Here is a 113,846-nt window from a genome sequence, read left to right on the forward strand (position 1 = left end):
TGGGACAGGATGCACTGACACTTGTACCAGCTCTTCAGGGCGATCAAGCCCGTCTGGTGGCCGGCGCGGCAGGGTCCAGCCCCTATCTGAAGGAGCTTGTCAGCCGTGAGGCGGATTGGCTGGCGTCTGCGCTGGCGGATCCGCAGACCGCTCTGGCCGGTATCTTTGCGGATGTGCGAGCTTTGGCGCCCGATCAGCTGAAACCGGGCTTGCGGCGGGCCAAACGCCAGCTGGCACTGTTGAGCGGGCTCTGCGATCTGGCCGGGGCCTGGGATCTGATGCAGGTGACCACGGCGCTGACACAGTTTGCAGAGCTCTGCGCGGATGTCGCCATCAAGGCTGAAATCGCCGCCCTGATCCGCCGGAAGAAATTGCCGGGACTGACCGAGGCGGACGTCGAAACTGCAGGCGGGCTGACCCTCTTGGCGATGGGAAAGATGGGCGCCTATGAGCTGAACTACAGCTCAGATATCGACATGATCTGCCTCTTTGATGAAACGCGATTTGACCCTGATGATTTCTATCAGGCGCGTCAGGGCATGGTTCGGGCCACGCGCAATATGTGCACGGTACTGAGTGAGCGCACCGCTGATGGCTATGTCTTCCGCACCGATCTGCGGCTGCGGCCCGACCCGTCGGTGACGCCGGTCGCCATGGCGATGGAGGCGGCAGAGCGCTACTATGAAAGCCTCGGTCGCACCTGGGAGCGCGCGGCCTATATCAAGGCGCGCCCCTGTGCCGGCGATCTGAAAGCGGGTGCGGATTTCTTGCAGACGCTGCGCCCCTTTGTCTGGCGGCGGCATCTCGATTTTGCGGCCATTCAGGACGCCCATGATATGCGCCTGCGGATCCGCGAGAACAAAGGCACCGGCGGCCCGCTGACAGTGCCCGGCCACGACATGAAGCTGGGGCGGGGCGGCATCCGTGAGATTGAGTTTTTCACCCAGACCCGGCAGTTGATCGCAGGCGGGCGCGATGAAAGTCTGCGTCCCCGTGGTACGCTGGATGGGTTGCGCGCGCTGGCCGCCAAGGACTGGGTGCCACAGGATGTCTGCGATCAACTGAGCGCGCATTACGTCGCCCACCGCGAGGTGGAGCACCGGATCCAGATGGTACACGACGCCCAGATCCATAGGATGCCACAGTCGGAGGATGGTATTGCCCGTATCGCCTGCCTGATGGACCGGGATCCTGAGGCACTGCTGGCAGAGACCCGCGCGCGGCTGGAAGAGGTGCATGAGCTGACCGAGGGCTTTTTTGCCCCAGATGCCCCTGCACAGAGCGCGCCCGAGGCGGTGCCCGAAGCTTTGGACGGCGATATCTTGGCCCGCTGGCCGACCTATCCGGCGCTGCGCTCGGCGCGCGGGGCGCAGATCTTTGAACGGTTGAAACCAGAACTTCTGGCGCGGCTGTCACGCACCGCCCAACCGGCGGAGGCGCTGGTGGCGCTGGACGGGTTTCTGGCCGGGCTGCCTGCGGGCGTGCAGCTGTTTTCGCTGTTCGAGGCCAATCCGCAGCTGATTGATCTACTGATTGATATTGTCGGCACCTCGGGAACACTGGCGAGCTATCTGTCGCGCAATTCCAGCGTGTTTGATGCGGTGATTGGCGGGTCGTTCTTTGATGACTGGCCCACGCGCGCTGAGCTGTCGCAGTCGCTGGGGGCTGTGCTTGCGCAGGAAGAGGACTATGAAACGCAGTTGGATGCCACCCGGCGCTGGTGCAAGGAATGGCATTTCCGCATCGGTGTGCATCACTTGCGCGGGTTGATTGATGCGGCCACGGCCGGGGCGCAATATGCCGAACTGGCGGAGGTTGTGATCGCAGGGCTGGCGCCGGTGGTGGTGCAGCAGTTCGCACAGAAACACGGGCACCCGCCGGGGCGCGGTGCGGCGGTGCTGGCGATGGGCTCGCTCGGGGCAGGGCGGATCAATGCGCTCTCGGATCTGGATGTTATCGTGATCTATGATCCGGGCAGCGATGAGGCCTCAGACGGACCACGGCCACTTGCGACACGGCCTTATTATGCGCGGCTGACACAGGCGTTGATCACGGCGCTGACCGCGCGGATGTCGCAGGGCCAGCTTTATGAGGTGGATATGCGGTTGCGGCCCTCCGGGACGCAGGGACCGGTGGCGACCAGCCTGGAGAGCTTTTGTCAGTATCAACGCAATGACGCCTGGGTCTGGGAGCATCTGGCTCTGACCCGCGCCCGTGTGGTGACGGCGGTGCCCTTGGCAGGGGCCGAGGGGCTGGCCGAGGATATCACGACCTTCCGCAGCAGCTTTCTGGCCGCGCCACGCAGCCGAAAGGAGGTCCTGCCGGAGGTGGCCAAGATGCGCGCAAGGCTCGCCGCCGCCAAAGTGCCGAGCGGGCCATGGGATGCCAAGACCGGGGCGGGTCGGATGATGGATATCGAGTTGATCGCCCAGGCTGGCATACTTCTGAGCGAAGCGACCGGGCAGGATGTGGCCTCTGGTCTGGAGGGCGTTGTCGCCTGCGGCTGGCTGGATGCCGCAGATGCTGCTGAATTGCAGCGCGGCTATGATCTATTCTGGTCGGTACAGACGGCGGCACGGCTGGTGTCGGGAAAGGCCATCGATGCGCAGACATTGGGCGAGGGCGGCGCGCTTTTCTTGTGTCGCAGCACCGGGTACGCGGATCTGGCAGCTTTGGAAGCGGATTTGACGGCGCGCTATCAGACCTGCGGTGAGATCATCGCCGCCGCATTGGAGAGAGAAGGGGCCATCGGTCATGACGAGTGATGCGACAGCAGGGGCGCAGGTTGACAGTCTGGACCCCAAGGGGCTGATCCGGGAGAGTTTTTGCATCGACGGCATTCAGAACGGGGAATGCCGCAGTATTTTTCTGGACTGGGCGCTGAGTCTCCCCGATGGGGTTGATAGTCGGCAGGCCATGTCAGCTCTGCTTGCAGAGGTGGCAGCAGATCACCCGGATCACCCGATGACGGCCGTGTTACGTGAGGGGCTGGAGAGCGCCGCCAAACCCCGCAGGCGCGGCGGCTGGCGGTCGCGCGCGCGGTGAGCGGTCGGGCGCCGCGCAGGTGCCGACCGCAACGCGTGCCGCAAGCCTGTATGACGCAGACGATCTGCGCCTGATCCAACAGGCTCTTTCAACGGGCAGAGGTTGGGAGTAAGAGGGGCGCATGACAGCTTCTTCCTCCGCGCCCGAGCGCGCCCGCGTAAAACTGAAACCCAAAGCCAATGCCCGGGCTCTGCGCCACGGCTTCCCTTGGGTTTATGCCAATGAGCTGGTCACCGACCGGCGCACCCGCAAACTGGCCCCCGGCACGCTGGCGGTGCTGGAAGATGACGGTATGACGCAGATGGGTCTGGTCGCGGTCAATCCCGAGAGCAAGATCATCGCGCGGATGCTGGACAGCGACCCCGCCGCAGACCTCAGCGTTGATTGGTTCTCCGCCCGCCTGCGCCGCGCGCTGGAGCTGCGCGAGCAGCTGTATGACGCGCCATTTTACCGGCTTGTCCACGCCGAATCCGACGGGTTGCCCGGCGTGGTGATCGACCGGTTCGGCGATACCTGCGTGGTGCAGCCCAATGCGGCCTGGGCCGAGGCGCATCTGGACGCGTTGACCGAGGCGCTGGTGGCCGTCACCGGGGTGACAACCGTGCTGAAAAACGCCTCTGGTCGGGCGCGCAGCCTGGAAGGGCTGGATGACATCAGCACCGCCCTGCGTGGCGCGGCCCCAGAGGCCGCAGTTAAGGTCCAGATGAACGGTGCCACATACATGGCGGATCTGACCGGCGGGCAGAAAACCGGCTTGTTCTACGACCAGCGCGACAATCACGCCTTTGCCGCGAAACTGGTCAAACCCGGCGCCAAGGTGCTTGACGTGTTTTCTCATGTCGGCGGCTTTGGTCTGGCGATGCTGGCCGCCGGTGCGGCTGAGGCAACCTGCGTCGATGGCTCCGCCCCGGCGCTGGAGCTGGCAGGGCAGGGCGCTGCGGCCAGCAGTTTTGCAGACCGGTTCACGGCGCGGCAAGGCGATGCCTTTGAGGTGCTGACACAGCTGGGTGAAGAAGGCGCGCAGTTTGACGTGGTGATTTGTGATCCGCCCGCCTTTGCCCCCTCAAAACAGGCACTTGAGGCCGGTCTGCGTGCCTATGAGCGGATTGCCAAACTGGCGGCACCTCTGGTGGCACCGGGCGGCTATCTGGGCCTGTGTTCCTGTTCCCATGCGGCAGATCTTAGCCGCTTCCGCAACGCCTCTGCGCGCGGGATCGGGCGTGGCGGTCGTCGCAGCCAGCTGCTGCACACGGGCTATGCGGGTGCGGATCATCCGCAGCTGCCTCAGCTGGCTGAAAGTGGCTATCTGAAGGCCGTGTTCTTCCGGCTCGACTGATCTGACGCGGGTGTTCTGGCGATGAAACTGCTCTTGGATGCCTGCGTGCTCTATCCGACGGTGATGCGGGAGATGCTGCTGGGCGCGGCCCGGATCGGCCATTTCACCCCGCTCTGGTCGCCGCGCATCCTGGAAGAATGGGCGCGGGCGGCGCGCAAGATCGGCCCTACGGGTGAGCCGCAGGCGCGCGCTGAAATTGCGCTGATCTCCGCCGCCTGGCCGAAGGCAGCCATCGCTCCGACACCAGCAGTTGAGGCACGCCTCTGGCTGCCCGACAGCGCTGACATCCACGTGCTGGCGTCGGCGATCGTCGGTCATGCGGATGCAATTGTGACCGTCAACAACAAGGATTTTCCCCGCCACACGCTGGCGGAGGAAGGGCTGGAGCGGATCGGGCCGGACCAGCTGCTTTATGATCTCTGGCTTAAGGACCCGGAGGGCCTCTCGGAGGTCGGCGCATCCGTCCTTGCGGAGGCCAACCGGCTCTCCGGTGGCGGATGGGAGCTGCGCCCGCTGCTGAAAAAGGCCCGGCTGCCGCGGCTGGCGAAGGCTCTGGTCCGCTAGGCCGGGGTGGTCAGACCTCGCTGAGGATCTCGGCAGCGATCTCAAAGGATCTGAGGCGTGCCGCATGATCATGGATCTGGCCGGTGATGATCACCTCATCCGGGCGGTACCGTTCAAGAATGGACGACAGCTCCGTACGCACGCTGTGCCTGCTGCCCGTCGCAGACATCCGCAGCACCTCATTCACGCCTGCAAGCACGGGCGCCGGGATATGGTCGGTGATATCATCCACGGGGGCGGGCAGTTTGCCGGGCTTACCCAGACGCAAGCGGGCAAAGGCCTGCTGCATCGTCGTGCGCAGGCGGGTGCCCTCTTCATCGCTCTCGGCAGCAAAGACATTGATCGCCATCATCGCATGGGGTGCAGACAGGTTGGCGGAGGGTTGGAATTGGCGGCGGTAGACCTCCAGCGCCTCCTCCAATGCGGCGGGCGCGAAATGCGAGGCAAAGGCGTAAGGCAGCCCCAGATGCGCCGCCAGCTGCGCGCCGTAAAGGCTGGAGCCGAGCATCCAGACCGGCACATGGGTGTCCTGTCCGGGGAAAGCACGCACCGCGCGGCCTGGATCGTCAGCGCCCAGAAATCCCATCAGATCAATAACATCCTGCGGGAAGCTGTCACCGGAGGCATGGTCATGGGCCATACCCCTGCGCAAGGCGCGCGCCGTCTGCATATCGGTTCCGGGCGCGCGGCCCACTCCCAGATCAATCCGGTCGCCATGCAGGCTTGCCAACGTCCCGAAAGCCTCCGCCACCATATAGGGTGCATGATTGGGCAGCATGATACCGCCGGCTCCGACCCGGATTGTCTGCGTCTGGCTAGCGATATGGCCAATCAGCACCGCCGTCGCAGCGCTGGCGATGCCCGGCATATTGTGGTGTTCGGCCAGCCAGTAGCGGTGGTAGCCCCAGCTTTCGGCCTTCTGGGCCAGCTCGGTACTGTTGCGCAGGGACTGGGCAATGGTCTGGCCTTCAGGCACGGGAGCAAGATCAAGAACAGAGTAGCGCATGGGGGCTCCGGTAGATTTCAGTCCCGTTGCTGAGGGAGATCGCTGGCAAAGGGGCGGGACGACAATTGTTACCTTCCCATGTGGGGAAGGTTGGTTGTCCTGGCAAGAGGCGTGAATTCTTTGAGGGTGGTTAATTTTTATTAACCAATTTTTTCAGATCATTGCCGGATGAAGCTCATGCATTGGGCCTGTCCCACTTCGCCTCCAACCGGTCGAGGGCGGCGATGCGTTCCTCGGTTTTCGGGTGGCTCATCAGCCAGGCCGGGGCCATCCCGCTGCGGGCCTGTGTGAGGTCTTCGAGTTTGCGAAACAGGCTTTTCTGCGGGGCGATGCCGATGCCGGATTTGGTGAGTAGGGCGGCCGCATATTCGTCGGCCTCATACTCATCGCTGCGCGACAGCCGGGCGGCTAGAAGCGAGGTGAGAACATTGGCGATCCACGGCCCGACGAAAGGCACAAAACGGCCAATGATCAGCATCAGCGCCGTGCGCAGCGCGTTCTGGCCGGAGAAATCGATCATCCGTTTCTTCGCATGTCCCAACGCCACATGCCCCAGCTCATGCGCGATGACCGAGGCGAGTTCGGTATCGCTGACCTCGCCATTGCGGTATTTGCGATAAAATCCGCGCGTGATGAAGATCCGCCCATCAGGTGCGGCCAGCCCGTTCACCGGGTCGACCTCATAGATATAGACCGGGATATGGTTGATCCCGAGTGCCGCTGCCATCCGGTCCGTCAGCTGACGCAGGCGGGCATCGGCCAGCTCGGTGGATTGCTGATCAAGGGCACGATGGGTGCGCCAGACCGACAGGCGATACATCACCAACCCGTAGATCACGGCCAGAAGGATAGGGGTCAAACGCAACATGGTTCAGGATATGGGGCTGGGACAGGGACGGGGCAAGGCGTGGTGTTTAGCTGCCACGGGCGGGTTTGGCGGCGCGGCTCTCTGCCTTCACCTCATCCCAGAGGGCATCCATCTCCGCCAGATCGCTGTCTTCGGGACGTTTGCCACGAGCGGCGAGCTTGGCCTCCACGCCCTCAAACCGGCGGGTGAACTTGGCATTGGCGGCGCGCAATGCGGCCTCCGGCTCAACCCCCAGATGGCGGCCGAGATTGGCCATCACAAACATCAGATCGCCGAATTCCTCCTCGACCTCCGCTTGGCTCAAACTGTCACGCGCCTCGACCAGTTCGGCGGATTCCTCGGCGATCTTGGCGATGACATTGTCGGCGGAGGGCCAGTCAAAGCCAACCCGCGCGGCGCGTTTTTGCAGCTTATAGGCCCGCAGCAGCGCCGGTAGGCCGACCGCGACTCCGTCCAACGTGCCCTGCTGCGCCTTGCCCGCACGTTCCGCGGCCTTGATCGTCTCCCAGTCGGCAGTCTGCTGATCGGCGGATTTCTCTCGGCTCTCATCGCCAAACACGTGCGGGTGGCGCGACACCATTTTGTTGGACATGGTGGTGACCACATCCTGAAAGGTGAAATGCCCGGCCTCTGCCGCCATCTGGGCATGAAACACCGACTGAAACAGCAGATCGCCCAGCTCACCCTTCAACTCATCCCATGCTTCGCGCTCAATTGCGTCGGCAACTTCGTAAGCCTCTTCAATGGTATAGGGCGCGATGCTCGCGAAATCCTGCTCGATATCCCAGGGGCAGCCGCCCTTTGGATCGCGCAGACGGCGCATGATTTCCAACAGCCGTTCGATGCCGGCGGTTTCATTGTGGATGAGATCGGTTTCGGGCATTGCGGCGGCTCTTGTTCCAGTGTCAGATGCATCAATCCCGAGTCTGACCAAGGAGTCCACCCCCATGCCGGTTGTGAACCGAATTGCCAATTACGCCGACGAGATGAAGACCTGGCGTCGGCATCTGCACCAGATCCCCGAGCTGGCGCTGGACCTGCCGAAAACCGCGGCCTTCGTGGCCGAGCGGCTGCGCGAATTTGGTGTGGATGAGCTGCATGAGGGCATCGCGACCAGTGGCATGGTGGCGATCATCAATGGGCAGGGCCATGACGCAGGTGACGGTCCGACCATCGGATTGCGCGCCGACATGGACGCGCTCCCGATCCCTGAGGAAAGCGGTGTTGAGTATACCTCGGGCCACGCCGGCAATATGCATGCCTGTGGTCACGACGGTCACACCACCATGCTTTTGGGGGCCGCCAAATACCTTGCGGAGACGCGCAACTTTACGGGCCGTGTCGCGCTGATCTTCCAACCAGCGGAGGAAGCCATCGGCGGTGCCCGTATCATGGTCGAAGAGGGCATCATGGAGCGGTTCAACATCGGCGAGGTCTATGCCCTGCATAATGCGCCGGGTCTGCCGGTGGGGGCTTTCGCCACCACGCCGGGGCCGTTGATGGCGGCGGTGGATAGCTTCCACATCAACATTCAGGGTGTCGGTGGCCATGGGGCGATGCCGCATGAAACCCGCGATCCGGTGATGGCGGCCTGTGGTATGGCGCAGGCGATCCAGACGATTGTATCGCGCAACCACTATGCGCTGGATGATCTCGTGGTCTCCGTCACCCAGATCCACACCGGCACCGTCGACAATGTGATCCCCGACACTGCCTATATCAACGGCACTGTCCGCACCTTTGATCCGCGTGTGCAGGAGATGGTGATGCGGCGGATGAAGGAGATTGTTGCCGGTCAGGCGGCCAGCTACGGTGTTGAGGCTGAGCTGGATTATGAGGTCGGCTACCCCGCCACCATCAATGACGCGTCCAAGACGGGGTTCGCGGCCAGCGTCGCGGGCGAGGTTGCAGGCCCTGAGAATGTGGAGGCCGAGGCCGGGCGCGAAATGGGGGCGGAGGATTTCTCCTACATGCTTCAGGCCCGCCCCGGCGCCTATTTGTTTTTAGGGCAGGGCGACAGCGCGGGGCTGCATCATCCGAAGTATGATTTCAACGATGAGATCGCGCCGATTGGGGCGTCGTTTTTCGCCCGTCTGGTCGAGAGAGCACAGCCGACTGCCAAGCTGTCCGCCGACGGGTGACAAGCTCAATGGGGTCGGCTATCTGATCACACATCCGGTGCAGACAGGGGAGGCGCAGAATGGCGCTAGAAGACGCAAAGCACATGATCGATCACGCCTTTACGCGTGAGGATATGAAAGGTCTCAGCTTTGAGATCACCTTTGGTGGGGCAACGTCTTTCCTGCGACGTAAATATACCAAGGATCTGACCGGGGTGGATATTGCGGTTACAGGCGTGCCGTTTGATCAGGCGGTGACCAACCGGCCCGGAACCCGGCTGGGTCCCCGCGCCATCCGCGAAGCGTCTTGCTTGCAAAGCCCGGATGAACCCTATGGCTGGCCGCATAGCCCGCTCAGCACGCTGGCCATCGCCGACTATGGCGATCTGGCCTTTGATCACGCGGATGTTCCGGCCTTTCCCGCTGCCCTGACGGATCATATCCGGGGTATTCTGGCGACCGATACGGCTTCGGTCGTCTTGGGCGGGGATCACTATATCAGCTTCCCGATCCTCAAGGCCTATGCCGAAAAATACGGCCCCATCTCGCTGTTGCAGTTTGATGCCCATACCGACACCTGGCCCGACGACAATATGGACCGGATCGACCATGGGACCATGTTCTACAAGGCCGTGAAATCCGGCATCGTGGATCCCAAGACATCCGTTCAGGTGGGGATCCGCACCACCAATGACGACACGCTGGGTGTGAACATCATCGACGCGCCCACCGTGCATGAGATCGGCCCGGTTGAGACCGCGAAACGGATCAAGGCGATCCTTGGCGACCGACCAACCTATCTGACCTTTGACATCGATGCGTTGGATCCGGCCTATGCGCCCGGCACCGGCACGCCGGTCTGGGGCGGGCTGACCTCGGCTCAGGCGGCCCGTATCCTGCGCGAAATCGCCGGCATCAATATCAAGGGCGGCGACGTGGTGGAGGTTTCCCCTCCGTTTGACACCACCGGCGCCACCGCCATCGCAGGCGCTCATGTGGCGACCGAAATTATCTGCCTTCTTGGCTGGAATATGAGAGACAATGACTGACTTCAATCAGCCGATCAGCGGCAATGATCTGGCCCGCTTCTCCGGGCCGAACACCTTTATGCGGTTGCCACAGGCCACCTCGCTTGACGGGCTGGATGTGGCCATTCTGGGTGTGCCGATGGATATCGGCACCTCCTGGCGCTCCGGCACCCGCTTTGGCCCCAAGCAGATCCGCGCCGAAAGCGCGATGATCCGCCCCTATAATATGACCTCCGGGGCCGCGCCATTTGATAGCCTGAATATCGGAGATATCGGCGATCTGGCGATCAATACGTTCTCTCTACCCGACAGCCTGCGCATCATTCAGGAGAGCTATAGTGCAATCCTGTCCAGCGACGTGACACCTGTCGCGATGGGCGGGGATCATTCGATCACCCTGCCAATCCTGCGGGCCATTGCCGAAAAATACGGGCCTGTCGCGCTGGTCCATGTGGATGCCCATGCGGATGTGAACGACGATATGTTCGGCGAGCGTGAGACCCATGGCACCGTGTTCCGCCGCGCCTATGAAGAAGGGCTGATTGTCGCCGACAAGACCTATCAGATCGGGCTGCGCGGCACCGGCTATGGCGCGGACGACTTCAAGGAGGCGCAGCGCTGGGGCTTCCAGCACTTCCCGGCCAGCGAATTGTGGAACCGCTCGCTGCATGGAATGGGTGCGGAAATTCGTCGCGATATCGGCAATAGGCCGGTCTATGTTTCCTATGATATTGATAGTCTTGATCCGGCCTATGCGCCGGGCACCGGCACGCCGGAAATCGGCGGGCTGACCACACCGCAGGCGCTGGAGCTGATCCGGGCCTTGCGGGGGCTGAATATTGTGGGTTGCGATATGGTCGAAGTGTCGCCGCCTTATGACACCTCGGGCAATACGGCTTTGACAGCGGCCAATCTGCTGTATGAGCTGCTCTGTGTGCTGCCGGGTGTGACAACAAAATAAGGCAGGCTGTCCAGTGGCAGCCGCCACGAGGGAGAGCGGATCACATGGGTCGAGTGATGATATTTGTCTGGCTGAGCATTGCGGCGCTTGTCGTGGTGCTCGGCTTTATCCGGCTGGCGCCCAGCGACCCGCTGGACTGGAACACGCAGCCGGAATTTAGCGAGGACAAGACCTTTCGCGGCGGCGTGTTTCGGGTGGTTCGCAGCGGTGAGGACGGGCTGGAGCGGTTTCACGCGGTCGCCAGCAATGCCCCGCGCACCCGTGTTCTGGCTGGTTCGGTCGAGGACGAGATGGTCACCTATGTGACCCGCACCCGGTTTCTGGGATTTCCCGACTATACCACGGCGCGGCAGCATGGTGCCCTGCTGAAGGTCTATGCCCGGCTGCGTTTTGGTCGCTCCGACCTGGGCGCCAATAATGACCGTATCAACAGCTGGATCGCGCAGATGGAGCCGACGCCACAGTAGCTGCACTTCCTGCCGGACCAGATGATGCGCCGCACGCGAGGTCGGCAGGCTGGGGTCAGATCCGGGGCAGGGGGTCGGTCGGGACCGATAGATCTGGTGCCGGATCGGCCTCAGCCGCAAGACACCCCTTTTGCACCTCGCGCCACATCGGCACATTCAGCGACATCTGGCATTGTGCGGTGAACATGCGCCCATCGACCTGCAGGCAGATAAACTCCCCCAGCTCGATCCGGCTGCCGCTCTTGTCGGTGCAATAGCAATCAATCGTGCGTCCGTTCGGGGCTGTCACATCCGCTTGGACTGTCGTCGCGGTGGCATAGGACAGCAGCACAAGACCAAGAAGCCGCGTCAGCTGTCGGCCCAAGGACCCAAACCTGCGTTCCGGCAGAGCCGGGGCAATGGCGCGCTGCGGCATGCGGCCCGCTCCTGCGATATGAGGACTGGCATGTTGCATGGCCCTAGCATATCACAAGGGCAGCTTTCCGCCAAAGACAGATCAGAACGGACATTGCGCGCATGATCCCCGAAGACCGCCTTGAACAGATTTTGCAACGGTTCCAGTATCTTGAGGCCGCAATGGCCGAGGGCGTTGCCGGTGCGGACATCGCGGCTCTGGCCAAGGAATATTCCGACCTGCGACCGGTTGCGGAGCAGATCTCTGCGTATCGCCGTCTGATCGCGGATCTGGAGGAGGCCGAGCAGATGCTGGATGATCCCGATATGGCAGAGCTGGCCGAAGAGGAATTGCCGCAGCTGCGCGCCGCCGTGCCCGAGGCAGAACACGCGTTGCAACTGGCGCTGTTGCCCCGCGATGAGGCGGACGCCCGCCCGGCGATGCTGGAAATCCGCCCCGGTACCGGCGGCGATGAGGCGGCCCTTTTCGCAGGAGACCTCCTGCGCATGTATCAGCGCTACGCCGAGGCACGGGGATGGGGCTTTGAGATCATCGAGGAGCAGACAACCGAACTCGGCGGGCTGAAAGAAGTGGTGGCCCATGTGAAGGGCGAAAACGTCTTTGCCCGGCTGAAGTATGAATCCGGGGTTCACCGCGTGCAACGGGTGCCGGTGACCGAATCCGGTGGCCGCATTCACACCTCCGCCGCCACAGTGGCGGTGCTGCCGGAGGCTGAGGATGTGGACCTGCGTATTGATCCCGGCGATCTGCGGATCGACACCATGCGGGCCTCAGGGGCGGGCGGCCAGCACGTGAACACCACCGATTCCGCCGTGCGGATCACCCATATCCCGACCGGCATCATCGTGGTCAGCTCCGAGAAATCTCAGCACCGCAACCGGGAAATTGCCATGCAGGTGATGCGGACGCGGCTCTATGATCTGGAACGGCAGCGGATCGACAGTGAGCGCTCAGCTGATCGCGCCAGTCAGGTAGGCTCAGGTGATCGCTCAGAACGGATCCGTACCTATAATTTCCCACAAGGCCGCATGTCCGACCACCGCATCAACCTGACGCTCTACAAACTGGATCAGATCATGCAAGGCGATCTGGACGAGATTATAGACGCGCTGACGGCGGATGATCAGGCGCGGCTTCTGGCCGAGATGGGTCAATGAACGCGCCAGAGACAGCCGCTCAGGCGATGGCCGCAGCGGCTGCGCGACTGCGCGCAGCCGGCGTGCCTGACCCGGCGCGTGATGCGCGTGTCCTGCTTGCCCACGCCGCCCGGATTGAGGCCAGCCGTGTCACCTTGATTGCACCCGAAGATCTCGCGCCGGAGATTGCCGAACGGTATGAGCAGCTGATCGCTCTGCGCGCCATCCGTGTGCCGGTCTCGCATCTGATTGGTGAGCGCGAATTCTACGGGCGACGTTTCAAGGTCTCCGGCGATGTGCTGGATCCACGCCCGGAAACCGAATGCCTGATTGAGGCGGCACTGGCCGAACCCTTCTCGCGGGTTCTGGACCTGGGCCTTGGATCGGGCTGCATTCTGGTCACCCTGCTGGCAGAGCAGGCCGACGCAACCGGTGTCGGCGTTGACCTGAGCGAGGCCGCCTGTCTGCAGGCCAGCGCCAATGCGGTGCTGCACCGGGTTGAGCCGCGCGCCGAAATCCTGCAATCAGACTGGTTTTCCGCAGTGGACGGCCAGTTCGATCTGATCGTCTCCAACCCGCCCTATATCGCGCTGGATGAAATGTCCGATCTGTCGGACGAAGTGCGCACCCATGAGCCTGAGATGGCGCTCACCGATGGCGGCGACGGGCTTGGCGCCTATCGCATCCTTGCGGCGCAGCTTGGCGGGCATCTGGCGCCGCAGGGGCGGGTGTTTCTGGAAATTGGCCCCACGCAGGGCGCTGCGGTAAGCGATTTACTGTTTTCGGCAGGGCTAAAAGAGGTCCGTATCATTCAGGATCTTGACGGACGTGACCGGGTGGTTTGTGGTCGCGGCTGTGACGAAAACGCCTCCTAAACCCGTGAAAATCGCCCGAATTTGCAGTTTCGTAAGAAAAAGCACGGATAATAGCGCCTAACCCCTTGTCTGAACGGGCGTAACATGATTATTCAAAGAGGTCGCCTTCGGGCGAGGTCAAGAATACCTCCCGGCGACATCAAGCCCAAAATGGTCGATGATCCGGCGCAGAGGCGCGCCGATATGGGTCCACGACAAATACAATCAAGGCTGACGTTAGGCATATGAGATCGTCCAAATCACGTTCGCGTTCCAAGTCGAACCGGAATCGCCCTCAAGGCGCAAATGTTGTCAACCGCGTGTTCGACAGCTCCGGCCCGGAAGGTAAGGTTCGCGGAACGCCGCAACAGATCATCGATAAATACAATCAGCTGGCGCGCGATGCCCAGTTGAGCAATGATCGTGTTGCCACCGAGAATTTCCAACAGCACGCTGAACACTACCTGCGCATGCTGAACGAGGCCCAACGCGAAATTGATGCACGCCGTGAAGAGCAGGAGCGGCAGAACCGCGAGCGCCAGGCGGAGCGGGATCGCGAACGCGCAGAGCGGCTGGAGCGTCAGGAACGCGAGGCGGGCAATCGCAGCGATGACCCGGCAGCGGCCCCTCAGCCGGAAGTGATGGACCCGCGCGACAGCAACGGTGACAGCGGTCTGGTAGAAACCCCCGAGAGCCGCGATCAGGCTGCAGGCGAGGGCGACAGCAAGCCGCAAAAGCCGCAGACCCGCAAACCGCGCAGCCGCAAGCCCAAATCAGAGGGCGGCAAGCCGGACGCTGGCAAAGCGGCCGAGTCCAAAGGCGATGACACCGCCGCCACTGCCAGTTCGGAGAGCGCGCCGGCAGACGCAGGCGAGGCTGCCCCGGCCCCGGAGCGCAAACCCGCGCCGCGCCGCAAGCCCAAGCCGAAACCCTCAGCCGAGGATGCGCCTGAGGCCGCAGAATAACGCAGCGCGGAATACTGCATTGCAATAGACAGACAAAAAACCCCGGCCTGAAATCAGGCCGGGGTTTCTCTATCTGTGATGACCACTAGGCCTGCTTGCTGCGCGTCGGTATCGCAGCCAAACCAACCTATGGCGACTTAGTCCAGAGGCTTCAGGCTGCGGGCCAAGGCGCAGAAATCCTCCAACCCAACCTGTTCAGCGCGCTCGGTTGGCGGAATGCCAACGGCATTCAGGTGATCTTCAATATCGGGGCTCACGCTCTTGAGGCTGGCGCGCAGCATTTTGCGGCGCTGGTTGAAGGCAGCGGCGACCACCTTGTTCAGGGTGCCGGCGTCTGCCGGATAGCGCGGCGCCTCAAGCGCTTTCAGGTGTACCACTGCGCTATGGACCTTGGGCGGCGGGCTGAACGCCTCAGGCGGGAGCGACAGAACAATCCGCGCATCAGCGCGCCATTGCGCCAGCAATGCGAGACGCCCATAGGCCTTGCTGCCCGGCACGGCCACGATCCGCTCCGCGACCTCGCGCTGGAACATCAGGGTCAGGCTCTGCCAGAACGGCGGCCAGGCCTTGGGCGTTAGCCAGCGCACCAGCAACTCGGTGCCGACGTTGTAGGGCAGATTGGCGGCAATGCGGATCGGCGGCGTCAGATGGGTGAGGGGGTTCACCTCCAGCGCGTCGCCTTCGATCACCTGCAACCGTCCGGGATAGGCGTCGGAAATCTCCGCCAGCGCGGGGATGCAGCGGCTGTCCTTCTCCACCGCCAGGACGCGGCGCGCGCCCTCGGCCAGCAGACCACGGGTCAGACCGCCGGGGCCTGGGCCGATTTCCAGCACGTCACATTCGCTGAGATCACCCGCCTGCCGAGCGATTTTGGCGGTCAGGTTCAGATCCAGAAGAAAGTTCTGGCCCAGCGATTTGCGCGCCAGAAGCTGGTGAGTCTCGATCACCTCACGCAGGGGAGGAAGGGAGTCGATAGCGCTCATATCATCGTTACCTTGGGACGGGGCGCGAGGGTCGCGCCATAGTTTTCATGCCTCCGGCGGGGATATTTCCGGCCAGAAGAAGTTGCAAGGGCCAGCGTTCAGTTGCTGGGTCGTGCGCGGGGTCAGCTGCGCGCCATGGACTGCGCCAGCCGCAGCGCCTCAATCAGGCTGGAGGGGTTGGCGATGCCTTGACCGGCGATGTCGCAGGCGGTGCCGTGGTCCGGCGAGGTGCGGATAAAGGGCAAGCCCAGCGTGACATTGACGCCGCGATCGAAATCCAGCGTCTTGATCGGGATCAGCGCCTGATCATGATACATGCAGATCGCCGCGTCATAGCGGGCGCGGGCCGCCGCATGGAACATGGTGTCGGCGGGATGCGGCCCGGACAGCGTGTAGGCGCCGCCCTGCATATCGGCAATCAGCCCGCGCATCCAATCCAGCTCTTCATGGCCCATGGCGCCCTCTTCCCCTGCATGAGGGTTGAGACCCGCAATTGCAATTCGCGGGTGCGCCAGGCCAAACTGGTCGCGCAGCCCCTGGGCTGTGATCTCAATCGTGGCCCGCAGGCGCGCGGCGGTCAGCGCCTTTGGCACCTCTGAGAGGGGAATGTGAATGGTCGCAGGTACCACCCGCAGTGCCGGACTGGCCAGCATCATGACCACATTTTGCACATTGCCGAGATGGGCGAGGAATTCTGTATGACCGGGGAAGGGAAACTGTGCCCCATCCATCAGCGCTTTTTTGTGGATTGGCGCAGTGCAGAGCGCACTGGCCTCACCGGATTGCACCAGCGCGACACCGGTCTCGATGGCGCGGATGACACCGGCGGCATTATCGGGGTTGAGCTGTCCGGGCACGGCCGGGGCGGCAAAGTCGACCCGCAGCACCGGCATCGCGCTGGCGCTGACATCGGCGGCCTCAGCGGCATGATCGATTTCTTGCCAGTCTGTTCCCGTGGGCAGGTGCGCCGGATCCCCCAACCACAGGAAGGGGCAGGTGGCGCGCAACTCCTGCCAGGCTTTCACCGCCAGTTCCGGGCCAATGCCCGCCGGTTCCCCACAGCTGAGCGCGATGGGCAAGGGGCGGGCAGGCGTGCTCATTCGTCGCTGATCCGTGCGTCAGCTTTCAGCTGCTCCAGCAGGCTGTCGGCAAAGGCTCCCAGCCGCTGCTGGGTCAGCGCGTTGCCGACGCTTTCGCGGCTGGCGTCGGCATTCACCTCAGCGGTGCGACCACAGAGCATCAGCAGCATCAGGGTCTGGCCGTTGTTGCGGGTCAGCGCCAGCGAGGTCTCATTGGGGTCCAGCTTGGCCAGTTCAATGGCGATATCCTGCGGGATTTCCGCCGGGGCGAGCGTTTCGCGGTCCAGCACGGAGGGATCCTGATCCTTGGCCACGCCGTAGAGGTCGTCACAGGTGTCGATGGCGTTGATGACCTTGGTGCCAGCGGCCAGCGCCTCGGGGGTGCGGCCTCCGGGCAGGTAATAGGCTGCATATTCGATGGCGGCATAACTTGGCGCCGCGCCAGAGGTTTCGCGCAGATCACGCAACTGGAACAGCGCAACGGCCCCATCCAGCGGCAGCGGGGCCGTCACCTCGCCCGGACGCAGGCCCAGAACCACCTGTTGCAACTGCGGCGGCAGGTTTGTGAGCGGCATCCAGGGCAGGCGGCCGCCGCTCTGCCGGGTGGCCGTTGCGGAATATTGCTGCGCCGCCTGAGAGAAGGCGCCGGTGGTGGTGATCCGGCTCACCTGTTGGGCGATGTCCTCAACCTGGGCTGCGTTCTGCGCGTTGATCGGCATGATCAGCTCAGACAGCAGCACCTCAACCCCGCCAGAGCCGGACAGCCCCATGGCGCGGTCAATTTCTTCCTCGCTCGGACGGGCCTGCGCCAGATAGCGGGCGGCGATATATTCGCGCCATGCAATGCCAACGCGGGTGAAATCGCGCAGGGTTTCAGGTGCGACGCCGTTCTGACCCAGCACATTCAGGAATTCCTGCAGGCTGAGATTGGCGCGCCCGGCCAGCTCAGTCATGCCTTCGACGATCTCTTCTTCGGTCGGTTCAATCCCCGCCTGGGCCAGCACATCCAGCTTCAGCCGATCAAGGATCAGATCCTCGCGGGCCTTTTTCTGCGGATCGCCGGGATCGCGCAGCAGCGTCAGAAAGCGGGCGCGCTGCTCCAGCTCATAATTGGTGACCACGGCGTCGTTTACCGTCACAGCCGGGGCAAACAGCCCCTGCGCCACCGCAGGTGCGGGGCCAAACATGACCGCCGTTGCCAAGGCAATGGCTGCTGCGCTCTGGCTTAGGCGCTGAACGAAGGGGGCCGCATTATGGGGCCGGAAACTCAGGTGTTTTTGCATGATCGCCTGTACTTCTTGCTGCCGCTGTCCACGGAAAACCCGTTTAACGCGATGGTAAAGCCGAAATCCGTTGTCGGCTCAACACTTGTTGTCGATGTATAACGCCGGTTGACCGAAAGATCGACCGTCACGCATTCATTGGAATAGACCAGTCCCAGCCCGGCGCGGGTGGCACGGGCGTCTGAGATGTCGTAGCGCAAACTGGCACTGGCGGTCCAGCCGGGGGTGACCTCATAGGCGCCGTCAAACCAGAGTTCGGAGACCTCTTCGGAGCGGCCTTCGGCGGGATCGGTCCCCAGCCACATATAGGTGCCGGTCAGGCGGCTGCGGTCGGTCATCCAGTCGCCGCGCACCTCTGCCTTGGAGAAGTTGAGCGAGCCATTGAGCAGCCCGCGCGTGGTGATTGCCAGATCGTCATTCAGCTTCAGCTGCGCCGCCATCAACAGGTCAGAGGAGGTGCCGCCAAGGCCGGAGCTTTTGGTGAACCGGCCATCGTCGCTGTCGCGAAACACCTGACCGATGGTGGCAGAGGCCTGCCAGCCACTGGGGGAGAACCGCGCCCAGTTCAGCCCGTAGACCACGGTCACCCCGTCTTCGCGCGCATCCGTGGCTGGAAACCGCGACAGCTCCAGCAGGTTGCCGCGATCAAATTCGACAAAGTTGCTCTCGTCGTTGGGCACGGCTGTATCGCCGGTATCGGTCCAGCCGATTTGCAGGATCGGTTCCAGATATTGCGTCGCGCCGGATTGTTCACGCCGGGTCATCGGCAGGCGGAAGGTCAGCGCACTGCGTGGGCTGAAGCGCGAGGTCTTATTGGCGAACACGCTGTCATCATAAACCGCGAAGGCATCTGCCGCAGCCCCCAGCGACCATTCCGCGACCAACCCGCTGCCAAAGCGCCAGCTGCGCTGCCAGTCCACATCAAAGGTGGCGCGCCCAACATCGCGCCCACCGGGATCGGTCAGATTGCCCTTGATGTCGGATGTGCGGTTGTGGCCGTGGGTTTCCAACGACAGGCGCAGCTCGCCGCCGATCTGGGTCGGAAAGAACCGCTTCTCATAGTAGAGGTTGCCGATGGAGGAGGGGATCAGATCCTGATTTTCACTATCCCGCAAGGTCTTGTAGGAAATTGCGCTGGCCCGGAACAGGCTGTCACGCTGAACCTTGGACACCACCACCTCGGAGCGCAGCCGGTCCAGATCCTGCAGGCCATAGTCCACCAGATAGGCATCATCCGACACGGTCTTGAGGTCAAAGCGCAGTTTGAACTCATTGCGCAGATCAAATGTCCCCTCGGCAAAGACATAGCCGCGATCCTCGCCCCGGTACAGTTCATCGCGGGTATAGGCGCCGTTGATTTCGATCTCACCCCGCCGGAATGCCTGCCGGTACCGCATATCCAGCGTCCGCGTGCGCGACGAAAGATAGGGCGATAGTGTCAGGTCGCGATGTGGGCCGATGGTCAGGAAATATGGCACCTTCACCCCGGTGCCGAGGTTGGAGGTCGTACGGATAGACGGGATCAGAAATCCGTTGGCGCGCTCCAGCGTCGGATCCGGCAGGCGAATACCGGGAAAATAGAAGATCGGCGTATCCAGCACCCGCAGCTGCGCGTTCTCAAGATAGAGCTGGCGTTCCTGCTGATCGTGGGTGATCCGCTCGGCCCGGATCTGCCAGAGCGGCGGCCGCCCATCGTTGCAGACATGGCAGGAGGTAACAGCGGTTTTGTAGAGCTGGGTATAGCGACCGCCAACCCGTGTCATTTGCAGCGAGGCCAGTTGCAGCTGCTGCTGGAACACCATCCGCGCGCCGACAAGCAGACCATTGCGCAGGTCGCGGTCCAGCTCTGCGGCGTCGGCCAGAATGGTGATATCACCGCCTTCGTCGATGCGAATAGGGCCCTCGATCTGCAAGGCGCCTTGCGTCTGATCAAAGGTGATCTTTCGCGCGGTCAGCCTGATATCACCCTGAAACGCCTCAACATTGCCCTCGGCCACCAGGGTGCGCTCAGGGGTGATGAACAGCTGATCCGCCACCAGAATTGCAGGGGCGTTATCTGCTGGTGCGCTCACCGCGCCCAGCGGTGCGCTTTGGGCGCGGGCGCTCTCTGGCAGGGCAAACTGACCCAGCGCCAACCAAGGCAGAACCGTCGAAAGCAACAGGGCGCGGCGCATGTTATCCGTCCTCGGCATGTAAGAGTAACCCCATCGTCAGCAGGATCGCGGCCACCGGCGGTGCCCAGCCGGCCAGCGCCACAGGGATCTGACCATTCTCCCCCAGGATCTGCGCGAAATTGCGCAGGAAATAAAGCCCAAAGCCCAACAGCACCGCAGTCAGCACCGCCAGCCCCGTGCCACCAAACCGCGCATGGCGCATGGTGAAGGCTGCCCCGACCAACGCCATGGCGATCAGGAACAAAGGCCGCGCAAGTTCGACCTGCAACCAGACCTCATAGCGTTTGGTGGAAAACCCCGCCTCTGAGAGTTCGCGAATTGTGGCGGGCAGATCGTAAATTGAGATCCCCGTCGCGGTGCCCAGCGTGTCACGGATCCGTTCCGAGGTCAGCGTGGTCGACAGCCGCAAGACAGGGTGACGCTCGGCATTGGTCTCGGGGTTCACGCCGACAATCAGCGGCCAGACCTTGGCCTTGGTCAAAACCCAGTCACCGTCATCCAATGCAGCCTCTTCCGCCAGCGTCTGACGGATCGGGCGCCCTTCCGGTCCGTAGGACAGGATCGTCACATCATAAAGCGTGATATTCTCAGTATCGCCGCTATAGCCGGTGGCATGAATGACCGATTGTCCCTGCGCGCCACCCTGCCGCAGCCACAGCCCTTCACCAGTAAGCGACAGCGCCGCCGGGCCGCCGTTGCGATAGGTCTCCGCAAGGTCGCGGTAGCGGTTGGAGGTCGCCGCCACGATCGGGTTCAGCGTGCTCACGGCCAGCACACCAATGAGAGCCGCCAGCAACACCGGCGCGGCCAGCGCCCGGATGCCGGAGCGGCCAATGGCGCGGGTCACCACCAATTCGCTGCTGCGGGCCAGCCCGATGAACAGCACGATGGTCGTCAGGATCATGATCAGCGGCAGAAATTCACTCAGCGCGGCCGGCGTGTTCAGCAGGGTGAGGCCGAACAACTGGCCCAGCGACAGATCCTGCGCCTCAAACCGGCGGATTTGCTCGTTCAGGTCGATCAGCATCACAAGGGTTAACAAAACCCCGCAAATCACTGCAAACCATTGAAGAAACCGGCGCGCGTAATAGAAGTCGAGGGTCATGTCGCACGCTCCCTGCGGGTATGGCGGCTGCGAGCCAGAACTGGCCCCAGTGGCTTCGCTGCCAGTTGCAGGAAGACCAGCCCGACCAGCAGCCCGATCAGCGTTGGCAGGTAGATCAACGGCCAGAGATCCGCGTTCTGTAGCACCGGTTCCGACACCACGCCGCGAAGCCCCTCAATGAAGATCAGCAGGACAAAGGCCAGCAAGGCCTGCCGCCAGACCCCAAAGCGTGAAAACCCGCCCAGCATCAGCGCCGCAAACCCGATCATCACGACCGCAACACAGACCAGCGCACGCGCAAACCGAAGGTGCAGCTCCTCCGCCAACGCCCCCGCACTATAGGGACCATCGGCAATCAACTTGGCGCGGTCACGCAGCAATTCCAGGCTGGGAATGGCGCGAATATTGCGGGTTTTTTCTTCAGCTTTGTTGGCAAGGCTACTGATATCATAGGAAAAATCGGAGAATATGGTGGATGAAAGACGTTGAGTCTCAGCGTCGATGCGCTGCGACATACCATCAACCATCACCAGATGTGTTTTCTCACCGTCGCGCACCAGATAGGCCTTGCCGCCGGTGTAGGTGACGCTTTCAGCCGGGTTGCGGCGGTCCGACAGAAACACATCGTTGAGCGTGCCATCCGGATCAATCCGCCCGATGTAGAAGGTCACGCCCCGCGCCGGATGCAGGAAATCGCCCTCGCTCAACAACTTGGCGGTCACATTGCGGGCAACTTCGGATTCGCGTTGCTCCAGCGTGGCAATAGACGCCGGCAACAGTATATGGGTGAGGATCGACATCATCGCAGCCGTGATGAGGCCAAAGACCAGTGCAGGCTTGGCCATTTGCCAAGGACTGGTGCCGGTGGCACGCAAAACCGTCAGTTCGCTCTCGCTATTGAGCCGGTTGGTCACCCAGACCGAGGCGGCAAAGGCCGCAACCGGCAGCACCATACGCACCAGATTCGGCAAGGCGAGCGCGGTGAATTCAAGGAAAACCAGAGCCGACTGCCCATCACCGATCAACCGGTCAAACAGCACCACAGCGCGGTTGATCCAGAACACAGCCACCAGAATCAAGGCAAAGAACCCGAAAAACAGCAGGTATTGGGACAGCACATATCTGTCGTATCGTGACACGCGATCCCCCCAGATCCTACTGCCCTTGTTTTGAGGTGACCTTAGAGGATTTCATTGCCGGGGAAAACTGCATTCTGAACGCGCGCGACAGTCAGCCGGTGGCGGTCTGATACGCGGCGGCCTCCACGCCATCTGTGCCGAGGGCGGCGCTAAAATATATCTGACCCTAGTCATCTCCACGCAGGCAGGCTACCTGTTGGGGATTGAGGAATTGACCCCGCGAACTGACCCTGACAGGAGCCCCGAATATGCGTCCGCTGACCCCCACTCGTTTTGTCGAATTTGATCCCAAGACCCTCTCAGATATCGAGGGCCGCGTGGTGGTTCAGATCACCCCCGAAGGGACATTGGGGCAGGCTGCGCGCACGGCGAACCGGCTGACCAAAGGTGCGCTGGCGCGTCTGGTCGAGGCCAAGAGCTTTGAGAAGGCCAAATCCGGCGATGTGATCTCGCTGGCCTGGCCCGCAGGCATGAAGGCCGAGGCTCTGGACATCCTTGTGACCCCGCGCCGGATCAGTACCATCGAGGCGCGCAAAGCCGGCGCCAAACTGGCCGCCCGCAGCGGTGGCAAGCCGGTGACGGTGATGGCGGGCTCCATGCCGCGCGCCGCAGATCTGGCGCTTGGAATGGCACTGCGCGATTACCGTTTTGACGATCACAAAACCGCTGACAAGGACCCGTCCGAGGCCGAGGTGGTTATCGCCCATAAATCCCCCGCTGATATCGAGGCCAACTTCGGCCCGCTGGCAGCTGTGGCCGAGGGCGTGCATATGACCCGTGATCTGGTCAATGAGCCTGCGAACGTGCTGACCACCACCGAATTTGCCAATCGTCTGGCAGAGATGGAGAGCCTCGGCCTCACGGTTGAGGTGCTGGAAGAGGACCAACTGGAAGAGCTGGGTATGCGGACGCTGCTTTCGGTTGGGCAGGGCTCTGACAGCCCCTCCAAGGTGGTTGTGATGCAGTGGAATGGCGGCGACAACGATGCCGCCCCGCTGGCGCTGGTGGGCAAGGGCGTTGTCTTTGACACTGGCGGCATCTCGCTGAAGCCTGCGGCGGGCATGGAAGATATGACTATGGATATGGGCGGTGCTGGCGTCGTTGCGGGCACCATGCGCGCCTTGGCCCTGCGCAAGGCAAAGGCCAATGTTGTTGGGCTTGTCGGGCTGGTGGAAAACATGCCGTCGGGCAATGCGACCCGTCCCGGCGATGTCATCAAATCGATGAAGGGTGACACCGTCGAGGTGATCAACACCGATGCCGAGGGCCGCTTGGTGCTCTGCGATGTGATGTGGTACGCTCAGGAGCGCTTCAAACCTGCGGGCATGATCGATCTTGCCACTCTGACTGGCGCAATCATCATTGGCCTCGGGCATGAAAACGCCGGTGTGTTCTCCAATGATGACAACCTTTGCAATGCCTTCCTCAAGGCTGCCGAGGCAGAGGGCGAGGGCGCATGGCGGATGCCGCTGGGCAAGGCCTATGATGATCTGCTGAAATCGCGCATCGCGGATATGAAAAACATCGGTGGCCGCGCTGCGGGCTCTGTCACCGCAGCACAGTTCCTGCAACGCTTTGTCAAAGACGACACCCCATGGATCCATCTAGATATTGCCGGTGTGGCCTCCGTTAAAAGTGATACCGATTATGCGCCCAAAGGTGCCACCGGCTGGGGTGTCATGGCGCTCAGCCGCCTTGTGCAGAATATGTTCGAAGCAGAGTGAAACAGGCAGCGTGGGGCAGGCGGAGACGTAAACCATGGGTGCGGCCTATTTTTACCATCTGACCCGGCGGTCCCTTGAGGAGACGCTGCCGGTGCTGCTTGAGAAGGCGCTTGGCGCTGGCTGGCGCATTGTCGTGCGCGGCGTGGACCTGCCACGGATCACGCGGCTGGACGAGCGGCTGTGGCTGGGGGCGGAGGATCAGTTCCTCCCCCATGGTCTGGTCGGCGGCCCCCATGACGCGCTTCAGCCTGTCCTGCTCAGCCATGAGACCACGCCGGTGCCTGGTGCAAGCTGCCTGATGGCGGTGGATGGGGCCGAGGTCACGGCGGAGGAGGTCACTGCGTTGGAGCGTGTCTGCATCCTCTTTGATGGCACCAACCCGGACGCGGTCGCCCGCGCGCGGGTGCAGTGGAAATCCCTCACCGATGCGGGCTGTTCCGCGCAATATTGGTCCGAAGAAAGCGGGCGCTGGCAGAAAAAAGCCGAGAAAACGGCGGGCGCCGACTAGGGTCAGGACCCATCAATCCTGCACCTCTGGTTCGACTGATTTTGTCTCTGACAAGGAACATGTCCGCAGGAATAGTGGTTCTATTTCAAGGAGATGTGACACGGCTCAGAGGCAAAATCAGCCAAATCCCCGGACGTGCGAACCACTGCAAAGCAGTGGCTTTGAACGCTTGGAATTGACACCGCCAGTCCCGGCGCGCTCAAAACCACTGCATTTTTTGCCGTTCGCGCGCCAGTGATGCAGGATTGATGGGTCCTGACCCTAAAGCGCAGGTCTGCACCTGCTCAGCGGGTCAGGATCAGTGACCCGTTGCGGATCTCGATACTGGACCAGCGTTGCAGATAATCCATCCCTAGAAGGGACTGGTCCATCTGCCCCTCATTGACCGAGAGGGTAATATTGCGGTCTGTGATGTCGCCTAGCGACATGCTCTCGACTTTGGCCAAGGCAGTGCGCACCTCGCCATTGGCGGTGCGTGCGCGTCCCAGATAGGCCAGATCATCAGGGTTCAGGCCAACCCGCCGGGCGTCTTCTTCGTTCAGCACCACGGCGCTGGCGCCGGTATCGACCAGAAACTGCACCGGCACGTCGTTCACATCCACGGTCAGGTAATAATGCCCATCGCGGGCGCGGGGCACATCCACGCGCCCCTCATCACGCATCACCACCTGCTGTGGCTGAACGGTGCTGCGGATATCCTCCCAAAGCCCGTAGCCCGCAATCACCCCAAGAAAGATGAACGCCCAGATTGCCAGCTGCTGCACGGTCTTGCCCAGCCCATGTCGGTTTTGCACGAACACCCAGGAGCCAACGGCCACCAGCAGCAGCAGCAGATAAATCAGCCGTGGGGTGTCGATCGCGTCCAATGTCTGTCTCCTAGGGAATATCTGTGCTCCCCTTCAATATGGGGAGCGTTCGGTCACTTGCGATGGGTTAGCCCCCGGCAAAGCCAAAGGCACGCAGACCGTCCAGCACAAACTGGACCGACAGCGCAGCCAGCAGCATCCCCAAGAGGCGGGTCACGACGGTAATGCCTGTCTTACCCAAAAGCCGCTCAAACAGGCCGGAGAACAGGCACATGACCAGCAGGATACCCAGCACCGCAAAGACGACGCCCATCACCATGGCAAACCCGGCAAAACCCGGCTGCTGCCCGGTCAGCAGGATCACCGTCGCGATGGAGCCGGGGCCGGCAATCAGCGGGATCGCCAGCGGGAAGACAGAAGGATCGTCGAAATCATCTTCCTCGCTGCGGTCCTCACGCCGCTTGTTGCGGCGCTCAAACAGCATGTCGAGGGCGGTCAGGAACAGCAAAACGCCGCCCGCGATGCGGAAAGCCGCCATGGAAATCCCGGCAAACCCCAGCACCGCCTCACCAAAGGCAGCGAACACTGCCAGCAAGATCGCCGCCGTCACAGTCGAGCGCAGGGCAATCGCCCGGCGCTGCGCCGGTGTCATGCCTTGCGTCAGCGCCAGAAAGATGGGGGTCAGGCCAATCGGATCCACGATCACAAACAGGGTGACAAAAGAGGTGATCAGAAAGGCCGTATCCATCACAGCGCCTCCGCTTTCTCAAGCTTCTCCACGGCCTTCAGCCACAGATCCTCTGCCCGATCCTGCGCTTCCATCACTTCGGCGTATTTGCGTTGCCAGACCACGGCCTCATCCTTGCGCTCTTCGTCATAGAGGGCCGGATCGGCCAGCTTTTTAGCCAGCTTGTCCCGCATTTCACTGACCTTCTCCAGCCGTGCTTCACCTTTGCGGACTTCGGCGCGCAAGGCAAGCAGCGCGTCGCGCGAGGGGCGTTTGGGCTTTTCGGCCTTTGGTTTGGATTTGCCTGCGGGTTTGTCGCGTGTCAGCAGCAAATCGCGGTAGGAGGGCAGATCCCCTTCATAGGGCTTCACCGTGCCGCCGGAGACCAGCCACAACCGATCCGCCACAAGACTGAGGAGGTGCATATCGTGGCTGACCAGAATGACCGCGCCGGAATAGGCGGTCAGCGCCTCAACCAGCGCTTCGCGGCTTTCAATATCCAGGTGGTTGGTCGGCTCATCGAGGATCAACAGATGCGGTGCGGGCAGGGTGGCCAGGAGCAGCGACAGACGCGCCTTTTGCCCACCGGAGAGCCGCCCGACCTCCGTATCCGCCTGATCGGACCCAAGACCAAACCCCGCCAGCCGCGCGCGCAGCCGGGCCTGTCCCTCATTCGGGCGTTCGCGTTGCAGATGCTGCAAGGGGGTTTCGTCAATATGCAATTCATCCACCTGATGCTGGGCGAAAAACCCGATCCGAAGCTTGCTGGATTGGGTCATCTTGCCGCCCATCACATCCAGGCGCCCGGACAGCATTTTCGACAGGGTCGATTTGCCCTCACCGTTTTTGCCCAGAAGCGCGATCCGGTCGTCCTGATCGATGCGCAGATCCAAGCGGCTCAGGATCGTAGTGCCGTCATAACCGACCGATGCGCCCTCGGTGGCGATGATCGGCGGCGACAGCTCTTCCGGTTCGGGGAAGGTGAAGACCGTGCGCGCCGCATCTTCGGGCGCGCGGATGGTTTCCATCTTCTCCAGCATCTTCACCCGGCTTTGCGCCTGTTTGGCCTTGCTGGCCTTGGCTTTGAACCGGTCCACGAACGCTTGCAGATGCGCGCGGCGCGCGTCCTGCTTCTTGGCTTGCGCGGCCTGATTGGCACGGTTGGCTGCGCGCTGGCGGGCAAACTGATCGTAGTTGCCGGAATAAAACGTCAGCCCGAGGTCTTCCAGATGCAGGATACCGTTCACCGAGCGGTTCAACAGCTCGCGGTCGTGGCTGATGATGATCACGGTGTGCGGGTATTTGACCAGATAGGCCTCCAGCCACAGCGCGCCTTCCAGATCCAGATAGTTGGTCGGTTCATCAAGCAGCAGCAGATCCGGCTGCGAAAACAGCACCGCTGCCAGTGCCACCCGCATCCGCCAACCGCCGGAGAAATCCGAACAGGGGCGCTGCTGCGCCTCATAGTCGAACCCCAGCCCCTTCAGGATCGAGGCGGCGCGCGCCTCCGCCGACCAGGCATCGATATCGCTCAGCCGCGTCTGAATTTCGGCGATACGGTTGGGGTCCGTTGCGGTCTCTGCCTCCGCCAGCAGCTCCGCCCGCTCGGTGTCGGCTGCCAGCACCGTCTCAATCAGCGACACATCCGAGGCCGGGGCCTCCTGTGCGACGCCCCCTATACGTGATCGGCTGGGCAGGGAGATACTGCCGGATTCCAGCGACAGCTCATTGCGGATCAGGCGAAACAGCGTCGTCTTGCCGGTGCCATTGCGGCCAACCAGCCCGACCTTGTGGCCTGTGGGGATCGTGGCGCTGGCGCCATCGAACAGAAGACGGCCTTCGACCGCATAGGAGATATCGCTAATACGTAACATAGGGGCGGTGTGACCCAGCGACCCGGTGCTGTCAATCGGCCACGGCACGGCAGATGGGGCAAAGCGCGCCGCAAGGCGGGGGAACGGGTATATATGTCGCGACTTTGGCCCGCTGATGGGCCGCGTCGGGCAGGGGGAGTGCAACAACCCCCTTCCCATGAGGCGCAAGCCATGTTAGGCGGCGCGCGAAGTTTCCGGCCCCGGGAGGTCCTTTCCGCGGCCCAATATGCAGGAGTATGCCAAATGGCTCTGGAACGTACCTTTTCGATCATCAAACCCGATGCAACCCGTCGCAACCTGACCGGTAAAATCAACGCCAAGTTCGAAGACGCAGGTCTGCGCGTTGTCGCCCAAAAGCGCATCCACCTGACCAAAGCGCAAGCGGGCGAATTCTACGCCGTACACGCTGAGCGTCCGTTCTACGACGAACTTTGCGAATTCATGGCATCCGCGCCGATCGTTGCTCAGGTTCTGGAAGGCGAAAACGCCATCGCGAAAAACCGCGAAGTCATGGGCGCAACCAACCCGGCCGACGCTGCTGCGGGCACCATCCGCGCTGAGTTCGCCGAATCCGTTGGCGAAAACTCCGTTCACGGTTCCGACGCACCGGAAACCGCTGCGGTTGAGATCGCGTATTTCTTCTCCGGTCTGGAACTGGTCGGCTAAGCCACCGCTGTTTCAGCAGGAAGACAAGAGAAAGGCCGCGCCGGAGCATCCGGGGCGGCCTTTTTCATAATATACCTGTTGGTGCGAGATATACCTGTTGGTGCGAGCGTCAGTGATGTCGGTCAACTGTGACGCAGACGTTTCTCGCCTGTGCTGCTTACGGTCGCTCTACCGCTGCGGCGATGCAACCGGTGAGGCAGGTTACGGGCGGCCTTCAATGTCTTGCGGGTTGGGGCGTTGATATGATCGAACCCCCTGCGGGCCAGCCGTATGGCCAAAGGCTCGCCCGCCATCGTCTTTTTTTCGAGATGCCGCCTCAGAATGGCAACATTACGCAAATTGGCTTTCCAGCCGATGTCGAACAGATCGCCCACCAAGGGGATCGTGCCGATCACCGCGTCAACGCCAATGTTACCGACCATCCGCGCAAGTGTACCGGGTGACGCGCCCATGCGGTAGCCGGACAACACGATATACCCCGCCGGTGCCAGTGCCAGCGCGTCGCCGACACCCGGAACCAGTCCCAGGATGCTGTCCCAGCCGATCCGCGCGCCCAGAACAGGCACGCGGAAGGCGCGGTCCATGCCATGCGCCAGCCGCTCAAGCGACTGAAGGCGCTCCTCATGCGGGGTGTCGACATTAGGCATGTTGGGGTTCCCGTGCGATCACCCAGACGGCGTGAACGATGCCGGGGATATAGCCCAGCAGGGTCAGCAGGATATTCAGCCAGAAATGTTTGCCCAGACCGACTTGAAGAAAGACGCCCAGCGGCGGTAGAATAACGGCGGCGATGATACGAATAAGATCCATGATAGCTCTCCCAAAGTTTTGGTTGCTGTTACAGACACAACTCGCGCAGCTTGGGAATGGTTCCACTTTTCACTGCCGCTCGATCACACCGATCTCATTAAGCGCACGCTCGAATTCCGACTTACGGTCATCAAAGCTGCCAGCTTTCAGCGCATCAAATCGTTTGCGCAGCTCTGCTTTCTCGGCCCCTTTACAGTCGTTCCAGGGCCGCCCCTGCAGGGCCATCACCAAGACGTAATAACCGATGAAATGCGGCCGGTTGCCCGCCTCCAGCAGTCGGGTATAGGCCGCATCCGCCCCCAGCGCGCGCAGCGCCTCGGCAGAGGGGATGCCCGCCTTGGTGCAGGCCGCCTCAAAGGCAGGGCCAAGATTGCGGATGGAGGATACAGGAGTGGACATACCGGGAACATATCCGCCGGACGCTACTGTGTCACGGTGAGATTTTAGGGAAATTTGAAACATTTCTATGATGAATTGCACAGAGGTCGAACGCTAAGGTTGTGCTGGCGCTATCCTTTTTCGCGCCCGGAAACACCCACTGGATAGAAGATCGTGATCACTGAAGACCTTAATGTGAGATCAACACGCCCGCTCTGGGTCATCCCAGAACCGTCAGGATACGCCGAAAGGACTGCAGCATGATCTACCCTATCATTCTCGCCGGAGCCACAGCTTCCGATATCGCCAGCAGCGCAGATATGGTGCCCATGCATTTTGAAGACGCCACGGGTGTCGAGAGCCGCTTTCAAACTGTCCTGTCGGCTGTTGCCGCGCCTGAATTTCAGGCGCCGACAGTTCTGACCAGTGATATCTTTGCTGAGGTGGTTCACACGCAGATGGAGGCAACAGGCATCACCGGGCAGTTGCTGCTGGAACCCGGAGCCACCAAAACCGCTGCAGGTGTGATCGCGGCTTTGCATAGCCTGCGGGCAGCGGCTGACAGTCTTGTTCTGATCCTGCCTGCGGATCAGGATTTTGATGACGCCAACCAGCTTCAGGATGCTTTGGCTCAGGGGGTTCTGGCAGCGCAGCAGGGCGATATAGTGATGTTGGGGGTGCAAACGGATCGTGCTTGCCGCAGCCATGGCTACATTGAATGTGCCCGCAGCTTGGTTGCCGATGGCGTCACCCCGGTCAGCAAGTTCCTCGATCAGCGCAACCCGGCCTTCGATGGCTGGCGTGAACAGCCTGCCGCAAAGCTTTGGAACACTGGCATTTACCTTGCCCGGCTCGACACGCTGCTGGCAGCCTACAAAAAGCATGCCGCCCGGATCCTGATGCCGAGCAAGACGGCGGTTGCCCGAGGCCTTCAGGTTGACGGTATCTTGACGCTGGACGCCGAAAGCTATCGCCGCTCCCGTGACATCCCCTTTGAAAATGCGGTGCTGCGCCATCTTGATGGTCTTTCGGTTGTGGAACTTGATGCGGGCTGGAATGAACTTGACGCTTGGCAGGTGGAGCCTGAGGTCGCCAGCGATGCCGAATGGGAGGCTTGGCTGTCCGGTAGCGTCTCCGGTGAGGCTGGCTGGTGCAAAACCCTGCCGCATAGCCGCAGGGCGCCTGCCGAACGCCCCGCCGCCACAATGCGCGAGAGCAGCGATGCCGCGACGTTGGCTAGCTGGTATAGCGATCAGCTGCGCGAAGGGGGGGCTCGCACTGCCGACCAAGGCGCGATCGAGAGCTGGGGTCACAGCGAGACTCTCGATATGGGCGCGCAGCATATCGTCAAACATTTGACTGTGTTGCCCGGACAAAGCCTGCCGCTTTCGGTGGCAACCCTCGGCACCCATTGGCGGGTGGTTGAAGGATCCGCAATGATCTCGTCGCAGGAGCGGGTACAGATGGTCTGGCGGGATCAGAGCCTCACCAGCGGCGGCGAAATTCAGCAGATCGATAATATCGGCATTCGCCCCCTGCACCTGATCGAAGTGGCGCCGGCCCGCAGCGTCCGGATGGCAGAACGCAGGATCCTGTCTGGCGTTGCTTAGAGGCCCAACCGGACCACCTGCAGGGGTTACTCATCAGCTCACCAGAGAGACACGGGCCGCAGTATTTCGCGGCCCGGTTTGCCTTTGGTCTGGACCAAACATCTAGCTCCTGAGGGACGGTGCGGAGAGACGTGCCTCGCTCCCAGCAGGCCGCAATGCCTCCACCGCATCGTGCTGGCTCAGGAAGACCTTGCCAGTGAGGTGATCCAGCAGCGCCCCGCGCCGCAACCGGTCCATCACCGGCCCCTTCACCTCTGACAGATGCAGCATCACGCCCATCTCTGACAGCCGGTGCATGATTTCCTCTAGGGATTCCAGTGCACTGAGGTCGATGTCGTTGATCGCGGCGCAGTGCAGCACGACATGATCGATGACAGGGTCATCCGCCACCCGCCTGTGGATGCAATCCTCCAGAAAACGAGCGTTGGCAAAAAACAGGCTCTCGTCGACGCGCAGGGTCAGCAGGCTGGGGTAGGTCTCCACCTCATGGCGCAGGATATTGCGGAAGTGTTCGGTGCCCGGCACCCGACCCACCTCGGCAATATGCGGGCGGGAAGATTTGTAGAGATGCAGCAAAATCGACAGGACCACCCCAGCCGAAACGCCCGCCTCGACACCCATCAACAGCGTCAGCGTGATGGTGGCCAGAACAGCGGCAAAATCTGCTTTGGAATAGTCCCAGCTCTTGCGCAGGATAGAGAAATCCACCAACCCCAAAACGGCGGTGATGATGGTCGCGGCAAGGGTCGCCTTGGGCAGGAAGTAGATCAGCGGCGTTAGGGCAACGGCGGCAATTGCCAGCCCAACTGCGGTGAACGCGCCCGCTGCAGGGGTTTCCGCTCCGGCATCAAAATTCACCACTGAACGGGAGAACCCACCGGTCACCGGAAAGCCGCCGGTAAAAGCCGCGCCAAGGTTGGCGGTGCCCAGTCCGATCAGCTCCTGATCCGGGTCGATCCGCTGCCGCCGCTTTGCGGCGAGCGTTTGCGCCACGGAAATCGATTCCACAAATCCGATGACGGAAATCAGTACCGCAGGTAGCAGCAGCTGCGCCAGCAGATCCTGTGACAGATCCGGCAGAGTGAGGGGTGGCAGCGCTTGCGGCACCGCGCCGACAATCTTCACACCACTTTCTGCCAGCCCTAGTCCCCAGACGGTCAGCGTGGTCACGACAACCGCCGCAACTGGCCCGGCTTTGGTCAGAAAACCCGCCATGCGCGTCCCGACCCCGAGCCGACGCAGGGCCGGGTTCAGCCCGCGCCGCACCCAGAACAGAAATGCTGTCGCGCCGCCGCCGATCAGCGCGGTTGGCCAGTTGAGCTGCGGCAGATGCTCCAACAGTGACAGGACCAACTCCGGCAGCGTATGACCTTCGGCTGTGATCCCTAGCAGGTGCTTGATCTGACTGGTGGCGATCAGCACGCCGGAGGCGGTGATAAATCCGGCAATCACCGGATGTGACAGGAAATTTGCTAGAAACCCCAGCCGCAGCAGCCCCATCGCCAATAGGATCGCGCCCGACAGCACGGCCAGCGACAGGGCCGCAACCGCGTAGCCCATGCTTCCCTGTGCGGTGATTTGGCTGAGGCTGGCGGCAGTCATCAGCGACACCACGGCGACGGGGCCCACCGCCAGCGCCCGACTGGTGCCAAACACCGCATAGAGCAGGATTGGCACGATTGAGGCATAAAGCCCGGCCTCAGGCGGCAAACCCGCCAGCAACGCATAGGCCAGCGACTGCGGGATCAACATGATGGTGACAATCACCGCTGCGATCAGGTCATTGGTCAGGGTCAGTCGGTCATACTCCCGCCCCCAGGTCAAAAGCGGGACATAGCGGGTCAGGAGAGAGGGCATTCAGGTCTTTCTTTGCGTGTCACGTGCAGTCTGGCAGCGGGAGGCGTGTCAAACTCGTAGGTTCCCTTGAACGACAGCGCCAGGGGGGGGCAAGCTGCAGACTGCACAACAGGTTTGGGATCAGAGCTTGCAGCTGCGCAAACCAAGCATCGTGTAGACTGGGCAGCTGCGGGTGAGCGCCACCAGAAGCATCACCACCCCGACAACCACCGACAACACCGTGGCCCAGGTTGCGGCAAAAATGGCAAATCCGCTGACAAAGGGCGCGGCAATGAGGGCCACGCCCAGCATCAGGCGTATCATCCGGTCGAGGGTGCCGACGTTTCTGGTCATCTTATCTACTCCTTGGCGATATCTCCCCACCACAAACAGCAGATGCCTTGTCGATGTCTGTGACAAAGTCACCCTTGCGCAGGTGTATCGTCAAATCCGGGGGGGCCGGTGGGTTAGCGCCCGGCCAGCTGCTGCAACGCCTCGCGGTTCACCAGGTCGATACTGCCACGCGCCAGCTGCACCCAGCCACGGCGCTGAAACTCCTGCATCTGGCGCGACACCACCTCGCGGGCGGTGCCCAGATCCACGGCCAGTTGCTGATGGGTCACCGCCAGATGATCATCTGCTCCGGCCAGATCCAAAAGCCCCTGCGCCAGCCGCACGTCAACGCGCTGAAACGCAACCTCGTCAATCACCAGAAACAAATCGGTGATCCGCTTGGAGAAGGCCGAGAAGACAAAACTGCGGAACTCTGCCGAGGTGGCGACCAGCGCGTCAAACACCGAACGGGGCAGGGCAGCGGCGGCAACATCTGTCTCGGCAATGCCTTCTGCTGCGTAATCCTCATAGGCCAGCAGGCAGGCGGTGGTCAGCACACAGCTTTCGCCCGCATTGATCCGGTACAGCAGGATCTCGCGCCCGCTGTAGGAAACCTGCTGCACCCGCACCGTTCCGTCCAGCAGGAACAGCATGTTTTCGGGTGATTTGCCGGGTCCAAAAATCACTGTGCCTTTCGGCACGTTTATCTGCACGGCCTCAGCGAGGATATGCGCCTTGGTTTCTGCATCCAACCTGGCCAATCCGGCGAACCGATCAATCCAGAGGGGGTGTGCCGGGGTCATAGCTGTCATTCCGTTCTTGCCTGCGCCATTCTGCCATCTTCACCTGCGGACCAGAGGTTTGACCCTGCTCAGCCCTGTCAAAGCCCGTTGAAACAGGCTGTGCAACGGCTTTTTCAGCGGTTAGCATAAACCGGCGCTATTCTGAAAACCTGAGACCTGTCGCCGCGCTGCGGCTTTCTGCCACCTGCAAATCTGCGCTCCGGTATTAGCTTTGTCACAAGAAAAAAGGCCACCCCACCACTGTTCGTACTCCAAACCGGTCGGGGGTGGCACCGAATTCTAGGAAAGAGACCAGATATGTTTGATGGGCTGACAGCCGAGACACTGGCACGGATGCAGTTTGCGTTCACTGTCTCGTTTCACATCATTTTCCCGGCGTTCTCCATCGGTTTGGCCAGCTATCTGGCTGTTTTGAACGCGCAATGGCTGCGCACCCGGGATGAAACCTACTACACCCTGTTTGAATACTGGAAGAAGATCTTCGCGGTTGCCTTTGGCATGGGGGTCGTCTCCGGTATTGTGATGTCTTACCAGTTTGGCACCAATTGGTCGGTGTTCTCCGATAAGACCGGCCCGGTGCTTGGCCCATTGATGGCCTATGAGGTGCTGTCTGCGTTTTTTCTTGAGGCCGGGTTCCTCGGCATCATGTTGTTTGGACGTGCTCGTGTAGGGGACAGGCTGCATATGTTCGCCACTGCCATGGTGGCCTTTGGCACGTTAATGTCAGCGACATGGATCCTGAGTGTGAACAGCTGGATGCAGACGCCTGCAGGATACAGCATCAATGACGTGGGCCAGTTTGTGCCAGAGGATTGGTGGCAGATCGTCTTTAATCCCTCTTTCCCCTACCGCTTGGTGCATATGGTGCTGGCGGCTTTCCTCACCACTGCGCTGGTGGTGGGGGGCGTTGGTGCCTTGCACTTACTGCGCGACAAAACCGATGCAGCGGCGCGACGGATGTTCTCCATGGCGATGTGGATGCTGGTGGTGGTCGCCCCGCTCCAGATCTTCGCCGGGGACACACACGGGCTGAACACACTGGAACATCAACCCGCCAAGGTGATGGCAATGGAAGGTCACTATGACAGTCACCCTGAGGGGGCACCGTTGATCCTGTTCGGGCTGCCAAATGCCGAAACCAAGTCAATCGACTATGCGATTGAGATCCCAAAGCTCTCGAGCCTGATCCTGAAACATGATCTGAACGCGCCTCTGGCCGGGCTGGACACCATTCCGGACGAGGACGAGCCACCGGTCGCGATCCTGTTCTGGAGTTTCCGTGTTATGGTAGGCCTAGGCTTTGTGATGGCGGGTCTTGGGCTCTGGTCGCTCTGGGGGCGTTTACGCGGGCAGCTCTATGACAGTCGCTGGCTGCACCGCGCTTCGATTGCCATGGCGCCGATGGGGTTCGTCGCAGTTCTGGCCGGTTGGATCACGACTGAGGTTGGGCGCCAGCCGTTCACGGTCTATGGCCTTCTGCGCACCTCTGACAGTCTGGCGCCGGTGTCCGCACCTGCGGTCGCGGCCTCGCTGACAGCGTTTGTGATTGTCTACTTCTTCATCTTCGGGGCCGGAACCTTCTACATCCTGCGCATGATGAACAAGGCACCTGCGACCCGCAATCTTGGCCTACGTGACGGGCCGGTGCGGGCGGCGGGGATCACCCCGGCGCAGCAGGTCGACCCAGACATCACCGATGATCCCACCCCGCAAGGCAACTGACAGAGGTCCTTACTATGTTGTTTGAACTATCCTTCATCTGGGCCGGGATCATCGCCTTTGCGGTGCTGACCTATGTTGTCCTTGATGGTTTCGACCTTGGTGTCGGCATCCTGTTCCCCTTTGCCACCTCTGAGCGTGACCGTGCCACCATGATGAACTCCATTGCGCCGGTTTGGGACGGCAATGAGACCTGGCTGGTGCTCGGCGGCGGCGGGTTGTTTGCGGTCTTTCCACTTGCCTATGCGGTGATCATGCCCGCGCTCTATATGCCCATCACCCTGATGCTGCTGGCGCTGGTGTTTCGTGGGGTAGCCTTTGAATACCGCTGGCGCACCACCCGCTGGCGCGGCGTCTGGGACAGCGCGTTCTTCGGCGGTTCCGTGGTGGCCGCCACCATGCAGGGCATCGCGCTGGGCGCGTTGGTGCAGGGAATCGAGATCGAAGGCCGCGCCTATGCAGGTGGTTGGTGGGACTGGCTGACGCCGTTCTCGGTCCTCACCGGGCTGGCTGTGCTGATGGGATATGCGCTGTTGGGCGCGACTTGGCTCAATATGAAGACCGTGGGTGAGTTGCAGCACCAGATGCGCGGCTATGCCCGCTGGCTTGGTGCCGGAACGCTGGCTGCGATCGCTCTGGTCAGCCTGCTGACACCGTTTCAGGATCCGGAGTATTTCCGCCGCTGGTTTAACCTGCCCGGTAGCCTGTTCAGCCTACTGGTGCCTGGACTGGTCGCGCTGTGCAGTTACGCGCTGTTTCAGGGGCTGAAGGGCACGCGGGATGCGCAGCCATTCCTCGCAGCACTTGGCCTGTTTGTCCTCAGCTTCATCGGGATCGGTATCAGTTTCTACCCGTTCATCGTACCACCGGGCCTGACCATCGCGGAGGCTGCCGCGCCGGATGAAAGCCTGATGTTCACATTGGCTGGCGCAGCGGTGCTGGTGCCACTGATCCTGGGCTATACCGCTTATGCCTATTGGGTGTTTCGCGGCAAAATCAACCCGGAGGAGGGCTACCATTGATGCAGGGAAAGCCCGCGGAACCCTCTCCTGCGCGCCAAGCCCCACAGCCCGAACCGGGTGCGCGGCGCCCTGTTGGTCGGCTCTTGTGGTTCGCGGCGATCTGGATTGCCAGCGTCGCAATTCTCGGCTGCGTGGCCTATGTCATCCGCTGGGCGGTGGTTCCCTGATCTCGGCAACCGGAGCGGGTTTATACGCCCATCATCCGCGCCGGACAGTATATTCAGGACTAAGAAAGCGCACTCAGTCACGGGCTGGGTGCGCATTCATGATTGAAGCCACTCCTACCAGATATGGTAGACGCCGGCTGGCGGTTTAGAAGAGGCCCGCTTCCTTCGCGGTCAGCGCGGCTTGGGTGCGGTTCTTGGCCTCAAGCTTGCGGCAGAGCGTGCGGACATGCAGCTTGATCGTGACCTCCTGCAACTCCAGCTCGCGGGCGATTTCCTTGTTCGACAGGCCGCGGCACAACCCGTCCAGCACCTCTATCTCGCGTGGGCTCAGCTTATCGGCGAGCGGGTGGGCAGGCGCCTCTGCCTCCTTGCGCATCAGCTCAACCGGGACATATATTTCCCCGGCGCTCATGAACCGCACGGCATTCAGAAGCGACTGCGCACCCATGGTTTTCGGGATGAAGCCGATAGCCCCGGCATCCAACGCCTCCTGCGCGGTGCGGCTGGGCGCACTGCCGGAGATGATCGCAACGCCCTTGCCACCATTGGCCTTCAGCGCGGTGCCTAACCCGGTCAGCCCCTGCATGCCGGGCATGTTGTAATCCAGCAGAACCAGATCATAAGGCCCGTTCTCTTCAATCTCGCTCAGCGCGCCGGGCAGATCGATGGTTGAGGTCACGGCAGCGCCGCCTTCTGACTTCAGATAGGCGGATATTGTTTCGCGAACCATGTCGTGATCGTCCGCCAAAAGAATACGCATGTGAGCTCCTGCTAAGTACCGACTTGGGTGTTAGGGTAACCGTAATTTGGTTGATAAAATGTCAATCGCACTGGATCTGGGCCAGAGTGGCCTTTGGCTGCGGGTCCGGCAATGGTTTGGGCAGCGCTGTGGATCCCGACGCCATGGGCCATTTTGCCCTTTTACGGGCGCAACCGCACGTGAAATCGACCTCTGGTGGCAAAAAATCGCAGTTCTGGTTACGAATCCTATACCAAAGAATAGCACTCTATCCGCAGGAACAGATGCCCGGCGCGGCGGTTTGTGACAGGTTGGAACCAGATCAGAGATGTGCATCACGGTTGGGACACCACCCTTATCCGCTGGGACGCACGGGCAAAAGGATTGACGCTATGAAACACTGGCACCTTCACATCGCGGCGCTGTTCGCAGCTGTTACACTGCTTTGCAGCCTGCCGTCCGGCGCAGCACAGGCATCTCAATCGGGTGCGCCCGTACTGACGGTGGCCATCAAACCTGCCGATGGCGGTGACATGCAGCGGCATGAATTTTCCATGGAGGAGCTGCGCAACCTGCCGGTGGCGCAATTTGATACCCGGACTATCTGGACTTCGGGAGAGCAGGCTTTCACTGGGGTGAGCCTATCCGCACTTCTGGCCCATGTTGGCGTCGCCGAGGGGCAGTCCGGTGTCGTGGTGGCCCGGGCGATCAATGATTACGCCGTCGAAATTCCCGTCTCTGACGCCACCAACGGAGGTCCGATGGTCGCCTATGAGCGCAATGGGTCGTCCATGTCGGTGCGCGACAAGGGGCCTTTGTGGATTGTCTACCCTTATGATAGCGATCCTACATATCGCACAGAGGCGGTTTATTCCCGCAGCATTTGGCAGCTTGAGGAGATCACAGTAGGCCAATGACCGGCACAAACAGAGGCCCTTCATAGGTGCGGCTCAGGGAGAACCCTTTGGTGTCGCGCAGCGTCCTGATCACCGTGGGCTTGGTTCTTGCCTTGCTCGCGGTGCAGTCTGTTCGACTGGGGCGCGAGGTGCTGGTGCGCCTTGAGGTCCTCTCTACCGCCGCAACCGACAGCCTGCAGTGGACCCTGTCTCAGGCCGAAATTGAACAGCTGAAGCTGGAAAATGTAGTCCTGTCAGCGCGCGATGCGCAGGATTTGTCGCAGGTCCGCCGCGAATTCGATATTCTCTACAGTCGCGTCGCCACCATTCGCGAAAGCCAGACTTTCAAATCCGTGCGCGAGGCCCCGGAAAACGCCCACATCCTGCAACGGATCGTGGCGCGGATCGATACGTTAATCACTTATATCGACGGCCCGGATGAGGCGTTGCTGTTCGGCCTTCCGCAGGTCGGCGAGATCCTGCGGGCAAACCGCGATGATTTGCGGGTGCTTGCGCTTGCGGGGCTTGCTGAACATGCGCGCACGACAGAGGAAAAACGCCTCAACCTCTTTGCGATCCTGTCCCGGCTGGCGTGGGTTGTGCTGGCGCTCTGCGTGGCGCTGGCGCTAACCGCGCTGATGATGGGGCGGCTCTATCAGCGCGGCAAACGTTTGGCCGAACGCACCCGCTTCGCGGTTGCGAGGATGCGCGCCATGATCACCTCCTCTCTGGATGCTATCCTGGTTGTTGGCGACGATGGCCGCATTCAGGAAGTGAACGGCGCGGCGGAGACGATTTTTGGCTATTCAAAAGGGGAGGCGACCGGCGCCGATATGGCGGAACTGATTGTTCCTGACCATCTGCGCGATGCGCATGAGCAGGGTATGCAGGCCTATCGTGCGGGTGGGACAGCTAAAGTCATCGGCCAGGGCCGTGTGCAATTGGAGGCCAAGCGCAAATCGGGTGAGATCTTCCCGGTGGAGCTGTCGATCATGGCCAGCCAATCAGCCGAAGAAACCGTTTTTGTCAGTTATCTGCGCGATATCTCAGACCGGATCGCCGCTGAGGAAGAATTGACCCGCACCCGCGATGAGGCGCTGGCAGGCGAGCGGGCAAAGGCAGATCTTCTCACCGTGATGAGCCACGAGATGCGAACACCTCTGACCGGTGTCCTTGGCGCGGTTGAGTTGCTGGACGCCACCCCCCTGTCGGCGGATCAGCGCGGCTATCTGTCGGCGATCCGCACTTCCGGCGACAGATTGATGGCCCATGTCGATGATGTCCTGCAGTTGTCGCAGTTGGAAACGGGCGTCGACTATGAACATCAGCGCATTTTTAACCTACGCGATCTGGTGCAGGAACTGATCGACACACATCAGAGCGTTGCGCGCCATGGTCGCAATGATCTCAGTCTGCATTGCAATCTTGGCGCCAGTGGAGATGTGCTCGGGCGCCCGGTTGCGCTGAAGAAGATATTGGTCAACCTGATCGAGAACGCATTGCAATTCACCACCGATGGGGCGGTGTCGGTCGATGTGCAGCGCCTCGGAAAGGGCGATACGGTCGAGATCAGCATCGCGGATACCGGTGCTGGTATTGCCGAACGTGATCTGGACCGGATTTTTGAGGATTTCATTCGCCTTGATGCGAGTTACGCGCGCAGCAGCGAGGGCACCGGGCTCGGTCTGGCGATCACACGTCGTATCGTTGAGGCGCTTGGCGGCGACATCTCCTGCGAAAGCGAGCTTGGGGAGGGGAGCCTCTTCACCATCTCGTTGCCACTGCCGGCCTCCCATGCCGGGGGGACGGTCGATGCGGCACCCGCCGAGCCGACGCCGATGCTGACCGCGTCGCACGCCCCGGGGCCGCAGCAAAGCGCGGACATCAGTCGGTCTGAGGACACGTCGGTGCGGATCCTTGTGGTCGAGGATAACGAAATCAACCGGCTTCTGGTGGAGCGGATGCTGACCAATCTTGGTCATCAGGTGGTGCTGGCCTCTGGCGGGGCTGAGGGTGTCGCCGCTGCGCGCGCCGAACGCTTTGATCTTATTTTCATGGATATCAGCATGCCGGAGGTAGACGGGATTGAGGCCACCCGCCAAATTCGCGAGCAGCATTTGGCAGATGGCACGCAGATCGTCGCACTCACCGCGCATGTGGCCGCGCGTGATCATGCGAGGATACGTGACGCCGGGCTGGCCGAAGTGGTGACCAAACCGGTTAGCAAAGCAACGCTTGCTGATGTGATATCGCGCTGGGTCAGCCGCGACCGAGAAGGCGGCGATGTGCCCGCTGCGTCGATAGCAGCCGCAAAGCGAGAGCAGGGAGTTGCCGCAGCACCAGGGCAGACGGATGTGGGTTTCACGGATCAGGGGTCAGATATCACACAGTTTTTTCAAGCCCTTGGGGCCGAACGCGGCGCGCAGTTTCTTGCCGGGTATCGGGAGGAAGTTGATCAGTTTCTCAGCGATCTGCGCAAAGCACAAACGCTGGATGCTGCGCAGCGGCAGGAGGCTCACCGGCTGGCTGGATCGGCTGCCGTGCTTGGGTTCACTGAATTGAGAGAGGCGCTCCTGACCATCGAACATATCGAGGCGGAAGAGATGCCGGACTTAATGGCCCTTGTGAGTGAGTGGGAACTGGTCAGCGGCGAGATTTCGGCAGCGCTTCCGGGAAAGGCCGTAGGCTAAGCCTTTGGTGGGCTGATCCTCAACGGACCTACTACAGAGAGGAAAGAGCTCGGCTTGGCGCGCAACAGCGCCCCGCCCAATTGCGGTGGCGGATGCCAATGAAACGAAGGCGCGCCAGCCCGCGAACTGGCTTCTGCAAACGCAGTAAAAAACGATGGCCCGCCACGGCCCCGATAGGGAGCCGATAACGGGCCAGTATCTCAATCTGACATTAGGATGCGCCGCGAGTTACACTGGCGGTTTTCCCTTCAGCGCGCGCATGACCATGGCCACCACAAAGAGGACAAGGAAAATGATGAACAGGATTTTTGCGATACCAGCCGAAGCTCCCGCGATACCACCGAAACCAAGCAGGCCCGCGATCAGTGCGACGACCAGAAATGTAAGTGCCCAACCAAGCATTTTCTCTCTCCTTCAAAAGGTTAGTCCACAATGCGTAGATGCAGAGGTAACGCGTCAGGGGCCGAATTGTTCCCGGCTGTTGCTTTCGGTGCAGTATGTTGCGGCGGTAGCCAAGCTTTGATCACCGCAGCAGAAAACGGGCGACACAGCACTGGCCAAGGATAAGAACCGATCTCTGCAGCCTCCAGTTCAGCCTCTGCGGCAGTGCCCATCAATACCAGTTTGCCATCACGTGCCAGTACGATTTGATCCAGCTTCAGTTGGTCCACTAGCGCGATCCCGGCCTCGGCAAACACCACCGCAATAGTGTCCTGGCGACAGATGTCGGCAATCGCTGCCTCAATCGACAGATGGCAGATCACCTGCGCATCGGTGTGAAGCTCATGAATCGTGTCGGAGATATCGCAGGTGGTTAAATAGTCTTTTGACGCAATAACATAGATAGCGCCCTTGGCTGCGGTCGAGGGGACCGGCGGATTGTCTTGCATAGGGGAGTGGCCTTTCGTTTCGTGCATATTGTGCCGAACTGGGCTAGGCTTGCATTAATCTGTGACATACCACCGAAGGGGATTCTGCATTGTTGACCACCGACTGCCAGGACTGCCCGCTGCGAAGCCGCGACATCTTCACTCCGATGAGCAAGGAAGAGTTGACCTTCACCCAAGGGTTCAAGACCGGTGAATTGGTGGTCGATCCCGGGACAACCATTTTGCTGGAAGGCTCAAACAGTCCGCAGGTCTATACGGTCCTCAAGGGGATGGGCACCCGTTACACCACGCTGGAAAATGGGCGCAGGCAAGTCATCAACTTCATCTTTCCCGGCGATTTCATAGGCCTGCAGGCCGGCCTTATGGGCGAGATGAAGCACTCGGTCGAGGCGACAACCAGCATGACCCTCTGCGTGTTTCGCCGGTCTGAGATTTTTCGTCTGTTCGAACAAAATCCCGCGCGCGCCTATGATCTGACCTGGATTGCCGCTGTGGAGGAGCATTTTCTGGGGGAGACGATTGCATCCCTGGGACAACGCGATGCCTCGCAGCGCATTGCCTGGGCTTTGGTGCGGATCTACCTGCGGCTGCGCGCGGTCGGACTGGAGGAGGGGCACACGGTGCCACTGGCCTATCGCCAGCAGGATCTGGCGGATGCACTTGGGCTGTCGCTGGTGCATACCAATAAACGGCTGAGAGCACTGCGTGAGGAGGGGTTGGCTGAATGGCAGAACGGTCTTCTGTCCATCACCGATCTGAACACCCTCGCGGAGCGGGCATTGATCGATCTTGAAAACCCGGAACGCCGTCCTTTGATCTGATTGCAGGTCTGTCGTATTGCTGTCTGCGTTTTGGGAAGGGTGCTGGATATCCCGCGGGATTTGATGGTATGGGCGCAGAAACTGCCTGTTGCGCTGATCATTGAGATCAATCCCCGACGAGACATCTCCAGTTAAGACGACCCTTGACGAAAAGAACCCTGACATGACCGATCAGACCAACGCCTCATCTCCGCTGCCCGCCAGCGCCATTCGCCACGCGGCACGCCTGTCAGTTGCCCCCATGATGGATTGGACCGATCGTCATTGCCGCTATCTGCACCGACTGCTGAGCAAAGAAGCGTTGCTTTATACGGAAATGGTAACGGCGCCTGCTTTGGTGCGGGGGGGCGCGCTGCATTTGCTGGATCATTCCGCGCAGGAGCATCCTGTCGCGCTGCAGCTCGGGGGATCGGATCCGGTCGAGCTGGCTGAGGCGGCGCGTTTGGGGGCGGAGGCGGGCTATGATGAGATCAATCTGAACTGTGGCTGCCCCAGTGACCGGGTACAGTCCGGCGCCTTCGGCGCGGTGCTGATGAAATCGCCGGATCTGGTGGCAGAATGTGTCGCCGTCATGCGGGCGAAGGTTGATGTCGAGGTCACCGTGAAGTGCCGCATCGGCGTCGATGATCAGGACCCGCAGGACGTGTTGCCCGTCTTTCTGGAGCGCATCCTGGCCGCAGGTTGTGAACGGGTCACGATCCATGCGCGTAAGGCTTGGTTGAAAGGGCTCAGCCCCAAGGAAAACCGCGACATCCCGCCCCTGGATTATGATCTGGTGCATCAGATGAAGGGGGATTTCCCGCAGCTTCATATCTCGCTCAACGGCGGCGTGGCGACGCTGGATGAGGCGCTGCCGCATCTGGAACGGGGCCTTGATGGTATCATGATTGGTCGCGCGGCCTATCACCAGCCCAGCGATATCCTGTCACAGGCGGATCTACTGATCTACGGAACGGGGCAAGCTTCGGATCCGGTGGCCGTGGTGGGGCAGATGTTGGAATATATCGACAACCAGATGGCTGAGGGCGCACGGTTGCATCAGATCACCCGGCATATGCTGGGGCTGTTTGCAGGGCGGCCCGGTGCGCGCAACTGGCGGCGGGTGTTGTCAGAGGGCGCAAGTCGGCCGGGGGCGGATACGCGACTGGTGGAAACCGCGCTGGAGCAGGTGACGGGGATCGCTGCCTGATCCGGCAGAGGCCTGAATGTGGGCTGATCAAGCACCATGTCTGCGAGACCCTGCGACCACGGGTCACTGCTGCAATCGGCTGACCCGCAAGAAATCCTGAGACAAATTTGCGCTCACCCTGTAGGGGAGAGATCGGACTTTCGCCCGCACCGTCCTTCACGATGGATCCACGTCGGGCCGGAATGCCGACCGCCACTGAGGAGAGCCGCCAATGTCAGCCCTGACCACCAGTCTTGTGACCACCGCCGCCCTGCTGCCGGAGCCTGCCGTACTGGCGCAGATGGCCGGCCTGCTGATCGTGACCGGCGCGGTTGCCGGTGTTCTGGCGGGCCTGCTGGGGGTTGGTGGCGGCATCGTTCTGGTGCCTGCGTTTTTCTATGTCTTCCAGACGCTTGGCTATGGCGGTGATCAGCTGATGCAGATGTGTCTGGCGACCTCGCTTGCGACGATCATTGTGACCTCCCTGCGCTCGGTGATGAGTCACAATAAGAAGGGTGCGGTGGATTGGGAGATCCTGCGCGGCTGGGGACCGGGGATTGCCATCGGCGCCATCATCGGCGTCACGGTGGCATCCTCGCTGCGCTCCACCACATTGCAGGCGCTGTTTGGCGTGCTGGCGTTGGTGATCGGGCTTTACATGGCTTTTGGGCGCGCAGACTGGCGGCTGGGACAGGAGATGCCAAAGGGCGCACGGCGCATGGTTCTGTCGCCGATGGTGGGGTTTCTGTCGGTGCTGATGGGCATTGGCGGGGGCAGTTTCGGCGTGCCACTGATGAGCCTGCATGCAACGCCGATTCACCGCGCGGTGGCGACGGCGGCGGGCTTTGGCGTGATCATCGCGGTGCCCTCGGTGATCGGGTTTCTGTTCCTGCCTGTTGAGGCATCGGTGCGCCCGCCGCTCACCGTTGGGGCGGTCAATCTGGTCGCCTTTGTGGTGGTGATTGCGATGACGCTGATCACCGCCCCTTGGGGGGTGAAACAGGCCCATGCGATGGATCCGAAACCATTGAAGCGCGTGTTTGCGGTGTTTCTGATCCTGGTGGCGCTGAACATGCTGCGAAAGTCGCTCGGTTTTTGATTTTTGTTGAGGTTTCGCAATGATCTGGCAGGATTTCTTAACGCGAGGATGGTGTCACTTTCCCGCCGATGCAGCGACCTTGGCCTGGGCGCGATATGCGCATCAGGCAGGCGTTCAGGCGTTAGCGGATCCGGCGAATGCCGACTGGCTGCAATGCGAGGGGACCTGGTTCATTGGGGTAGATGCGCTGCCCAATGATGCGCGTGGTCAATTGCCCGCTGGTCCGGCACTGGCGGGGCCAGCCATCGATTTTATCAACTGGCATCTTGGGGGGCTGCCGGATCTGCATCGCGGGCAGGTGTCTTCGGTCTTTCCCGGATATCCTCGGCCCCGTCCGGGAGAGGATGAGGCGGCTTTGCGCTACCGGATCAAACGGGATGCGGCCCATGTCGATGGGGTGAAGATGTTCGGCGATGCCCGTCGCCGCCGGGTGGAGGAACCGCATGCCTGGGTCCTCGGCCTGCCGTTGAACGACAGCAGTCCCGATGCCTCACCTCTGGTGATCTGGGAGGGCAGTCATGTGATCATGCGCCGTGCCTTTGCACCGGTGTTCGACGGCATCCCATCGGAGCAATGGGGCGAGGTCGATGTGACCGACGCCTATACGGCCGCCCGCAAGCAGGTGTTCGAGATCTGTCCGCGTGTCACGGTGTCGGCAAAACCGGGGGAGGCCTATCTGATGCACCGGCTATGTCTGCACGGTGTTGCGCCCTGGGCAGAGGGCGCCAGCGCACCTGAAGAAGGCCGCATGATCGCCTATTTCCGACCTGAGATGGCGGATTGGACAGATCCGTCGCGGGGTTGGTTGTCTTAGGTCAGTAACCCTGCCGAAATGTTTCGCGTGCGAAACAATAGGTCAGGGGTTGTTCCGCATGATTTTCAAAAGGTTACCGAGCTGCGCGCGGCTTTCGGTGGCAGAATACTGTGCGTTGTCAGCCCGCTGTCCGTTGCCGCGCAACAGTTGCCGCGCGCCGCGTTAGCTGCGGTTTAGGCGGGCGTTGCGGCCGCCGCGGCGCTTGGTCAGCTCCTTGGCACGGTCGGGCAGGGTCTCCAGCAGCTCGGCGCGTTCGGCGTTGCTCATTTTGGACCAGCGGGTGATCTCATCAATGGAACGATAGCAACCGGTGCAGATCCGCGCTTCCGGGTGGACGACACAGATTTGGATGCAGGGCGATTGCACCTCGTCACGTTTCCAGACCTCGTCGCTCATCAGCTTTATCCTGCCTTGATATGGCGCATCCGGTCGAGCGCCCCTTGCAGGATATACGAAGCGGCGACGTGATCGATCACCTCTGCGCGACGTTTTCTGCTCGTATCCGCCTCCAAAAGCGCTCTTTCGGCGGCAACCGTGCTTAAGCGTTCGTCCCAAAAGCCGATTGGCAGCTCTGTCAGCTTGGTAAGATTGCGGGCAAAGGCGCGGGTTTTCTGACAGCGCGGTCCTTCGGTGCCATCCATATTGCGGGGCAAGCCCAACAACAGTGCTCCGACCTCACGGGCTTTGACGATTTCGAAGAGGCGTTCTGCATCCAGCGTGAATTTCTTGCGCCGGATGGTTTCGAGCGGGGTGGCGACGGTGCCCATCCGGTCCGAAATGGCGACGCCCACGGTCTTATCGCCAAAATCCAGCCCGGCAATCGGAGTGAAATTCGGGACGGCCGCCGCAAAGGTTTCAAAGTCGTCGTAGATCATTGGGATAGTCCTGCCTGTTTGGCGGCGGCGGTGATGGTGGCGAGGGCCTCGGGCACCTCGGCGAAGACCTCTTGCGCCTCGGCATAGATGGCTTGCGCGCGCTCGGTCTGGTTCAGCACCGTGAGGGCGCCGATCAGCCGCGCCCATTCCTGCGGCGTGCCACCTGTGGTGGCCAGCCGGTCCGAGAGGCCCTCAACCATGCCACGGATCATCTGTTGGCGGTCTTCAACGCTCATGTCTTCCGCGGCGGCGATATCATCGGCGCTGGGACCTGCAGCAGGGGCGGCGGGGGCGCGGCCCGGTGCAGGCACGCTGCCGGGGGTGATCGGTGTGTACTCAACACCGGCGCGATAGGCGATATCCTCAATCTGGGCAGTGATGGCGGTGACCCATGGCGCGCCTTCCGGTCCCATGGCGAGGGTTTCGCTCCAGACCTCATAGGCGACATCAGGGCGGCCGATCTGGGCCATCATCAGCCCCCAGTAGTAGCGCGCACCGCCATCGAAGCGGTCAAGTGTCAGGGTGGTGCGCAGGGCGTCTTCTGCCTCCGGGGAGACATAGCCGCCTGCGGCCATGATCTGCAGCTCTGCCAGCTCGCCGAAATCGCGGGCCTCAACATCGCCGGACATGATGCGGATGTAGTTTGCCTTGGCTTTGGCAGCGGCGGCGAAATTGCCGAGGTTGGCCTCATGCTGGGCCAGCAGTGCTTGACCCTGCGCGTCGTTAACGCGTTTGCTGGCCGTGTCGCGCAGCTGATCAACCAGTGTGGCGTAGCCCGGTTCTACCACGCGGGTGGGGCGTTCCGGTGCGTCGGCCTCCGCCTCAGCCTGGGTGGGGCGGGTGGCCGCGCGTTCCGCGGCGGCGTCGATGCGCAGTTGCAGGCCAAGGTCGCTGTAACCCGGCGCGCCGAGATTGGCATAGAGCAAGTAGGTGCCGCCGCAGACCAGTCCGATCAGCGCGATGGCCGCAGCACTGGTCAGGGCGCGGGGCTGGGTGTGGCCGCTGGCGGCGGCCTGGACCTGAGCGTCGGCGCTTAGGATGCGGCGGGAGATTTCGGTTCGGATACGCTCGGCATCGCTGGCCTGCAGAACCCCGCGCGCCAGATCCTTGTCCACATCGCGCAATTGCTGGCGATAGACCTGCAGGTCATAGGCGGCGGCCGGCTCGCCGCTGTCGCGTCCGCGCAGCAGCACGAGGGACAGCAGCGTGGCGGTGGCCAGCGTGATGAGGCTGATAACGATCCAGAAGGTCATGGGGGCTCCCGCAGTTTCAATCCCATGTATAGCGGTCTGGGGTCAGAAAAAAGGCCAAACGGCTGCGGCGCGCTGTCCCGGCAGATGGTGATGAGGATGCAAATGGTGCGTTGAGCCTGTGGTGTCTTTGCTGCCTGATGTCGCAACCATGCATGATTGCGACGATAAACGGCGCAGGTCAGCCTTGTCTGTGGTGCATACCCGTTAACAGTCTCGAACCACGGATTCGCCCATGAAACGTTATTCTGCCTTTGCTGTCGCGCGTGAGGCGCTGCGCTACCACACCGGATGGGAACGCGCCTGGCGCTCTCCCGAACCCAAACGCCACTATGATGTGATCATCGTCGGGGCCGGTGGCCATGGTCTGGCCACGGCTTATTTCCTTGGAAAGAACTATGGCATCACCAATGTCGCGGTTCTGGAAAAGGGCTGGCTGGGGGGCGGCAATACCGGGCGCAACACCACCATCATCCGCTCCAACTACCTTCAGGATCCCTCGGCGGCGATCTATGAGAAGTCGCGTTCGCTCTATGAGACGATGAGCCAGGACATCAACTACAACGTGATGTTCAGCCCGCGGGGCGTGATCATGCTGGCGCAGACTGAGCATGAGGTGCGCGGCTACAAGCGCACCGCCCATGCCAATGCGCTGCAAGGGGTGCAGACCGAATGGATCGAGCCTGCGCGGGTGAAGGAACTGGTGCCGATCATCAACCTCGAAGGGCCGCGCTATCCGGTTCTGGGCGGGCTCTGGCAGGAACGCGGTGGTACCGCGCGCCATGATGCGGTGGCCTGGGGCTATGCGCGGGCCTGTTCCAACATGGGCATGGACATCATCCAGCAGTGCGAAGTCACCGGTGTGCGCAATGAAAACGGCCGTGTCGTCGGTGTGGACACCACCAAGGGGGCCATCGACTGCGACAAGCTGGGCATGGTGGTTGCGGGCAATTGTTCGCATCTCTCCGAAATGGCCGGTTTCCGTCTGCCGGTGGAAAGCGTGGCGCTGCAGGCGCTGGTGTCTGAGCCGATCAAACCCTGCATGGATGTGGTTGTGATGGCCAACACCGTACATGGTTACATGTCCCAGTCCGACAAGGGCGAGATGGTCATCGGCGGCGGCACCGACGGGTTCAACAACTACACCCAGCGCGGATCCTTCCATCATATCGAGGAAACCGTGCGCGCCCTCAATGAGACCTTCCCGATGGTCAGCCGTCTGAAGATGCTGCGCCAGTGGGGCGGGATCGTGGATGTAACGGGCGACCGTTCACCGCTGATCTCCAAGACGCCGGTTGGCAATATCTTTGTCAACGCAGGCTGGGGTACCGGTGGCTTCAAGGCGATCCCGGGCTCCGGCTGGGCGATGGCGGAACTGATGGCCACAGGTCATTCGCCGTTGGCCGAAGAGTTTTCGATGATGCGCTTCAAAGAAGGCAAATTCATCGACGAGAGCGTCGCAGCGGGTGTGGCACACTGATGCCGCGCACCGTCGCAAAATTCTTGGAAGAATTTTGCCGAGGATCTTCGAAAATCCTTGGCCCCCAGTTGGAGAGGTCCGCACAATGCTGATCCTTGAATGCCCGTATTGCGGCGTCAAAGCCGAAGAAACCGAACTGGCCGCAGGTGGCGAGGCGCATCTGAAGCGTTTTGGCCCCGGTTCGTCAGATGAAGAGTTTCATGACTATCTGTTCATGCGCGAAAACCCCAAGGGGGTGCATTTTGAACGCTGGCGTCACGCCAATGGCTGCGGCAAGTGGTTCCATGCTGCGCGCTGCACCACCACGCTTGAGGTCTTTGGCACCTATTCTGCACAGACCACGGAGCCGCCGCAGGAGATCCTTGACGCGGTCTCGGCCAAGCGTCCCGGTTGGACATGGCGGGATCTGAAATGATCGCCTCTCTGAACGTTATCCCCCTTTTCGTCGCCCTCTCTTGCGAAAGGTCCGCCACATGAGCACGCGCCTTGCCAAAAACGGCCGGTTGATCGACCGGTCCAAACAGATCGAATTCACCTTCAACGGCAAGCGGATGAAGGGCTATGCAGGCGACACACTGGCGTCTGCCCTGTTGGCCAATGACCAGATGATGGTTGGCCGCTCGTTCAAATATCACCGTCCGCGTGGTCTGGTGGCAGCTGGTCCCGAAGAGCCCAACGCCCTTGTCGGGCTGGGGACGGGTGATCGTTTTGAGCCGAACCAGCGCGCCACCACGACCGAGCTGTTCTCGGGCCTGTCGGCGCAGTCGCAGAACCACTGGCCGAGCCTTGAGTTTGACGTCGGGGTCGCCAATAACGCGCTGGCCCGGTTCCTGCCTGCGGGTTTCTATTACAAGATGTTCATCCACCCGCGCCCCTTGTGGAAACATGTCTATGAGCCGATCATCCGTCACTCTGCCGGTCTGGGCAAGGCGCCGGACAAGGAGTTGAAGGACGCCGACACCTACGAGCATTTCTATTATTTCGTGGATGTACTGGTGATTGGTGGCGGTGTGGCCGGTCTTCAGGCGGCCAAGGCGGCGGCCAGCTCCGGTGCCAAGGTGCTGCTGATCGAGCAGAACAACCATTGGGGTGGGCGTGCGCCGGTTGATGGCGGCACCATTGATGGGATGGAGCCAGATGCCTGGGTTGAGAAAACCCTCGCCGAGCTGCACGCCATGGAGAATGTCACCCTGCGCGACCGCTGCATGGGCGCAGGCGTTTATGACCACGGCTACGCGCTGGGGTATGAGCGTCTGACCGATCATGCGCCGGGGCAGGGTGGTCCGCGCCACCGTCTGTGGCGGATCCGGGCGAGCCAGATTGTCACGGCAACCGGTGCCATCGAACGGCCGCTGTCCTTTGCCGGGAATGATGTTCCGGGCGTGATGCTGGCGGCCTCCATGCGTGATTATGCGGTGAACTGGGGGGTGACCCCGGGCCAGAAGGTCGTGGTCGCCACCAACAATGACGACGCCTATCGCACCGCAATTGCGCTGCATGGCGCGGGTGTTGAGGTGGTCCGCGTGCTGGACGCTCGCGACAGCGGCGGTGGTGCTTTGATGGAAGAGGTCCGTCAGCTGGGCATTCGTGTTGAATGTGGCCGGGCCATTGCCAAAGTGAAAGGCGGCAAGCGCGTCACATCCGTGGCGATCTGCGCCCAGAACGGCGAAGGTGGCGCGCAGGAGGAGGTCGAGGCCGATGCGGTGGCGATGTCCGGTGGCTGGTCGCCGGTTGTGCACCTGTGGTCCCATTGCGGTGGCAAGCTGGTCTGGGATCAGGCCCATGCGAATTTCCGTCCCGATGCCTCGCGTCCGCCGCTTGGTGCGGATGGCAATGGGTTTGTCATCGCTGCGGGTGCTGCCAATGGTGCCGCTGATCTGGGCGGCGCGCTGAGCGATGCGCAGGCCGCAGGTGAGGCGGCGGCGAAGGCTGCTGGCCGCAAGGTCAAAGCGGCTGCCGCTCCGGTCGGAGAGGCGCCGGTAGAGAAGGCGATGGAGCCGGTGTGGCTGATGCCTGCCAAGGCCGACATCAAGCTGCGCATGAAGACTTGGCTGGACTATCAGAACGACGTCAAGGTCTCAGACGTGCAGCTGGCGGCGCGCGAAGGTTTCGAAAGCGTCGAGCATACCAAGCGTTACACCACGCTGGGCATGGCGACCGATCAGGGGAAGCTCTCCAATATCAACGGCTTGGCGATCCTTGCTGATGCGCTTGGTTCTGAGATTCCGCAGGTGGGCACCACCACCTTCCGTCCGCCCTATCACCCGATTTCGATGGGGGCGATTGGCGGTGAGGCGCGCGGTGAGATCTTTCAGCCGCTGCGCAAGACGCCAATGTATGACTGGCACGACAGCAATGGTGCGGATTGGGAGCCGGTGGGCCAATGGCGCCGTCCCTTCGCCTACGTCCGCTCCGGCGAGGGCCTGCATGACGCGGTGAACCGCGAGGTGAAGAACACCCGCGAGAACCTCGGCCTGTTGGATGCCTCGACCCTGGGTAAGCTGATCGTGAAAGGTCCCGATGCGGGCAAGTTCCTCGACATGATGTACACCAACATGATGTCGACGCTGAAGGTCGGCAAATGCCGCTACGGTCTGATGTGTTCGGAGAACGGGTTCCTGATCGATGATGGCGTGGTTGCGCGCATTGATGAGGATACCTGGCTCTGCCACACCACCACCGGCGGTGCCGAGCGGATCCATGGTCATATGGAAGAATGGCTCCAGACCGAATGGTGGGACTGGAAAGTCTATGTTGCCAATGTGACCGAACAGCTGGCGCAGGTTGCCGTGGTTGGCCCCAATGCCCGCAAGGTACTGGAGGAGCTGAACGAGAAAGCGGGCGGCGGCATGGATCTGTCCAAGGAGGCACTGCCCTTCATGGAATGGCGTGACGGGGAGATTGGCGGCTTCAAGGCGCGGGCCTACCGGATCTCCTTCTCCGGTGAGCTGTCCTATGAGATCGCGGTTGCGGCCTCGGACGGGCAGGCGTTCTGGACCGCCTTGATGGAGGCGGGCAAGGAATTCGGTGTGATGCCTTATGGCACCGAATGTCTGCACATCCTGCGGGCCGAAAAGGGCTTCATCATGATCGGCGATGAAACCGACGGAACGGTTATTCCGCAGGATCTGGGCTTGAACTGGGCGCTGTCGAAGAAGAAAGAGGACTTCCTCGGCAAGCGGGCGCATACCCGCAGCCATATGGCCGATCCCGATCGCTGGCAGCTGGTGGGTCTGGAAACCACCGATGGCTCGGTCCTGCCGGATGGCGCCTATGCGGTGGGCAATGGGGTTAATGCCAATGGCCAGAAAAACACCATCGGTCGCGTGACCTCGACCTACTACTCCTCAAACTTGGGCCGTGGCATTGCCATGGGTCTGGTCAAGCATGGTCCCAAGCGGATGGGGGAGATCATCGAATTCCCCGGAACCGACGGGACAATCTACAAGGCCAAGATCGTTGATCAGGTCTTTTACGACAAGGAAGGGGAAAAGCAGAATGTCTGATCCTGTCAGCGCAATGAATGGTGCGAAGTTCTCCGGTCTGGCGCAGATCGAGGACAGTGGGCTGCAGGGGATGATCACCCTGCGCGGCGATCTGGCATCTGACACCCTAAAGGCGGCGGTTAAAGCCGCCGCAGGGGCGGATGTTCCAGCCAGCGGTCAGGTGTCGCTGTCCGATGCGGGCGGTGTCGCCTGGATGTCGCCGGATGAGCTGCTGTTGCTGGTGCCCTATGCAGAGGTTGAGGCGAAAGTCGCCGAGCTGTCAGAGGCGCTGAAAGGTGAGCATGCGCTCGCAGTGAACGTCTCTGATGCACGCGGCGTGTTCCGCCTCTCTGGTGAGGATGCCCGCGAGGTCTTGGCCAAAATCTGCCCGGTGGATATGTCGGTTGAGGCTTTCAAACCCGGTCAGTTCCGCCGGACCCGCATGGCGCAGGTGGCTGCGGCCTTCTGGCTGGACCATGATGGATCATTTCACATCGTCTGCTTCCGTTCCGTCGCCGGATATGTCTACAACTTGTTATCTGCAGCTGCACATCCACAATCTAAGGTAGGCGTGTTAACTGGTTAAGGCAATTTAGCCTTGTAGCGAGTTTTACGCCCAGCTACAGTGTCCCTGGATTTCCGGGGGCACTTTTTATTTGGTTTTGTTGGTCCGTTGCCAACCTTGATTCGCTATCACCGCCAAATCGGGAGTTATTATGTACAGAGTGGTTTGCCACGCTGTCTTAACTGGTGGGGAGATGATATGCCCAAGGTTGCTGACCTTTTGCTACCAATCGCGCGGCGGTTTGGTCTTGTGGCCGGGCTTGCACTCGGTAGCGGTTTGGCGACCCCAGCGATGGCATTGGATGGCATGTATACCTGCGCCGTGACATCGCTGTCTGGCCGGGGCTGGATCCCACCACAGATCAGCCTTCATTTTCATGATGAATGGACCGCCGAAGTGGTGCATTCCGGCAATGTCAGCGCTCTGTCCGGGCGCCCGCTGAAGGCAGGTTTTTTCCGCATAAGTGATGTGTCTTATCGGGTCAGCTGGACGGTGGTCAGTGCCTCGGTCGGCAATGGGGCCGAGGCGGTGAAGACCCATTATCGCGCCGTGTTCAACACCCAGAACAAGAAGCTTTCAGTGCAGGTGATCTCCCTTGATAGCGGGGCAAAGCCGCCACGCGGGATCGGGCAATGTGTCCAGGTGACCAGTTAGCTGATGATGTCGCGACTGCGCCGTAACGACAGCCGTTGACAATCTGGTGTGCAACTGTCAGGCGAGTGCCTGATTTAGTATGCGTCCAGAAGAGAGCACAGGCTTTACCAATGAAAACACTGATCAAAACCGCCGCCGTCCTCGGCACCCTGTTTGCTGCAGCACCTGCCTTGGCCGCGCCAGTGACCTATGATTGCACCATTCAGTCTTATGAGAGACACGGCTGGATCGCGTCGCGCGTTCTTGTTTTTGTAGACCACGACGAAAAAGTCAGCGGCGTGATGGATGGCATTATCGCCAGTCGTCAGAAAACCCCGATGATTGTGCCTTATGATCAGCGCTCCAAGCAGCGATTGAAGTTGAAGTGGACCCTGAACAACCTGGGTTCGAGCCAAGGATCAACAAAAGTCACATATTCCGCGACTATGGACGAGCCGCGTATGAAGTTGTCGATTTCTGCCCGTGTGCATGGCGCAGATAATCGTCCCTCTGGCAGCGGCCCTTGCAAGCGCAGTGACATCAAGCTGAACTGACGTGAAGGCGCGCCAATGGCGCAGCTTCGCGGGTCGTGTAGCAGGGTCTCAGGCAGCGGTGTTTTGCAAAATGCCGCGGATATTTTTTGGTGTTTCCCCGGCTTGGTCTTGACCAAAGGGGACACCAGCCGCATGTATCTGCCTAGAAACGCAACAGATACTACAGGGGGCCCAGATGGCTTTTGAACTTCCCGATCTTCCTTACGCCCATGACGCGCTTGCATCCAAAGGCATGTCCGCCGAAACGCTGGAATATCACCACGACCTGCACCACAAGGCTTATGTCGACAACGGCAACAAGCTGATCGCGGGTACCGAGTGGGACGGCAAGTCCATGGAAGAGATCATCAAGGGCACCTATGACGCGGGTGCCGTCGCCCAGAGCGGCATTTTCAACAACATCTCCCAGCTGTGGAACCATAACCAGTTCTGGGAGATGATGGGGCCGGGCGAAAGCAAGATGCCGGGTGAGCTGGAAAAGGCGCTGATCGACAGCTTCGGCTCTGTTGATGAGTTCAAATCGCAGTTCTCCGCCGCAGGTGCGGGTCAGTTCGGCTCTGGCTGGGCATGGCTGGTCAAGGACACCGATGGTGGCCTGAAAGTGACCAAGACCGAAAACGGCGTCAACCCGCTGTGCTTCAACCAGACCGCACTGCTGGGCTGCGATGTGTGGGAGCACTCCTACTACATCGATTTCCGCAACAAGCGTCCGGCTTATCTGACCAACTTCCTCGACAATCTGGTCAACTGGGAAAACGTCGCATCGCGCATGTGATCGCAGTGCAGCAGCATTAAGATTTGGGCCTCGTCCGCTATCGGACGGGGCCTTTTTTGTGCCGTGATCAGGGGGTCCAGTGGAACAAATCTCCACGCTCAGCGGTTGTGTTGGTGAACCCACAACACATGGAGGACCGACATGGCAGACCGCGTCAGATCACAAGATGGCCGTCAGGAAACCAAGGAGACCCTTGGCGCTGAAGGCAGTGTTTCGCATGGCGGGCGCACCGGGGGTCGGCTGGCCCGCGAGGTCGCGACCGAGGATGAGGAAAAGCGCGCCATGGAACGCCCGGCAGGTGCGACACGGGTGACTAAATCCAATGAGCAGGAGGATCAATAATGGCACAGCTTGACCACGGCACCTTTGTGCTGGTGACCGACAGCGAAAAGGCATTGCTGCTGCAGAACACCACCGATGCGCAGAACCCGCATCTGGAGGTGCGCCGCAAGGAAGAACAGGACAACCCGTCTGACATTGACCAATCCGCCAATCGGCCCGGTCGAATGCATGACGGTGGCCCTGGCCAGCGCTCGGCGCTGGATGATACCGACTGGCATGAATTGGCCAAGGAACGGTTTGCCGATGACATTGCCGATCTGCTTTATGAGCGGGCGCATAAGGGCAAGCTGGGGAACATCGTGCTGGTGGCCTCGCCGCAGGTTCTGGGCAATCTGCGTGGCAAGCTGCACAAGGAAGTGCAGGATCTGGTCACGGCGGAAATTCCCAAGACGCTGACCAATCACCCGATTGATGAGATTGAGAAGATCGTGCAGCAGGAGCTGGCGGCCTGACCGGTGCCAAGCGACCGACGAAATATGAATTTAGAAAACGCGGTGCTGTGAGGCGCCGCGTTTTTCGTGTCTCGCAGTGGTCCGTGCTGCGATCTTGCCGGATCTGAACGTCAGTCGCGCAGGATTGCCAGCGCATCCTCAATAGTGCTGACCCAGGTGAGCGCCTCTGTGGTTTCCGTGCCGGCGAACCCTTCCGCCACCACATGCTCCACCAGGGCCTTCAGCGGATCCCAGTAGCCATCAATATTTAGGATCAGGATCGGCTTTCCATGCAGTTCCAGCTGGCGCCATGTCAGCGCCTCGAACAATTCGTCCAGCGAACCGGCGCCACCGGGCAGCACCACTACGGCATCAGCGTTGTAGAGCATCACCTTCTTGCGCTCATGCATGGTTTCAGTGACCACATAGGTGTTAAGATCGGTCTTGGCGACCTCGCGACGAACCAGATGCTCGGGGATCACGCCGAAGGTCTGCCCGCCTGAGGCTTGTGCCGCACGTGCCACCCGGCCCATCAGACCGACATCACCGGCGCCGTAGACCAGCCGTTGGCCTTGGGCCGCAAGCCCGGTTCCGAGCGCCTCGGCAGCCTCGGCGTAGGCCGGGCGGATCCCGTCGCGCGATCCACAATACACACAGACGGAATGAATACGCATGGCAGTCACCTTTTTTGTTGTGTTCGGAGGCGAAATAAGTCGTCCTTTGGTCCCTGATAGCGGCATTGAATGGCTGGCTCAAGCAAGCGGGGGGCACATCCCGCAGGATCGACAGCGACGGGGCCTCGCGAAGGGGTGGTCGACGGTCGGAAGGGAAGGAAGATAATGACGGATGTAACGGGCAAAGGCGGGCTGTCCGCAACCGCCATCGGCGGCGCTGCGGCGGTGGTCGTGGTGCTGGGCGGGGTGATTTTCCTGCAATGGGGCGCCTCGGAGCAGACAGAGGCGCCGCGCAGCACTGCGGGCACCGGGGACAGCGCGGTTATTTCGCCTTCGGCCAGCTCCGATGGCGCGCGTGCGGTGCTCGTCCCGGCCGAGGAGGCCCCAGTTGTGCAGACCCCCGCGGTGACTGCGGAGGCGGACAGCACGGACGCCACTGCGCCCGCTGGCGAGGACGCTGCGGAGGACGTGGCCGACGGTGATACCTCGGCGCAGGCGGCGACGGATGCGAGTCAGGACAAGGATGATGGACTGTCCTTGAGTGCGCCGCAGATGGATCTGGCGCGGTTTGAGACCGACGGCAGCGGCATGGTCGCGGGGCGGGCGACGCCCGGTGCAGTCGTATCGCTGTTGCTGGACGGGGTTGTGGTAGAGCGGCTGACGGTGCCCTCCGATGGCAGTTTTGTGCTGTTCACCACCGTTGCCCCTTCGACGCGCCCGCAGGTGCTTTCGCTGGAGGCGGTGCTGGGGGAGGCGGTTCTGCCTTCGGATGCGCAGTTTATTCTGGCCCCCGTGGCTCAGGTTGAGGTGGCGGAAGCCCCGATTGCTGAGAAGCAGGTGGCGGACGAGGCTGTAACCAGTGAGCAGGCGACTGGCGAGCAGGCGGCAGACGCCGCATCGGCGGTGGCTCTTGAGGGAGATCGTCCGGCTGGTGGTACTGCCGACACGGACATCAAGCTGTCTGGAACGCAGGAAGCCAGCGACGGTGATATTGCAGTGGCCTCACCCAAGTTGGCTGAGGCTGTCGAAGCAGCGGCGGATGCGCCAACTCTGCCGACTGTGGAGGTCGGCGAAGCGAGCAGCAAAACTGACGACCCCGCCGTCGCGGCGGCTGCGGGTGACGCCTCTGATGTGACGCTGGACGAGACCGTGACAGCCGCCGACAACACACCAGCGGCGGAAACGCAGGCTGTCAGTGCCGGGGATGATAGCCGCGATGAGGCGCAGGATGTGGGACCTGTGCAAGTTGCCGAGGTTGATGAACCGCAGTCGGATAAGACACCGGAGACCGGGAAGGCGCCAGATGATGCGCCCGCGCAGAGGGCGGTGCTGCGTTCTGATGCCAGCGGTGTGACGCTGGTGCAGCCGCCGACGCCGAGCCTGGCCGAGGCACCGGAGGCCGTGGCGCTGGATACTATTTCCTACGATGCGGAGGGCGCAGTGGTGCTAAGCGGTCGGGTGCGCTCCGATGCGGTGGTGCGCGCCTATCTGGACAATGCGGCGGTTGCGGATCTGCCGGTGGATGAGGAAGGGCGCTGGTCCGGGATCCTGCCGGATGTGGCGCCGGGGATTTATGCGCTGCGGCTGGATGCGTTGGACGGTGAGGGCAAGGTGCTGAGCCGTCTTGAAACCCCGTTTAAACGGGAAGCGCCTGAGGTGCTGCAACCGCCGGTCGAGACTGCCGCCACCGATCCCGCAACACCGGACGCAGCCCCCACCGGGGCGAAACCGCTGGTGCGATTGGTGACCGTACAGGAGGGCGATACGCTCTGGGCAATTTCGCGGGAACGCTACGGTGACGGGCTGCTCTATGTGCGGGTGTTTGATGCCAACCGACAGGCGATCCGGGACCCGGATCTGATCTATCCGGGTCAGGTGTTCTCAGTCCCGGTGCAGTAAGGCCATGGTCTGATCCCGCCAGGGGGCTGCATTCCGAGCCGCCTCTCAGCCAGAAGATGGGCCATGATATAGGGGCTGCGCTGGTCAAACTGCCACGCGGCCCCTATGTCAGAGGTCTTGCAGTAAGGACATGTGATGACAGACAGCGATATGACAACCGCGCAGGAGGAGCGCCGCTCCGGTCTGCGCACGTTGCGCCGTGTTTTCCCCTACCTTTGGCCCGAGGGGCAGGCCTGGGTCAAATACCGTGTTGTGGCGGCGCTGGCTGTGCTGATTTTGGCAAAGCTGGTCGCGGTTTACACGCCGATGCTTTACAAAGGTGCGGTGGATAGTCTGGCGGGTGAGGGCGTGCCGCCGCTGGCGTTGGGGGCGGTTGGGCTGACGGTGGCCTACGGGATGGCCCGGATCCTGACCACTGGGTTTCAGCAGCTGCGCGATGCGGTGTTTGCTCCGGTTGGCCAGCGCGCCCTGCGGCGTCTGGCGCTGGAGACCTTTCGCCATATCCACCGCCTGTCGATGCGCTATCACATCACTCGCAAGACTGGCGGGCTGAGCCGGATTATCGAACGCGGTGTGAAGGGGGTGGAATTCCTGCTGCGCTTCCTGCTGTTTTCCATTGGTCCCTTGGTGCTGGAACTGGCGCTGGTCGCCATCATCCTCGCCGTGATGTTCGACATTTGGTATCTCGTGGTGGTGGCGGTGACGGTCGGGCTCTATGTCTGGTTCACCTTCGCGGTGACCGAATGGCGGGTGACGCTGCGGCGCGAAATGAACAAGCAGGACACCGATGCCAATCAGAAGGCGATCGACAGTCTGCTGAACTACGAGACAGTCAAATATTTCGGCGCCGAGGATCGCGAGACCGAGCGCTATGATGTCGCCATGCGGGCCTATGCCAAGGCAGCACTGAAGACGGCCTATTCGCTGGCATTCCTGAACTTTGGTCAGAGCCTGGTGATCACCGGCGGTCTGGTTGCGGTGATGGTGATGGCGGCAATCGGGGTCCAGCAGGGCAATCTGACGGTGGGCGATTTTGTCATGGTGAACGCCTATATGATCCAGATCACCGTGCCGTTGAATTTCCTTGGGACCGTGTACCGGGAAATCAGGCAGAGCCTGGTCGATATGGGCGAGATGTTTGATCTGATCGAACAGGACCCGGATGTGAAGGATCGCGACAACGCCAAGGTCTTGCAGGTCAACGGCGGGGCGATCAGCCTGGATAATGTGGAGTTCGGCTATGACAGCGACCGCCAGATCCTGAAGGGCGTGAGCTTTGAGGTGGCGGCGGGGCAGACGGTGGCCATCGTCGGCTCCACCGGATCGGGCAAATCCACCATTGGGCGGCTGTTGTTCCGGTTTTATGATGTGACACGCGGCGCGCTGCGCATCGACGGGCAGGACGTGCGCGAGGTCACGCAAAAGAGCCTGCACGCCGCGATTGGCGTGGTGCCGCAGGATACCGTGCTGTTCAATGATACCATCCGCTACAACATTGCCTATGGCCACGCTGGCGCCACCCAGCAGGAGGTCGAACAGGCGGCACGCGATGCACAGATCCACGACTTCATCATGCGGCTGCCCGAGGGGTATGAGACGCAGGTCGGCGAGCGCGGGCTAAAGCTGTCGGGCGGTGAGAAGCAACGGGTGGGCATTGCCCGGACACTGCTGAAAAACCCGCCCATCCTGCTGCTGGATGAGGCGACATCGGCGCTGGACAGCGACACCGAGCAGGAGATCAAGGAGGCGCTGTCACGGGCCGGGCAGGGGCGCACGGTGATCACCATCGCGCATCGGCTGAGCACGGTGGCGGAGGCCGACCAGATCATTGTACTGGAACAGGGTGAGATCGCCGAGCAGGGCACCCACGAGGATCTGCTGGCCAAGGACGGGCGCTACGCGCATCTGTGGCAGCGCCAGCAGTCGGATCAGGACGCGGGCTGAGAACGCTCTGAATACTCAACATTGCGGGGTTTGCGTCAACGGCGCCTGCATCTGCATGGCTAGCCGCTGACATAGACCCCGTCCTTAGGTTTGTAGAAGATCTTCTGATTGTGTAGCCGCCCCAAGAGATCGTGGATCTGGCGCAGGCTGTCCTCGCGGCTGTGACCGGCGATACCCTGCGCTTGCTGGTTGGCATCGGCCAAGCTGTCTCGGGTGCGTTGCAGCGCGGCTTCGATCAGATCGACATCGGCGATGGTCAATTCGAACATATCATTGAAATCGGGCATGGGCTGGATCCTCTCTGTTGGGGTGGTTCTGGCGGTGGAGATTTGCCTGCCGAAACGAACAACGCCCCGCGAGGGCGGGGCGTTGTTGGGTTATTCAGCGGCGCGAAGTGGTGTTGACGGCGGGGTTTCGCGGTCGCGTTCGGGTGTCTTGGCCTGCGGGCTGTCCGGGCTCGGCTCTGCCTCCCACAGGATTTCCGTCGTGGGCAGGGTGCGGGCCTTGGTGGCCAGTCGCATATCGCGGGCAATCCGGCTGGACCGGCCACGGGTGATCCGGGCGAGCAGGCGTCCAAGCGCGCCAACGTAGATCCAGAGCCACACCCGGATCGCCAGCAGCGAAGGCGTGACCAGCAGCGTCAGGATCGTTGCGATGCCAAGACCGAAGACCACCGCCGTTGCCAGCTGTTTCCACCACAGCGAGGTCGGGCTGTCGATCGAATAGCCGCCATTGATGAAGTCGAGGCTGAGCCCGAACATCATCGGTGCCAAACCGGCCATCGTGGTAATGGTGGTCAGGAGAACCGGTCGAATGCGCGCCTCGGTGGTGCGAATGATCGCCTCAATCCGCGGCATCTTCTGGGCGTATTCCTGATAGGTATCGATCAGAACGATATTGTTGTTCACCACGATGCCCGCCAGCGCGACGATACCGGTGCCGGTCATGATGATCGAGAACGGCTGCTGCATTACCATCATGCCGATCAGCACGCCGGTGGTGGAGAGCACCACTGCAAGAAGCACCAGCACCGAGTTATAGAAACTGTTGAACTGCGCCAGCAGGATCACGAACATCAGCGCCAAGGCACCGGCGAAGGCTTTCATCAGGAAGGCACCGGATTCGGCCTGTTCTTCCTGATCACCGGTCCATTCCCAGGTGATGTCCTTGGGCAGCGGGTCGGTGTCCAGCCATTCTGTCAGGGCGGCGATACGTTCATTGGCATTGAGGGCCACAACGCGGGCGTCATCGTCCAGCGCGGTCTGAACCGCCTCAAGACTGTCAGCGCTGGCGAGGCTGCGCAGCTTCAGCGGTGCGCCGCTTGGTCCGGTCAGGTCGCTGGCGCTGGTGTCGGTGCCCTCGGCGAGGGATTTGACGTAGGCCAGCGTTTCCTCTGCACCGTTGTCCCCGCCGGTGATGACCACCTTGGAAAGGCCGGGTTCGATATCCGCCTTCACGTCGTAGTAACGCTGCTGCTGGACACGGTTGATCTGTTCCAGTTTCGGCACTGGCTGGCGGGAGATGAAGTTCGACAGCGGCACCAGGCCATCTTCGGTGCGCAGTTTCATCACATCCAGCGTAGAGAGCACGCGGTCCTCTTCCGGCAGGCGGACGCGGATTTCGATTTCCTCATCCGAGCTGTCGACGCGCATGGTATCCAGAAGGATCCCGCGGGTGACCAGCTGCACCATAGCGCCAACGGTGGCGACATCGGCGCCGTAGCGGCCGGCCTTTTCAACGTCGACGTCGATCTGCCAGTCAATGCCGGGGAGGGGCAGACTGTCTTCGATCAGGTCCAGACCGGGGGTTTCGTCAAACCGGGCGCGAGCAGCCTGCGTAGCGGCAGTCAGCGTGTCCCAGCTGTCGCCTTTCAGGCGCAGATGGATCGGCTTGCCAGAGGCAGGTCCCTGCGCCAGTGCGCGGATCTCAGCTTCGAAACCGGGCAGTTTTGCCAGCTCGGTATTGATCTCCTCAATCACGGTGTCGCCGTCGAAATCGGTCGCTGTGACCTCGTGGGTGAACCAGCCGTTGAACCAGGTTTCAGTCTGGGTCGGGCGATCCTCCCAGGGGATGATCTCGAACTGCACCTGACCCACGGTGTCGGGCGGTGTCTGCGCGCCGGAGGCATCGGTGTTGAGCCCGCCTTCACCTGCAAAGGAGAAGACATTGACCACCGCCGGATGCGACAGGATGACCTGTTCGGTCTGGCGCACCATCTCATCCTCTTCCATCAGCGAGGTATTGCCACGTGCCCGGACATAGGCGGTGGCCTGTTCCGGTTCGGATTCGACAAAGAACTCAACGCCGTAGTTGTTGGTCGAGAACAGTGTGAAAACGGTCATGATGGAGAAGGCAACAGCCCCGATTGCGACGAGGGGCATTACCGGATTGCCAACGATGAACTTAATGAAATGGCCAAAGGGCGTGTGTTTGTAACCGGCGTTGACCGATTTTTCCGACCTTTGCAGGCTGGTAGCGCCCAGCGTGACAGAGGCGCCGAAGGAGGCCAGAACAAAGACCAACGCGCCAAAGATCAGCGCGGCCACATCCGGCACATCCGCAGGCAGCAGGTAGCTGCCATTCAGCATCTGCATCGCGCCTGCAAACATGCCCCAGAGCATCACGGGCACCAGAGCCGCCCGCAGCCACCAGGGGGCAACGGCACGCAGCCCATCGGAGAGGTTTTCAAACAGGCGGCTCATCCGGCCGGTGACACCGCCCATGACCGGCAGGTAGATCAGTGCCACCACCAGAGACGCCGACAGAACAAAGATCAGGGTGACCGGCAGCATGCCCATGAATTCACCGGGAACGCCGGGCCAGAACAGCATCGGCAGGAAGGCGCAGAGCGTGGTCGCGGTGGAGGAGACCACCGGCCAGAACATGCGCTGCGCCGCCTCGACATAGGCGTGCATCGGGCCGGTGCCTTCCTTGATGCGTTTGTCCGCGTATTCAACCACCACGATGGCGCCATCCACCAGCATGCCCACCGCAAGGATCAGACCAAACATCACGATGTTGGAGATGCTGATCCCCATCACAGCCAGCAGCGCAAAGCACAGCAGGAAGGAGGTCGGGATCGCAAAGCCGACCAGCAGGGCCGCCCGGCTGCCAAGCGCTGACAGCACCACAATCATCACCAGTGCGACGGCGGTCAGAACCGAGCCTTCCAGCTGGCCGACCATGGAGGCCACGACGCGGCTTTGATCGTTTGAGGTGCCGACGGAGACGGCTGCTGTCAATTCCGGCGGCCATTTGGTCTTGGCTTCAGCTAGCGTTTCCTTCACCAGATCAACGGTGTCGATCAGGTTGTAGCCTTTCCGCTTCACCACCTGCAGGGCAACGGTGTCCTCACCGTTGAACCGGGCGGTGCCGCGACGGTCCTCGAAGGTGAAATTGATGGTGGCGAGTTCTCCCAGGGTGACCACGCGGTCGCCATTGGTCTTGATCGGCAGCTCATAGATATCGCGCACGTCGTCAAAGGAGGAGGGGATCTTCACCGAGAAGGTGCCCTGATTGCTCTCGACTTCGCCCGCGGCGATCAGCTGGTTGTTGTTCTGCACAACGGTGATCAGCTCAAGCGCCGTGACGTTATAGGCTTCCAGCCGCAGGGGATCGATCAGCACCTCGACCATCTCGTCGCGATTACCGGCGATCCCGGCCTCAAGCACCGGTTCGAGCGCTTCAAGGTCGTCCTGCAGGTCCTTGGCGATCCGAGCCATTGTCCGTTCCGGCACGGCGCCGGTCAGGTTGACAATGACGATGGGGAATTCGGAGAAGTTGATCTCGTTGATCGAATATTTCTCAGCGCCTTCGGGGAAATCCGCCTCAGCGGCATCCATCGCATCGCGGACGTCTGCCATGATGGCGGTCTTGTCCCAGCCGAAATCAAACTCCAGCGCCACACCGCCATAGCCTTCGGCAGCGGTGGAGGACATTTTATCGAGCCCGTCCAGATCCGCCAGCTCAGTCTCCATCACCTTGACCAGCAACGTTTCGGCATCCTCGGCAGAGATGCCGGGGAAGGGGACGGAGATGAACAGAGCCGGAATTTCGATGTCCGGTTCGCCCTCTTTCGGGAGGCTGGCATAGGCAAAGCCGCCGACCAGTAGCGAGATGGCAATGAATGCCAGGATCATACGGGCCCGTTCTGCGGCCCAGCTGACGATACCGGTCATTGGGATACCTCTTTATAGGTGGGCGCGACAGAGACGCCCGCAACAACAAAATCTTGTCCCACAACAATCACGTCGGCCTTCTCCGGCAAGCCGCCCACCCAAACGCCGCTGGCTTCGTCGCGCAGCAGCTGGATCGGGTAGAACCCGACGGTCATGTCATCTTTTACCACACGCACGCCCAATTGGCCGTCATTATTCAGGGTCAGCGCCGACTGAGGAAGGTAGTGCGCCTTGGCGCCCTCGGCTGAGATTACGATATCGGCGGTCTGGCCGTCGCGGATCGCAAGATCAGGGTTGGGCACGGTGATTTCCACCTCGAAGGTGCGGGTGGTCGGGTCGGCGGAGCGGCTGATAAAGGTCACTTTGCCCTCAACATTTCGGCCATTGGCCAGTTCTGCCCGCGCGCCCGCGCCGATGGTGACGCGGTTCACCTCGGTTTCGGGCACATAGCCGACCAGCTTGATGGTCTCCAACTGGATCACGGTGGCGCAAAGGCTGCCGGGCTGCATCAGGCTGCCCAGCTCGGCGGTGTCGCTTTCCAGCAGCCCGTCGAAGGGGGCCAGAATGTCCAGACGCGCCAGCTCCTTCTCGGCGGCGGCAACCTGGGCAGAGGCGGCCTCAATCCCCGCGCTGGTGGTTTCCAGACCGGTTTCAGCAGTGGCCACGCCAGCCACGGCGGAGCGTTCCGCCGCCTGCGAGGAGGCAAGACGGGTTTCAGAGGCAAAGCCGCCCTCGGAGAGTTTAGCGGCTGCTGTCAGATTGATCTGCGCTTCCTTGAGGCGGGCGCGGGCCTCGTCCAGACGGGCCTGCGCTTCGGGGACACGGATTTTCGCCTCGCTCAGCCGGGCCCTAGCTTCCAACAGGGTGGAGGGGCGCGTGCCGGGATCCAGCTTGCACAGAAGATCGCCTGCCTTCACCTGCGCGCCCTTGCGCAGCGGTTCGGACAACACGGTGGAGGTGGTTTCGGAGCGGACTTCGACTTGGCGAATAGCTTGAGTCTGCCCGCGCAGGACAACCGCGCTGTCGATGCCGCGGGCGGTGCTGCGCAGGGCAACTACGCCGACGCCTGAATTGCCGGTCTTGTCAGCGCTGGTGGCCCGCGCGGCCGCAGTCTCTGCTGCCGTGGCCGTTGTTTTGGGGGCGTCGGACGGGGCGGAGGCATCGGCGGAGGCGGTCTCATCGCTGATCTGCTCGCCACGGGCAAAGGCCAAAAGCGCATCCCGCTCAATCACGGCATAATACAGGCCTGCTGTCACTACAGCAGCAGTCATCAGTGGAATTACACGCATCTTGGGCCTTCCTAATACATATTCATCCCATTCGGGACATATAGAGCCACTCAACAATCATACCATTAATGGGTATGTTCGGGCGAACTGGCGCTAAGTGATATGCGCGATATAAGTATTGTCCATACTAAACTCTGTAGTTCAGTTCACATTTTTTGCCTTTTTGGAGCAGTTTGTGCCCACGCCGGGGTATCACGGCCACTTGGCTTGGCATCGGTTGCACTGTAAGAGAAGCAGAACACAGGAAACTTTCCGGCGGCTGCGGGGGCGGTTGTCGGATCTGCCAGGGACATTTTCATGAGCGACACCGACAGCTTTATCGATGAGGTGACAGAAGAGGTCCGCCGCGATCGCCTGTTCAAGATGCTCAAACGTTATGGCTGGATCGGCGGCGTTGCGGTGGTGCTGATCGTGGGTGGGGCGGCGTTGCGTGAATATAATCGCGCCCAGACCGAAGCTGCATCGCAGGCGCTTGGCGATCAGATGATTGCCGCGCTGGACAGTGATGACAGTGCCGCACGGGCGACGGCGCTGGATGCAATCAGCGCTGAGACTGCCGGTGGCGATACCGTTCTGAAGTTGTTGCAGGCGGGTGCCTTGGCCGATGCCGGAGACCGTGCGGCGGCTGTTGAGCGCCTGAATGCAGTTGCGCGCAATGGTGAGATGCCACTGATTTATCGTCACATCGCGACCTTCAAGGCGCTTGGTCTGCAACAGGAGAGCCTGCCAGCCGCAGATCGCCGGATCCAGTTCGAGGCGCTGGCCCAACCCGGCGCGCCGCTGGCGCTGCTGGCACAGGAACAGCTTGCGCTGATTGATATCGAAGAGAACAACACTGACGCTGCCATTTCGCGGTTGCAGGAGATTATTGCCTCCGCCGGTGTCACCTCGGACTTGAAAGACCGTGCTTCGCAAGTGATTGTGGCGCTTGGGGGAGCGCTGGAGCCGGTGGCGGCGACAGAAGGCTAAGATCAATTCGGCGCCGATGGGCGCTAAGACAACGTGCAGTAAAAGTGCAGTAATGGGGCAGGGCAATGACGGCAGTAACAAGCTTTTGGGGCGCGAGGGGCATTCTGACTGGGAGCGCATTGGCGTTGATCCTGTCCGCCTGCGCCGAGCCTGAGGTCATCCTGCGCGGTGAGCGTCTGGATCTGCGCGATGACAGCGTCACCGTGGTCAGCAATGAATCCCGCGCCATTGCGCTGCCTGCAACGCGCAACAACGCGAGCTGGCCACAGGGGCCGGGCATTGAAGGGCTGCGCCCCGCCCATCCGGCGCTGGCCGCTGCGCCGCGCGCAATCTGGTCCACCTCTATCGGCGACGGTGACAGCCGCCGCCAGCGCATCACTGCCACACCCGTAGTGGGCGATGGCCGCATCTACACGCTGGACAGCGGTGCCAAAGTCTCCGCCGTCAGCCCAGCAGGGGCGCTGCAGTGGCAAAGCGAGTTGCTGCCTGCGTCTGACAGTTCAGGGCAGGCCACCGGTGGCGGTTTGGCCTATGATGGTGGCGTGCTTTATGTCTCATCGGGCTATGGCGTGCTGACCGCGCTGGATGCGGCCAGCGGCGCTACGATCTGGCGGCAAGAACTGGAGGCCACCGGCTCTGGTCAGCCAACGGTGCGCGACGGTCTGGTCTATCTGGTGGCCGGGGATGATACCGGCTGGGCGGTGCATGCCAAGGATGGCCGTATTGCCTGGCAGGTTCAGGCCACTCCCAGCCCCTCGAACATTCTGGGCGCACCAGCGCCTGCGGTCACCTCTGATCTGGCGATCTTCGCCTTTGGCTCGGGTGATCTGACCGCGACCTTCCGCAAGGGCGGTCTGCGGCGCTGGAACGCCTCCGTGGCGGGTAAGCGGATCGGGCGGACAATTTCCCGCATCAGCGATGTCACCGGCGCGCCTGTTGTGTCCGGCAACCGGATGTATGTGGGCAACCAGTCCGGGCGAACAGCGGCCTTCGACCTTGGCAGCGGTGACCGGCTGTGGACCGCGCCCCATGGGGCAGTGGATCCGGTCTGGGCGATTGCGGGCAATGTGTTCCTGATCAGCGACCTTGGCCAGCTGGTGCGGCTGGATGCGGACAGTGGCGCGGGGGTCTGGGCGACGGATCTGCCCGGATACCTCAAGGATAAACCCCGTAAACGCGGCGCAGTGGTGGCCCATCACGGGCCGGTTATGGCCGGTGGTCAGGTGGTTGTGGCCTCAAATGACGGGTTCCTGCGCTTCTTCAGCCCCGAAAGCGGCGCACTGCTGCGCAGCGTGGCGGTGCCGGGCGGTGCCAGCACAGCGCCTGTTGTGGTGAATGGCACGCTTTATGTTGTGTCCACCAAGGGTGAATTGCACGCTTTCCGATAGCGTTTTGATGCGGTAGGAGAGATTTACGCAGCGATGTGCTCTGGCAGGGCGCGCGCAGATGCGCTATGGGGCGCGTCTGAATCGCAGAAAGTTGGTCTGATGTCTTTTACCCTCGCTATTGTGGGCCGCCCGAATGTGGGCAAATCCACATTGTTCAATCGTCTCGTCGGCAAGCGGCTGGCGCTGGTGGATGACCAGCCCGGCGTCACGCGCGATCTGCGCGAGGGCGAGGCGCGACTGGGCGATCTGCGCTTTACCGTGGTGGATACCGCCGGTCTGGAAGATGCCACCGACAACTCGCTTGAGGGGCGGATGCGCCGCCTGACCGAGCGGGCTGTTGATATGGCCGATATCTGCCTGTTCATGGTGGATGCCCGCGTTGGCGTGACCCCGGTGGATCAGATGTTTGCAGAGATCCTGCGCAAGAAATCCGCCCATGTGATTCTGGCCGCCAACAAGGCGGAGGGCAATGCCGCCGATGCCGGCGTTCTGGATGCCTGGGGCTTGGGTCTGGGTGAGCCGATCCGCCTGTCTGGCGAGCATGGCGAAGGTCTGAATGACCTTTATTCGCAGCTGATGCCGCTGGCGGATGAGTTTGAAAAACGCGCGGAAGATGACAGCCCCGAGATTGACGTCATTCTGGATGAAGACGCCGACGAAGAAGATCTGTTGGTGCCGATGCCGACCCGCAACAAACCGTTGCAAGTGGCTGTTGTGGGCCGTCCGAACGCGGGCAAATCCACCCTGATCAATAAGATCCTGGGCGAGGATCGCCTGCTGACCGGGCCTGAGGCGGGGATCACCCGCGATGCGATTTCGCTTCAGATCGACTGGCAAGATGTGCCGATGCGCATCTTTGATACTGCGGGTATGCGCAAGAAGGCCAAGGTGCAGGAGAAGCTGGAGAAGCTTTCGGTTTCTGACGGTCTGCGCGCGGTGAAATTTGCCGAGGTCGTGGTGGTCCTGCTGGATGCTGCGATCCCGTTTGAGCAGCAGGATCTGCGCATTGCCGATCTGGCCGAGCGGGAAGGCCGCGCGGTGGTGGTCGCGGTCAACAAATGGGATATTGAGGATGAGAAGCAGGAAAAACTGCGCAACCTCAAGGAAGCCTTTGACCGGTTGCTGCCGCAGCTGCGCGGCGCGCCGCTGATCACGGTTTCGGCAAAGACCGGCAAGGGGCTGGACCGTTTGCACGCAGCGATCATGCGCGCCTATGACGTCTGGAACCGCCGGGTGCCAACCGCGGCGCTGAACCGCTGGCTGACGGGAATGCTGGAACAGCACCCGCCGCCCGCCCCACAGGGCAAGCGCATCAAGCTGCGCTACATGACCCAGGCCAAGACCCGCCCGCCGGGCTTTGTGGTGATGTGTTCACATCCCGACAAGATGCCTGAGAGTTACAATCGCTATCTGGTCAACGGGTTGCGGCAGGATTTTGATATGCCTGGCACGCCGATCCGTCTGACGCTGCGCTCGCAGTCGGACAAGAACCCCTACAAGGGCAAGAAAAAGGCGCCGCCGTCGAAGCTGCGCAAACATCTGGATGGCCGCCGCAACTAAGCGCGCAGCGGCCCCCCCCTACAGCGACAAGAGGCAGCTTTCCATTTCGAAGGCTGCCTTTTTTCATGGCAAGCGCGGGTTTGCGCTTGCGCTGGCGATGTAGAATTTGACCCCAAGCCATTGGCCTTGCTAGGCTTCACTGTAATTTATTGAAATACCGGCGGGCTGTTGCCAAGTTTGTAGGGCGCAGAGCGGCCATGACCGGGGTATTAACCGTGGCGTCGGTGTGCTGCGCGCTTGGTGGCAGATCACCATTGGGTCGCGTCATCGTGGCGTCACACTGCGTCTCTAGGGAACATCCCATGGATTTGAGAGCATATACGCGGACATATTGTGACAAGGACAACCGGCTGGCTGCACTCAGCTATTTCGGCACATTTGCAGTCTACTTTTTGTCGCTGACGGTTGCGATCCGCTACGCAGAAACCTGGTATCTGATGCTGCCTGCAGGGGTGGTTTTTGCCTTTGCAGCGGTGCGGCTTTACGTGCTGCAACATGACACCGGGCATCATTCGCTGTTTGAAACCCGGCAGCAGAACGAGATTGCCGGTCATGTGCTGTCGCCGTTCACCTTTGCCCCGTTTGAGGTGATGAAACAGAACCACAATGAGCATCACGCCTATGTCGGCAACTTGGAGCACCGCGAATCCGGTGAGATCCACACCATGACGCTGCGCGAATGGCAGGCGGCGGGCTGGGCGCAGCGAGTGGCCTATCGGCTCTATCGCAATCCGCTTGTGCTGGTGCCACTGGGGGCGGCGTTTACCTATTTTATCCGCTACCGTTGGCCAAAGAACACGCTGCGCTTTGGGGTGTTGGGGGTGATCCTGCATAATGCGGTGATCGTGCTGTTGCTTGCGCTGCTCTATGCCGTTGCGGGGGCAACAGGCGTGCTGGTCTGGCTGGGGTTTTCCTTTCTTGGCGGTATGATCGGTGTCTTTCTGGTCTATCTTCAGCATAACTTCGAGGACACTTATTGGGACCGCCGACCTGACCTCAATCCGCAGGTCGCGGCCCTTCAGGGATCCTCCTGTCTCGATTTTGGCTGGTTTTTTGACTTTGCAGTCGCCAATATCACGCTCCATGATATCCATCATTTCAACGCCCGCATTCCCAGCTACCGGCTGCGTCGCTGCCATCACAACCTGCCGCCGGAGATCGCACCACGCCGGATCAAGTTTGCTGAGGCGATCCGCGCTATGGGGCTAAAGCTCTGGGACGAAGATCAACAGCGGCTGGTTCCGTTTCCGCCCGGGAATGTGCCGGGGGCACTGACCACGGCCACAGGACAAACCAACACGCAGGAGCCTTCATGACATCTATTGCCAAACTTCCTGGTGTCGGCCCCGCGCTGGCGCGGATCCTATCGGAAAACGGCTACGCCACGATTGAGACTGTGGCGGGGAAATCGCCGCAGGAGCTGAGCAAGATCCCACGGATCGGCAAGCTGCGCGCGGCGAGATTGTCCGCAGAAGCAAAGAAAGCTCATGGGGAAACCAGTCCAGAGCAGGGCAAACCTGCCCGCCGTGCCAACGGAGATGCTCCAGCGATGCCGAATGGTGCAGTGCAGGAGAAATCCGTTGACCGTGCCGAGGCAGATAAGCTCAGTTCAGCCCTTGCCGCGGCTGAGGCTGCCCGTCGTGCAGCGGAAGCCAAGGCGGAGAAAGCTGTGCTGAAAGCAAAAAAATCCGCGAAGAAAGCCGCTGCGCTCGCCGAGGAATTTGCCGCCGCAAAGGTGAAAGCCAAGGCGAAGGCCAAGCGGGTGAAGGCCAAGGCCAAACGCGCGATTGAGAAAGAAAAGGCCAAGGCGAAGGCGATCCTTGAGGCTAAGCATAACCCGAAGAAAGAGGCGCCCTCAAAAGACAGCGGGAAGAAAGACAGTGGCAAGAAAGATGCGTCCCCAAAGGCGCCGACCAAGAAAGCGTCAGCCAAAAAAGACGCAGCCAAGAAATCCGTGGCGAAAAAGCAGCCTGATCCGGGCGTTGCTGTGAAGTCTAAGAAAAAGAAGTAGTGCTGCCGGGCGCAGGGCTGAGAATGAAGAAAACCGACGCTGTGAGGCGTCGGTTTTTACTGTTTGTTAAGAGGTTGCGCGTGGTTCTTAAACCAACGCGCCCTCCGCCGTCAGGGTCAAACGACCGCCCAGATAGGGGGCCAGAACCTCGGGCAGTTTGACGGAGCCGTCTTCCTGCTGACCGTTTTCCAGCACCGCAATCAGGCAGCGCCCGACCGCCAGACCAGAGCCGTTCAGCGTGTGCAGATATTCCGGTTTGCCGCCATCGGCGGGTTTGAACCGCGCATTCATGCGACGGGCCTGAAAATCACCGGTGGTGGAGACAGAGGAAATCTCGCGGTAGGTGTTCTGACCGGGCACCCAGGCCTCAATGTCAAAGGTGCGGCGCGCGCCAAAGCCCATGTCCCCGGTGCAGAGCACCACGGTGCGATAGGGCACGCCCAGCTTCTCCAAGAGACCTTCCGCGCAGCGCAGCATGCGCTTTTGCTCATCATCGGATTGGGTCGGATGCACGATGGAGACCATCTCCACCTTCTCGAACTGGTGCTGGCGCAGCATGCCGGAGGTGTCTTTGCCCGCGCTGCCCGCCTCGGAGCGGAAGCAGAGCGTATGGGCGGTCATGCGGATCGGCAGGGCCGCCTCGTCCAGCATGTCGCCCGCGACGGAATAGGTCAGCGGCACCTCGGAGGTGGGGACCAGCCACCAGCCATTGGTGGTCTGATAGCTGTCATCGCCGAATTTCGGCAGCTTATCGGTGCCATACATCGCCTCGTCACGCACCAGTACCGGGGAGTTTACCTCCGTGAGGCCGTTCTCATCCACATGGGTGTCGACCATGAACTGCGCCAGCGCGCGGTGGATGCGGGCCACAGCGCCTTTCAGCAGGACAAAGCGGGAGCCGGAGATCTTTGCGGCGGTTTCAAAATCCATCGCCGCCGCGACACCCTTGATCTCAAAGTGTTCTTTGGGGTCGAAGGAGAAATTGGGGATCGCCCCCCATTTGCTGACCTCGACATTGTCGTCCTCATCCGCGCCCGCTGGCACGTCCTCGGCCGGCAGGTTGGGAATGCGGGCCAGCACGTCGGTGAGCTTGGCGTCCAGCTCCTTGGCCTCGGTCTGCAGGGCGGCGACTTCGGCTTTCTTGCCGGCCACCTCGGCGCGCAGACGTTCGAATTCGGCGTCATCCCCCTTGGCCTTGGCCGCGCCAATGGCTTTGGCCGCCTTGTTCTGATCGGCCTGCGCGGTTTCAGCCGCCTGGATCTTGGCCCGGCGGGATTCATCCAGCGCCAGGATGTCAGAGGACATCGCCGCATCCCCACGCCGCGCCAAAGCGGCGTCAAAAGCGGCAGGGTTCTCGCGGATCGCGCGGATGTCATGCATGGGGGTTGCTCCTAAAGCGTTGAATCAGTGCCGCCAGCATATGCCGGATGGGGGCGGGAAGGGGAAGGGGGCGCGAGGTTTTGCCGCCGGGGTGTTGTGGGATGGCACGTTAGGGGGCGGGGGGAGGCGTGTAGTTGTCGGGGTCTGCCTGCCATTTTTCCCATTCATTTCTTGCTTCAATTGCAGTCATTCTCAGTGTTGGCCAATGGGCGGGCCAGTTAGGGCTATTCGGCCCGTCTCCGCCAGGCAGGACGGTGCCTGCAGTTCCAAAACCACTTCTGATTTGTTCAAATTCAATTTCTTGGTTGGAGAGATCAATACCGTACAGCAAACTAGCCGAGAGTTCTGCTCCACTGATTTTTGTGTGAGTGCCAAACAGTGCACTGCTCAAATTGGCCCCTTGTAACTGTGCTTGGTAGAGGTCCGCGCCATCCATATGAGCAGCGCTGAGGTCGACTCCTTGTAAAAGTGCCCCACTCAAGTCTGTTAGCCGCAACTGCGCGTGGCTTAGGTCCGCTCTTTGCAAATTGACACCGCTAAGATCAGCCCAATGCAATTTTGCAAAGTTAAGGTCGGCCTCCTGCATCTGTGCTTCAACGAAATGCCCGCCCTGCATACATGCAGCAGATAGGTCGGCTTTCTCCATATGTGCCTTGTGAAAATCTGCCCACTGCATTTGGGCGTAGTACAGATTTGTTTCTTGTAATTGTGCGCCGTTGAAGCCCGCCCCTTGCATGTGTGTCTCAGCAAGTCTGGCTCCGGAAAATTGCAGTCCGCCTAGGTCGAACTTCTGAAGATTGGCTTGTCGTAGATCGATGGTTATTTCGTTAGGACACACTCCTTCTATCTGTTTTAACCGGCCTAGAACCCGCACCGCATTTTCCATGTCGGATCGTTTGACCGTTAATTCAAATGCCCAATTTTGCAATTCCACAGGGGTCGCATCCTTTGGCGGTATCTCTGGTGGCACCTCGCGAGAGAGTTCGCGCACATAAACGCTGAGCAGTCGCGACACTCGGGGCGCTGTGTCGGGACGCTCGTTCACCAGCCCTTCCAGTCGATCGATGGCGGCGTTGCGCCGGGTTATGTCATCTTCCCAGATATTTTGTTTCCGCTCTGCGTCCCAGCGCTGGCGCATGGCGTGCAGGTCTTCGGTGGCGGCGTTGATCTTGTCGTTGAACAGGGATTCATCAGCAGTCTTGTTGGCCTCGCGCGTCAGTCGGATCCGGATCAGGGTGAAAGGCAGCGCCACCACCGCGCCAAGAGTCGCGGTCATCGCCGCCAATCGCAGCAAGGCGAAACGGGCAGATGCCTCTGCCGCCGGATTTTGAGGGACCGCAAACCAGATCAGCTCCCACAGCATCAGCAGCAGGCCACCAAACAGTGCCAGAAAAAGGCAAATCCACATCAGGGCAAGCATCAGAAACAGCCCGTCAGGTATCTGCGCCGCCCCGAGATAGATTTTCAGGCGATCCAGCGGATCGGTATGCTTGCCCTCCGTGCGGGGCATGACTGCATAGACACAGATCACCGCGAGTGCGAAACCGGTGAGGGTAACAATCGCCCAAAAATACTTGGGATCAATTGGCAGAGTAAGTTCGGTCATACGGGCAATCTGGTTCTGAAATAGGATGCGATCACCCTCTCACCGCGCCTGCATCGGGTCAACGGCGTTTGCGGTATCAGATAAGGCTCCCTTAGCCTTGCAAAGCCACCGGTCAGCGCATAGGTTCCCCTGCAAAATTAAGGGCGTCTGAAGCGCCTGTCACACAGAAGGAATATCCCATGGAAGGTGGCGCACTCGCCCAGTTTCTCCCGCTCATTCTGATCTTTGGTATCATGTATTTCCTGCTGATCCGTCCGCAGCAGAAAAAGCTCAAGACGCATCAGGCGATGGTCGAAGCGCTGCGCCGTGGCGATCAGGTGGTGACCCAGGGCGGCATCATCGGCAAGGTGGCCAAGGTCAAGGAAGATGGTGAAATCGAAGTGGAAATCGCCGAGGGTGTCAAAATCCGCGTGATCAAAACCACCATCGCACAGGTTCTGAACAAGACCGAGCCGGCAGCGTAAGTAGCCCCGCTTAACCAACTGAAAAGGCAGGGCAATGCTGCAAATTGATCTCTGGAAGCGGGTTCTCATCTGGCTGGTCTGTGTGACCGGCCTTTTGCTTGCCCTGCCAAATGCGTTTTACACGCGCGTCGAGCAGGCCAATGACGCCGCCGCCGAAATAATCGCCAAGGGCGAGAGCCCCGAGCGGCTGGAGGTGGCGGAACAATGGCCGTCCTTCCTGCCGTCGTCGCTGGTCAACCTGGGTCTGGATCTGCGCGGTGGCGCGCATCTTCTGGCCGAGGTGAAGGTCGCGGATGTGTACGCTGCGCGGATGGATGCGCTCTGGCCTGAGGTGCGTGACGCGCTGCGCCCTGAACGCGCTGAGGTTGGCACCTTCCGCCGCCAGCAGGCACCGGAGGGGCAGATTCGTCTGAAGATCTCCAAGCCCGAGGGCATGGCCCGCGCGCTGGAGGTTGTCCGCGCCCTGGCCAATCCGATCACCAGCCTGACCGGCGCCGGGGCCACGGATATCACCGTGTCCGGGACCGGTGACATTCTGACGGTGGAGCTGAGCGAGCAGGAGAAGCTGGCCTCTGATGACCGCACGGTGCGGCAGGCGCTGGAAATCATCCGCCGCCGGATCGACGAGGTGGGCACGCGTGAGCCGACCATTCAGCGCCAGGGCAGCGACCGGATCCTGATCCAGGTGCCGGGCATCGGCTCTGCGTCTGAACTGAAGGAAATCATTGGCACCACCGCGCAGCTGACCTTTAACCCGGTTGTGGGCCGTGGCAGCGATGCCGACGCCAATGCGGGCGTGGGCAACAAGGTTGTGCCGTCGCTTGATGAGGACGGCGTGTTCTACACCGTTGAGGCCGCGCCGGTTGTGACCGGTGAGGAGTTGGTGGATGCGCAGCCGTCGTTTGATCAGAACGGCCGCCCGGCGGTCAGCTTCCGCTTCAACACCACAGGCGCGCGCAAGTTCGGTGACTATACGGCGGAAAACATCGGCTCTCCCTTTGCGATTGTTCTGGATGAGGAGGTGGTCTCCGCCCCGGTCATTCAGGCGCATATTGCAGGTGGTTCCGGGATCATCACTGGCAATTTCACCATTGAGGAAAGCACCAATATGGCGATCCTGCTGCGCGCAGGTGCCTTGCCTGCGGGGCTGGAATTCCTGGAAGAGCGCACCATCGGCCCGGAACTGGGTCAGGACAGCATTGACGCCGGTAAGGTCGCGACGATTGTGGCCTTCGTCGGGGTGCTGGTGTTCATGGCGCTGAGTTATGGTCTGTTTGGCCTCTTTGCGAATGTCGCGCTGATCCTCAACATCGGCCTGATTTTTGGCGCGCTGAGCCTGATTGGCGCGACGCTGACCCTGCCGGGCATCGCGGGTATTGTTCTGACGGTTGGTATGGCGGTGGATGCCAATGTGCTGATCTTTGAGAGGATCCGCGAGGAGCTGAAGGCTGGTCGGGGTCCTGCACGGGCCATCGATGAGGGCTATTCCAAGGCGCTGAGCGCCATTCTTGACGCCAATATCACAACCTTCATCACGGCGGTGATCCTGTTCGCCATGGGCTCTGGCCCGGTGCGCGGCTTTGCGATTACGCTGGGGCTGGGGATCATGACGTCGGTGTTCACTGCGATCTTCGTGACGCGGGTGATCATCGTGATGTGGTTTGAACGGCGCCGTCCGAAAACGATCGAGGTCTGATTATGCGGTTGAAACTAATTCCCGAAAACACCTCGTTTGATTTCTTCAAGCGCTGGAAACTCTGGCTGGGCATTTCTGCTGTGATGATCGTTGTGGGTTTTGCCTCATTCGCTTTGCAGGGGCTTAACTACGGCATCGACTTCCGGGGCGGTACAACCATCCGTACCGAAAGCACCACGGACATTGACGTGGGCACTTACCGGGCTGCGCTGGAGCCGCTGGAGCTGGGCGATATCACCATCAGTGAGGTCTTTGACCCCACTTTCGGTGAGGATCAGCATGTGGCTATGGTGCGTATTCAGGCGCAGGCCGATGGTGAATCGATCTCTGGTGAGATGATTGCCGAGGTAAATGCCGCGCTGGACACCGTGGCGCCGGGCATCAAGTTTGTGTCGGTGGAATCCGTAGGCCCCAAGGTCTCGGGTGAGCTGGTGCAGACAGCTGTTCTGGCGGTTGCGCTCGCGATTGGGGCGGTTCTGATCTACATCTGGCTGCGCTTTGAATGGCAGTTTGCGCTGGGGGCCGTCGCGGCACTGGTGCATGATGTGGTGCTGACCATCGGTGTTTTCTCCGAACTCCAGATCAAGTTCGATCTGGCGATCATCGCGGCGCTGCTGACCATCGTCGGCTACTCGCTGAACGATACGGTGGTGGTGTTTGACCGGGTGCGCGAGAACCTGCGCCGCTACAAGAAGAAGCCGCTCGCGGAGGTTCTGAACATTTCGATCAACGAAACCCTGAGCCGGACGATGATGACCTCGGTGACCACATTGCTGGCGCTGGTCTCGCTTTATGTGCTGGGTGGTGACGTGATCCGGGGCTTTGTCTTTGCGATGATCTGGGGCGTTATCATCGGCACCTATTCGTCGATCTTTGTCGCCTCCACCATCCTGTTGTGGCTAGGTGTAAAGCGGGATTGGACGAAGCCGAGCAATACCACCGGCAACCAGTTCGCCAATATTGACGCCTGACCGGCGTCAAGTGATATGAGCATCAGAGGTCGTAGCCCCGGGCTGCGGCCTCTTTTTGTTGGTGCCTTGGTGTCGCGCTATTTTGTCAGCGGGGCTGACATGTTATGCAGCCGGGCAGGGCGCGGTCACATATCCGCAAGCCGACCAGCTACAGAGGATGCACAGCATGCGTTTGAACGAAGTTGCCTATACCGACGCCTTGCCGATTGATGGCTACGGTCCGGGGTTCTTTCGCGTTGGAGGGGAAGTGTATCAGGGCGATATCCTGACCGGGGCAACGGGGACCACGGGGTGGGGCGGCTATGAGGACGCTGATCCGCTATTGGCACTAGCAGGTGAGGTTGACGTGCTGTTCATCGGCACCGGGGCTGAAGTTGCGCATATCCCGGCAAGCCTGCGCCAGCAACTGGAAGGGGCCGGGATCGGGGTGGAGGCGATGAACTCTCCCGCTGCCTGCCGGACCTATAACGTCCTCCTCTCAGAAGGTCGCCGGATCGCCCTTGCGGCGCTTGCGGTCTGATCACCTGTCCATGATGGAAACAGGCTTGATCTGGCGCAAGGACAGGCCGCGCGGGATCAGGTTTTTCGACCAAGAACCAAAGAGGTAGGCGAATTTCATGACAGTGACCATCGCAGGGCTGAGCATCGCGCGTGGCGGCGTGCCGGTGCTGGAGGGCGTGAATTTCGCGCTGACGCCCGGGCGGGCACTGATCCTGCGGGGGCCGAACGGCTGTGGCAAGACCACGCTCTTGCGTACCATTGCAGGGCTGCAACCGCCTCTGGCAGGTGAGATGACATTTGACGGGGCCGGAGAGGAAGACGACATCGTCTACGCAGGCCATGCCGATGGAATAAAACTGACCCTGACGGTGGCGGAGAACCTGAAATTCTGGGCGGCAATCTTTGCCACAGGCGATATTGATGCCGCGCTGAATGCCTTTGATTTACGCGACCTGCGGGACCGACCTGCGGGAGCCTTGTCAGCGGGTCAGAAACGCCGTCTGGGGCTGGCGCGTTTGATGGTCACCGGGCGGCGCTACTGGATATTGGATGAGCCGACGGTCAGTCTGGACCGGGCCTCGGTGCAGCAGTTTGCGAATGTGGTGCAGGGGCATCTGGCGGGCGGCGGTGCGGCGTTGATTGCCACTCACATCGATCTTGGCCTTGACGGCGACACGCTGGATATCAGCCGGTTTCGCGCGAAGCTGCCGGATCTGGACAACTTCGACGGAGCCTTCCTGTGAGGGCGCTGTTGCTGCGGGACCTGCGGCTGGCCTTGCGCGCAGGCGGCGGCTTTGGTCTGGGGCTGGCGTTTTTCCTGATCGTGACGGTGCTGGTGCCGTTCTCTGTCGGGCCGCAGTCAGAGCTGCTGGGCCGCATTGCCCCCGGTGTGCTGTGGCTTGGTGCGCTCTTGGCCTGCCTGTTGTCGCTGGACCGGCTGCTGGCGCTGGACTGGGAGGATGGCACATTGGATCTGATGGCCACCGCTCCGCTGCCGCTCGAAGCTGTCGTGACGATCAAGGCGCTGGCCCATTGGATCACCACTGGCCTGCCGCTGGTGCTGGCGGCCCCTGTGCTGGGCGTGCTGCTTAACCTGCCGACCGCAGGCTTTCTGTGGCTGGTTGTCTCGCTGCTGCTGGGCACGCCCGCGCTGTCGGTGATCGGTACCTTCGGCGCCGCACTCACAGTGGGGTTGAAGCGGGGCGGGCTGTTGATGTCACTTTTGCTACTGCCGCTTTACGTGCCGACGCTGATATTCGGCGCAGAAGCGGCGCGGCGGGGTGCGGCAGGTATGGCGGTGGAGACGCCGCTCTTGATGCTGGCCGGTATTTCGGCCGCCACGCTGGCGCTGCTGCCCTTTGCCAGCGCCGCCGTCCTACGCGTCAATTTGCGCTAGGATGAATGAATTGAGATCCCTTCAAGCAAGAGCTAAATAGCCACTATGTCGATCTGGGAATACGCCAATCCAAAGAAGTTCCTGACCACATCGGAACGGGTGATGCCTGCGCTGTGGGTCTCGGCCTCTGTGCTGTGCACGGTTGGGCTGATCTGGGGGTTCTTCTTCACGCCTGATGACTACCGTCAGGGCTCTACCGTCAAGATCATCTTCCTGCATGTGCCCGCAGCACTGATTGCGATCAACGCCTGGTTCATGATGCTGGTCGCCTCGCTGATCTGGGTGGTACGCCGCCATCACGTGAGCGCGCTGGCGGCAAAGGCTGCGGCCCCCATCGGGGTAGTGATGACGCTGATTGCGCTGATCAGCGGGGCGCTCTGGGGCCAGCCGATGTGGGGCACCTGGTGGGAATGGGATCCACGCTTGACCTCGTTTCTGGTGCTGTTTCTGTTCTATCTTGGTTATATCGCGCTCTGGGAAGCGATCGAGGACCCGGATACTGCCGCTGATCTGACCTCCATCCTGTGTCTGGTCGGCTCGGTCTTTGCGGTGCTCAGCCGCTATGCGGTCAACTTCTGGAATCAGGGGCTACATCAGGGGGCGTCGCTGTCGCTGGACAAGGAGGAGAACGTGGCGGATGCGTTTTCCAACCCGCTCTATGTCTGCATGATTGGCTTTGGCCTCTTGTTTCTGGCGCTGGTGCTCTATCGTACCGGCACAGAGATCCGCGCTCGTCGGATGCGCGCCCTGATGCTGCGGGAAAGGATGCAAGCATGATGCCGGATCTTGGAAAATATGCGGTTGAGGTGCTGTCCTCCTATGCCGCTTCTCTGCTTTTGTTACTGGCACTGCTGCTGATGACATTTGCTCGTGGCCGTAGGGTACGGCGCGAGATGCAGGAGATGGAACAGCGAATGCAGAGCCGGGGGAATGCGCACAATGGCTAAGGTTTCTCCTGTGATGGCGTTGCCGGTGCTGGTCTTTGGCGGGCTTGTCGCGCTGTTTCTGGCTGGAATGTTCCGCGACGATCCCGAGAGCCTGCCGTCGGCGCGCGAAGGGCAGACGGCGCCGCCGGTTGTGCTGACCGCCTTTGCTGACGACCCCGGATTTGATGATGCCACCCTGCGCGATGGCACTGTAAAACTGGTGAATTTCTGGGCCAGCTGGTGTGGTCCCTGCCGAGTGGAACACCCGAGCCTGGACGCATTGTCCGAGGAAGGGCTGGCGATCTACGGGGTCAACTACAAGGATCAGGAAGACAACGCGGTTGGGTTCCTTGAGGAACTGGGCAACCCCTATCGCGCCATCGGCCGGGATGAGGCCGGACGGATGGCGCTGGATTGGGGCGTTTATGGCGTGCCGGAAACCTATGTGATCGACGGGAAGGGCACCATCATCCTGCGCTTTGCGGGTCCCATCACACAGCGGGTGATTGACAGTACATTGCGCCCGGCGTTGGAGCGTGCGGCGCAGAACTGATCCGTGTCCGGTGCCGCAAGGCGCGCAATTGGACACAAACCCAAGCGGGTCAATTTTTGGCGCCACTTCTTGGTGTCAGCCAAGCGTATAGGTGCGGAAGATCTGCTCATCGTGGATCAGTTCGCCCAGACGCTCAAAATCCCCCTTTTCGGCGCGCCAGGTCAGATAGGCGCTCTGGGCCTCGCTGCTTTCCCAGATCTGAAAAATCACCATCTCTTCGCGCTCTGGGGCCAGCAGCAGATGTGCCTCGATACAGCCAGGAAACGCGCGGGTCTCCGGCATCATCGTCTGCGTTATTTCAACCAACTCGTCGAACAGGCTAGGAACCGCTTTCACGGTGACGATAATGGCTTCTTTTTCAGGGGTATTTGTCACGGTTTATCCGTTTGTGGTTGCTTTGCTACCGGGGTTGGCAGGGCATGTTTTGTTGTCTTAGACGCAGATAGTGCATCGTGATGGGCTGACCATCATCTCGAATGCTAGACTGCTAAACGCTGTGCCGTCCAGACAGAAGTTAACGTAAGGGAAGCCAGAGTCGCAGGTGCCCTTCATACGGGTGCCGGGAAGTAGGTCTTCGTATCATAAATAAAAACGGGCACCGCTGTGGCGCCCGTTTTCTGTGTTTGGGTCGCAGGAAACCTGCGCCAGTTTTACGATTTGGCGAGGTTGCGCAGCACGTAGTGCAGCACGCCACCATGTTCGATATATTCAATCTCTGGCGCGGTATCGATACGGCACTTCAGGGTGATGGTCTTGGTCGTGCCATCGCCATAAGTGATGTCGCAGGAGACCTCTTCCTGAGGTTTGATGGTGTCCAGACCGTGGATCGAGACGGTTTCATCCCCGGTGAGCTTCAGCGATTTGCGGGTGTCGCCACTAGTGAACTCAAACGGGATCACACCCATGCCAACCAGGTTGGAGCGGTGGATGCGCTCAAAGCTCTCGGCGATGACAGCCTTGACGCCCAGCAGGGCCGTGCCCTTGGCCGCCCAGTCGCGAGAGGAGCCCGCGCCATACTGCTCACCACCAAAGACCACCAGCGGGGTGCCCTGTTCCTGATAGGCCATGGAGGCCTCATAGACAGAGGTCTGCTGACCATCGGGGCCCTTGGTATACCCACCTTCGACGCCATCCAGCATCTCGTTCTTGATACGGATATTGGCAAAAGTGCCGCGCATCATGATCTCGTGGTTCCCACGACGTGAGCCGTAGGAGTTGAACTCACGCGGCTGTACCTGACGGTCCAGAAGATACTGGCCAGCCGGGGTGGTAGTTGCAAAGGAACCCGCAGGGGAGATGTGGTCGGTGGTGACCATATCGCCAAGGATCAGCAGCGGTTTTGCATCCTTGATGTTTGAGATGGTGCCTGGCTCAGAGCCCATACCCTGGAAGTAGGGCGGGTTCTGGATGTAGGTGGAGGCTGCAGGCCAGTCATAGGTTTCCGCGTCGGTGGTCTCCACCGCCTGCCACTTCTCGTCACCTTTGAACACATCGGCATATTTCGACAGGAAGGCTTCGCGGGTCACGGTCGCTTCGACCAGATCAGCAATTTCCTTCTGGGTCGGCCAGATGTCTTTCAGATAGACGTCATTGCCGTCCTTGTCCTGTGCGATCGGATCTGTTGCCAGATCGATGTCCATGGTGCCCGCCAGCGCATAAGCGACAACCAGCGGCGGCGAGGCCAGGTAGTTGGCGCGCACATCGGGGCTGATGCGGCCTTCGAAGTTGCGGTTGCCGGACAGGACGGAGGTCGCGACCAGATCACCCTCGGCGATGGCGTCGGACAGCTCTTGCTGGATCGGGCCGGAGTTGCCGATACAGGTGGTGCAGCCATAGCCGACCAGGTTGAAGCCGACCTTGTCCAGATCTTCCTGAAGGTTTGCGGCCTCCAGATAGGCGGAAACCACCTGCGAGCCGGGCGCAAGCGAGGTTTTGACCCAGGGTTTGCGATCCAGGCCCAGTGCAGCGGCCTTGCGCGCCACGAGGCCTGCACCGATCATCACATAAGGGTTGGAGGTGTTGGTGCAGGAGGTGATCGAGGCGATCACGACCTTGCCGCTTTCCATGGTGTAGTCTTCGCCTTTGACGGCGACTTCCTTGCCCATGGGCCGCTTGAAGGTCTCTTCCATTTCCTTGCGGAACGCAGCCTTTGCGCCGGTCAGGGCAACATAGTCCTGCGGACGTTTCGGGCCGGAGATCGCAGGCACGATAGTGCCCATGTCGAGGCTCAGCGTGTCGGTGTAGATCGGAGCATAGTCCGCATCGCGCCAGAAGCCGTTTTCCTTCGCGTAGGCTTCGACCAGCGCGATACGGTCTTCGTCGCGGCCGGTGTTGCGCAGATAGCGGATGGTCTCATCATCGATCGGGAAGAAGCCACAGGTCGCACCATATTCGGGCGCCATATTAGCGATGGTGGCGCGGTCTGCCAGCGGCAATGTGTCCAGACCCTTGCCGTAGAATTCTACGAATTTGCCAACCACACCTTTGGCGCGGAGCATTTCCACAACCTTCAGCACGAGGTCGGTACCGGTGGTGCCTTCGACCATGGCGCCGGTCAGCTCAAAGCCGATAACCTCAGGGATCAGCATGGAGATCGGCTGACCCAGCATCGCGGCCTCGGCCTCAATACCGCCAACACCCCAGCCCAGAACGGCTGCGCCGTTGACCATTGTGGTGTGGCTGTCGGTGCCGACCAACGTGTCAGGATAGGCGACCATATCGCCGTTCTGATCTTCGTCCGACCAGATGGTCTGGGCCAGATATTCCAGGTTCACCTGGTGGCAGATACCGGTGCCCGGAGGCACAACGCGGAAGTTGTTGAACGCGCCCTGACCCCATTTCAGGAACTGGTAACGCTCCATGTTGCGCTCATACTCGCGGTCGACGTTCATCTGGAAGGCGCGCGGGTTGCCGAATTCATCGATCATGACGGAGTGGTCAATAACCAGATCAACCGGGTTCAGCGGGTTGATCTTCTGGGCGTCGCCACCGAGCGCCTTGATGCCGTCGCGCATGGCGGCAAGGTCCACAACGGCGGGAACGCCGGTGAAATCCTGCATCAGCACGCGGGCAGGGCGATAGGCGATTTCGCGAGGGTTCTTGCCGCCGTTGGCGCCCCATTCGGCAAAGGCCTTGATGTCGTCAGTGGAAACCGAGAAGCCGCCGTCCTCAAACCGCAGCATGTTTTCCAGCACCACTTTCAGGGCGGCGGGCAGTTTGGCAAAATCCCCAAGACCAGCCTCGGTGGCTGCGGGGATCGAGTAATATGAGATTGACTTGCCACCCGCGCTCAGCTTGCGGCGCGTCTTGGCATTGTCCTGTCCGACGGTGATAGGCATGTTTGGCCTCCCTCTGGGATGTGAATACAGGGAATTCGCTACCGGCTATCTGCAACAGGTCGGGCGTGCATTCAATAGCTGAAACGCCGCAGATGGCATTTTTGTATGCAATAGTACACAAAATTTGTGCGAACGTCGCATTTCGCCTCAAATTGCCCTGCGCACGACGGTCTCAAGAATGATTGATTGGTCATTTCAATCCGGCGCCGTTACATCGTTTGATCAGAGCAAAAAGGGTTCGTTGCATGAAATTTATCGCATCGCTTGTTATGGCCATGTGGATGACACTGCCGACCGGGGCCGCCGCCCAGAGCAGCGGACCGGCCACGGATCTGGTGGTGGTGGAGCTTTTCACCTCGCAGGGCTGCTCCTCCTGTCCGCCTGCCGATGCGTTGCTGCAGCAGCTGACGGCGCGGCCGGATGTACTGCCCCTGGCACTGCATGTGGACTATTGGGACTATATCGGCTGGAAAGATCAATTTGCCGACCCATCCCATACCCGCCGCCAGAAAGGCTACGCCCATGAGGGCGGCCGCCAGATGGTTTACACACCGCAGATGATCGTGAACGGTCAGGATGATGTGGTCGGGGCCAATGCGATGAAGCTGAGTGATGTGATCGCCGCACATAAGGCACGCTCAACCCCCGTTGCGATCACCATCGATGGCACCCAAAGCGGCACGGGCGGAATCGCCGTCGAGCTGCGCCGGGCAGATATCGCACCGGTGCTGTCCGGCCCGATTTCGGTACAGCTGGTGCGATATGCGCCGCTGAAAACGGTCGATATTTCTCGTGGTGAGCTGGCCGGTCGGCGACTGGATTATGCCAATGTGGTGGAGCAGCTGGACCGTGTCGCCGAATGGGACGGGCAGGGCACATTGCAGTTGACAGTGACGCTGACCGATACGCGTCCGGCGGCGCTGCTGGTGCAGCAGGCGCCCTATGGTGCCATCCTTGCGGCGGCGACGCTCAACTAAGCGGCATCCCGGGGTCAGTCAGGGCTGGACCTTGGACCTGTCGGCGAGGATTTCGGGATCGGCACATAGGGTTTCCAGCGGCGATGGACCCAGAACCATTGCCCCATGTGCTGGCGCACCAGATCCTCCAGCCGTTTGCAGACGGTGGTTGTCATGGTGACCGGATCAGACGGGACGATCTCCTCCTGCACGACAATCTCAAAATCGAGCCCGTTGGGCTGGCGAATGGCATAGACCGGGATCATCGCGGCCTTATATTTCAGCGCCAGCTCTGCTGGCACAATGGACGTCACGGCGGGTTCACCGAAGAAATCAATGTTGACCCCGCCATGGGCGTGCAGGTCCGCGACAATCGCAATGATGCCGCCCTGTTTCAGGTGACGGACCATCTCCATCATGCCGCGTTTGCCCTGTTCGAACATCGGTTTGCCGGTTTTCTCAATGGCCCGCACATAGTGGTCGTTGAAATAGGGGTTGGCCATCCGGCGATAGAGCGCCCCCATGGCAAAGCCACGTTTGATCAGATTGGCGCGGGCGGCGTCGTAATTGCCGAAATGGCCGGTGACCAGAATGACCGGTCGCCCCTCTGCGCGGGCACGGTCCAGCGCAGGCAGGCCGGGGCCGGAAATCGGTGCCGCCCGGGCGCGCTCCAGAAACGGCTGTCCGGCGTATAGTTCAGCGACGACACGGCCGATATTGTCGCTCACCTCATCACAGAGCCGGGCGACATCCGCCTCCGGCAACTCAGGGCAGGTGAGCGCAAGATTGTCACGGATCCGTTTGTGAAATCCTACCAAGGGGGCAGCCTTGCGCATCACCCAGCCCATTGCAGGAACACGCTTTTCATAGGGGATCAGCCCAAGCGCCCCGATAAGGCCACGCAGCGCCAGATTGCTGGTGTAGTAACTGGCACGACGGCCGAAGGACAGGGTGGAAGGATCAACGGGCATGTCCGGACGGCCTGCAATTGGAGAGACAAATTCAACGGCGACCATAAACGCCAGTGCGGAGGGGCACAAGCAAGCCCGACTCTGATCCGCAGTCGTTGGCTGTCCATCGTGCAACTGTCTCGCCGACAGCGCTCTGGGCTCTCTTGTGGCAAGAAATCAGAGAGGGATCCGTAGGCAGGGGATCGGCAAGGAGTTGGCTGGATCAACTATAGTTCGGACACACAGTCGCGGATCCGCCGCCGCGTCCCGCATCGCCCTGCATCTTGTCCCATCGAGGATCAGGTGCTGGCAGGGCGCTTCGCAGCTGAGGTGTGAGGCAAGGAACACCGGGCGAGATCCCTGTGATCTCGCGGTGGCCATAGTTAAAGGCCTAGTCTTCTTCGTCTTCCTCGGCGGAGCGAAGCTCAACCTCACCGGAGTTCACCAGCTCCCGCAGGGCGTTGACGATGGTGCTCATGGCGCCTTCTCCGACGCTGCGTTTGACCTTGCCGCGCTCGCTCACCTCTTCACGGATGTTGTTGGCCATGCGGCTGGACATATTGGCCAGCATGAATTCACTGGTTTCAACATCTTCCTCGTCGGTGGCAAAGGCGATGGCGGTGACCAGATCCTGCTGCGCCAGAACACGGGCGATTTTTGGCACATCCACCGGGCTTACCCGCTGGGCGATCAGCGCATAGGTGAAGATCGACTTGCGCACGTCGCCAGCAAATTCTTCATCTTCCTCATCAAGGGCGGTCAGCACCTCGTCGCGTTTGCCAGCTGCGGCCTGTGTCAGGATCGCGCCCATGCGCTGGCCCGGGGTTTCGTCAAAGGCGACCTCAGGCCGCGCTTCGATCTGCGCGGCGAGGGATAGGCCGATGCGGTCGACGGTATCCGGTGTCACGGCGGCGGTCTGGCTGACGGCATAGGTGATGCGGCGCGCGACCGGGCCGGGCAGGTGGATCAGCATCTGCGCTGCCTTGGTGGTGTCCAGCTTCGACAGGAGAACGGCGGCGACCTCGGTACTTTCGGCCTCAGCCAGTTCGGCGAGATCCTCTGGCGGCAGGGCACGCAGACGCTCCCAGGGGTCGCCAAACTGGCGCACGCCCGCCTCCTTGCGCAAGCGGCTGGCGGTCTGGCGGCTGATCTTGCCCTCCATCGCGGAGAGCGCACCGGCCAGCCCGTTGGGAAAGGACAATCCGACATTGTCCAGCATTTCAGCAAATTCACCGGCCACCTCATGCAGGGTGTCGCGGTCGATCAGCCCCATGCGGCCCATCTGCTGTGTCAGTTCGATTTGAAGATCATCGGGCAGGGATTCTAGCGGGATATCCGCGCCCTCATTCAGCAGAAGGCGGACCACGATCGCTGCTTTTGCTTTGCCGCTAAGCTTGGATTTGGCGGGCATGCCACCACCCATTGCGGGCATATCCAGCGCGCCGCCACCGCTCATGCCGCCCATTCCCATATCGCCGCCGAGGTCCCCGCCGAAATCCATTCCGCCAAGCGGAGCAGGGGCGGAAAAATCACCCAAATCATCTGAGGAGGCCGCCATGGGAAGCGCCAAAGCATTTTCATTCTGCATTTATGAGCCCTAGCCAAAAAGATTCTCTTTCTGTTGTCTCCAATCTAGGGGCAAAGCAGTAAATAAATGCTGAAAATCAGTAGCTTTGCGTCTGTCCGGACAAAAGAGCGTCCCGCAAGGAAACTTCGGCCCAACTGCCGCTGCCGCCGGTGGCGCGGATGATTTTCCACTGCTCCAGTGCAAGCCCGTATTTTCCTTCGGTTACAAACCCTTGACCCATGTAGGAGCGCGCAAGGTGGTTCTGCGGATCCCGCGCGATGGCTTGAGTGTAATAGGACATCGCCTGATCAGAATAGCCCTGCTTACGATAGGTGAAGCCCCAATAGGTCAGCACTCGGCTATCCGTTTGGTCAGGCATCGCCGCAAGCACGGCCTGGGCGTCGCTGTAGCGCCCGGCATAGGCGAGCTCGCGCACCGCGTCATACATCTCATCCGGGTCCAGGGAGGATTTTTCGGGCGCAACGCAGCGCTGTTTCTGATCGTCCCAGACCTTCGCGCCCTTGCAGGACTTGGTCGTGTTGGTTGGTTTCGGCGCGGCGCTGTCATCGCTTCCGGCGGCAAATGCGCCGCTGGCAAATGCCGCAGCGAGCACCAGCGCGGTCAGGGTCGCGCAGCTGGCGCGCATCGCAGATGCAGGCAGAGAGCGGGCATTAGGGGCATTATGTGTCAGCATGGCAGGCATCAGTTTGTCCTTTTGTCGCGCGCGCCGCAGGTCTGCGGCCTGTTGGATCGATTCACCTTAGACGGTAGATCGCTGCTGCGCGATAACAAGACGGTGAGACGTGATCCCAGCGCTGTGTGACCAAAGGAAAAAGGGCCGCTCTGTCTGTGACAGAACGGCCCCGGATCTGTAGTGAAGATCGCCGACGGCTTAGGCGCCAAACACCCGCTTGAAAATCGTGTCGACGTGTTTGGTGTGATAGCCCATGTCGAATTTCTCGTTGATCGCCTCTTCGCCAAGGGCGGCAACCACATCAGCATCCGCCAGCAGCAATTCGCGGAAATCAACGCGGTCTTCCCAGACTTTCAGGGCGTTGCGCTGCACCATGGCATAGGCATCTTCGCGGCTGACACCGGCCTGCGTCAGGGCCAGCAGCACCCGTTGTGACATCACCAGACCCGGGAATTTATTCATGTTGTCCAGCATGTTTTCCGGGAAAACCAGCATCTTGTCGATGACGCCAGCCAGACGGTTCAGCGCAAAATCCAAGGTCACGGTGGCGTCGGGGCCGATGCCGCGCTCAACGGAGGAGTGCGAGATATCGCGCTCATGCCAGAGAGCGACATTTTCCATTGCCGGGATCACCGCCATGCGCACCAGACGTGCAAGACCGGTGAGGTTTTCCGTTAGAACCGGGTTCTTTTTATGCGGCATCGCGGAGGAGCCTTTCTGCCCCATGGAGAAGAATTCCGCCCCCTCCAACACCTCGGTGCGCTGCATGTGGCGGATTTCCACCGCGATGTTCTCGATCGAGGAAGCGATCACCCCCAGCGTGGCGAAGAACATTGCGTGACGGTCACGTGGGATCACTTGGGTCGAGATCGGCTCGGGGCTCAGGCCGAGCTGCGCACAGACGTGTTCCTCTACGCGGGGGTCGATATTGGCAAAGGTGCCAACCGCGCCGGAAATCGCGCCAGTGGCGACTTCGCTGCGTGCGTTCTGCAGGCGCTGTTTGTTGCGGTCCATCTCGGCGTAGAAACGGGCAAAGGTGAGACCCATGGTGGTGGGCTCTGCATGGATGCCGTGAGAGCGGCCAACACGCACGGTGTCTTTATGCTCCAGCGCGCGTTTTTTCAGCGCGGCCAGTACCTTGTCCATACCACCCAGCAGGATATCGGCAGCGCGCACCAGCTGCACATTGAGGCAGGTGTCCAGCACGTCAGAGGATGTCATCCCCTGATGCACGAAACGCGCTTCTTCAGAACCTACATGCTCAGCGAGATGGGTCAGAAAGGCGATGACGTCATGTTTGGTGACGGCTTCGATTTCGTCGATGCGGGCAACGTCGAATTCGACATCCTTGGCTTTCCACACCGCGTCGGCGTTTTCGCGCGGGATCACACCCAGATTGGCCATGGCTTCGCAGGCGTGTGCCTCGATCTCGTACCAGATCTTGAATTTGGTTTCCGGCGACCAGATGGCAACCATTTCAGGACGGGAATAGCGGGGGATCATGGGCAGCAGCACCTTTTCATAGCAGGGCAGAAGGGAAGCGGATGATGCCGCGGGTCTTAGAGCAGCATGCCCTACAGGGCAAGGGCAGGGCGGTGCGCCGCGACAGAAAGCCCGCAAAAACAGGTTTCTTCTGGCCTGAAAGCTCGCGTGAAAGTCTGGGAACCATTCAAGAATGGGAGAGAATGGCCCCGGTCTGCACAAAATCAGCAGTACCAAAGAGCTGTTTGCGCGCCCTTTGGCGGGGTGTCAGTGCTCCAGGTGCTTCATGGCCCCTTCGGATCAGAAGGGCAGATGCGCCGGATCCACCTCCGCCTCCGGTTCTGCGCTATCCAGACGGGTGGTAACCTTGGCCCCGTGTTCCAGCGTGCGGTGGACCGGGCAGCGGTCGGCGATCTCCAGCAGTCTGGCGCGCTGCTCCGCATCCAGATCACCGGTCAGATAGATGACGCGGGTGAACTGGTCGATCTGCGCCGGACCTGAAGGCAGCGCGTCCTGCGCATGAACTTTGTCATGGCAGACATCAACGCTGACCCCTTCCAGGCGCCAGCCCTTGCGGCGGGCATACATGCGGATCGTCATGGAGGTGCAGGCGCCAAGCCCGGCAGAGATAAACCCATAAGGCGTCATGCCGCGATTGCTGCCGCCATAGGCCAGCGGCTCATCCGCATAGGTGTGATGGCGCGGGCCAGATTGGATATCCTGTAAGAACCCATTGGGATCCGCCTCAGTGACGCGCAAAACGCCCTCAGGCGCGCCGGGGGGCGGTGCGGGGGGCGACAGATCGATGTAGCGCCCGGCCCAGGCAGCGATGACATCAGCGGCATATTCCGCATCGCGAGGCCGCGAGATCAGATGGTCGGCATCATCCAGGGTGATGAAGCTCTTGGGGTGTTTTGCGGCGACAAAGATATCGGCGGCATTGTCGATACTGACAGTGGCATCCAGCGGCGCGTGCATCACCAGAAGCGCGGCATCCAGATCGGCAAGGGCGCTGGTCAGCGCTTCGCTGCGGATATCATCGACAAATTGCTTGCGGATGAGGAACGGGCGGTCGGCCAGACAGACCTCAGCGGCGCCTTCGGTCTCAATCTGATCCAGCGCCGCACCGAACTGATGCGCCACATGGGACGGGTCAGAGGGCGCGCCCAGCGTAACCACCCCGCGCACCGATGGCAGCCCGGCCCGCGCCCGCAACACTGCCGCGCCGCCAAGCGAATGCCCGATCAGCAACGATGGCGCCAGCCCACGCCCGGCCAGGTACTGTCCTGCCGCCACCAGATCGGCGACATTGGAGCTGAAGTTGGTGTTGGAGAACTCACCATCGGAATGGCCAAGACCGGTGAAATCAAACCGCAATACGGCAATGCCCATCGCGGCGAGACGGGCCGAGATCCGACGCGCTGCAGGGATATCTTTGGAACAGGTAAAACAATGGGCAAAGAGTGCTGAGGACAGGATCGGCCCTTCGGGCAGGTCCAGCCGCGCAGCCAACTGGTCACCGGAGTGGCCGGAAAAAGAAATGCGTTCGGTGGGCATATCGCTCGCCTTTATTTGGGGGTCACTCTAAGGTGCGGCGACTGGCGCGCGGGTACAAGGCATCCGCCGCCCACGTCACGGGAAGGTGAGGGATATTGACAACAGACCACTTGACCGACACCTGCGCAGGTATCGGAAAATTCGCGCCGCAGGATGCGCGTGATCGCGCGATGTGGCAGCGGCTGACCGCGTTTTGTGCGCGTGAGCCAAAGGCGTTTGACCGCGATCCGGCAACCGGGCATGTGACCGGATCAGCCTTTGTGATGTCACCGGATATGACGGCTGTGCTTCTGACCCATCATGCCAAACTGGACCGCTGGCTCCAGCTCGGGGGGCATTGCGATGGCGTTGCGGATGCGCGTTTTACCGCCCAGAAAGAAGCCTATGAAGAAAGCGGTCTGGCCCGGATCAGCCTGCTGTCTGATCATGTGTTCGATATTGATATCCACGAGATTCCTGCCAGCAACCGCGAGGCGGCGCATCTGCACTATGATGTGCGCTACCTGTTTCGCGCCGAGGCGGGGGATATCCGCGCCAGCGCGGAGTCAAAGGCACTGGCCTGGGTGCCGCTGGCAGAGCTGGCGCAGTATAGTCAGGCAGAGAGTGTGCTGATCCTACGGGATAAGCTGGCCCGGTTGCAAAGCGGAGGCGCGTGACCGCGCCACAGGGACAGCGGCCGTTCCCCATAAGGGGCACGACCGCCGTTTCCCACCGTTCATTGTGACGGGGCATCACAGCTTTCCCATCAGTGCGGGATCAAAGGGGTAGGTGGTGAGATTCTCATATCCGTCCTCTGTGATCAGCACCTGATCCTCCAGCTTGATCGAGAAATCGCCGCCTTCGGGGCTGACCAGCGCCTCAACACAGAGGACCATGCCCGGCTCGAGATCATAGTTGAAAGCGCCCTCGACCATGGCATCCGGGTAGGCCACCAGCGGCCATTCATCGCAAAGCCCGACGCCATGCATCATGCAGCCGTATTTCTGTTTCTGAAACTGGGCATCCAGCGGATGGCAGTTGCGCGACAGCTCTTGCAGGTTCACGCCGGGTTTCAGCATGTCCATATTGCTCTGGATATGCTCGACCCCGTGCTGCATGGCATAGACCATATCTGCGGGCGGGGGGCGGTCACCGATCCACCAGCTGCGGGAAATATCGATGCAGATCCCGTAGGAGCCGACCAGATCGGTGTCAAAACTGACGATTTCATTGTTCTGGATGATCCGCCCGCCACATTCCTGAAACCACGGGTTGGTGCGCGGGCCTGAGGTCAGCAGTCGGGTTTCGATCCACTCACCACCGCGCCGGATGTTTTCGGCGTGCAGCACGGCCCAGACGTCATCCTCGCTGATCTGGCCACCGGGAATGGCGCTGCGGGCATAGCGCTCCATCTCGGCGACGGCGGTCTCACAGGCGTGATTGGCGCAGCGCATGGCGAGGATCTCATCCGGGCCTTTCACCGCGCGGCATTTCTCGGTCAGCTCTTCGCCGGGGAAGACCTCAAGCCCCTGCGCCTCAAGCGCGCGCAGCCCGTGCAGCATGATCTTGTCCACCGCAAGACGCGTGTTGCCGCCGCTATGCTCCGCCAGCAATGTGCGCACCTCATTGGCGAAGGCATCCGCCGCCACATCCACCTTGTCGCCGCGATCAAAGTAAAACAGATCGGCCCCGGCCCGCTGTTCGCGCACCAGCGGGTTGAATTCACTCAGAAACGGTGCCTGTTTGTAATCCCACATCACCATATAACCGTCGGCGCAGATCAGCAGTGCGCGAAATGGATTATGGGTGTTCCACAGCTGCATATTGGTGGAATCCGTCGCGTAGCGGATATTCATCGGATCAAACACCAACAGTCCGGCATAATCGCGATCATTGATGAACCGGGTGAGCCGCTCCCAGCGATAGCGCCGCATGGCCTGAAGATCGGGCAGTTGAAGACCCGCAGCCGCCCATTCGCCAAAGGCCAGCCGGGTCGGCCCAATTTCGACCCGGTCCTGATCATTGGGGGTATTGTCGCCAAGAGTGGCACCGCGCGTGGGGTCGATCTTGCGGGTGTCGCGGTAATGCTCGTTCATCTCTGGCTCCGTAGTCGACATCGTCTTGAATTGGATGCTGTACATCTCTGTCCAATGTGATCCGTGCCGCGCGGATGAGTCGCTACCAAATGCGACCGCGCAAACGGTCGTTTTCAGACAGATGTGTTCGGGGCAGCGTGTCTCACGTCGCGGGTGGCGCTACGCCTCTAGCTTGCTACAAAGTGTCATGACTAAGATTCTGCAAACCCGCCTGCCGTATAATCCGCTGGAAGAGCGCAAGCTGCCCGGTATCCAACCATTGTCGCCGGAGGACTGGTTGCATTTTGATGATGCTTACGCCGGGCAGATGGCGGAACGAGAGCGGCTGTTGCAGCAATGCCGTACGCAGGTCCTGTATTGCGCGCCCGAGGCCATGCCAGCGGCCTCTGAGCTTTTGGAGGCGGTTTTGGCGCAGCTCTACCCGGATACTGCCCGGACCCATGTGACCCGCCCGGATGGGGTCAAGGTGGCATTAGATTGGCAGGATCCGCTGGGTACGCTTGGCCGGATTACCCAGCAGGATTTCTGCATCCTGGAAAAACCGGAGGGCGCGCCGGAACATGTGTTGACTGGCGCAGTTCTGTGCTTTCCCGCAAATTGGACGCTGGCGGAGAAAGCAGGGCGGCCACTGATTGCCATTCACGAGCCGGTCGATAGCTATGATGCTGGCATTGCTGCGCGGGTGCAGCGGCTGTTTGACGGGGTGCAGGTGGGGCGGCCGATGTGGCGGTTCAATGCGTTGTGGTACGCCGATGCGACGCTGCATCAGCCGCGCCGTGTCAGTGGCGATCGCCCGCGTCCCGGCGCAGAAACTGCGGGGTATATGCGCAGTGAGCGGCAAACCATCCTGCGCCTACCACGTAGTCGCGCCGTTGTTTTCAGCATCCACACCAGCGTCGTGACCCGTGTGGATGTGATGGCCCAGTGGGGGTCATCGTCGGCCTAACCGCAATTGTCTGCCCGGCGTGAGACCAGGAGATGGTCTAGAAGGCGATGGCAGCCGAGCTTTGCAGTGCAAGAAGGGCCGTCGCGCCGCAGACAATGTGAAGATGGCCACGCAGCTGCGGGCTGCGCAGGAGATGGACGGTGGTTGCGATTATCCGCTGCGGCATAGCTGCCAGAACACCGCCCAGCCGAGCAACCGCGGCTTCACCGCCGCGCGGATGTGCCATAACAGCTTTGGCGCGCGCCCGAGCTCGATTGCACGCCTCGACAGCATGACGCCCGGTGGCTCGGGTGTCTGGGGACTGCAACATTGCGGCGTAATGTTCTTCCAGCTGCGCAACCGTTACCTCCACCGGCTCAAAACAGGCACGTCCCCGTAGGCGCCCGTTTTCAACGGGTTTGGGACCGTCAGAGGGCAGTGGCACGGGCGGCGGAGTATCAAGGGCGGCGTCAATCGGTGTTGCAACAGGGGCGTCCGCTTCGGGTGTTGTTTGCGGGCTGAGCGGGGCGTTCGACTTGGCAGCTTTGCTGTCGGCGATATCTGCGGCGATTTCGGTCACAGGAGAGATGTCCAGCGTGGCGTGGTCTCCAACAGCCTCTGCGTGGGGTTCCACCTGCGTTTCCGCGTCTTCAAATACCCCAAGGAAAGCGTCCCGTGTCAGGGTGAAGGGCACATGCAGCCAGTCCACTGTCGCCACATCCAGATCCTCGGCCAGGCGGCGCAGGATCATCGCCAGCAACATCTCGCTCAGTTCAGTATCGCAGTGGTCCGGGTGATTTGGGGTCAGTGTCACGCCAAGCGAACTGCGCAGCGGTGTCTCGGTGCTGTCAGTGCCGACGGCACTGGCCTGCGTCGGTTTGATCGGATGGCGGCGGTAGCGCAGTTCAACCCGGTAGTGATCACAATCAAGGCGGATCAGATTGGGGTTTCGCGATTGGAACTGGCGCACGCTGTGGCCGTATTCTTCCAATGTATCGACCACAGCAGTCGAGCCGCTGGACAGCGCATCTGGGTCCCGGATTTCAAAACCCAGCTTGCCTTTATACTGATCTACCTGTGTCACCGTCAGGGTCCTCCGCTCAGGTGCTTCAGCAATTAAGTTAAAATTTGAAATGGCAGAAAGTGAGGCGGTGACAGCTGAGAGGTAAAAAAATCCTTTCCAATTTGAGGGTAGTGTTGCGATTTCTTTAACTATTTGAAAATTAATATCAAAATAATCATCTACCCTGTGCGCCTCTTTGAACTTGGGCAAGAACTGGGCAGCTGACGGCCATATTGATGCCGTAGCCCTTACAAATCAGGCGTGAGGCCAACAGTGTTTCCGATTGAGTGACGCTAGGTCAATTTTGAGCGCTTGCGCGGAACGATCGGGCTGCGCCGGGGGAGGGGTGGCAGTGTTGAAAATATGAAATCCCGAGCGCGCGACAGCCTGGTCGGCAGCCAATGCGTCAACCGGGGGCAGTGTTACAGGCGGAGGGGGCGCATCAGTCAGACAAAGTTTGGCCGCGAGCCGGGGCTGGGGGGCTGCAAACGGCGGGGGCTTTGCATACGAAAAAGGCGCCCCCAACAGATGGGAGCGCCCAGTAAATCTGCGTGATCGGGGATCAGCAGCTGTAGTACATGCCGTATTCCACCGGATGCGGCGTGTGTTCGTAGGTTTCCACCTCTTCCATCTTGAGGGCGATATAGCCTTCGATCTGGTCTTTCGTGAACACGTCACCCTGCAGCAGGAAGTCGTGATCGCCAGCCAGCGATTCCAGCGCTTCGCGCAGGGAGCCGCAGACGGTGGGGATGTCGGCCAGCTCTTCTGCGGGCAGATCATAGAGGTTTTTATCCATGGCTTCGCCCGGATCGATCTTGTTCTTGATGCCGTCCAGACCGGCCATCAACAGCGCAGCGAAGCACAGGTAGGGGTTGGCCGCCGGATCGGGGAAACGGGCCTCGACGCGCTTGGCTTTCGGGCTTTCGGTCCATGGGATCCGCACGCAGCCGGAGCGGTTGCGGGCGGAGTAGGCGCGCAGAACCGGCGCTTCAAAGCCAGGGATCAGGCGCTTGTAGGAGTTGGTGGACGGGTTGGTGAAGGCGTTCAGCGTCTTGGCGTGCTTCAGGATCCCGCCGATGAAATACAGCGCCTCATTGGAGAGGTCAGCATATTTATCACCTGCAAAGAGCGGCTTGCCGTCTTTCCAGATCGACATGTTGACGTGCATGCCGGTGCCGTTGTCACCATAGATCGGTTTCGGCATGAAGGTCGCCGATTTGCCATAGGCGTGGGCCACGTTGTGGATCACATATTTGTACTTCTGAAGCTCATCGGCCTGTTTGGTCAGGCTGTCAAAGATCAGACCCAGCTCGTGCTGGCAGGAGGCCACCTCGTGGTGGTGCTTGTCTACCTTCATGCCCAGGCGCTTCATGGTCGAGAGCATCTCGGAGCGCAGATCCTGAGCCTCGTCAATGGGGTTCACCGGGAAGTAACCGCCCTTGATGCCGGGACGGTGGCCCATGTTGCCCATTTCATATTCGGTATCGGTGTTCCAGGAGGCGTCGGTGGCGTCGACCTCAAAGGACACTTTGTTGATGGTGTTGGAGAACCGCACATCGTCAAACAGGAAGAATTCCGCTTCGGGACCCATATAGGCCACATCACCGATGCCGGAGGATTTCAGATAGGCCTCGGCCTTTTGCGCGGTGCCGCGCGGGTCACGTGGGTAGGCTTCGCCGGTGTCGGGCTCAACCACGGAGCAGTGGATGCAGAGGGTTTTTTCGGCGTAAAACGGATCGACATAGGCGGAGCTGGTGTCGAGGATCAGTTTCATGTCGGAGTTTTCGATCGACTTCCAGCCAGCGATGGAGGAGCCGTCGAACATGAAGCCTTCTTCGATGAAGTCTTCGTCCACCAGGTCGACATCAACGGTCACGTGCTGGAGCTTGCCCCGCACATCGGTAAAACGGATGTCGACATAGGCGATGTCTTCGTCCTTGATCATCTTCAGAACTGCGTCTGCGCTCATTTCAAATGGTCCTTCTGATCTTGTCATCTTGAGTGTATCTGGGCTGCCGCACCCATCAGCGACGGTGGGCACCCCTGTGTTCTGGTGTCAGGTTCAGAGCGCGTCCGAGCCGGTTTCGCCGGTACGGATGCGGATGGCCTGCTCGACGGGCGAGACAAAGATCTTGCCGTCACCGATCTTGTCGGTCTTGGCTGCGGCCACAATGGCTTCGATGGCGGCGTCGACCTGATCGTCGTCCAGTACCACCTCGATTTTCACCTTCGGCAGAAAGTCGACGACATATTCCGCGCCACGATAAAGTTCGGTGTGACCTTTCTGACGGCCAAAGCCCTTGACCTCGATCACCGACAGGCCTTGCACGCCGACGTCCTGCAAGGCTTCCTTCACCTCGTCCAGTTTGAACGGCTTGATGATGGCTTCGATTTTTTTCATCGGGATGGCTCCTCGCAACCTTGTCGAGAGAGGTCAGATCACTTCTATTGGGCAGGGACAATAATAGCCGCAAGCGCTGCGGCGAAACTGTGCATGATTTCTCGATGGCTGCCTAAAAATTAAGCACAGCGCCTGATTTTCGCGCATTTTTGAATCGCGACATGACCACGACAGGAAAAAGAGGCCCCTGACATGACCGAACTGCTGACCGCCGCCCAGATGCGCGCCATCGAACAGGCCGCCATCGCGTCCGGTGAAGTCACCGGGCTGGAACTGATGGAACGGGCCGGGCAGGGGGTGGTTGGGGCCATCTTAGAGGAGTGGCCGGAGCTGGATGCGGATATAGGCCGCAAGGCTGGGGGCGCTGCCCCCCGGCCTTCGGCCTCCCCCCGGGATATTTCAGGCCAGAAGATGGGCAGCGGAGCCCGCCGGCGTGCAGTGGTTTTATGCGGGCCGGGCAACAACGGCGGCGACGGGTTTGTGGTGGCGCGGCTCATGAAAGAGCGCGGCTGGGAAGTGGAGGTGTTTCTGTATGGAGACCCGGACAAGCTGCCACCGCATGCGAAGGTGAATTATGAGCGGTGGCGGGAGTTGGGTGCTGTCAACGCCTGGGATGCGCAACGGGTTGGCGAGGAGGTTGCGGATCTCTTTGTTGATGCGCTTTTCGGCGCGGGCCTGAAACGGGCGCCTGCGTGCGAGATCCTTGAACCGCTGACCAAGCTCTACACCGAGGGCAAGACATTCGGGCGTATGGCTGCGATTGATGCGCCAACGGGGCTGTGCATGGACAGCGGCCGCGCGCTTTGTCCGGAATTCGGGGCGGTCTGGAGTTGGCTTACCGTCACCTTTCACCGGCCACGTATCGGCCATTTCATTGATGAGAGACCGAGTTACTGTGGGGCAGTGAGGACCGTCGACATTGGGCTGGGCGGGCATGATTGGGGTGAGGCTGCACGACAGGCATTGGCCGACTTTCATCGGCTTGAGAAGGGCCGAGGAATGGGGCGGGTCGTTGCTACTCTTGTGTCGCCCGAACTGGTCTCGCCGTATCTTGGGAAAGAAACGGAGGAGCATAAGTATACCCACGGCCACGCCCTCGTCCTCTCCGGCGGCCATGGTAAGACCGGCGCTGCGCGGCTGGCCGCTCGCGGCGCGTTGCGGATCGGGGCTGGACTGGTCACGGTTGGTGCGCCACGTGCGACGATGATGGAAAACGCCTGCCAGCTGACCGCGATTATGTTGCGACAGATGGATGGCGCGGATGAGCTGCGCACGCTGTTGCAGGACAGCCGTATCAACGCGGTTTGTCTTGGGCCGGGGCTTGGGCTGGACGCTGATCGTGAGGGCTTAGTTCTGGAGGTCTTGCAGGCAAACCGCGCCACGGTTCTGGATGCAGATGCGCTGACGCAGTTTGAGGACCGCGCTGAGGTGCTGTTTGAGGCTTTGCAGGAAAACTGTGTCATCACCCCGCATGGCGGTGAATTTGCGCGGCTCTTTCCAGATCTGGCAGAGAAACTGAACGCGCCAGCCACAACCGGCCCCGCCTATTCCAAGGTGGACGCCACCCGCGAGGCCGCCAAACGCGCGGGCTGCGTGGTTCTGTTCAAGGGGCCGGATACGGTGATCGCCGCGCCGGATGGGCGCTGCTCTGTCAATTCCGCCCATTACGAGCGGTCCGCGCCCTGGCTGGCGACCGCCGGATCGGGCGACGTGCTGGCCGGGTTTGTCACAGGGTTAATGGCGCGCGGATTGGACCCGATTCAGGCCGCAGAAACAGCTGCATATCTGCATGTTGAATGCGCGTTAGGCTTCGGCCCAGGGCTCATCGCTGAGGATCTGCCGGAGCAAATCCCGGCTGTTCTTCGCAGGTTCGACATCCCGTAGACGGAGGATGGATTCAAAGTATGGAAAAGTTTGCCCGAAGGTCGCTTTCCCTTTTGCATCCACCGAAAAGCTTTGCTATTGAGCGCCTCACGGTGGGTCTGCCCATCGTGAGGATGCGGGTGTGGCGGAATTGGTAGACGCACCAGATTTAGGTTCTGGCGCCGCAAGGCGTGGGGGTTCAAGTCCCTTCACCCGCACCATTTATCCCCTGATACTGTTGAGTAATTTCATCATTGCGGGATTGCGGTCCGCACTCTGGCCCCCACTTTGTTGTTCGCTGGGGGTCTGGAATAGGTCGTCAATCTGAGAGACACCCGTTGCATCAGGTGTCTCCCGTCCTTTTGTCTCGAACCGATGCGATGGTCTCTTCCCCATCACGCTGAGCGGGCGTAGGTATCGCTGTCATCAAAGGTGGTGTCGGCCCAATCGTCGGTAGCGGGCGGCGGGGTGCGCTCCTTGACGCGACTGGCGGGATCAATGGCGAATCCCGAAACCGCCTGGACCAATGTCTGGGCCTCCTCGCGCAGCATCTGGCCAGCAGCGGCGGTCTGTTCCAGCATGGCGGAGTTTTTCTGCGCATTCTGATCAAGACTGACAACCGCAGTGTTCACCTCCGAGAGCCCATTGGATTGCTCGACCGTGGTGGCGGCAATCTGCTCGACCTTAACCACCACTGCCTCGACCGAACTCTGGATGGAGGCGAGGGCTGTGCCGGTTTGATCGACCAGTTTCACGCCCTGTGCCACCTCATGGGTGCTGACCTCAATCAGTTGGTTGATTTCTTGCACCGCATCGGCTGAGCGCTGCGCAAGGCCGCGCACCTCGGATGCGACGACCGCAAAACCGCGACCGGCTTCGCCGGCGCGGGCGGCCTCGACCCCGGCGTTCAGCGCCAGAAGGTTGGTCTGGAAGGCCAGATCTTCGATCAGGTCGGTGATCTTGGCGATGGCGCCGGAGGAATCCTCAATCCGCTGCATCGCGCTGATGGTCTGGCTGGCCAGTTCGCTGGTGGTGCGGGCTTGGGTGAAGGCGTCGCGCACGATGTCTTTGGCCTGTTCTGACCCCTCGGCCGTGCCGCGCACGGTGTCACCCAGCGTTTGCAGAGCGGCGGCCGTTTCCTCAAGGGAGGCGGCGGAGGTTTCGCCCCGGCGCGAGGCGTCATCTGCGGCCGCGGCGATTTCTGCGGCGGTAGAATTCAGGACTTCGCTACTGTGCGACAGTTGCTGCACCATTCCGGTCAGATTGTCGCGGAGGTTATCAGCCGCGTTGGCGATCTCCTTGAAGATGCCCTTCTGTCCAGCCGGCATCCGTTGGGTCAGATCGCCGGCGGCGAGCGTATCCAGAACCTGACGAATGGCGCCCAACCCGCCCTCGGCGGCGTCGCCAATGGCATTCACGCCGCGGCCCAGCTCCGCAAAGGAGCCGCTGGCCCCCTCCACCTGCAGGCGTTTGGAGAAATCACCGTCGGCGCAGGCGCGGATCACCTCAGCGATATCACGGGTCAGCTTGTCCTTCGTGGCATTGTCGGCGCGCAGATCTTCGACGGCGGCGGCAATGGTGGACACTTCCCTGATGCGCGATTGTGGGGCAGGGGTGGAGAAATCGCCGGACATGATCTTTTGCAGGACCACATTGACCCGCGATAGCGGGCGCGAGATGCCGATGGCCAGGAAGAACGCCACCACGACAAAGACGCTAAGCCCGCCAAACCCAGCCTTAAGCGCATTCGAATTCGCTGTAGCGATTGCCGCGGCGGCGCTGGCATGGATCGTGTCCAGCCGTGCAGTCGTCTGATCATTAATAGCGGCCAGCACCGGTTCGGCGGCCGTCTCAATGGCGTCCAGCGCCTTGTAGTGGTCATCGATCTGAGTGACTTCCTCAGCATAAGCATTGAAGGACTTCTGATAGCTGGTCAGCAAGCTGCCGATCCGGGCGCGCTGTGAGATGTTTTTGTAGTAGCTGCCAGGAAAGGCGCGGAACTCATCCACCCGTGCGTTCAGCCGATCGATGTATTTTGTGGCGTGGCGCATGATGAAGTCTTTTTCATGACGGCGCATCATCAGCATTTTGACTGTCATGTCGGGTTCAGCAGTGTCTTTCAGCGCCGTCTCAATGCTGCGGACGGAGCTGCGCAGCGCCCCCTGCAGCCCATCGGTTTCGTCAAAGCCCAGCTTTTCCTGACTGGCGACCACCTCGGCAAAACCGGCCTCATAAGCGGTGATCGCTGCGGCCAGCTGGCGCAGATTGTCTGAGGCCTCCGCCATGCCGTCCAGCGCTGAGATCTGGTTTTTTGCACTCTCAATCCGGTTGGAAAGATGCGCCATCGTATCAGCCTGCGTGGCGAGGATGTCGTGGCTTGGTTTCAGGCGAAAGCTCATCTCCACTAGACGGGTACTCTGAAAATCAACGCTCACCTCTGACAGTGTTTGTGCAAACCCTTCGACGGCAGTAACCTCCGCCTCGATCTCTGTGCGCAGCTGTTCCGTGTAGCGTGACAGTCCGATCAGGGCGAACATGACTGCGCTGGCCAGAAAGACGATCAGAAATATGGCCGTCTTGATGGAAGTCTTGAATTTCATAGTCTAAGTACCTGTTTTATCGATCTGTCACGGCTATCGGCAGGCTGTTAACAAATTATGGAAACTTGCGAAAAATCTGTATGTTTCATACCCTCAGAAGACAACTGCCTGCACCGGTTTTACATTCCGCAATGCCCGTTGCGCGGTTGAGCGGTTTTTTTGGGTTGATCGGAAGAGACTTGTGGTCGCGGCCTGAAGATCGGCAGGGATAGCGGATAGCAGGCCAGGGACCAGAAAGCTGGGGACGGAGTTCACAATTCTGAGAGAATTTCCGCTGTTGCTGGCAAGGGAAGCGACGCGACATATTTCAAGAGTACAGTCGCGAAAAAACGCGTGATAGCACCTGCGCCAGGTCAGCCCCTCAGGGATGGAGAGGGAGCTGCCCTGTACAATATTGGAGCATCTCCTCATGAACACCAGATTTGCCTCTCACCTCGGGGCGACGGCCTTGGTCTCCGGGCTTTTTGTCGGCCTTGCAGCGCCTGCGGTGGCCGGACCAACCTATGAGAACAACTCGGGCGGGACCTTCCGCTACTATGGTCAGTTCACCCCCTCCTTCCAGTCGTTTGACGACGGCGGCGACGATTTCAGCGCGCTTGTCGACAATGCCAATTCAAACTCCCGTATCGGGTTCTGGCTGGAACAGCCCTTCGGCGAGAATACCCTGCGGTTCAATTTTGAGACCGCGTTTGGTCTGCGCTCTTCGGATGGCGTTGATCAAAATGGCCGTCCTCAGAACATCAGCTGGGACCGCACCCGGATCCGCAAGGTCGATATTCAATATGCGACGGCGCGCTATGGCACGTTCTCTTTCGGTCAGGGATCCATGGCCTCGGATGGGTTGGCGGAGTCTGATCTCTCCGGAACTGGCGTGATCCAGACCTCCTCGATTGCGGATTCTGCTGGCGGTTTCCTGTTCCGTACCTCTGCTGGTGCGCTTTCCGGCGTCAGCATCGGCTCGGCGTTCCGCAGTCTTGACGGTGGCCGTTTGGGCCGGGTGCGCTATGACACACCGGAGTTCAGTGGCTTCACCGTGTCGGCGTCCTACGGTGAGGAAATTCTGCGCTCGAACTCTGACCGCGAAGCCTATGATGTTGCGGTGCGCTACACCAATGATGACCTTGGTGACTTTACCATCAATGGTGCCTTGGGGGCGGTGTGGAATGAGAACGGCCCCGGCACCAAAACTCGTGATATTGTAGCCTCTTTTGCGGCACTGCATGAGCCGTCAGGCGTGTCCTTCGCTGTTGCTGGCGGCGACCGGGATACAGGCGGCGATTATGCCTTCGCCAAGCTGGGCTACACCGCGAATTTCCTGTCCGTCGGGGCGACCTCCTTTGCGATCGACTACTATGACGGCTCCGACATGGTCACCAGCGGCGATAGTGCTGAATCCTGGGGCGTCGCGGCGGTTCAGAATTTCGACAATCTGAACCTTGAGACTTATGTCGCCTACCGCGACTACTCCTACTCAGATACCAGCGCGACCAGCTATCAGGACTCTTCGTCCATTATGGCAGGGGCCCGCTGGAAGTTCTGATCCAATCCATCGGGGCAGGGCGCTCGCATCAGGTCGAACGCAGCGGCCCCCTCGGACCTTCACCGGTAGCACGTTATTAAAACACGCCCCTCTGGGCGTGTTTTTCTACTTTAGGGGCCAAAAAACGCCGCATCCGGCCCGGTCGAGGCCGCTCTTGAGGCAATCCCCCTTGCGCCGCCGCTCATGTGCAAATAGAAGGCCACAAATTGTCTGGGGGAGCGCCTGCGCGCGCGCCCCGAATCTCTATGGGGAATATGATGCAGGTCACCGAGACGCTGAACGAAGGTCTGAAACGCGGTTACGCGATCACCGTCACCGCCGCCGAGCTGGACGCAAAGGTCAATGAGAAACTGGTCGAGGCACAGCCCGAAGTCGAGATGAAAGGCTTCCGCAAGGGCAAGGTTCCCATGGCGCTGCTGAAAAAGCAGTTCGGCCAGCGTCTGATCGGCGAAGCGATGCAGGAAACCATCGACGGTGCGATGAACAAGCACTTCGAGGAAAGCGGTGACCGTCCGGCGATGCAGCCCGACGTGAAAATGACCAACGAAGACTGGAAAGAGGGCGACGACGTCAACGTCGAGATGTCCTATGAGGCGCTGCCTGAGATCCCCGAAGTTGATCTTTCCGGTGTTGAACTGGAAAAGCTGGTTGTGAAAGCCGACGACGCGGCCGTTGAAGAAGCGCTGGCCAACCTCGCGGAAACCGCGCAGGACTTCGAAGCCCGCGAAGACGGTGCCGCAGCAGAAGATGGTGATCAGGTTGTCATCGATTTCGTTGGTAAGGTTGACGGCGAAGCCTTTGATGGCGGCGCAGGCGACGACTACCCGCTGACACTGGGCTCCAACTCCTTCATCCCCGGTTTCGAAGAGCAGCTGGTCGGCACCAAAGCGGGCGAAGAGAAAGACGTAACCGTCACCTTCCCCGAGGAATACCAGGCCGAGCATCTGGCTGGGAAAGAAGCCGTGTTCTCCTGCACCGTGAAAGAGGTGAAAGCCCCCAAAGCGGCAGAGATCAACGACGAGCTGGCGCAGAAATTTGGTGCCGAAGACCTCGCTGGCCTGAAAGGTCAGATCTCCGAGCGTCTGGAAGCCGAATACGCCGGTGCGGCCCGTGCTGTGATGAAGCGTGGCCTGCTGGACAAGCTGGACGATCTGGTCTCCTTTGACCTGCCGCCCTCGCTGGTCGAAGCAGAAGCCAAGCAGATCGCGCACCAGCTGTGGCACGAGGAAAACCCTGAAGTTCAGGGCCACGACCACGACGAGGTCGAAGCTACTGACGAGCACAACAAGCTGGCCGAGCGCCGCGTGCGTCTGGGCCTCCTGCTGGCAGAACTGGGCCAGAAAGCCGAAGTCGAAGTGACCGACGCGGAAATGACCCAGGCGATTATGCAGCAGGCACGCCAGTACCCTGGTCAGGAACGTCAGTTCTTTGAGTTCATCCAGCAGAACGCTCAGATGCAGCAGCAGCTGCGCGCGCCGATCTTTGAAGACAAAGTGATCGACCACATCGCCGAGCAGGCAAAAGTGGACGAGAAAGAAGTGTCCAAGGACGATCTGCAGGCTGCTGTTGAAGCCCTGGAAGACGAGTAATCAGACATCTCGGGCCTGCGCGCTGGCGCAGGCTTTTGCTTCTGACTTTGGAACAGGCCGCCCCCGTGGGTGGCCTTTTTCTTTATCAGCTCTACCGGTCCCGCCCGGATCGGTTGGGGCGCCCCGTCACAAGCAAAAACCGCCCTTGGGTTTATCCAGGGGCGGCGTGAAATAACGTCAACTTGGTCTCTCCGACCGTCGTCGGAAACGAGTGTCAGAACAAAAAGTTATCGGAGTTTGACAACTCCGCCACCGAAACATTCTCCACGGTTACAACCACGTTGTCGAAGGCCATCACAACGTGGTTGCCTTTCGCGGTGAAATCGACCTGATCGAGGGTCTCAGCCCCGCTGAGGATATCGATCTTGTCGGTTCCGATCTCGAAGTCGCGGATCCGCGCGCGCCCGTGATTGCTGCCGAAGGCAAATGTATCGGCGCCGTTGCCGCCGATCAGCAGGTCATTGCCCTGCTGGCCGAACAGCTTGTCATTGCCGTTGCCGCCAACCAGCGTGTCATTGCCTGCACCACCGCGGATCGTGTCAGCCCCATGGGAGCCATTCAGCTTGTCGTCACCACTCTGTCCGATCAGGCGGTCCCGACCGCTGCCGCCGCGCAGATCATCGTCTCCGGCGCGTCCTTGGAGCCTGTCATTGCCACCTCGGCCTGAAATCAGATCATCCGCTCTGGTTCCGTCAAGCACATCGCGGCTGACAGTTCCAAGCAGGGTTTCACCTACCTCAGGCTCGCCCATATCCAGCGGCGCGTTACCACCTGCCTTGCGATCCTGCCAGAAGGCGATCAGCGCGTCGGCGGTGGGGCTGTCGTAGCCGCCAAAATCCTTGACATATTTCAGAATCGAAGTGCCGTATTCATCTGTCGACGCGGTGTCGCTCAGCAGCAGCGTCGCCAACCCGGAAGCACCGCGCAGATGCGCCGCGGCCATCAACCCGGTCAGGGACAGGGTAACCTCAACCATGGCGCCATTCACATCGCGGTAGGAGATAGTTTCGCCTACGTAATCGGCGAGGCTGCGCCCTTGCTGGCCAAGATAGTGGCTGAGCATCTCGAAATTATAGCCAAAAGCCTCATTGATGGCCGTATCCTGCGCGGCATGGGTCTTGAAATCATCGAGGCTGTTTACGCCATTCTTACCGGTCCAGGTGCCATCCCAGCGGTTGATGCTATCACCGCCCAGGTAATAAAAATCATCCCGGTAATAACCGAGGTCAATCAGTAGCGCCTCGCCAAACTGATAGCCGACAAAGCCGAGCGAGTTGGTCGAGTGATAGGCCATATCGCGCCATTGAGTGGCGTTCAGCTGACCCCAGCTGCTTAGCCCCGGATAGAAACTGCCGATCGGAGCACCGGCCCATTGTGTCAGCTGTGCGTCGCTGATCTGGCCCGCATCATAGCGGTCCCGGTCCCAGCCGGATTCAAACGCCAGAAGCGCATTACGAAAGTCGTTGAAACTGCCATTCGGCATCGTCACTGCTCCTCTTGCGTATCAACCGTCTTGACGCGGACTGCTGGTATTCAGCGTTGTCCGACACATGGCATGCCGGAAAACTCTGTCGCAAGAAGGGGGCAGAAATTTGGCAAACAAATGCCTAAAAAAGAGTAAGCAGAGCGTAATTTTGCTGGAAATTTGTAAAAATTAACCTTTAGGGCGCGCCGCAACAAATAGTGTGCAAGCGGGGCGTGTGCGCCTAGATCTACCGCCCGGTGACGTATCGCCGGACGGCAGGAATCGGTTTATTTCACTCAAAACGGAAACAGTTTGTTCACAGCGAAATCCTGTAGCGAGCAAAGCCATCCGGCCCTTCGCCCGCAGGTTCAATGGCAATGCTTTCAACGCTGTCGACATAGCCCGCCGCTTTGGGGCCGGTGTCAAACAGCACGGAGGTCCCCTCCAGCGGGGCGAACCGCCAGTTGGCATCCGCTCGCGGGCTGATGGTGCCTTTCTCAACGATATAACGCACGATCACGTCGCGGTTGGTGTCGGGCCCCTCAAAGACGACTGTATCCCCCATCGCGCCGGGGAAGGCGCCACCGCCGCCTGCACGATAATTGTTGGTGGCGATAATGAATTCCTGCGCGGGGTCGATCGGCGCGCCGTCGAACTCAAGATTGACGATGCGATTGGCCTCCGGGTTTTCCAACGCGCCCTTGGGGCCGAACTTCGACGGTTGTGACAGATCGATCTGATAGGTCACCCCGTCAATCACGTCAAAGTTGTAGCTAGGGAAGGCCGGGTTTAGCAGCACCTGATCCGCCTCACCTGGGGTGATCTGGTTGAACATACCAGCGGAACGTTCCAGCCAGTCCTTGACCTGAGCGCCGGTTACCCGCACCGCACGGGCGGTGTTGGGGTAGAGGTAGAGGTCGGCGACATTCTTGATCGCCACATCGCCCTTGGGCACATCGGTGTAATACTCCGCACCCCCGCGGCCGCCAGCCTTGAACGGGGCGGCGGCCGAGAGGATCGGCAGCCCCTCATGTTCGGTGCCTTTCAGCATCTGCTCAATGTACCATGTCTGGGCAATCGACACGATTTGCACTGAGGGATCATCCGCGACCAGCGCAAAATAGCTGTGCAGCGGTGCGTCAGTCTTGCCTACGGCGCGGCGCACATATTGCAACGTCTCGTCATGTTCCTTCTGTACGGCCGCCAGCACTGCCGGGGCGCTTTCGACCAATGCGGTGATGGACCGGTCCTCTTTGCGCCGCGAAATGGGACGTGCCTCTGATGCATGGCCAACCACGCGCCAGCCGGATCCGTCACGCTCCAGCATCAGATCGATCAGACCCATATGGCTGCCCCAGAACCCGCCCATGGTGGCAGGGGTGCCGTGGATGGTGCCCTTGTCCACATCAACGCCTGCGAAATCGGCATAGGTGGAGGAGGGGAAGACCAGATGCGAATGGCCGGTCATAATGGCGTCGATGCCCTCAACTGCCGCCAGCGGTACGGAGGCGTTCTCCATCCCATCAGCTTCCTGCGCGCTGCCAATACCGGAATGTGAGAGCGCGATAATGATATCGGCACCTTTTTCCTTCATCTCTGGAACATAGGCGCGGGCGGTTTCCAGAATGTCGCGCGCCTGTACGTTGCCTTCGAGATGGCGGCGGTCCCAGTTCATCACCTGTGGCGGGACAAAGCCAATGAGGCCGATCTTGATCGCATGTGTATTGCCTGCGCCATCAGTCAGCTCGCGCTCCATAATGACATAAGGCGGCAGCAGGGTTGTGTCGTCGCGCGGCCCGGCGCCGGTTGATTTGGCAACATTGGCGCAGACCACCGGGAAATCGGCCCCGGCGAGAGATTTCATCAGGAAATCCAGTCCGTAGTTGAATTCATGATTGCCCAATGTCGAGGCATCAAAGCCAACCGCATTCATCGCCTGAATGACCGGATGGGTGTCGCCTTCCTTCATGCCACGCTCATAGGCGATATAGTCGCCCATCGGGTTGCCTTGCAGAAAATCGCCATTGTCCAGCAGCAGCGAATTGGTCGCCTCAGCGCGGATATCACCGATCAGTGAGGCGGTTCGTGCCAGTCCGACCGTGTCGCGCGGTTTGTCGGCGTAGTAATCATAGGGAAACACATGCACATGCAGGTCAGTGGTCTCCATCAGGCGCAGATGCACCTGGTTGGAGGCGGCCTGAACAGAAAACGGATGCAGTGCAATAAGACCGGCACTGCCGGCCAGAAAGGACCGGCGATCAAGTTGGATAGGCATTTTTCACTCCGACGTCTTTTTATAATAGACATCCATGCTAGCAGAAAAATGCGTATCGTCATGTGACAGTTTTGCGCTAACAGGCTCGGCGGCAGCCTGTCGCGCAGATCTTGAAGAACTTTTTTATCAGTTGGTTATGTTTGATATTTCAAGGGCGCAGCCCGGTTTCACGCAGCATGCCCCGGCGTTTAGCAGCGTAATAGTAGCCACGTGAATAGTGCTTCACCGCCTGATCATAGCTGCCATCAGACAGAAGCCAGGCCCCGCGCAGATACTTGACCGCGTATTTCAGATTGGTGTCCGCATCCAGAAGATCCTTCGGCCTGCCCCGAAATCCCATGGAGCGGGCGGTGGCGGGCAGGATCTGTAACAGCCCGTAATAAGGCCGGTTGATGGCCCAAGGGCGATGGGTGCTCTCGCGGATCGCAAGCCGGTGCACCAAGGGGCGCGGCACCTCGTACTGGTCGGCCCAGAAATTGATCTTGCGGCGCAACTCGGGTGTTTCGTTGGGGTAAAGGGGCGGCTCCGCGGCGTGCTCCGTTGCGGCGGGTGCATCGCCACAGGCGGCAAGGGCCAGCGGGCTGAGAAGGAAGGCCAGAGCCGTTCTGCGATCAATCATGGAAACTGCCTGTTAGATCCCCGGTCTGGCCGGGCCGGGCGCAGATTAGGCCGGGGGCGGGATTTGGGCAAATGGCAGATATCGGCATCGGCGGATATCCCCGCTCTTGGTGGTAGAGGCTGAGGGTTGGGCGTAGCTGGTTCAAATTTTAGCGGCTATTCAATTGTGCTTTGCCCTCGATGTGCCGCAGGATTTTTGCGCGCATGAACCGGGCATCGCCCCGTCCCAACACGGCTCCCGTGCCTGCGGCCCGCTTGGGATGCACATGCAAAGGGGCCGCGAGGGGGAGCCTTCGCGGCTCCGCCTGTGCCGTCAGGACTGAATGACCCTGTGCGGATTGTGCTGGGTCAGTTCAGCCGTGATCAACTCTGCTGGCACAAGATCGCTGATAGTCTCGCCCTTATGGCGCGGGTTCTCAAAGCTAAAGCCCCGCAGCAGCCGCAACAGCAGACGGCGGCGCAATGCGGTTTCTTCCCGGATCAATTCCTCTTCCATGGTCACCCCCAGATGACTGCATATCGTCGAACACAGACGCGTGGGCACAAGCCCACGGCGGGGTTCAAGACTGGTCAAAACCAGCGAAGATGAGGTTACCAACGTAAAGCTTTATGCGGTGAGTTTGAGGAGATTTTGATCTGTCTGCAGATCGCAGTATCTGACAGGTCACACGAAAAAGGCCGCCCCGGATGGAGCGGCCTTTCTCAATGTCGGATAGATCCAAGGCCGATCAGGCGTTGGTCTCTTCGTCGTTTGCAGCCGGGGCTGCATCGTCGTCATCGTCCGAAGCGGCAGAGCCGATATCGTCGAACAGCTCGGAGATTTCGAATTCAGCAGCGGCTTCTTCTTCAGCGGCCAGCTCTTGAATCGATTTGCCCGAGGCTTGCAGCTCAGCTTCTTCAGCGGAACGTGCAACGTTCAGTTTGATCTGAACTTCGACTTCAGGGTGCAGCTTCACAGCAACGCTGTGCAGGCCCAGATCCTTGATCGGCGAGAGCAGAGCGATCTGCTTCTTGTCGACCGAGAACCCTTCTTCGGTGGCTGCGTCTGCGGCGTCACGGGGGGTGACGGAACCGTAGAGCGCACCCGCGTCAGAAGCGGAGCGAATCACGATGAACTGCTGACCGTCCAGCTTTTCTGCCAGAGCTTCCGCTTCTTTCTTGGTTTCCAGGTTGCGCGCTTCCAGCTGCGCTTTCTGGTCCTCAAAACGAGCGATGTTGTTCTGCGACGCGGTCAGCGCCTTGCCTTGCGGCAGCAGGAAGTTGCGTGCATAGCCGGGCTTGACGTCCACGACTTCGCCCATTTGGCCCAGTTTGGCCACACGTTCCAGAAGGATAACTTGCATGTGCTTATCTCCTTACTTCACGGCGTAGGGCAGCAGGGCGAGGAAACGGGCGCGCTTGATAGCACGGGCCAGTTCACGCTGCTTCTTTGCCGAAACGGCGGTGATGCGCGAGGGCACGATCTTACCACGTTCGGAAATGTAGCGCTGCAGAAGACGGGTGTCTTTGTAGTCGATTTTCGGCGCATTGTCGCCCGAGAACGGGCATACTTTACGACGACGGAAAAACGGTTTGGCTGCCATGGTTTAGCGTCCTTTTCTCAAGCGTTGATCAGCGGCGCTCACGACGCGAGTCGCGCTCATCGCGCTTCTGCATCTGAACCGAGGGGCCGTCTTCATGTGCGTCAACCTTGATGGTCAGAACGCGCATTACGTCATCATGCAGGCGCATCAGACGCTCCATTTCCTGGATCGCCGCTGCGGAGGCATCGGTCTTCAGGAAGGAGTAGTGGCCCTTACGATTTTTGTTGATCTTATAGGCCATCGTCTTGACGCCCCAGTACTCGCTGTCGACCAGGCTACCGCCGTTGTCGGACAGAACAGCACCGAAATGTTCGATGAGGCCTTCAGCTTGCGAGTTGGACAGGTCCTGACGCGCAATCATGACATGCTCGTAGAGTGGCATGTGAACTCCAGTTTGTGTCTAGGCGCATTTCATAGACAGGGCGGTTGATCCTTCCGCTGCCCTGTCACGAGAGTCTGCGCGGATCGAAAATGTCGCGGAAGGAAGCCCCCATATACAGGTTGCCGCCAAAAGGGCAAGCGTCGTTTGCTGCACACCTCTCAGGCCGGGAGTGGAAGCGCAGGACACATATAATCAGCGGCGGTCGCAGCGGGGATCCAAAGTACGCGCATTTCAATGTGAACCAAATTTTAGCAAAACCATGCCAGGTTGAGTGTGGCTGAAGACAGACACCTAAAGGACCATGCGGGCAGGGCGTTGAGCTGGTCCTTCCGGCGATGGTTACCCGCAAAGACCTGTGGACGCGACCACTATTTACCGCATCTGCGCCCAATTTCGGCCCCAATGCTGGCGTCAATCTTGGTTAACAAGGTGTTAACCGGTCAGCCAGACCCAGACCAAGGCGCAGAAAGCGCCGCAGAGAAGGCAGGACAGACCGACCG

105 protein-coding genes and 1 tRNA gene (1 of these 106 only partly in view) are annotated in these 113,846 nt (G+C 60.8%); 56 read left to right on the forward strand and 50 right to left on the reverse strand.

Going from position 1 to position 113,846, the window contains the following annotated elements:
* The 4 genes from GAL_RS06955 to GAL_RS06970 all read left to right on the forward strand — a co-directional run.
* On the forward strand, positions 1-2,765 hold the 3' portion of the coding sequence (locus GAL_RS06955; protein WP_024096878.1) for a [protein-PII] uridylyltransferase family protein. 52 nt of this gene lie to the left of the window's left edge; the window shows 2,765 of its 2,817 coding nt (coding positions 53-2,817); the start codon falls outside the window, past its left edge; its stop codon occupies positions 2,763-2,765.
* Positions 2,755-3,045, forward strand: a complete 291-nt coding sequence (locus tag GAL_RS06960) for a hypothetical protein (RefSeq protein WP_024096879.1) — start codon at positions 2,755-2,757, stop codon at positions 3,043-3,045. The genes GAL_RS06955 and GAL_RS06960 overlap by 11 nt, the downstream gene beginning before the upstream one ends.
* A 121-nt stretch (positions 3,046-3,166) precedes the next feature.
* Positions 3,167-4,381: an RSP_2647 family RNA methyltransferase gene (locus GAL_RS06965; protein ID WP_024096880.1), complete on the forward strand. Its 1,215-nt coding sequence runs from the start codon at positions 3,167-3,169 to the stop codon at positions 4,379-4,381.
* A gap of 21 nt (positions 4,382-4,402) precedes the next feature.
* Positions 4,403-4,945, forward strand: a complete 543-nt coding sequence (locus GAL_RS06970) for an RSP_2648 family PIN domain-containing protein (RefSeq protein WP_024096881.1) — start codon at positions 4,403-4,405, stop codon at positions 4,943-4,945.
* 10 nt (positions 4,946-4,955) lie between these two features.
* Here the strand turns inward: GAL_RS06970 and GAL_RS06975 are convergent, their stop codons facing one another.
* The 3 genes from GAL_RS06975 to mazG all read right to left on the reverse strand — a co-directional run bounded on the left by GAL_RS06975 (position 4,956) and on the right by mazG (position 7,702).
* Entirely contained in the window at positions 4,956-5,951 is a 996-nt protein-coding gene (locus GAL_RS06975; protein WP_024096882.1) for an LLM class flavin-dependent oxidoreductase, read from the reverse strand.
* A 175-nt stretch (positions 5,952-6,126) separates the two neighbouring features.
* On the reverse strand, positions 6,127-6,819 hold the full coding sequence (locus tag GAL_RS06980) for a M48 family metallopeptidase (RefSeq protein WP_024096883.1): 693 nt from the start codon (positions 6,817-6,819) through the stop codon (positions 6,127-6,129).
* Between the two features lie 46 nt (positions 6,820-6,865).
* Positions 6,866-7,702, reverse strand: a complete 837-nt coding sequence (gene mazG, locus GAL_RS06985; protein ID WP_024096884.1) for a nucleoside triphosphate pyrophosphohydrolase — start codon at positions 7,700-7,702, stop codon at positions 6,866-6,868.
* Between the two features lie 64 nt (positions 7,703-7,766).
* Between mazG and GAL_RS06990 the strand changes: the two genes are divergently transcribed.
* The 4 genes from GAL_RS06990 to GAL_RS07005 are packed head-to-tail and all read left to right on the forward strand — an operon-like array spanning position 7,767 to position 11,395.
* The gene (locus tag GAL_RS06990) at positions 7,767-8,960 is read left to right on the forward strand and encodes a M20 aminoacylase family protein (RefSeq protein WP_024096885.1); all 1,194 of its coding nucleotides are present in this window, start codon (positions 7,767-7,769) and stop codon (positions 8,958-8,960) included.
* A 59-nt stretch (positions 8,961-9,019) separates the two neighbouring features.
* Positions 9,020-9,988, forward strand: coding sequence for an agmatinase (gene speB / locus GAL_RS06995; RefSeq protein ID WP_024096886.1), 969 nt, complete (start codon positions 9,020-9,022; stop codon positions 9,986-9,988).
* Complete coding sequence (gene speB / locus GAL_RS07000) at positions 9,981-10,928, forward strand: agmatinase (RefSeq protein WP_024096887.1); 948 nt, start codon at positions 9,981-9,983, stop codon at positions 10,926-10,928. The genes speB (GAL_RS06995) and speB (GAL_RS07000) overlap by 8 nt, the downstream gene beginning before the upstream one ends.
* A 44-nt stretch (positions 10,929-10,972) precedes the next feature.
* Positions 10,973-11,395, forward strand: a complete 423-nt coding sequence (locus GAL_RS07005; RefSeq protein ID WP_024096888.1) for a DUF1499 domain-containing protein — start codon at positions 10,973-10,975, stop codon at positions 11,393-11,395.
* Between the two features lie 55 nt (positions 11,396-11,450).
* Here GAL_RS07005 and GAL_RS07010 read toward each other — a convergent pair whose 3' ends face one another.
* Complete coding sequence (locus GAL_RS07010) at positions 11,451-11,810, reverse strand: hypothetical protein (RefSeq protein WP_024096889.1); 360 nt, start codon at positions 11,808-11,810, stop codon at positions 11,451-11,453.
* A 101-nt stretch (positions 11,811-11,911) separates the two neighbouring features.
* Here GAL_RS07010 and prfA point away from each other — a divergent pair, with 101 nt between their 5' ends.
* The 3 genes from prfA to GAL_RS07025 all read left to right on the forward strand — a co-directional run bounded on the left by prfA (position 11,912) and on the right by GAL_RS07025 (position 14,765).
* Positions 11,912-12,967 carry a peptide chain release factor 1 gene (prfA, locus tag GAL_RS07015; protein ID WP_024096890.1) on the forward strand — a complete coding sequence of 352 codons (1,056 nt, stop codon included), beginning with the start codon at positions 11,912-11,914 and terminating at the stop codon, positions 12,965-12,967.
* Positions 12,964-13,821: a peptide chain release factor N(5)-glutamine methyltransferase gene (gene prmC / locus GAL_RS07020; RefSeq protein ID WP_024096891.1), complete on the forward strand. Its 858-nt coding sequence runs from the start codon at positions 12,964-12,966 to the stop codon at positions 13,819-13,821. The genes prfA and prmC overlap by 4 nt, the downstream gene beginning before the upstream one ends.
* Positions 13,822-14,045: 224 nt before the next feature.
* Complete coding sequence (locus GAL_RS07025) at positions 14,046-14,765, forward strand: DUF4167 domain-containing protein (protein ID WP_024096892.1); 720 nt, start codon at positions 14,046-14,048, stop codon at positions 14,763-14,765.
* A 137-nt stretch (positions 14,766-14,902) separates the two neighbouring features.
* Here GAL_RS07025 and rsmA read toward each other — a convergent pair whose 3' ends face one another.
* The 6 genes from rsmA to lptF all read right to left on the reverse strand — a co-directional run bounded on the left by rsmA (position 14,903) and on the right by lptF (position 22,528).
* Positions 14,903-15,748 carry a 16S rRNA (adenine(1518)-N(6)/adenine(1519)-N(6))-dimethyltransferase RsmA gene (rsmA, locus tag GAL_RS07030; protein ID WP_024096893.1) on the reverse strand — a complete coding sequence of 282 codons (846 nt, stop codon included), beginning with the start codon at positions 15,746-15,748 and terminating at the stop codon, positions 14,903-14,905.
* Between the two features lie 122 nt (positions 15,749-15,870).
* Positions 15,871-16,848, reverse strand: coding sequence for a 4-hydroxythreonine-4-phosphate dehydrogenase PdxA (pdxA, locus tag GAL_RS07035; protein WP_024096894.1), 978 nt, complete (start codon positions 16,846-16,848; stop codon positions 15,871-15,873).
* Positions 16,845-18,110, reverse strand: coding sequence for a peptidylprolyl isomerase (locus GAL_RS07040; RefSeq protein WP_024096895.1), 1,266 nt, complete (start codon positions 18,108-18,110; stop codon positions 16,845-16,847). The genes pdxA and GAL_RS07040 overlap by 4 nt, the downstream gene beginning before the upstream one ends.
* Entirely contained in the window at positions 18,095-20,284 is a 2,190-nt protein-coding gene (locus GAL_RS07045) for an LPS-assembly protein LptD (RefSeq protein ID WP_024096896.1), read from the reverse strand. The genes GAL_RS07040 and GAL_RS07045 overlap by 16 nt, the downstream gene beginning before the upstream one ends.
* Before the next feature lies 1 nt (position 20,285).
* Positions 20,286-21,389, reverse strand: coding sequence for an LPS export ABC transporter permease LptG (lptG, locus tag GAL_RS07050; protein WP_024096897.1), 1,104 nt, complete (start codon positions 21,387-21,389; stop codon positions 20,286-20,288).
* Entirely contained in the window at positions 21,386-22,528 is a 1,143-nt protein-coding gene (gene lptF, locus GAL_RS07055) for an LPS export ABC transporter permease LptF (protein ID WP_024096898.1), read from the reverse strand. Before lptF ends, lptG begins: the two co-directional genes overlap by 4 nt.
* 248 nt (positions 22,529-22,776) lie before the next feature.
* Here lptF and GAL_RS07060 point away from each other — a divergent pair, with 248 nt between their 5' ends.
* Together GAL_RS07060 and GAL_RS07065 are read left to right on the forward strand one after the other, a co-directional pair.
* Positions 22,777-24,252, forward strand: a complete 1,476-nt coding sequence (locus GAL_RS07060; protein ID WP_024096899.1) for a leucyl aminopeptidase — start codon at positions 22,777-22,779, stop codon at positions 24,250-24,252.
* 34 nt (positions 24,253-24,286) lie between these two features.
* Positions 24,287-24,760, forward strand: coding sequence for a DNA polymerase III subunit chi (locus GAL_RS07065; RefSeq protein WP_024096900.1), 474 nt, complete (start codon positions 24,287-24,289; stop codon positions 24,758-24,760).
* 284 nt (positions 24,761-25,044) lie between these two features.
* Here GAL_RS07065 and GAL_RS07070 read toward each other — a convergent pair whose 3' ends face one another.
* The 3 genes from GAL_RS07070 to GAL_RS07080 form a co-directional block, all read right to left on the reverse strand.
* On the reverse strand, positions 25,045-25,626 hold the full coding sequence (locus GAL_RS07070) for a retropepsin-like aspartic protease family protein (protein ID WP_024096901.1): 582 nt from the start codon (positions 25,624-25,626) through the stop codon (positions 25,045-25,047).
* Positions 25,627-25,693: 67 nt separating this feature from the next.
* Positions 25,694-26,314: a MarC family protein gene (locus tag GAL_RS07075; protein WP_024096902.1), complete on the reverse strand. Its 621-nt coding sequence runs from the start codon at positions 26,312-26,314 to the stop codon at positions 25,694-25,696.
* On the reverse strand, positions 26,314-28,167 hold the full coding sequence (locus tag GAL_RS07080) for an ABC-F family ATP-binding cassette domain-containing protein (protein WP_040103981.1): 1,854 nt from the start codon (positions 28,165-28,167) through the stop codon (positions 26,314-26,316). The genes GAL_RS07075 and GAL_RS07080 overlap by 1 nt, the downstream gene beginning before the upstream one ends.
* A gap of 243 nt (positions 28,168-28,410) precedes the next feature.
* On the opposite strand from GAL_RS07080, the gene ndk reads away from it, so the two are divergent.
* Entirely contained in the window at positions 28,411-28,833 is a 423-nt protein-coding gene (ndk, locus tag GAL_RS07085) for a nucleoside-diphosphate kinase (protein WP_024096904.1), read from the forward strand.
* A 122-nt stretch (positions 28,834-28,955) separates the two neighbouring features.
* On the opposite strand, the gene GAL_RS07090 is transcribed toward ndk, so the two are convergent.
* The 3 genes from GAL_RS07090 to GAL_RS07100 form a co-directional block, all read right to left on the reverse strand.
* A complete protein-coding gene (locus GAL_RS07090) occupies positions 28,956-29,480 on the reverse strand; it encodes a DUF4112 domain-containing protein (protein WP_024096905.1) in 525 nt (174 codons plus the stop codon).
* Entirely contained in the window at positions 29,473-29,643 is a 171-nt protein-coding gene (locus tag GAL_RS22170) for a YqaE/Pmp3 family membrane protein (RefSeq protein ID WP_014874958.1), read from the reverse strand. The genes GAL_RS07090 and GAL_RS22170 overlap by 8 nt, the downstream gene beginning before the upstream one ends.
* A 69-nt stretch (positions 29,644-29,712) precedes the next feature.
* A complete protein-coding gene (locus GAL_RS07100; RefSeq protein ID WP_024096906.1) occupies positions 29,713-30,042 on the reverse strand; it encodes a TfoX/Sxy family protein in 330 nt (109 codons plus the stop codon).
* A 239-nt stretch (positions 30,043-30,281) separates the two neighbouring features.
* Between GAL_RS07100 and GAL_RS07105 the strand changes: the two genes are divergently transcribed.
* Entirely contained in the window at positions 30,282-31,631 is a 1,350-nt protein-coding gene (locus GAL_RS07105; protein ID WP_024096907.1) for a mannose-1-phosphate guanylyltransferase, read from the forward strand.
* Positions 31,632-31,733: 102 nt separating this feature from the next.
* On the opposite strand, the gene GAL_RS07110 is transcribed toward GAL_RS07105, so the two are convergent.
* The 3 genes from GAL_RS07110 to GAL_RS07120 form a co-directional block, all read right to left on the reverse strand.
* On the reverse strand, positions 31,734-33,488 hold the full coding sequence (locus GAL_RS07110) for a SulP family inorganic anion transporter (protein ID WP_024096908.1): 1,755 nt from the start codon (positions 33,486-33,488) through the stop codon (positions 31,734-31,736).
* A gap of 120 nt (positions 33,489-33,608) precedes the next feature.
* Positions 33,609-33,821, reverse strand: coding sequence for a YgaP family membrane protein (locus tag GAL_RS07115; RefSeq protein ID WP_024096909.1), 213 nt, complete (start codon positions 33,819-33,821; stop codon positions 33,609-33,611).
* Between the two features lie 113 nt (positions 33,822-33,934).
* A complete protein-coding gene (locus GAL_RS07120; RefSeq protein WP_024096910.1) occupies positions 33,935-34,603 on the reverse strand; it encodes a Crp/Fnr family transcriptional regulator in 669 nt (222 codons plus the stop codon).
* 297 nt (positions 34,604-34,900) lie between these two features.
* Between GAL_RS07120 and GAL_RS07125 the strand changes: the two genes are divergently transcribed.
* The 3 genes from GAL_RS07125 to GAL_RS22175 are packed head-to-tail and all read left to right on the forward strand — an operon-like array spanning position 34,901 to position 37,511.
* Positions 34,901-36,325, forward strand: a complete 1,425-nt coding sequence (locus GAL_RS07125) for a cytochrome ubiquinol oxidase subunit I (RefSeq protein WP_024096911.1) — start codon at positions 34,901-34,903, stop codon at positions 36,323-36,325.
* A 14-nt stretch (positions 36,326-36,339) separates the two neighbouring features.
* Positions 36,340-37,344, forward strand: a complete 1,005-nt coding sequence (cydB, locus tag GAL_RS07130; RefSeq protein ID WP_024096912.1) for a cytochrome d ubiquinol oxidase subunit II — start codon at positions 36,340-36,342, stop codon at positions 37,342-37,344.
* Complete coding sequence (locus GAL_RS22175) at positions 37,344-37,511, forward strand: DUF2474 domain-containing protein (RefSeq protein ID WP_024096913.1); 168 nt, start codon at positions 37,344-37,346, stop codon at positions 37,509-37,511. Before cydB ends, GAL_RS22175 begins: the two co-directional genes overlap by 1 nt.
* 145 nt (positions 37,512-37,656) lie before the next feature.
* On the opposite strand, the gene GAL_RS07135 is transcribed toward GAL_RS22175, so the two are convergent.
* Positions 37,657-38,271, reverse strand: a complete 615-nt coding sequence (locus GAL_RS07135; RefSeq protein WP_024096914.1) for a response regulator transcription factor — start codon at positions 38,269-38,271, stop codon at positions 37,657-37,659.
* 263 nt (positions 38,272-38,534) lie between these two features.
* On the opposite strand from GAL_RS07135, the gene GAL_RS07140 reads away from it, so the two are divergent.
* Both GAL_RS07140 and GAL_RS07145 read left to right on the forward strand, forming a co-directional pair.
* Entirely contained in the window at positions 38,535-39,167 is a 633-nt protein-coding gene (locus GAL_RS07140; protein ID WP_040103982.1) for a molybdopterin-dependent oxidoreductase, read from the forward strand.
* Positions 39,168-39,217: 50 nt separating this feature from the next.
* Positions 39,218-41,836 carry a hybrid sensor histidine kinase/response regulator gene (locus tag GAL_RS07145; protein WP_040104002.1) on the forward strand — a complete coding sequence of 873 codons (2,619 nt, stop codon included), beginning with the start codon at positions 39,218-39,220 and terminating at the stop codon, positions 41,834-41,836.
* A 228-nt stretch (positions 41,837-42,064) separates the two neighbouring features.
* On the opposite strand, the gene GAL_RS22180 is transcribed toward GAL_RS07145, so the two are convergent.
* Both GAL_RS22180 and GAL_RS07155 read right to left on the reverse strand, forming a co-directional pair.
* Positions 42,065-42,238, reverse strand: coding sequence for a DUF1328 domain-containing protein (locus GAL_RS22180; RefSeq protein WP_014880317.1), 174 nt, complete (start codon positions 42,236-42,238; stop codon positions 42,065-42,067).
* Positions 42,239-42,258: 20 nt separating this feature from the next.
* Entirely contained in the window at positions 42,259-42,726 is a 468-nt protein-coding gene (locus tag GAL_RS07155) for a hypothetical protein (protein ID WP_024096917.1), read from the reverse strand.
* Positions 42,727-42,815: 89 nt separating this feature from the next.
* Here GAL_RS07155 and GAL_RS07160 point away from each other — a divergent pair, with 89 nt between their 5' ends.
* The 4 genes from GAL_RS07160 to GAL_RS07175 all read left to right on the forward strand — a co-directional run bounded on the left by GAL_RS07160 (position 42,816) and on the right by GAL_RS07175 (position 46,628).
* Positions 42,816-43,547: a Crp/Fnr family transcriptional regulator gene (locus GAL_RS07160; RefSeq protein WP_040103984.1), complete on the forward strand. Its 732-nt coding sequence runs from the start codon at positions 42,816-42,818 to the stop codon at positions 43,545-43,547.
* A gap of 163 nt (positions 43,548-43,710) precedes the next feature.
* The gene (gene dusA, locus GAL_RS07165) at positions 43,711-44,736 is read left to right on the forward strand and encodes a tRNA dihydrouridine(20/20a) synthase DusA (protein ID WP_024096919.1); all 1,026 of its coding nucleotides are present in this window, start codon (positions 43,711-43,713) and stop codon (positions 44,734-44,736) included.
* A 211-nt stretch (positions 44,737-44,947) separates the two neighbouring features.
* The gene (locus tag GAL_RS07170) at positions 44,948-45,814 is read left to right on the forward strand and encodes a sulfite exporter TauE/SafE family protein (RefSeq protein ID WP_024096920.1); all 867 of its coding nucleotides are present in this window, start codon (positions 44,948-44,950) and stop codon (positions 45,812-45,814) included.
* Between the two features lie 19 nt (positions 45,815-45,833).
* Positions 45,834-46,628, forward strand: a complete 795-nt coding sequence (locus GAL_RS07175; RefSeq protein ID WP_024096921.1) for a phytanoyl-CoA dioxygenase family protein — start codon at positions 45,834-45,836, stop codon at positions 46,626-46,628.
* A 162-nt stretch (positions 46,629-46,790) separates the two neighbouring features.
* Here GAL_RS07175 and GAL_RS07180 read toward each other — a convergent pair whose 3' ends face one another.
* From GAL_RS07180 to ccmI, 3 genes are read right to left on the reverse strand one after another with little or no spacing between them, the layout of a single operon-like run.
* Complete coding sequence (locus GAL_RS07180; RefSeq protein ID WP_024096922.1) at positions 46,791-47,024, reverse strand: DUF1289 domain-containing protein; 234 nt, start codon at positions 47,022-47,024, stop codon at positions 46,791-46,793.
* 5 nt (positions 47,025-47,029) lie between these two features.
* Complete coding sequence (gene ruvX / locus GAL_RS07185) at positions 47,030-47,503, reverse strand: Holliday junction resolvase RuvX (protein WP_024096923.1); 474 nt, start codon at positions 47,501-47,503, stop codon at positions 47,030-47,032.
* Positions 47,500-48,756 (reverse strand): c-type cytochrome biogenesis protein CcmI, encoded by a 1,257-nt coding sequence (ccmI, locus tag GAL_RS07190; RefSeq protein WP_024096924.1) that lies wholly within the window; start codon positions 48,754-48,756, stop codon positions 47,500-47,502. The genes ruvX and ccmI overlap by 4 nt, the downstream gene beginning before the upstream one ends.
* 232 nt (positions 48,757-48,988) lie before the next feature.
* Between ccmI and GAL_RS07195 the strand changes: the two genes are divergently transcribed.
* The 9 genes from GAL_RS07195 (at position 48,989) to GAL_RS07235 (ending at position 57,039) form a co-directional block, all read left to right on the forward strand.
* Positions 48,989-50,233: a sarcosine oxidase subunit beta family protein gene (locus GAL_RS07195; RefSeq protein ID WP_024096925.1), complete on the forward strand. Its 1,245-nt coding sequence runs from the start codon at positions 48,989-48,991 to the stop codon at positions 50,231-50,233.
* 85 nt (positions 50,234-50,318) lie between these two features.
* Positions 50,319-50,648 (forward strand): sarcosine oxidase subunit delta, encoded by a 330-nt coding sequence (locus tag GAL_RS07200; RefSeq protein ID WP_024096926.1) that lies wholly within the window; start codon positions 50,319-50,321, stop codon positions 50,646-50,648.
* Positions 50,649-50,706: 58 nt separating this feature from the next.
* Positions 50,707-53,739: a sarcosine oxidase subunit alpha family protein gene (locus GAL_RS07205; RefSeq protein ID WP_024096927.1), complete on the forward strand. Its 3,033-nt coding sequence runs from the start codon at positions 50,707-50,709 to the stop codon at positions 53,737-53,739.
* Positions 53,732-54,304, forward strand: a complete 573-nt coding sequence (locus GAL_RS07210; protein ID WP_024096928.1) for a sarcosine oxidase subunit gamma — start codon at positions 53,732-53,734, stop codon at positions 54,302-54,304. Before GAL_RS07205 ends, GAL_RS07210 begins: the two co-directional genes overlap by 8 nt.
* A gap of 177 nt (positions 54,305-54,481) precedes the next feature.
* Positions 54,482-54,937 carry a hypothetical protein gene (locus tag GAL_RS07215; protein WP_024096929.1) on the forward strand — a complete coding sequence of 152 codons (456 nt, stop codon included), beginning with the start codon at positions 54,482-54,484 and terminating at the stop codon, positions 54,935-54,937.
* A gap of 110 nt (positions 54,938-55,047) precedes the next feature.
* The gene (locus tag GAL_RS07220) at positions 55,048-55,470 is read left to right on the forward strand and encodes a hypothetical protein (protein WP_024096930.1); all 423 of its coding nucleotides are present in this window, start codon (positions 55,048-55,050) and stop codon (positions 55,468-55,470) included.
* Between the two features lie 175 nt (positions 55,471-55,645).
* Complete coding sequence (locus GAL_RS07225) at positions 55,646-56,245, forward strand: superoxide dismutase (protein ID WP_024096931.1); 600 nt, start codon at positions 55,646-55,648, stop codon at positions 56,243-56,245.
* 141 nt (positions 56,246-56,386) lie between these two features.
* Positions 56,387-56,587: a hypothetical protein gene (locus GAL_RS07230; protein WP_024096932.1), complete on the forward strand. Its 201-nt coding sequence runs from the start codon at positions 56,387-56,389 to the stop codon at positions 56,585-56,587.
* The gene (locus tag GAL_RS07235) at positions 56,587-57,039 is read left to right on the forward strand and encodes a host attachment family protein (RefSeq protein WP_024096933.1); all 453 of its coding nucleotides are present in this window, start codon (positions 56,587-56,589) and stop codon (positions 57,037-57,039) included. The genes GAL_RS07230 and GAL_RS07235 overlap by 1 nt, the downstream gene beginning before the upstream one ends.
* A gap of 110 nt (positions 57,040-57,149) precedes the next feature.
* On the opposite strand, the gene GAL_RS07240 is transcribed toward GAL_RS07235, so the two are convergent.
* Positions 57,150-57,692 carry an LOG family protein gene (locus GAL_RS07240; protein WP_024096934.1) on the reverse strand — a complete coding sequence of 181 codons (543 nt, stop codon included), beginning with the start codon at positions 57,690-57,692 and terminating at the stop codon, positions 57,150-57,152.
* 165 nt (positions 57,693-57,857) lie between these two features.
* Here GAL_RS07240 and GAL_RS07245 point away from each other — a divergent pair, with 165 nt between their 5' ends.
* Together GAL_RS07245 and GAL_RS07250 are read left to right on the forward strand one after the other, a co-directional pair.
* Positions 57,858-59,591: a LysM peptidoglycan-binding domain-containing protein gene (locus GAL_RS07245; protein WP_024096935.1), complete on the forward strand. Its 1,734-nt coding sequence runs from the start codon at positions 57,858-57,860 to the stop codon at positions 59,589-59,591.
* Positions 59,592-59,726: 135 nt separating this feature from the next.
* Positions 59,727-61,535 carry an ABCB family ABC transporter ATP-binding protein/permease gene (locus tag GAL_RS07250; RefSeq protein ID WP_024096936.1) on the forward strand — a complete coding sequence of 603 codons (1,809 nt, stop codon included), beginning with the start codon at positions 59,727-59,729 and terminating at the stop codon, positions 61,533-61,535.
* A gap of 59 nt (positions 61,536-61,594) precedes the next feature.
* Here the strand turns inward: GAL_RS07250 and GAL_RS07255 are convergent, their stop codons facing one another.
* The 3 genes from GAL_RS07255 to GAL_RS07265 form a co-directional block, all read right to left on the reverse strand.
* On the reverse strand, positions 61,595-61,822 hold the full coding sequence (locus tag GAL_RS07255; protein WP_024096937.1) for a hypothetical protein: 228 nt from the start codon (positions 61,820-61,822) through the stop codon (positions 61,595-61,597).
* Between the two features lie 90 nt (positions 61,823-61,912).
* Positions 61,913-65,713: an efflux RND transporter permease subunit gene (locus GAL_RS07260; RefSeq protein WP_024096938.1), complete on the reverse strand. Its 3,801-nt coding sequence runs from the start codon at positions 65,711-65,713 to the stop codon at positions 61,913-61,915.
* A complete protein-coding gene (locus GAL_RS07265) occupies positions 65,710-67,002 on the reverse strand; it encodes an efflux RND transporter periplasmic adaptor subunit (RefSeq protein WP_024096939.1) in 1,293 nt (430 codons plus the stop codon). Before GAL_RS07265 ends, GAL_RS07260 begins: the two co-directional genes overlap by 4 nt.
* Before the next feature lie 297 nt (positions 67,003-67,299).
* Here GAL_RS07265 and GAL_RS07270 point away from each other — a divergent pair, with 297 nt between their 5' ends.
* The 5 genes from GAL_RS07270 to GAL_RS07290 all read left to right on the forward strand — a co-directional run bounded on the left by GAL_RS07270 (position 67,300) and on the right by GAL_RS07290 (position 72,930).
* Entirely contained in the window at positions 67,300-67,971 is a 672-nt protein-coding gene (locus GAL_RS07270; RefSeq protein ID WP_024096940.1) for a tetratricopeptide repeat protein, read from the forward strand.
* Positions 67,972-68,036: 65 nt separating this feature from the next.
* Positions 68,037-69,359, forward strand: coding sequence for a PQQ-like beta-propeller repeat protein (locus tag GAL_RS07275; protein WP_024096941.1), 1,323 nt, complete (start codon positions 68,037-68,039; stop codon positions 69,357-69,359).
* A 99-nt stretch (positions 69,360-69,458) separates the two neighbouring features.
* Positions 69,459-70,919 (forward strand): ribosome biogenesis GTPase Der, encoded by a 1,461-nt coding sequence (gene der, locus GAL_RS07280; RefSeq protein ID WP_040104004.1) that lies wholly within the window; start codon positions 69,459-69,461, stop codon positions 70,917-70,919.
* A 302-nt stretch (positions 70,920-71,221) separates the two neighbouring features.
* The gene (locus GAL_RS07285; RefSeq protein ID WP_024096943.1) at positions 71,222-72,235 is read left to right on the forward strand and encodes a fatty acid desaturase; all 1,014 of its coding nucleotides are present in this window, start codon (positions 71,222-71,224) and stop codon (positions 72,233-72,235) included.
* On the forward strand, positions 72,232-72,930 hold the full coding sequence (locus GAL_RS07290) for a helix-hairpin-helix domain-containing protein (RefSeq protein ID WP_024096944.1): 699 nt from the start codon (positions 72,232-72,234) through the stop codon (positions 72,928-72,930). The genes GAL_RS07285 and GAL_RS07290 overlap by 4 nt, the downstream gene beginning before the upstream one ends.
* An 87-nt stretch (positions 72,931-73,017) precedes the next feature.
* Here the strand turns inward: GAL_RS07290 and serS are convergent, their stop codons facing one another.
* Together serS and GAL_RS21920 are read right to left on the reverse strand one after the other, a co-directional pair.
* Entirely contained in the window at positions 73,018-74,310 is a 1,293-nt protein-coding gene (serS, locus tag GAL_RS07295; RefSeq protein ID WP_024096945.1) for a serine--tRNA ligase, read from the reverse strand.
* A gap of 109 nt (positions 74,311-74,419) precedes the next feature.
* Positions 74,420-75,916, reverse strand: coding sequence for a pentapeptide repeat-containing protein (locus GAL_RS21920; RefSeq protein WP_024096946.1), 1,497 nt, complete (start codon positions 75,914-75,916; stop codon positions 74,420-74,422).
* A 179-nt stretch (positions 75,917-76,095) separates the two neighbouring features.
* On the opposite strand from GAL_RS21920, the gene yajC reads away from it, so the two are divergent.
* From yajC to GAL_RS07345, 9 genes are all read left to right on the forward strand, one after another.
* Complete coding sequence (gene yajC / locus GAL_RS07305; RefSeq protein WP_024096947.1) at positions 76,096-76,380, forward strand: preprotein translocase subunit YajC; 285 nt, start codon at positions 76,096-76,098, stop codon at positions 76,378-76,380.
* A gap of 34 nt (positions 76,381-76,414) precedes the next feature.
* Positions 76,415-78,076 (forward strand): protein translocase subunit SecD, encoded by a 1,662-nt coding sequence (gene secD, locus GAL_RS07310; RefSeq protein ID WP_024096948.1) that lies wholly within the window; start codon positions 76,415-76,417, stop codon positions 78,074-78,076.
* A gap of 2 nt (positions 78,077-78,078) precedes the next feature.
* Entirely contained in the window at positions 78,079-79,047 is a 969-nt protein-coding gene (gene secF, locus GAL_RS07315) for a protein translocase subunit SecF (RefSeq protein ID WP_024096949.1), read from the forward strand.
* A gap of 166 nt (positions 79,048-79,213) precedes the next feature.
* Positions 79,214-79,567, forward strand: a complete 354-nt coding sequence (locus GAL_RS07320; protein ID WP_024096950.1) for an Mth938-like domain-containing protein — start codon at positions 79,214-79,216, stop codon at positions 79,565-79,567.
* Between the two features lie 97 nt (positions 79,568-79,664).
* The gene (gene ccmA / locus GAL_RS07325) at positions 79,665-80,291 is read left to right on the forward strand and encodes a heme ABC exporter ATP-binding protein CcmA (protein WP_024096951.1); all 627 of its coding nucleotides are present in this window, start codon (positions 79,665-79,667) and stop codon (positions 80,289-80,291) included.
* Positions 80,288-80,944, forward strand: coding sequence for a heme exporter protein CcmB (gene ccmB / locus GAL_RS07330; protein WP_024096952.1), 657 nt, complete (start codon positions 80,288-80,290; stop codon positions 80,942-80,944). Before ccmA ends, ccmB begins: the two co-directional genes overlap by 4 nt.
* 45 nt (positions 80,945-80,989) lie before the next feature.
* On the forward strand, positions 80,990-81,721 hold the full coding sequence (locus tag GAL_RS07335) for a heme ABC transporter permease (RefSeq protein WP_024096953.1): 732 nt from the start codon (positions 80,990-80,992) through the stop codon (positions 81,719-81,721).
* A complete protein-coding gene (gene ccmD, locus GAL_RS07340) occupies positions 81,718-81,891 on the forward strand; it encodes a heme exporter protein CcmD (protein ID WP_024096954.1) in 174 nt (57 codons plus the stop codon). The genes GAL_RS07335 and ccmD overlap by 4 nt, the downstream gene beginning before the upstream one ends.
* Positions 81,884-82,423, forward strand: coding sequence for a DsbE family thiol:disulfide interchange protein (locus GAL_RS07345; protein WP_024096955.1), 540 nt, complete (start codon positions 81,884-81,886; stop codon positions 82,421-82,423). The genes ccmD and GAL_RS07345 overlap by 8 nt, the downstream gene beginning before the upstream one ends.
* 75 nt (positions 82,424-82,498) lie before the next feature.
* On the opposite strand, the gene GAL_RS07350 is transcribed toward GAL_RS07345, so the two are convergent.
* Complete coding sequence (locus GAL_RS07350; RefSeq protein ID WP_024096956.1) at positions 82,499-82,798, reverse strand: putative quinol monooxygenase; 300 nt, start codon at positions 82,796-82,798, stop codon at positions 82,499-82,501.
* 275 nt (positions 82,799-83,073) lie between these two features.
* A complete protein-coding gene (gene acnA / locus GAL_RS07355; RefSeq protein ID WP_024096957.1) occupies positions 83,074-85,761 on the reverse strand; it encodes an aconitate hydratase AcnA in 2,688 nt (895 codons plus the stop codon).
* Positions 85,762-86,006: 245 nt separating this feature from the next.
* Here acnA and GAL_RS07360 point away from each other — a divergent pair, with 245 nt between their 5' ends.
* Positions 86,007-86,738, forward strand: a complete 732-nt coding sequence (locus tag GAL_RS07360; RefSeq protein ID WP_024096958.1) for a DUF1223 domain-containing protein — start codon at positions 86,007-86,009, stop codon at positions 86,736-86,738.
* 14 nt (positions 86,739-86,752) lie between these two features.
* Here the strand turns inward: GAL_RS07360 and GAL_RS07365 are convergent, their stop codons facing one another.
* The 5 genes from GAL_RS07365 to GAL_RS07385 form a co-directional block, all read right to left on the reverse strand.
* Positions 86,753-87,688 (reverse strand): lysophospholipid acyltransferase family protein, encoded by a 936-nt coding sequence (locus GAL_RS07365; RefSeq protein ID WP_024096959.1) that lies wholly within the window; start codon positions 87,686-87,688, stop codon positions 86,753-86,755.
* 370 nt (positions 87,689-88,058) lie between these two features.
* A complete protein-coding gene (locus GAL_RS07370; protein ID WP_024096960.1) occupies positions 88,059-89,255 on the reverse strand; it encodes a flagellar motor switch protein FliG in 1,197 nt (398 codons plus the stop codon).
* Between the two features lie 76 nt (positions 89,256-89,331).
* Positions 89,332-89,937 (reverse strand): tetratricopeptide repeat protein, encoded by a 606-nt coding sequence (locus tag GAL_RS07375; RefSeq protein WP_024096961.1) that lies wholly within the window; start codon positions 89,935-89,937, stop codon positions 89,332-89,334.
* A 189-nt stretch (positions 89,938-90,126) separates the two neighbouring features.
* A complete protein-coding gene (purB, locus tag GAL_RS07380) occupies positions 90,127-91,431 on the reverse strand; it encodes an adenylosuccinate lyase (RefSeq protein ID WP_024096962.1) in 1,305 nt (434 codons plus the stop codon).
* A 279-nt stretch (positions 91,432-91,710) separates the two neighbouring features.
* A complete protein-coding gene (locus tag GAL_RS07385) occupies positions 91,711-92,967 on the reverse strand; it encodes a bifunctional alpha/beta hydrolase/OsmC family protein (RefSeq protein WP_024096963.1) in 1,257 nt (418 codons plus the stop codon).
* Between the two features lie 95 nt (positions 92,968-93,062).
* Here GAL_RS07385 and GAL_RS07390 point away from each other — a divergent pair, with 95 nt between their 5' ends.
* Positions 93,063-93,623 carry an NUDIX hydrolase gene (locus GAL_RS07390; RefSeq protein ID WP_024096964.1) on the forward strand — a complete coding sequence of 187 codons (561 nt, stop codon included), beginning with the start codon at positions 93,063-93,065 and terminating at the stop codon, positions 93,621-93,623.
* A gap of 75 nt (positions 93,624-93,698) precedes the next feature.
* Here the strand turns inward: GAL_RS07390 and dddP are convergent, their stop codons facing one another.
* Positions 93,699-95,042: a dimethylsulfonioproprionate lyase DddP gene (gene dddP, locus GAL_RS07395; protein WP_024096965.1), complete on the reverse strand. Its 1,344-nt coding sequence runs from the start codon at positions 95,040-95,042 to the stop codon at positions 93,699-93,701.
* A 187-nt stretch (positions 95,043-95,229) separates the two neighbouring features.
* Between dddP and GAL_RS07400 the strand changes: the two genes are divergently transcribed.
* The gene (locus GAL_RS07400) at positions 95,230-95,988 is read left to right on the forward strand and encodes a heme-dependent oxidative N-demethylase family protein (protein WP_024096966.1); all 759 of its coding nucleotides are present in this window, start codon (positions 95,230-95,232) and stop codon (positions 95,986-95,988) included.
* Between the two features lie 37 nt (positions 95,989-96,025).
* Here GAL_RS07400 and GAL_RS07405 read toward each other — a convergent pair whose 3' ends face one another.
* The 3 genes from GAL_RS07405 to GAL_RS07415 all read right to left on the reverse strand — a co-directional run bounded on the left by GAL_RS07405 (position 96,026) and on the right by GAL_RS07415 (position 99,431).
* Positions 96,026-97,051 (reverse strand): hypothetical protein, encoded by a 1,026-nt coding sequence (locus GAL_RS07405; RefSeq protein WP_024096967.1) that lies wholly within the window; start codon positions 97,049-97,051, stop codon positions 96,026-96,028.
* Positions 97,052-97,592: 541 nt separating this feature from the next.
* Entirely contained in the window at positions 97,593-98,999 is a 1,407-nt protein-coding gene (gene glnA / locus GAL_RS07410; RefSeq protein ID WP_024096968.1) for a type I glutamate--ammonia ligase, read from the reverse strand.
* Between the two features lie 93 nt (positions 99,000-99,092).
* Complete coding sequence (locus GAL_RS07415; protein WP_014874894.1) at positions 99,093-99,431, reverse strand: P-II family nitrogen regulator; 339 nt, start codon at positions 99,429-99,431, stop codon at positions 99,093-99,095.
* A 192-nt stretch (positions 99,432-99,623) separates the two neighbouring features.
* Here GAL_RS07415 and GAL_RS07420 point away from each other — a divergent pair, with 192 nt between their 5' ends.
* Together GAL_RS07420 and GAL_RS07425 are read left to right on the forward strand one after the other, a co-directional pair.
* Complete coding sequence (locus GAL_RS07420) at positions 99,624-101,315, forward strand: bifunctional ADP-dependent NAD(P)H-hydrate dehydratase/NAD(P)H-hydrate epimerase (protein WP_024096969.1); 1,692 nt, start codon at positions 99,624-99,626, stop codon at positions 101,313-101,315.
* A 115-nt stretch (positions 101,316-101,430) separates the two neighbouring features.
* Positions 101,431-101,515: transfer RNA gene (locus GAL_RS07425), tRNA-Leu, on the forward strand.
* 174 nt (positions 101,516-101,689) lie between these two features.
* Here GAL_RS07425 and GAL_RS07430 read toward each other — a convergent pair.
* On the reverse strand, positions 101,690-103,894 hold the full coding sequence (locus GAL_RS07430) for a methyl-accepting chemotaxis protein (RefSeq protein ID WP_024096970.1): 2,205 nt from the start codon (positions 103,892-103,894) through the stop codon (positions 101,690-101,692).
* Between the two features lie 409 nt (positions 103,895-104,303).
* On the opposite strand from GAL_RS07430, the gene GAL_RS07435 reads away from it, so the two are divergent.
* On the forward strand, positions 104,304-105,434 hold the full coding sequence (locus tag GAL_RS07435) for a porin (protein WP_024096971.1): 1,131 nt from the start codon (positions 104,304-104,306) through the stop codon (positions 105,432-105,434).
* A gap of 257 nt (positions 105,435-105,691) precedes the next feature.
* Positions 105,692-107,023, forward strand: coding sequence for a trigger factor (tig, locus tag GAL_RS07440; protein WP_024096972.1), 1,332 nt, complete (start codon positions 105,692-105,694; stop codon positions 107,021-107,023).
* 214 nt (positions 107,024-107,237) lie between these two features.
* Here tig and GAL_RS07445 read toward each other — a convergent pair whose 3' ends face one another.
* The 7 genes from GAL_RS07445 to rpsF all read right to left on the reverse strand — a co-directional run bounded on the left by GAL_RS07445 (position 107,238) and on the right by rpsF (position 113,346).
* A complete protein-coding gene (locus GAL_RS07445; RefSeq protein WP_024096973.1) occupies positions 107,238-108,506 on the reverse strand; it encodes a calcium-binding protein in 1,269 nt (422 codons plus the stop codon).
* Positions 108,507-108,804: 298 nt separating this feature from the next.
* The gene (locus GAL_RS07450; protein WP_024096974.1) at positions 108,805-110,763 is read right to left on the reverse strand and encodes a bifunctional 2',3'-cyclic-nucleotide 2'-phosphodiesterase/3'-nucleotidase; all 1,959 of its coding nucleotides are present in this window, start codon (positions 110,761-110,763) and stop codon (positions 108,805-108,807) included.
* Positions 110,764-110,911: 148 nt separating this feature from the next.
* On the reverse strand, positions 110,912-111,382 hold the full coding sequence (locus tag GAL_RS07455) for a transglycosylase SLT domain-containing protein (protein WP_024096975.1): 471 nt from the start codon (positions 111,380-111,382) through the stop codon (positions 110,912-110,914).
* A gap of 312 nt (positions 111,383-111,694) precedes the next feature.
* The gene (locus GAL_RS07460; protein ID WP_024096976.1) at positions 111,695-111,877 is read right to left on the reverse strand and encodes a hypothetical protein; all 183 of its coding nucleotides are present in this window, start codon (positions 111,875-111,877) and stop codon (positions 111,695-111,697) included.
* A gap of 232 nt (positions 111,878-112,109) precedes the next feature.
* The gene (gene rplI, locus GAL_RS07465; protein ID WP_024096977.1) at positions 112,110-112,724 is read right to left on the reverse strand and encodes a 50S ribosomal protein L9; all 615 of its coding nucleotides are present in this window, start codon (positions 112,722-112,724) and stop codon (positions 112,110-112,112) included.
* Positions 112,725-112,736: 12 nt separating this feature from the next.
* A complete protein-coding gene (rpsR, locus tag GAL_RS07470; protein ID WP_005982441.1) occupies positions 112,737-112,964 on the reverse strand; it encodes a 30S ribosomal protein S18 in 228 nt (75 codons plus the stop codon).
* Positions 112,965-112,992: 28 nt separating this feature from the next.
* Positions 112,993-113,346 carry a 30S ribosomal protein S6 gene (gene rpsF / locus GAL_RS07475; protein ID WP_014874885.1) on the reverse strand — a complete coding sequence of 118 codons (354 nt, stop codon included), beginning with the start codon at positions 113,344-113,346 and terminating at the stop codon, positions 112,993-112,995.
* Positions 113,347-113,846: the final 500 nt, after the last annotated feature.

This window comes from Phaeobacter gallaeciensis DSM 26640, from assembly GCF_000511385.1.
GTDB lineage: Bacteria > Pseudomonadota > Alphaproteobacteria > Rhodobacterales > Rhodobacteraceae > Phaeobacter > Phaeobacter gallaeciensis.

Coding starts and splice junctions, on each gene's coding strand:
- GAL_RS06960 (WP_024096879.1), top strand. CDS start 2,755: ATGACGAGTGATGCGACAGCAGGGGCGCAGGTTGACAGTCTGGACCCC.
- GAL_RS06965 (WP_024096880.1), top strand. CDS start 3,167: ATGACAGCTTCTTCCTCCGCGCCCGAGCGCGCCCGCGTAAAACTGAAA.
- GAL_RS06970 (WP_024096881.1), top strand. CDS start 4,403: ATGAAACTGCTCTTGGATGCCTGCGTGCTCTATCCGACGGTGATGCGG.
- GAL_RS06975 (WP_024096882.1), bottom strand. CDS start 5,951: ATGCGCTACTCTGTTCTTGATCTTGCTCCCGTGCCTGAAGGCCAGACC.
- GAL_RS06980 (WP_024096883.1), bottom strand. CDS start 6,819: ATGTTGCGTTTGACCCCTATCCTTCTGGCCGTGATCTACGGGTTGGTG.
- mazG (WP_024096884.1), bottom strand. CDS start 7,702: ATGCCCGAAACCGATCTCATCCACAATGAAACCGCCGGCATCGAACGG.
- GAL_RS06990 (WP_024096885.1), top strand. CDS start 7,767: ATGCCGGTTGTGAACCGAATTGCCAATTACGCCGACGAGATGAAGACC.
- speB (WP_024096886.1), top strand. CDS start 9,020: ATGGCGCTAGAAGACGCAAAGCACATGATCGATCACGCCTTTACGCGT.
- speB (WP_024096887.1), top strand. CDS start 9,981: ATGACTGACTTCAATCAGCCGATCAGCGGCAATGATCTGGCCCGCTTC.
- GAL_RS07005 (WP_024096888.1), top strand. CDS start 10,973: ATGGGTCGAGTGATGATATTTGTCTGGCTGAGCATTGCGGCGCTTGTC.
- GAL_RS07010 (WP_024096889.1), bottom strand. CDS start 11,810: ATGCCGCAGCGCGCCATTGCCCCGGCTCTGCCGGAACGCAGGTTTGGG.
- prfA (WP_024096890.1), top strand. CDS start 11,912: ATGATCCCCGAAGACCGCCTTGAACAGATTTTGCAACGGTTCCAGTAT.
- prmC (WP_024096891.1), top strand. CDS start 12,964: ATGAACGCGCCAGAGACAGCCGCTCAGGCGATGGCCGCAGCGGCTGCG.
- GAL_RS07025 (WP_024096892.1), top strand. CDS start 14,046: ATGAGATCGTCCAAATCACGTTCGCGTTCCAAGTCGAACCGGAATCGC.
- rsmA (WP_024096893.1), bottom strand. CDS start 15,748: ATGAGCGCTATCGACTCCCTTCCTCCCCTGCGTGAGGTGATCGAGACT.
- pdxA (WP_024096894.1), bottom strand. CDS start 16,848: ATGAGCACGCCTGCCCGCCCCTTGCCCATCGCGCTCAGCTGTGGGGAA.
- GAL_RS07040 (WP_024096895.1), bottom strand. CDS start 18,110: ATGCAAAAACACCTGAGTTTCCGGCCCCATAATGCGGCCCCCTTCGTT.
- GAL_RS07045 (WP_024096896.1), bottom strand. CDS start 20,284: ATGCGCCGCGCCCTGTTGCTTTCGACGGTTCTGCCTTGGTTGGCGCTG.
- lptG (WP_024096897.1), bottom strand. CDS start 21,389: ATGACCCTCGACTTCTATTACGCGCGCCGGTTTCTTCAATGGTTTGCA.
- GAL_RS07060 (WP_024096899.1), top strand. CDS start 22,777: ATGCGTCCGCTGACCCCCACTCGTTTTGTCGAATTTGATCCCAAGACC.
- GAL_RS07065 (WP_024096900.1), top strand. CDS start 24,287: ATGGGTGCGGCCTATTTTTACCATCTGACCCGGCGGTCCCTTGAGGAG.
- GAL_RS07075 (WP_024096902.1), bottom strand. CDS start 26,314: ATGGATACGGCCTTTCTGATCACCTCTTTTGTCACCCTGTTTGTGATC.
- GAL_RS07080 (WP_040103981.1), bottom strand. CDS start 28,167: ATGTTACGTATTAGCGATATCTCCTATGCGGTCGAAGGCCGTCTTCTG.
- ndk (WP_024096904.1), top strand. CDS start 28,411: ATGGCTCTGGAACGTACCTTTTCGATCATCAAACCCGATGCAACCCGT.
- GAL_RS07090 (WP_024096905.1), bottom strand. CDS start 29,480: ATGCCTAATGTCGACACCCCGCATGAGGAGCGCCTTCAGTCGCTTGAG.
- GAL_RS22170 (WP_014874958.1), bottom strand. CDS start 29,643: ATGGATCTTATTCGTATCATCGCCGCCGTTATTCTACCGCCGCTGGGC.
- GAL_RS07100 (WP_024096906.1), bottom strand. CDS start 30,042: ATGTCCACTCCTGTATCCTCCATCCGCAATCTTGGCCCTGCCTTTGAG.
- GAL_RS07105 (WP_024096907.1), top strand. CDS start 30,282: ATGATCTACCCTATCATTCTCGCCGGAGCCACAGCTTCCGATATCGCC.
- GAL_RS07110 (WP_024096908.1), bottom strand. CDS start 33,488: ATGCCCTCTCTCCTGACCCGCTATGTCCCGCTTTTGACCTGGGGGCGG.
- GAL_RS07115 (WP_024096909.1), bottom strand. CDS start 33,821: ATGACCAGAAACGTCGGCACCCTCGACCGGATGATACGCCTGATGCTG.
- GAL_RS07120 (WP_024096910.1), bottom strand. CDS start 34,603: ATGACCCCGGCACACCCCCTCTGGATTGATCGGTTCGCCGGATTGGCC.
- GAL_RS07125 (WP_024096911.1), top strand. CDS start 34,901: ATGTTTGATGGGCTGACAGCCGAGACACTGGCACGGATGCAGTTTGCG.
- cydB (WP_024096912.1), top strand. CDS start 36,340: ATGTTGTTTGAACTATCCTTCATCTGGGCCGGGATCATCGCCTTTGCG.
- GAL_RS22175 (WP_024096913.1), top strand. CDS start 37,344: ATGCAGGGAAAGCCCGCGGAACCCTCTCCTGCGCGCCAAGCCCCACAG.
- GAL_RS07135 (WP_024096914.1), bottom strand. CDS start 38,271: ATGCGTATTCTTTTGGCGGACGATCACGACATGGTTCGCGAAACAATA.
- GAL_RS07140 (WP_040103982.1), top strand. CDS start 38,535: ATGCCCGGCGCGGCGGTTTGTGACAGGTTGGAACCAGATCAGAGATGT.
- GAL_RS22180 (WP_014880317.1), bottom strand. CDS start 42,238: ATGCTTGGTTGGGCACTTACATTTCTGGTCGTCGCACTGATCGCGGGC.
- GAL_RS07155 (WP_024096917.1), bottom strand. CDS start 42,726: ATGCAAGACAATCCGCCGGTCCCCTCGACCGCAGCCAAGGGCGCTATC.
- dusA (WP_024096919.1), top strand. CDS start 43,711: ATGACCGATCAGACCAACGCCTCATCTCCGCTGCCCGCCAGCGCCATT.
- GAL_RS07170 (WP_024096920.1), top strand. CDS start 44,948: ATGTCAGCCCTGACCACCAGTCTTGTGACCACCGCCGCCCTGCTGCCG.
- GAL_RS07175 (WP_024096921.1), top strand. CDS start 45,834: ATGATCTGGCAGGATTTCTTAACGCGAGGATGGTGTCACTTTCCCGCC.
- GAL_RS07180 (WP_024096922.1), bottom strand. CDS start 47,024: ATGAGCGACGAGGTCTGGAAACGTGACGAGGTGCAATCGCCCTGCATC.
- ruvX (WP_024096923.1), bottom strand. CDS start 47,503: ATGATCTACGACGACTTTGAAACCTTTGCGGCGGCCGTCCCGAATTTC.
- ccmI (WP_024096924.1), bottom strand. CDS start 48,756: ATGACCTTCTGGATCGTTATCAGCCTCATCACGCTGGCCACCGCCACG.
- GAL_RS07195 (WP_024096925.1), top strand. CDS start 48,989: ATGAAACGTTATTCTGCCTTTGCTGTCGCGCGTGAGGCGCTGCGCTAC.
- GAL_RS07200 (WP_024096926.1), top strand. CDS start 50,319: ATGCTGATCCTTGAATGCCCGTATTGCGGCGTCAAAGCCGAAGAAACC.
- GAL_RS07205 (WP_024096927.1), top strand. CDS start 50,707: ATGAGCACGCGCCTTGCCAAAAACGGCCGGTTGATCGACCGGTCCAAA.
- GAL_RS07210 (WP_024096928.1), top strand. CDS start 53,732: ATGTCTGATCCTGTCAGCGCAATGAATGGTGCGAAGTTCTCCGGTCTG.
- GAL_RS07215 (WP_024096929.1), top strand. CDS start 54,482: ATGCCCAAGGTTGCTGACCTTTTGCTACCAATCGCGCGGCGGTTTGGT.
- GAL_RS07220 (WP_024096930.1), top strand. CDS start 55,048: ATGAAAACACTGATCAAAACCGCCGCCGTCCTCGGCACCCTGTTTGCT.
- GAL_RS07225 (WP_024096931.1), top strand. CDS start 55,646: ATGGCTTTTGAACTTCCCGATCTTCCTTACGCCCATGACGCGCTTGCA.
- GAL_RS07230 (WP_024096932.1), top strand. CDS start 56,387: ATGGCAGACCGCGTCAGATCACAAGATGGCCGTCAGGAAACCAAGGAG.
- GAL_RS07235 (WP_024096933.1), top strand. CDS start 56,587: ATGGCACAGCTTGACCACGGCACCTTTGTGCTGGTGACCGACAGCGAA.
- GAL_RS07240 (WP_024096934.1), bottom strand. CDS start 57,692: ATGCGTATTCATTCCGTCTGTGTGTATTGTGGATCGCGCGACGGGATC.
- GAL_RS07245 (WP_024096935.1), top strand. CDS start 57,858: ATGACGGATGTAACGGGCAAAGGCGGGCTGTCCGCAACCGCCATCGGC.
- GAL_RS07250 (WP_024096936.1), top strand. CDS start 59,727: ATGACAGACAGCGATATGACAACCGCGCAGGAGGAGCGCCGCTCCGGT.
- GAL_RS07255 (WP_024096937.1), bottom strand. CDS start 61,822: ATGCCCGATTTCAATGATATGTTCGAATTGACCATCGCCGATGTCGAT.
- GAL_RS07260 (WP_024096938.1), bottom strand. CDS start 65,713: ATGACCGGTATCGTCAGCTGGGCCGCAGAACGGGCCCGTATGATCCTG.
- GAL_RS07265 (WP_024096939.1), bottom strand. CDS start 67,002: ATGCGTGTAATTCCACTGATGACTGCTGCTGTAGTGACAGCAGGCCTG.
- GAL_RS07270 (WP_024096940.1), top strand. CDS start 67,300: ATGAGCGACACCGACAGCTTTATCGATGAGGTGACAGAAGAGGTCCGC.
- GAL_RS07275 (WP_024096941.1), top strand. CDS start 68,037: ATGACGGCAGTAACAAGCTTTTGGGGCGCGAGGGGCATTCTGACTGGG.
- der (WP_040104004.1), top strand. CDS start 69,459: ATGTCTTTTACCCTCGCTATTGTGGGCCGCCCGAATGTGGGCAAATCC.
- GAL_RS07285 (WP_024096943.1), top strand. CDS start 71,222: ATGGATTTGAGAGCATATACGCGGACATATTGTGACAAGGACAACCGG.
- GAL_RS07290 (WP_024096944.1), top strand. CDS start 72,232: ATGACATCTATTGCCAAACTTCCTGGTGTCGGCCCCGCGCTGGCGCGG.
- serS (WP_024096945.1), bottom strand. CDS start 74,310: ATGCATGACATCCGCGCGATCCGCGAGAACCCTGCCGCTTTTGACGCC.
- GAL_RS21920 (WP_024096946.1), bottom strand. CDS start 75,916: ATGACCGAACTTACTCTGCCAATTGATCCCAAGTATTTTTGGGCGATT.
- yajC (WP_024096947.1), top strand. CDS start 76,096: ATGGAAGGTGGCGCACTCGCCCAGTTTCTCCCGCTCATTCTGATCTTT.
- secD (WP_024096948.1), top strand. CDS start 76,415: ATGCTGCAAATTGATCTCTGGAAGCGGGTTCTCATCTGGCTGGTCTGT.
- secF (WP_024096949.1), top strand. CDS start 78,079: ATGCGGTTGAAACTAATTCCCGAAAACACCTCGTTTGATTTCTTCAAG.
- GAL_RS07320 (WP_024096950.1), top strand. CDS start 79,214: ATGCGTTTGAACGAAGTTGCCTATACCGACGCCTTGCCGATTGATGGC.
- ccmA (WP_024096951.1), top strand. CDS start 79,665: ATGACAGTGACCATCGCAGGGCTGAGCATCGCGCGTGGCGGCGTGCCG.
- GAL_RS07335 (WP_024096953.1), top strand. CDS start 80,990: ATGTCGATCTGGGAATACGCCAATCCAAAGAAGTTCCTGACCACATCG.
- ccmD (WP_024096954.1), top strand. CDS start 81,718: ATGATGCCGGATCTTGGAAAATATGCGGTTGAGGTGCTGTCCTCCTAT.
- GAL_RS07345 (WP_024096955.1), top strand. CDS start 81,884: ATGGCTAAGGTTTCTCCTGTGATGGCGTTGCCGGTGCTGGTCTTTGGC.
- acnA (WP_024096957.1), bottom strand. CDS start 85,761: ATGCCTATCACCGTCGGACAGGACAATGCCAAGACGCGCCGCAAGCTG.
- GAL_RS07360 (WP_024096958.1), top strand. CDS start 86,007: ATGAAATTTATCGCATCGCTTGTTATGGCCATGTGGATGACACTGCCG.
- GAL_RS07365 (WP_024096959.1), bottom strand. CDS start 87,688: ATGCCCGTTGATCCTTCCACCCTGTCCTTCGGCCGTCGTGCCAGTTAC.
- GAL_RS07370 (WP_024096960.1), bottom strand. CDS start 89,255: ATGCAGAATGAAAATGCTTTGGCGCTTCCCATGGCGGCCTCCTCAGAT.
- GAL_RS07375 (WP_024096961.1), bottom strand. CDS start 89,937: ATGCCTGCCATGCTGACACATAATGCCCCTAATGCCCGCTCTCTGCCT.
- purB (WP_024096962.1), bottom strand. CDS start 91,431: ATGATCCCCCGCTATTCCCGTCCTGAAATGGTTGCCATCTGGTCGCCG.
- GAL_RS07385 (WP_024096963.1), bottom strand. CDS start 92,967: ATGCCCACCGAACGCATTTCTTTTTCCGGCCACTCCGGTGACCAGTTG.
- dddP (WP_024096965.1), bottom strand. CDS start 95,042: ATGAACGAGCATTACCGCGACACCCGCAAGATCGACCCCACGCGCGGT.
- GAL_RS07400 (WP_024096966.1), top strand. CDS start 95,230: ATGACTAAGATTCTGCAAACCCGCCTGCCGTATAATCCGCTGGAAGAG.
- glnA (WP_024096968.1), bottom strand. CDS start 98,999: ATGAGCGCAGACGCAGTTCTGAAGATGATCAAGGACGAAGACATCGCC.
- GAL_RS07415 (WP_014874894.1), bottom strand. CDS start 99,431: ATGAAAAAAATCGAAGCCATCATCAAGCCGTTCAAACTGGACGAGGTG.
- GAL_RS07420 (WP_024096969.1), top strand. CDS start 99,624: ATGACCGAACTGCTGACCGCCGCCCAGATGCGCGCCATCGAACAGGCC.
- GAL_RS07430 (WP_024096970.1), bottom strand. CDS start 103,894: ATGAAATTCAAGACTTCCATCAAGACGGCCATATTTCTGATCGTCTTT.
- GAL_RS07435 (WP_024096971.1), top strand. CDS start 104,304: ATGAACACCAGATTTGCCTCTCACCTCGGGGCGACGGCCTTGGTCTCC.
- tig (WP_024096972.1), top strand. CDS start 105,692: ATGCAGGTCACCGAGACGCTGAACGAAGGTCTGAAACGCGGTTACGCG.
- GAL_RS07445 (WP_024096973.1), bottom strand. CDS start 108,506: ATGCCGAATGGCAGTTTCAACGACTTTCGTAATGCGCTTCTGGCGTTT.
- GAL_RS07450 (WP_024096974.1), bottom strand. CDS start 110,763: ATGCCTATCCAACTTGATCGCCGGTCCTTTCTGGCCGGCAGTGCCGGT.
- GAL_RS07455 (WP_024096975.1), bottom strand. CDS start 111,382: ATGATTGATCGCAGAACGGCTCTGGCCTTCCTTCTCAGCCCGCTGGCC.
- GAL_RS07460 (WP_024096976.1), bottom strand. CDS start 111,877: ATGGAAGAGGAATTGATCCGGGAAGAAACCGCATTGCGCCGCCGTCTG.
- rplI (WP_024096977.1), bottom strand. CDS start 112,724: ATGCAAGTTATCCTTCTGGAACGTGTGGCCAAACTGGGCCAAATGGGC.
- rpsR (WP_005982441.1), bottom strand. CDS start 112,964: ATGGCAGCCAAACCGTTTTTCCGTCGTCGTAAAGTATGCCCGTTCTCG.
- rpsF (WP_014874885.1), bottom strand. CDS start 113,346: ATGCCACTCTACGAGCATGTCATGATTGCGCGTCAGGACCTGTCCAAC.